Below are 111716 nucleotides of genomic sequence, written 5' to 3' on the forward strand. Positions count from 1 at the left end.
TTAGAAAAAAAATTGATGAATTAGACTTAAATTTTTATATTGAGTTTATTGTCAATTCATTATTTGAAGCAAATAAATATTTTAATGACCAAGAACCATGGAAAAAAAAGAGTGATATTAAAAGATTGAATACGATAGTTTTTACAACATTAGAAATTGTTAGAAAAATAAGTTTTATGTTATATCCAATAATCCCTCAGTCATCATTAAATGCTCTAAAAATTTTTTCAATAAATGAAAATCAAATTGATTTTTCAACAATTGATAATCATAATTATTTAACTAAATTAGATGCAATTAATAAAATAGATATTTTGTTTAAAAAAATTGAGAAACAAAATGATTGATTCACATTGTCATTTAGATCATTCACCACTTTTTGATGATATAGTTAATGTCATTAAAAGATCTAAAGAAGTAGGGATAGAAAAATTGCTTACAATTTGCACAACCATAAAAAGTTTTGAAAAAATAAAACTTTTAGTAAAGCAAGACGATATAATTTTTGGGACATATGGAATCCATCCTCATGAAGCTAAAAATGATAAAGTAAATTCAGATATAATCATCAAAGAAGTTAAAAATAATAATAAAATAATTGGTATTGGTGAGACTGGGTTAGATTTTTATTATAATCATAGTGATAAAGATGATCAGATAACTAGTTTTGAAGAGCATATTAAAGCCTCACTTGAACTAAACATTCCCTTAATTGTTCACTCAAGAAATGCAGAAAAAGACACACTAGAAGTTTTTAGCAAATACAAAAATAAGAATTTAAAAATTTTAATGCATTGCTTCACTGGTTCAAAAGAATTTGCAGAAAATTTGCTATCTTTTGGGGCTTATTTTTCTGCTAGTGGAATTATAACTTTTAAGAATTCTTTAGAATTGCAAAATACATTTAAACATATTCCATTAGATAGAATACTTATTGAAACTGATAGTCCATATTTAGCACCAGTCCCAAATAGAGGTAAACAAAATGAGCCATCTTATGTAAAATATACAGCTCAAAAACTTGCTGATATCAAAAATATTTCAAATTTAGATTTAATAAAAAATACCACATCAAACTTTAATAATCTTTTTAATTAATGAAGTTTACTATTTTAGGGTGTGGAAGTTCAATGGGTGTACCAAGATCTGATGGATATTTTGGTAATTGTGATCCAAAAAACAAAAAAAATTACAGGACAAGATGTTCTGCTTTAATACAAACTAAATCTGAAAATGTTTTAATTGATACCTCTCCAGATTTAAGACAACAATTGATTTACAACAAAGTTAAAAAAATAGATAAAGTTCTATATTCTCATATGCATGCTGATCAAACACATGGCATTAATGATTTGAGAGTTTTTTACATCCAAAACAAAAAAACTATTCCTGTATATGCAGATAATCCAACTAAAAAATATTTATTCAACACCTTTAAATATTGCTTCATTAATAATAGCAAAGAATATCCAGCCACTCTTAAATTAAACTCTTTAAATGATAATTTGTCTATTTCTGATGGTAAAAAGAAACTAAAAGTTAAGGGTGTTAATGTTAAACATGGTAAAGTGAACAGTGTTTGCTACATAATTGATAAAAAAATTGCATATATCAGTGATATTAGTGATATTTCTGAAAAGAATTATAAATTTTTTAGAAATTTAAAATATTTAATAATTGATTGTTTATGGTTGAGATATCATCCATCCCACTTAAATCTAGAAAGTTCCTTAAAATATATAGATAAATTCAAACCGAAAAAGGCAATTTTAACAAATCTACATTCAGATTTAGATTATAATTTTTTAAAAAGAACTTTACCTAAAAATGTTATGCCTGCTTATGATGGATTAACAATAACTTTATAGTATTTCTTCTATCTTATTTATTAACTTTTTTGACATTGGTTTTGTGAAGGATGAGTAAGTATCTTCAATTTTTCCATTTTTATTTATCAATATTTTATGAAAGTTCCATTTTGGGACAGCAGAATTTCCATAATTTTCTTTTGCCCATAAATAAATAGGATGTGCATTTTCTCCCTTAACATCAATTTTTGCAGTCATTGGAAACGTTATATTAAAATTCGTTTCACAAAAATCTTTTATTTCATTGTTGCTACCTGGTTCTTGACCACCAAACTGATTTGAGGGTACACCCAAGACTACTAATCCTTTCTCACTATACTTATCGTATAGTTCCTGAAGTTCAGAATATTGTTTTGTGAAACCACAGTTGCTTGCAACATTTACAAGTAAAATTGTTTTATCTTTTAAATTTTCTAGAGGAAAAGTTTTCTCATTTATATCTTTAATTTCAAAATCGAAAAATAGTTTGTCATATTTCGCATTCACTGTGCTAAAAAATGAAATCATAAAAATTATAGTATAAATTAATCCTTTAAATTGGTTCATTTATTTTTAGAAGAAATTAACAATATGAAGTAACCAAAAACTGTAGAGAGTAAGGATCCTGTCAAAACACCAATTTTAACTCCATCAATATATTGGGTATTTTCAACAAAAGCTAAATTTCCAACAAATAAACTCATTGTAAAACCAATTCCAGTTAAAATTGAAACACCATATACACTTAACCAATTAGAATTATTTGGCATATCAGCAAATTTAAATTTCACTGAAACATAAGAGAATAATAATACACCAATTTGTTTTCCAAAGAAAAGACCCATTAAAATTCCAAGTGGGACAGGGTTTAATAAGCTTGATAAAGATAATCCTTCGAGATTTACGCCAGCATTAGCAAAAGCAAATATTGGCATAATAATAAATGCTACATAAGGAGAAATAGCGTGTTCAAGTTTTACTAATAATGAAAAATCATGTTCTTTAAGTCTGTGAGGTATTGTTGATGCCAATAAAACACCAGCAATAGTTGCGTGTATTCCAGATTTATAAGTAAAAAACCACATACACAATCCTATTAATAAATATGGTGTAAAGATCTTAACTGAAAATTTATTAAGGACTAATAATAAAATATAACTTATCAATATTAAACTCAAATAAGGTATGCTTAAATCGCCTGAATAAAAGAACGCTATAATTAAAATTGCACCTAAATCATCTATTATTGCAAGTGCTGTTAAAAATACCTTTAACGAAATCGGAACTCTTGAACCAAGTAAAGATAATATTCCTAAAGAAAAAGCAATATCAGTTGCGGAAGGTATCGCCCATCCATTAATTGTTTCTGTATTTCCAAAATTAATAACTACGTAAAATAGAGCTGGTACAACCATTCCACCAACCGCAGCAATAATAGGAAGTAAAGCTTGTTTGATATTTGATAATTCGCCTTGAAGAAATTCTCTTTTAATTTCAAGTGTTACAAAGAAGAAAAAAATTGCCATCAAAGCATCGTTTATCCAATGATGGACTGATAATTTTAATCCTAAGTCATTTATTCCTATAAAAAGATATTTTTCCAACGTTTCAAAATAAATATTACTAAATGCACTATTACTTATGACTAAAGCAAAAATGGCAGCTATTAAAAGAACTAATCCACTTGCAGCTTCAAGTTTAAAAAACCATTTAAAGGGTTTTGAAATATATTGAATCATTTTTAAATAAATAAATTTTTAATAAATAAATATAAATCTTTTAATGTTTCAAAAAAATTATACAAGAATATTTCAAGGCCTGGAATAGTGTTACTAAGGGGTGATTTAAAAGTATCTAAAACTATTATTAATGCAATAAATGAAATTATAGATACCAATAAATAAGATAAGAACTTGCTAATTCCTGATGATTTTATAGTTGTATTTTTATCTTTAAGTTTATCTGAAATTAATTTTTCATTAGTATCAATTTTTCCTTTTTCTGTTTGATTTTTATAAGATTCATCTAATTCTTTATTTTTTAAAGAAATTTCAATTTCACTCTTATTTTGATTTTCACTTTCATCAGAAATAGTTTCATCATTTTGAGTATCAATTTGTGGTTTATAAAACCATACATGATTACAAGAGCCACACTGTATGGTTCTTCCATTTTCTGGAATTAAAGAGGAGTTTACCTCAAATTTTTTTGAACAACTGATACAATCTATAATCATTAATTTTTATAACATATTATCAAAATAATTCTTTTATTTACTAATCTTTATACTTTGCAATATTTAATAAGTACTGTATTAGTACAATTTCCGGAGTGTAGCGCAGCCTGGTAGCGCATCTGGTTTGGGACCAGAGGGTCGCAGGTTCGAATCCTGCCACTCCGACCATTTATGAGAAAAGCAAAAATTTATATTCCAAATAAAAACCCTATGCAATCTGGTACGGGAAAAACTGATAAATGGATTTTAGAATATGAAACTAAAGATCCTTCAAACAATCCTTTAATGGGATGGGAAAGTTCATCTGATACATACACGGAGATAAAATTAGAATTTTCATCAAAAGAATTAGCAATTAATTATGCAAAAAAGAAAAAAATAGATTTTGAGATAATAGAACCAAGAAAAAGAAAAGTAGTTAAGAAATCTTACGCAGATAATTTTTTAAGATAATTAATGTTTAAATTTTTTACTCAAAAAAAATGGTTTTTATGGAGTATTTTTGGTTCATTATTTATTTTGGTCTCAACATGGTATCAAGTTCAACTTGATGTAAAAATAAATGAATGGTTTGGGCAGTTTTACGATACTCTTCAAAAAGCTTTAACTACACCAAACTCTGTTACCGAAACAGAATTTATTGGATATCTTTTTTCATTTGCTAAAATTGCTGCACTTTGGATAATAATTGCAGTTTTCACAGGTTTTTTTACTAGTCATTGGGTTTTTAGATGGAGAACATCAATGGCAGATTATTATCATGAGCAATGGCTAAAGGCACGCCTAACAGAAGGTGCTTCCCAAAGAGTTCAAGAAGATACTTTAAAATTTGCAAGAATAATGGAAGGCCTTGGTACAGGTTTGCTTGATAGCATTATGACTTTAATAGCTTTTACGCCTATACTTTGGGCATTATCAAAACAAATAAATGTATTACCATGGATAGGTGAGGTAGATCATGCTTTAGTTTGGGTTGCAATTATTTCTGCATTAGGTGGAACATTACTTCTTGCTGCTGTTGGTATTAAATTACCTGGTATTGAATATGATATTCAAAAGGAAGAAGCTGGTTATAGAAAAGAATTAGTTCTTGGTGAAGATGATCCTATAAGAGCTGCTCCTCCAACCATTGGACAATTATATGATAGAGTTAGAGGTATTCACTTCAAATCCTATTTTCATTATTTATATTTCAATACTGTTAAGTGGAGTTATTTTCAAGGTATGGTAATTGTCCCATATTTAGCACTTGCACCGACTATTGTCACTGGTGCTATTACACTTGGATTTGTTCAGCAAATTACAAGAGCATTCGGTAGGGTCGAGGGTTCTTTACAATATCTGGTAAAAAGCTGGTCAACCATAGTTGAGTTGATTTCTGTTTGGAAAAGATTAAGAGAATTTGAGGAAAAATTAAATCTAAAAATTGAAACTGAATTTGCAAGATAATGGCTATTGATAAAAAATATTTAGATTTTTTTCATAAAGTTGCAGTGAAGGCAGCTTATGCATCTTATCATCTAGTTGGAAAAAAAGATAAAATTGCAGCTGACAAAGCTGCAGTAGATGCAATGAGAAATGAATTAAATAAGATTGATATGAATGGCCAAATTGTTATTGGAGAAGGTGAACTTGATGAAGCGCCAATGCTTTATATTGGTGAAAAACTTGGTAATGGGAATGGTCCAAAATTAGATATCGCCGTTGACCCTTTGGAAGGAACAAATTTTGCAGCGAATAATTTGCCTGGTGCATTATCAGTTATAGCGGTGGCTGAAAAATCAAAATTATTTAACGCACCTGAAACATATATGGATAAAATAGCTATCTCTGAAAATAAGAAAGGTATTGTAGATTTAGATAATTCCGTAAAAAAAAATATAATGAATCTTGCTGATTATAAAAATACTACACCTGAAAATCTAACAGCATGTATCTTGGATAGACCGAGACATAAAAAACATATTGATGAATTGAAAGCTTTAAATGTAAAATTGAAGTTAATTACAGATGGCGATGTTTCTGGTGCTCTTTTAGTAACTAATGATAATCATAATGTTGATATTTTTTTAGGTATAGGTGGCGGTCCAGAAGGTGTATTAGCTGCATCTGCTCTCGATGCATTTGGGTGTTTTTTTCAAGGTAAATTTATATTCGAGACAGATAATGATAAAATTCGTGCAAAAAAAATGGGAATTGAGGATTTTGATAGAAAATATGAATTAAATGAAATTGTTTCAGGTGACTCAATTTTTTGTGCTACAGGAATAACTTCTGGTGATTTGGTTCAAGGTATAAAGATTGATAAAAACTGTTTTACATCAGAAACTTTAATTACTCATAAGTCATTTGGTATAAAGAAGATATATCGATCTACAAATACAATTTAATGAAATCAGTTTCCGGTAAACACTGGGAAGAATTATCAATTAATAAAAGGATTATTGAAAAAATAAAAATAGATCATGATTTAAATGATATTCAAGCTAAATTAGTTTTATCTAGAAATTATACTAAAGAAGAGATTTTTTTAATCAAAAATAAAATTCCTTTACATAATCCTTTTTTAAAAACTAAAGATTTTTTATCTGGTATAAAAATATTGAATAATACAATAATCAATGAAGGTAAAATACTTATAATTGGAGATTATGACGTGGATGGTTGTGTATCAACTAGTCTAATGGTAAATTTTTTAAGAAAAAATAATGTTCACCCAGATTATTACATACCAAATAGATTTGAAGATGGTTATGGAGCTAGTGAGAAATTAATAAAAAAATTATTAAAAAAATATAAGCCAGAATTAATTATTTTTTTAGATTGTGGATCGAGTTCATATGAAGCTTTAAAATATCTAAACTCAAAGTCCATTAAATCGATCATCATAGATCATCACAATGCACAAAAACCATATCCGCCTTGTAATGTTTTAATCAATCCTAAAAAAGATGTAGATTATAAAGAATTTGATTATTTTTGTACTGCATTTTTAACTTATTGGTTTATCGATCTTTTAATCAAATTTTATAAATTTGATAAATCATCGAAAGATTATAAGATTTTTGTATTATTAGCTACTGTAGCTGATGTGATGCCAATAAGAGGCTTAAATAAAATTTTTGCAAAAAACACAATAGAAAGTTTTGACATTAATAAAAATTTTATAATCAAATATATATTTAAGCTTCTAAAAATTAAAAAAAAATTAGAAATAGATGATCTTGGGTATAGAATTGCTCCTATTTTAAATTCAGCTGGTAGACTTGAGGATGCAAATCAAATTATAGAATTATTAACAACAAACTCTGATAAACTTAAAGTAAAAATCATTGATAGTATAAATAAGCTTAATGAAAAAAGAAAAATTTTAGAAAAAAACATATTAAATAATTTAGACATAAAGAAAATAGAAAAACAAAATAGTGTAATTTTTATTTACAATACTTTTTTACATGAAGGAATTATTGGCATAATAGCATCAAGGATAAAAGACTATTTTAATAAACCATGTATTGTATTAACAAAATCAAGAGGAATTGTTAAGGGGTCAGCAAGATCAACCAATGATTTTAATCTTGGAAATTACATTAATAAAGCTGTACAAAAAAAAATATTACTTAATGGTGGTGGTCACAACCTTGCTGCTGGACTTAGTTTGAAAGAAAAAAATATTAATAATTTTAAAAACTTTATTAATAGTTTCTTTTCTGAAAATATAAATTCTTCTAAATTAAGTTATGATTCTAAAATTTCTTTTAATGGGATAAATAAAGATTTCATTAAATCTATTAATTTACTTGGTCCAATTGGTAATAATAATCCAAATCCGTTATTCTTATTACAAGATGTTAAATTTGTTAAATCAAAAAATTTAAAGAATAATTTTCTTACATGTTTTGTTGTGAAAAATAAAAAAATGATAAAAGCATCATCTTTTCATAATATAAATTCTTCTATTTCATATGAATTACAAAACTCTGATAATACTTTTGATTTAGTGGCTAGAATTAAACTGAACAAATGGAACAATAAAAATACTATAGAATTAGAAATTATTGATTTAATTAAAGTTATATAAAACTTGATTATTTGATTTTTTTCCAATAAATACATGCCTTCTGGTCCCTTCGTCTATCGGTTAGGACACGTGGTTTTCATCCTCGAAAGAGGGGTTCGATTCCCCTAGGGACCGCCAAATTATGTTTTATGTTTACTTAATTGTAACAAAAAGTAAAAATAAGCTTATCTCATATGTTGGCTATACCAGTGATATTACGAAGAGAATTAGACTACATAACACCTCGAAAGGAGCTAAATTTACTAGAGGCAGGTACTGGAAATTAATTTATTATAAAAAATTTAATTCAAAGATTTTAGCTTTAAAAGAAGAATACAAACTAAAAAAAAACTATAAACTAAGATTAAAGATTAAAAAAGATTATATAGCCAATGAAAATATCAATTTTACTTCCATATAAAGAAAATTTTTCAGAAAATTACGCAGGAGCAGTTTCTATATTTGTCAGAGATATAACTAAAAATAGTGTTTATTCTAAAACAACAAAAGTTTATGGAAATACTTCATTTAAAAGAACTTTCTTAAAAAAATGCTATGTAAACATTCCTCTAAAAAAAAGTTTATTAAAAAGTACAAGTAAAATTTTCGTAGAAGAATTTTTAAAACAAGAGAAAAATTTCAACTCTGATATAATTGAGATTCATAATAGACCTAATTATTTAAGATATCTAAAAGGTATTAATAAAAGAAAAATTTTATATTTTCATAATGATCCTTTATCAATGACAGGGTCAAAAAAAATATCAGATAGAATTTTTTTATTAAACCATATTGATAAAATACTATTTAATAGTAAATGGTCACAAGAACGTTTTTTTATTGGTTTAGAAAATGAAATTTTATTAAAACATAAAACAGCTGTTTGTTATCAATCAACTTCATCCACAAATATAGATTTTAATAAAAAACAAAAAATTATTTCGTTTATTGGAAAATTGAATTCTGCAAAAGGATATGATTTGTTTGGAAAAAGTGTTTTAAAAATTTTAGATGAGTTCCCAGATTGGAAAGCATTAGTAGTTGGTGACGAACCAAGAGAAAAAATTAATTTTCAACATAAACGATTATATGTTTCTGGTTACACCAAACATGAAAAAATATTGGAATTATTAAAAAAAGTTAGTATTTCAGTCGTTTGCTCAAGATGGGATGAGCCATTTGGCAGAACTAGTCTTGAGGCATCTAGCAGAGGCTGTGCGGTAATTATTAGTAATAAAGGGGGATTACCTGAAACTTCAAGAAATTCAATAATTCTAAAAGATTTAAGTGTTGAAGAAATTTACAATGAAATAAAGAAATTAATATTAAATCCAAAACTACTTAGAAGGTTACAAAAAAAAAATTTTAAAAGTTTTGTATTTGATCACAAATTTATCTCTAATTTGATTGATATAAATAGAAAAGATCTTTTTTTAGAAAATAATCTTTTTGTTAAAAGAAACAAATCTCTAAAAATAATGCATATAACCAATTTAAATGAAAGGTTTAATGGAAGATTACATTACAATACTGGTAGAAGGTTAAATAATGGGTTCTTAAGGAATGACCATAATGTTTTAAGTATTAGTGATAGAGATATTCTTCATAACAACAAAAAAATTAATGATTTAGATGGTTCAAATTTACTTCAAAAAAAAATTTTAGAAACATATGAAAATTTTAAACCTGAGTTGATTGTTTTAGGACATGCAGATAAAGTCTCCAATCAAACGCTAGAAATAATTAAACAAAAAAATAGGTCTATTAAAATTGCTCAATGGTTTCTTGATCCTTTATCTAAAAATGGGCCAGATTTTAGGAATAATAAGAAAAGAATCTTAGATAAGATCAATTTTATTGATAAAACTTTTTTAACTACTGATCCAAAATCCTTAAGTTTTAATATTAGTCGTTCAAGTTTTATGCCAAATCCCTGTGATAAATCCTTTGAAATTCTTTCAAATTATCAAAGAAATTGTAATTACGACGTTTTTTTTGCAATGAGTCATGGTGTGCATCGAGGCTTGCTGAAAAAAGGTAAGCACGATGATAGAGAAAAATTCATAAACAAGCTTATAAAAATTAATAATGAAGTTTCATTTGATATATATGGCATGAATAATATTCAACCCATCTGGGGCGATAAGTTTATCTCAAAAATTTCAAATTGTTATATGGGTATCAATTTAAGTAGAGGCGCTCCAATAAGATACTATAGTAGTGATAGAATTGCGCAGCTAATTGGAAATGGACTTTTGACTTTTATTCATGAAAAAACCTATTTAAATGATTTTTTTTCAAATAAGGAAATAGTATTTTATAAAGACATTTATGATTTAAGTGAAAAATTATCAAAATTTAAAAAAGACAAAAAATTTGGTAGAAAAATAGCTAAGAATGGTAAACAAAAATATTTTAAGTATTTTAATTCAAATATAGTTTCAGATTATATAATCTCAAAAACTTTCGAAAGAAAAAGTAAATATCATTTTATTTGGTAGAATGTTCTCCATTATTATTCCAACATATAACAATTATAATTATTTAAAACTTTGTGTTAAAAGTATAAAAAAAAATTCATTATATGATCATGAGTTAATCTTTCATATTAATGATGGATCTGATGGTAGTTTAGCTTTTATTAAAAATGAAGGTTATAAATTTACTCATTCAGAAAATAATATTGGATTATGCTCTTCAATAAACAAGGCTGCAAAATTATCTAATAATAAATATATTTTATATAGTCATGATGATATGTATTTTTGTCCTGATTGGGATAAAGTTTTATCAAATGAGGTTAAAAGTTTAAATCATGAAAATTTTTATTTGTCAGGTACAATGATAGAGCCTTACTCTGGTCATATTGTTTGTAATTTTGGGACTAATTTCAGTAATTTTAAAGAGGATGAACTATTAATTAGATATAAGGATATAAATTTTTACGATCATCAAGGCACTCACTTTGCTCCACATTTAGTTTCAAAAAAAATGTGGAATAAGGTAGGTGGCTTTAGTGAAGAATTTAATCCTGGTATAGCATCTGATCCTGACTTTAATATGAAATTATGGAAAGAAGGTGTGAGAATATTCAAAGGACTAAATGATTTTAAAGTCTACCATTTTGGCTCATTAACTACTAGAAAGAAAAAAAATTTTATTCAGAATAGAGGTGATAAAACTTTTTTAAAAAAATGGGGTATTACAACTAAATTTTTTAAAAAATATTATTTAAAATCAAAGACAAAATATAAAGGGCCACTAACTAAGCCTAAATTATCTTTGAATTATATTTTTGGCCTTATGACTTGTAAAATAAAATTTTTTTTTACAATTTAATTTTATTAAGAGCATTATTTTTAAATAGATTTGCTTCTTTAATATATCTTCTAACCATTTCTGTTGATTTATGACCAGTCATTGCCATTATACTTCTTTCTTCTGCTCCGGCTTCTGCTGCAGAAGTTGCAAAACCTGACCTCAAACTGTGTCCTGAATAATTAGTGTTTTCAATTCCTGCTAATTTCAAATATTCTTTTATAAGTAAAGCGACTGTTTGATCTGTTAATCTTTTTTCTGATAATTTTGATCCTTTATTAAATCTTCTAAATAATGCTCCAGAATTAATTTTTGAAATTTTAATCCATTCAGTGATTGAAACAACTGGACAATATTTAGAATTTTCAAAGTAGGGTAGTCCCTTTGCTGATCCTTCTCCAAATTGATCGGTTTTTGATCTTCTAAGGTTGATTTTTAATCCTTCTTGGACGAAATCTAGGTCTTCATAATCTAGCGAAACTATTTCATTTCTTCTAAATCCACCTGAAAAGCCTATTAGAATTATTGATCTATCTCTTAGTTTTTTTATTTCCTCAATTTTTTGATCATCTATTACATTAATTATGTTTTTTAAATTATTGATTAATATAGGTTTTTTACCTCTTTGTATGCTTCCTTTTCTTCTTTTAATTCCCATTATATTCTCAATAATTGAAGGATGTTTTGTATCTAAATAATGGCCTTTAAGCTTATGTACGATGCCAATGGAAACAAGTCTGCGTTTTAAAGTACTCATTTTTAGATCGTTTTTTGACAAATTTGTTAAATATAATGAGACTATTTGAGGATTTGTTGGAAAAGAATTGAAACCATTCTTGTTACAAAACAAACTGAAATCATTAAAATCTGACTTATATGCTCTTATCGTATTTTTTGCTTTAGAATTTTGCAGATTTAATAGTGTTTCTTCCTGAAGTTTTTTTATATTTATATTTAATTCTGATTTAGCTTTAGGCTTAATTTGGAACATTGAATAAGGTTTTTTTAGTGTCATAATATTATATTACTATTGATAACCATTAATTATCGTTAGTAATATATTAGTAGATTTTTAATGTCAATACAAATAATCAATCAATTAATGATTAAAAAATCTAAAGATCATCTAAGTTCGGTAAATGAAAATTATTTTGAACATATGTTAGTTGCTTTAAAAGTTAGTTTTAAAATGTTCTATGGAAGTTTATTGGCACTAATCCATGGTCTAATTCCAGGTGTATTTCAAACTAGTGCAAGTAACAAAATTAAGGAACTTTATGAATTTATTAATAAACCAAGATAATATAATAATAACAATAATTTATTTATATATATTAAAGTAAATGATTAGAAATATAGAGAGAAAAGATAAAGAAAATTGGATAAAATTGTATTGTGGATACGCAAAATTTTACAAAGTCCCAATGAATCAATCCATTTTAGATACTTTATGGGATTGGATACATGATAAAAACCATGTTATTAAGGGTATTTGCTATGAATTAGAAGGTAAAATAGTAGGAATAGCTCATTTTAGAACAATGCCAAGACCAATTAAAGGTGAATATATTGGGTTTTTAGATGATTTATTTGTAGAACCTGATTTTAGAGGCCAAAAAATAGCTCAAAAGCTAATTAATTATTTAAGATCCCTATCTAAAGATAATAATTGGGAAGGAATTCGCTGGATCACCCACTCTTCTAATGAAAATGCAAAAAAATTATACGATAAAATAGCTAACAATACAGGATTTGAACTTTATGAACTTAAAAGGAACTAAATTTCAGCTAAAAGTCTGGAATTATTTAATGAAAATCCCTAAAGGTAAGGTTAAAACATACCTAGAAGTTGCTAAAGCTATAGGAAAACCCAAAGCCTTTAGAGCAGTTGCTAATGCTGTTGGCAAAAACCCCTTTCCTCCAAAAATACCCTGTCATAGAGTAATCAGATCTGATGGTAGTCTCGGTGGATATTCTGGAAAAGGTGGGATTCAGCAAAAAAGACGTTTATTAAGATCAGAAAAAGTCTTCATTAAATAAAATTTTTAAAGCACTCAATGCTTAAATTAACAGCTAAAATAAACACTTTTAAGCGATTTTAGTCATTTTTAGTATAAATAGTATTATACACCCTTTAGTTGTACTAAATATATAGAATTGCTTAAAATTAGGTACTCTACGGCCGTTTAAACTGCATATTCTAATACTGCATTGCTCTAGTTTTTAACAATAACAACACTTTTAGAAGATCATTAAAATTGCGTTAATTATGATATTTTAAGTTATAATTTGCACTCTAAAATCCTACTTTTAAAACAAAATAGTATATAAAGCGTTAAAAAGTATTGATTTTAAATGATTTTTAAAAATATCTTTTTATTTATGGATACCAACTCTCAAATTTTTCTTTTTCTATTATAATTTTTACTCATTTTAAGACTATTTCTTTATAATTTTTTTTGAATATTAAAATATATATATTATTAAATTATTAAATAATAACAATTATTTATATATATAATCTAAAGTAATACTTTAATATATAGTAAATTAATAATTACTAATATTTAATCTTATTTAGATAATATTCTCTCTTTGCAATATATAAACCGCTTAAAACTATAATAAAAAGACCTAAATAAGTCCAATTATCAGGAAGCTCATTAAAATAATAATAGCTAATAAGGATATTAGTTATAATTTCGGTATAACCTAAAGGAGCTAATTTAGAGGCATCTGCATATTTAAGTGAAATGATCAGAAAAAGATGAGCTATAGAGGCTATAAGGCCTATTAAAGCCATAATAATCCATTCATTTAATGAAGGTTTGACCCATACAGAGGGTAAAAATAATGAAATTATCAAAAGCCCTACTACACTGGTAAATAATAGAGTTAATAAAGGATTATCTGAAGTGCTAAGTTTTCTAGTTATTATAAAATAAAAGCCATAACAAATACCACAACATACTGCAGCTAATGTTGCTAGATTAACTTCAATAAATCCTGGTCTAATTACAATTAAAGCACCTAAAAAACCCACTAATACAGCTGACCACCTTCTAATTCCAACTTTTTCATTCAAAAATATTGGGGAAAATGCTGTGCAAGTAATAGGAGCTACAAATGCTAAAGTTAAAGCTTTTGGAAGAGAGATAACTGAAATTGCATAAAAAAAACATAAAGTTGAAAAAGCTAAAACAAAACCTCTAATTATTTGTAATCTAGGGTTTTTACTCCACACAAGAGTTTTTTTATAAAAAAAAAGCATGAGACTTAATGTAAAAAGTGCAGAAAAAAAATATCTCGCCCAGGCTATTTGAAACACATTCATTGAGTTACTTAAAAATTTAGCTAAAGCATCCATTACTGGTACAATCATCCAAGCAGATGCATTCAGAATTATAGCCTTCATCAAATTAAGATATAGATTAATTAAAATACTTTAAAGCAAAGAATACAACTATAGGAATAGTGAAGAAAGACATTATAGTTGATACCACGATCATACTAGCAATACTATCAACAACTTTTTTCTTAGAATACATAGAACCAACAAGATAAGTTAAAACAGCACTAGGCATTGCGCACTGTATTAATAATGAACCAGCTGCATAACCATTTAAATTAAAAAATTTTATTATAAAAAATCCAATAATTGGCCCTAAAATTACTCTAGAGAAAGAAGAAATAATTGCATTTTTAAAATCAAAAATTTTTAATCTGGTAAGAGCTATACCCAAGGACATTAAAACTAAAAAAATTGTGGCATAAGACAAAAGCATAGTGAGATTAATAAGAAAAATAGGCGGATTTATTTCAAAAAATAAGAAAGAAATTGAAAAGAGTATTGCATAAAATGCAGGTGTTTTAAAAATTAGATTAATATCAAATTTTTTTTTGGCCAGAAAAATACCTACTGTAAAATGTAATAACATAATGATTGCTGCAATAGCAGAAGCAACACCAAAACCTTTTGTTCCGTATGCAAATAAACATATTGGAAGACCCATATTTCCGGTATTTGGAAGTATAAATGGAGGTAACTCCTCAATGACATCTTTTTTTAAAAAAAAAAGAAATAACAAGCCCACTATTGAAAATGCTAATACAGCTATAAAAAAATAACCAAAATAAAGTGAAAATATTTTAAATGTTACACCAGTAGATGTAATTGAAAAAAAAATTAGACCAGGAGATCCTATATTTGCAGAAAAATTTGTAATAAAATCAGTATCTATTTTTGGATTTTTTTTTCCTAAATAATAACCAATACCAACCACAAAAAAAACTGGAAATACAGCTTCAAACAATCTTAATAAAAGATCCATCAATTAAAAATTCTTATTAATGTAGGAAATTGTAAAACAGCCTTATCTTTATTAATAATTTTCAAACATTGTTGGATATTTTTTTCTGTTGTTTTGTGAGTAGTCATAACAATTGTTGCTTTATTAAATTTATGGTTGGGTGTTTGAATAAGTCTTTTAATAGATATCTTATATGCTGCTAATTTGTCAGCAATTTTAGACATTACACCAGGTACATCTTTAACCTCAAATCTTAAATATAAAGAATTCGTATAATTTGCTAAATTAAAGTGTTTAAATTTTTTTTGTGTGAAAGAAGAAATACCAAAAGGGTTTTTAATATTACCTCTTAGGATTGACAATAAATCAGATAATAAAGAAGAAGAAGTTGGGCCAGGCCCTGCCCCTTCACCTTGTAAAATAGTCTCACCTACTGGTAAACTATTTAAAATAACTGCATTCATTACACCATTAACATTCCCGATATAAGATTTACCATCAACCAAAGCAGGATGAACTCGCTCGAACAACTCGCCTTTTATAATTTCAGTGATACCAAGAAGTTTTATTTTCATGCCTAACTGATTTGAAATTTGAATATCTTTCAAATCAATATTTTCAATTCCTTCCATTAAGCATTTGTTATTTGCAATTTTAGAATTAAAACCAAGAGATGATAAAATTCTAACTTTGGCAAAAGCATCGTAACCGTTTAAATCTAATTTAGGGTTTCCTGGCTCTGCATAGCCTAATTGTTGAGCTTTCTTTAAAACTTCAGAGAAACTTTTGTTAGAAGTTTCCATTTCAGATAGAATATAGTTAGTTGTTCCATTTAAAATTCCATAAATTTTTGAAATTTTATTTGTGGCTAAGCCCTCTTTTATTGTTCTTAAAATTGGTATTCCACCTGCAACTGAAGCTTCAAATTCAAGATTAACTTTATTTTTTTCTGCCAACCTTGCTAGATTATTTCCATATTTTGCAATTAAAGCTTTGTTGGGAGTTATTACATGAATCTTATTTTTTAAGGCTAATTCAACTATACGCTTAGAAATTCCATCAGACTGACCAACAACTTCAAATAATATATCTGGTTTTAGTTCTTTAATGATTTTAATTGGATTAGAATAAAAAATTTTTTTATCAATTTTAAATTTTCTTTTTTTATTTTTTGATTTTGCAGATATTCCAACTATCTTAATCTTTTTACCTGTTTTTAATTCAATATCTTTTTGTTTAGTCTTTATTTCATTATATAAATAATTTCCAACTTGACCTAATCCAACTATTGCAATTTTAATCTGATTATTCATTAATTATCTATATTAGGATAAGGACTATTTTCTGCGTATTCCTTAAGTTTATTTTGAAATTCCTCAAAACTCATATCATCGGTAAATTTAATATCTGAAAAATTATTTTCTAATTTGTCAGTGTTCATTGAACAACCAGCAAATAAAATAAATATTATAAACAATCTTTTCATGTCAATGCCTCATTCTCTTTAAATCCTTTTAATATATTCATATTTTGAACAGCTTGGCCAGCACCACCTTTGATTAAATTGTCTATTGTAGAGAGTATTATTGCTTTATTCTTATTCTTAGATTTACAAATAGATATTTCACATTTATTAGAATTGATAACATTATTAGTACTTAGCATAGAGTTTAGTTTAGCAATCTTAATAAAAGTAGATTTCTTATAAAAATTAACAAGTTCTTTATGTAATTTATTGATTGTTATACCTTGTTTTAAGTCAATATAGATTGTGCTTAAAATACCTCTAAACATTGGAGTCAAATGAGGAGTAAAAGTAAATTCTACTTTTGTTTTGTTCAATTTATTTAGAAATTGTTGAATTTCTGAATTATGGCGATGAATACTAACACCATACGCGCTAAAAGATTCATATAAATTCTTATTCTTATACTTCTTATGGACCCCTCTGCCGGCACCAGAATATCCAGATTTTGAATCTATAATAATATTATTTTGTTTAATTAATCTTTTTCTTATTAGAGGTGTCAATGCAAGTAAGATCGATGTTGGATAACATCCAGGGCAACCTATTATTTGAAAATTTTTGATTTTATTACCTGTTAGTTCAGGCAATGAATAAAATGATCTTTTTATTAAATTTGGAGCTTGATGTTTTTGTTTGTACCATTTTAAATATTCTGAGGCTTTTTCTAATCTAAAATCAGCAGCTAAATCAATTAAAGTATTTTTTTTTAATAGCTTTTTTGAAATTTTTTGAGCTTCACCATTTGGCAATGCAGTAAATATTATATCAATATCATTTAAAAATTTATAATTAAATTTTACAATTTTTGGTAATTTTTTATTTTTCAATCTTGAATCATAACTAGAAATATTTTTTCCTATTGAGGTATTTCCACAAAGATATTTAATCTTAACATATCTATGTTTTAAAAGTATATTTACTAATTGAATACCTATATAGCCTGTTGATCCAGCAACTAATACATTAAGCTTACGCATTTTATATTATAACAGTTTAGATTTAAAAAAAAATTATCTTTTAGAAAATTGAAAGCTTCTTCTAGCTTTTCTTCTACCAGGTTTTTTTCTTTCAACTGCCCTAGGATCTCTGGTAGTTAAATTTTCTGTTTTTAAAGTAGTTTTAAGATTTGCATCAAACATTACTAATGCTTTAGAAATACCGTGAACCATTGCACCGGCTTGACCAGTATGACCTCCACCTGTAACACTGCATCTTACATCGTAATCTGTAGCTTGGTTAATAATTTCAAATGGTCTAGTTATTTGCATTTTGTGGTTTTCACTTACAAAATATTGATCAAATAATTTCCCATTAACGTAAATTTTACCAGTTCCTTTTTTTAACCAAACTTTTGCAATTGAGGTTTTTCTTCTTCCAGTAGCATATTTACTATCTTTGAAATCTAAATTTAATTTAGTTTTTTTTGAAGTTGTTTCAGTCGTTTCCATTTTAATTTCTAACTAAGTTTTTACTATTAAGTTTTGCAATATCAATTATTTTTGGATTTTGAGCAGAGTGTGGATGTTCATTACCTGAATATATTTTCAATTTTGTTAATTGTTTTTTTCCAAGTACTCCACCTGGCAACATTCTCTTAACTGCCAATTTTAGGGCTTCACCTGGTTTTTTATCTGCTAATTTTTCAGGAGTAGTTTCTTTTATCCCACCAGGATGTCCTGTATGTCTATAATACTTTTTATTTTGAAATTTTTTTCCAGTAAACTTTATCTGCTCAATATTTTTTACTACTACGAAATCACCATCATCCATATGTGGTGTAAAGGTAGTTTTATTTTTCCCTCTTATAATTTTAGATACTACTGTCGCTAATCTCCCAACTACAGCATTTTTAGCATCAATTTCATACCAGTTAGAGGTTAACTGATCTTTTTTTAAGAATTTCGTCATTGTGCCAGGATTAATACTATTATTAAATTCAAAGTCAATTTGATAATTCTATTGCAATTAATGACTTTTATGATAAATATCTCTTTGCCGATTTGATCCTATTGCGGGCTTTAAACTGCTAAAATGGAATTTTCATAACATAATCGGTAGGTATTTGAACTGTATTGTGCACCTAACACAATGTTGAAGCACTAAAAAAGGAGAAAAAAATGAGTACTAAAAGAAATAACCCTGAAACCATAGCAATTCATGGCGGTGATTACAAAAGTGATCCAGCAACTAATGCAGTAGCTGTTCCAATTTATAGAACAACTTCATATCAGTTTAAAAATACTGAACATGCAGCAAATCTATTCGCACTTAAAGAATTTGGAAATATTTATACAAGAATTATGAACCCTACTAATGATGTTCTCGAAAAAAGAGTTGCGTCTTTAGAGGGTGGCTTGGCTTGTCTAACCGTTTCATCAGGACAAACTGCATCAACATTTGCTATCTTAAACGTAGCTCAGGCTGGTGACAATATTGTAAGTTCTACTGATCTATATGGAGGAACTGTTTCATTGTTTACACATACACTTAGTAAACTAGGTATAGAAGTAAGATACGCAGATCCTTCAGATCCAAAAAATTTTGAAAAAGTAATTGATGATAAAACTAGAGCTTTCTATGGTGAAACACTTCCTAATCCCTATTTAAGAGTGTTTCCAATTAAAGAGGTTTCTGATATCGGAAGAAAATATAATATTCCACTAATAATGGATAACACGGCAGCACCCGTTATATGTAGACCAATCGATCATGGTGCAGCAGTAGTAATTCATTCACTTACTAAATATATTGGTGGTCATGGTACTGCAATAGCTGGGAGTATAGTTGACTCTGGAAATTTTGATTGGACTGCAGACCCAAAAAGACAACCATTGTTCAATGAACCTGACGCAAGTTATGGTGGTGTTGTTTGGGGCAAAGCTGTTCCTGAATTAACAGGAGCAAATGTGCCATTTGCTGTAAGAGCAAGAGTTTGTTTGCTTAGAGACCTTGGCTCTGCGTGTTCTCCGGATAATGCATTCGCAATCATACAAGGCTTAGAAACTGTTACATTAAGAATGAAACAACATTGTGAAAATGCTCAAAAAGTTGTTGATTTTCTAAAAAATCATAATGAAGTTGCTAGAGTGATTTACTCTACTGAACATAACAAGCCAATTGCAGATAGAGCTAAACAATACTTAAAAGGTGGAAATGGACCTATGGTTGGTATTGAGCTAAAAGGTGGAATGGAAGCTGGAAAAAATTTCATAGAAGCGTTAAAAATGTTTTATCATGTTGCAAATATTGGCGATGTGAGAAGTTTAGCAATACATCCAGCAAGCACAACACACAGTCAACTTAATGAAAAAGAGTTAGCAGCAACAGGTGTTACTCAAGGTTACGTAAGACTTTGTATTGGTATAGAACATATTGATGATATTATTGAAGATTTAGATCAAGCTTTAAATAAATCATCCAAAAACAAATTAAAGGCTGTTAGCTAATTATTTTTATAAATTAGCGTTACAACACTTATTAAAACTAATATTGAACCTAGCTGGTGTAAAGATGCATACGAAATTTTTACACCAGATAGTAAAGTTATAATCCCTAAAGCTATCTGAAATAGAATTGCTAAGTTTAAAATAATAAAAATTTTATAATCCATTCCTTTTTTTAAAAACAAATAATTAAGATAAATCAAAAATAAGAAAATTACATAAGCAATTTTTCGATGATAAAATTGTATTACAGATGGATTATTTGTTGAGTCTAGTTCAAATAAATCTTTTAAAATAATATCGCTAGGCATTACAAAACCATTCATGTCTGGCCATGTATTGTATAAAAGACCTCCATCTAGGCCTGCAAGAAATGCTCCAAAGATAATTTGAATTACTATTAGAATTAAAAATATATTAAGAATTCTATTAGGTATTTTAACTAAAAATTTTTTAATATTAAGATTACTAATTAAAAACCAATAAACTAAAGAAATTATCAATAAGGCTACTGACAAATGTAATGCTAGCCGATAATGACTAACATCAGTATTGTTAACAAGTCCACTTTTAACCATAAACCATCCTAAAAAACCTTGAAAACAAATTAAAATGAAAATTAAAAAATATTTATAAATATTTTTTCTCTCATTCTTATATTTAAGAAATAAGTAAATAAGTGGTACAATTGAAAAAAGTCCAATTAGTCTAGCTAAAATTCTATGTCCATATTCCCAGTAATAAATTACTTTAAATTCAGATAAAGTCATATTGTAATTAATTTCTGTATATTCGGGTATTTTTTTATATTCGTCGAAATAGAATATCCATTTTTCATCAGATAAAGGAGGCAAGATACCTTTAAATAACTCCCACTCTGTTATTGATAAACCTGAATCAGTTAATCGAGTAAGTCCACCAACAGCTACAATTAAGAAAATTAAAATAAACATGGTATATAGCCAAATTTCTATAAATCTTTTAAATGGATCCGTGTTTACAATCATAATTAATACATATAATAATAATTTTCATAACCAATTGATTAAATGTCGCCAAAAAACAAAAAAAAATTAGATATAATTAGAAAGAAGTTAGATCAAATAGATAATCAACTACTTGCAATTATAAAAAAAAGAACTTCACTTGTTAATGAGGTTGTTAAACTTAAAGAAAATAAGAGTGAGATCGTTGATCAAAAAAGAATTTCCTCAATACTTAAAAATATAAAAATTAAGTCAATAAAGAAAAATATAGATCCAAAAATCACCAATAGAATATGGAAAAATATGATTTGGTCTTATATTAATTATGAGCGAAGAAACTTTAAAAAAAAGTAATTACTTACTGTGAGGTGGAAGTTTTTTTTCGACAAAAACTTCATGTTTTCTAGTTACCGGATTATACTTTTTTGCCTTTAATTTAACTTTAGCTTTTTCACCACCAGCTGGTTTTTTTACATAATAAAAAAATGCACTATCAGGTTTTTCTTCAGGGACCAGTCTTACTTTAACGTGGGTTTTTTTAGCCATATTATTTTAAACTCTTAAGTTGTTTTATTATGTTCGATATTTTGTTAATTTTGTTCTTTAAATTATCTGCTCTTATAGTTTTATTTGAAATTTCGTCAAGATCCTTTGAATTACTTGAATTAAGTAGTTTTTTAACACCATTAATGGTCATACCTTGATCCTTCAGAAGGAATTTTATCTTTTTGAGTAAATCAATACTGGATTGATCATAATACCTTCTATTATTGTTTAAAATTTTAGGTTTAATTTGTTTAAATTCTTTTTCCCAAAATCTGATTGTATAAGTGGGAGTTTTTTGCCCTGTTCTACTCTTTAAATCTAATATCTTAACGACTTCACCAATAGTTTTATAGGCATTAGAAGATTTTTCAGTCATTTTTAAGATTAACAAAATCTTTAAATTCTTTTGATGGTTTAAATAAAACAACATTTCTCTCTGAAATCATAGCTTCTTTTTTTGTTTTTGGGTTACGACCTATTCTTGATTTTTTCTGTCTTATGGAAAATGTGCCAAATTTACTGAGTTTTAATGACTTCTCTTTAGATAAATTTTGAATAATTGTTTGAAAAAAATCGTCTATTAAATTTTCAGAAATTTGTTTTGAAAAACCAATTTGCATATAAATTAAATTAACTAAATCTTTTTTAGTTAAATTAATTCTCATATTTTAAATATTACTTTTAATTTTATTGATTAAGTTCCCACTAACAATTCTACAACAAACATCAAGGGAATTTGCAAAACCTATATAGTCAGTTCCACCATGACTTTTAACTACTGGTGAGTCTAAACCAATAAATATTGCACCATTATATAATCTTGGATCCAATCTTTTTTTAAATTTCTTTAAGTTTGAGATATTCAATAAAGATGAAATTTTACCAATTAAAGAGCCACCCAATGCTTTTTTAAGTTCATCGGAAATAAAATTTGCTGTTCCCTCTGCTGTTTTAAGTGCAACATTACCGGTAAATCCATCAGAAACAATAACATTAACTTCTCCATTCATTAATTCATTACCCTCAATATAACCACAAAATTTATAATCATTAGATTTTTTTTCATTCATTAATTGATAAGTTTCTTTAATTGTTTCATTACCTTTTAGTTCTTCAGAGCCTATATTTAACAAAGCTACATTTGGAGTTTCTTGTGGGTAAAGAGATTTGTATAAAGAGGCACCCATTACAGAAAAATCAAACAAATTTTTTGAACTACATTCAATATTAGCACCCAAATCTAAAACAACACTCATGCCTGTTTTATTTGGCCATAATGCTGATAAAGCAGGCTTATCAATATTATCAATCATTTTTAAATTTAGTTTAGAAATGACTAATAATGCACCTGTATTACCTGCTGATATTACTATATCACAATCTTTTTTCTTAACGCTTTCAATTGACAGCCACATACTTGTGTTCTTACCTCGTTTTGCTGCTTCTAAGGGGCTATCTTCACTTGAAACTTTGTTTAACGTATTAACAATTTCATAATTATTTTTGCTAATTCTATTTTTTAATAATTTTAAAATTTTATCTTCATCACCAAATATTTTATAGAATGTTGAATGATTAGATTTATGATGATGTACAATACCATCAACAATTTTATTTGGTGAATTGTCACCTCCCATTGCATCTACTGCAATTTTAATTATTGATGACATTTTACTTTAATAAATTTAATCTTTGGGGTCTAAAACTTGTCTTCCTTTATACATACCAGTTTTAAGGTCTAAATGGTGAGACAATCTATATTCACCAGATTTCTTGTCTTCTACAATATTTTTTGATGAGAACTTCATATTTTGAGCTCTTCTCATTCCTGTTCTAGAAGGTGTTTGTTTGCGTTTTGGAACTGCCATAATTATGGATTATTTACACTTTTTAAATATGAATTCAAATCATATTTTTTTAATTTTAAACTAAAATCCTCAAAATAAGTTACTAAATTATCAATATTCTTAAAATTTGGTAAAAATTTGGATAAACATTCTTTTTTCTCAACAAAACTTATTTTTTCCCAAAAATGAATTTCTGAAATTAAACTATGAAATACATTAATATAATCTTTCATCTTTTTATTAATTGATTGGTCACCATAACCTATCTCTCTGATGCTTAATTCTAACTGCCGAAAGTTAAAATCGTATAATTCTTGTAGTAACATTTCATTTTTAACATTTTTATATTGTTTAAGAATGAAAGCAAAATGAAAAAGAAATAAAGACAATCTATCGCTAAATGTGTCTTTCTCATTAATTAAATCTTTGTAAAGAGATTTATTAGTAGTTAATTTTATTAAATTATTATAAAAATTTACGTAATTTTTTTTCATGAAAAAAATATTATTACTATCTTTGATTTTATTAGCAAGTTGTACATTGAATAAAGTTGTTCAACATCATGGTGTTCATAATCTTGAAAAAAAACAAGCTAAATTAAAAGTGAATTATACAAATAGAAATCAAATAGAAAAATTAATTGGTCCACCCTCAACTAAAAGTGTATTTGATAATGATGTTTATATTTATATCGAGCGAAAGACTAGTAATTCAAAATTATTAAAACTTGGAAAAAAAACACTTTTAAAAAATGATGTTTTGATTCTTGAAATAGACAACAAAGGAATATTGGTAAGTAAAAATCTATTTAACATCGAAGATATGAATAACATAAAATTTGAAGGTAAAGAAACTGAAATTAATTATTCTAAAAAATCATTTATTTATAATTTTTTAAGTTCTATGAGAAAAAAAGTTGATGATCCTCTTGGTAAAAAGAGGATCAAAAACTAAAATATATTTTTAACCTGCTATTACAGCTAACAACAACAAGGCTACAATATTGGTTATCTTAATCATTGGGTTTACAGCTGGACCTGCAGTATCTTTATATGGATCTCCAACAGTATCACCTGTTACAGCAGCCTTATGAGCTTCTGAACCTTTACCGCCATGGTTGCCATCTTCTATATATTTTTTGGCATTATCCCAAGCACCACCACCAGCAGTCATTGATACAGCCACGAATAGACCTGTAATGATTACACCTAATAACATTGCACCAACTGCCGCTAAAGCTGCAACTTGTCCACCAATTGATAGAATTATAAAGTACAAAACCACTGGAGATAAAACTGGTAATAAAGATGGTATAATCATTTCTTTAATTGCTGCAATAGTCAACAAGTCAACAAGTTTTGCATAATCGGGCTTTTGTTTTCTTTTCATTATGCCTGGATATTTTTTAAATTGTCTTCTAACTTCAACAACCACTGCACCACCTGCTCTTCCAACTGCTTGCATTCCCATTGACCCAAACAAATATGGAAGCATTCCACCAATAAGCAGACCTACAACAACATAGGGGTTTGATAAATCAAAAGTAACAACTATACCTTCTAAAGCCGAACCTGCCTCTTTTGAAAAATGTTTAATATCCTCTGTATATGCAGCAAATAAAACTAATGCTCCTAAACCAGCAGAACCTATAGCATAACCTTTGGTCACAGCCTTAGTAGTATTTCCAACAGCATCTAGTGCATCAGTAGTTTTTCTTACTTTTTTATCTAAATTTGACATTTCTGCTATTCCACCTGCATTATCAGTAACAGGTCCATAAGCATCTAAAGCCACAACCATTCCTGCTAGTGCAAGCATTGTAGTTACTGCAATCGCAATTCCGTATAAACCAGCTACAGAATTAGTTAGTAAAATTCCACCAACAATAATTAATGCTGGAATTGCAGTTGCCTCCATAGAAATAGCTAAACCTTGAATAACATTTGTTCCATGACCTGTTGTAGAAGATGATGCTACAGATCTCACTGGACGATAATTAGTTCCAGTATAGTATTCTGTAATCCAAATTAATAATCCAGTTATTACTAAACCAACAACACCACAATAGTATAAATCCATACCATTAAAAGTTTTATTATTTACAGTATACTCATTGCTAAAACCAATTACATAATCTGTTACTGGATAAAGGATAGCAAGTGAAGCAATAGCTGAAACCACAAAACCTTTATATAAAGCATTCATCACATTATTTGTACTACCAAGTCGAACAAAAAATGTTCCAACGATTGAAGTTAGTATACAAGCACCACCAATTGTTAATGGATAGACCATCATATTAATATCACCAATAAAGAAGATTGAAGATAAAACCATAGTAGCAACAATAGTTACTGCATAAGTTTCAAACAAGTCAGCAGCCATACCTGCACAATCACCAACATTATCTCCAACATTATCAGCAATTACAGCAGGGTTTCTTGGGTCATCTTCTGGAATGCCTGCCTCGACTTTTCCAACTAAGTCAGCACCAACATCAGCACCTTTAGTAAAAATACCACCACCTAATCTTGCAAAAATAGAAATTAGAGAAGCACCAAATCCCAATGCAACAAGAGCATTAACAATTTCTCTCTCATCAACATTAAATTTTAATAATATATAATAATAAACTGCAATAGCCAATAAAGCCAAGCCAGCAACCAACATACCAGTTACAGCACCTGATTTAAAAGCTACTGATAAGCCCTGAGCAAGACCTTTTCTAGAAGCTTCTGTGGTTCTAACGTTAGCTTGAACTGAAACCAACATACCAACATAACCTGCAATACCTGATAAAGTTGCACCTATTAAGTAACCTAAACCAACTAAAGGACTAAATGCAAAACTGACAATTACCAAAACAACTACACCAACAATTGCAATAGTTTTGTATTGTCTAGCTAAATAAGCTTTGGCACCGATTTGAATTGCAGAAGCAATTTCTTGCATCTTGGCATTTCCAGCGCTCGAATTTAAAATATTTTTTCCAGTCAAAAATCCATAAACAATGGATAAAAAACCAGCTCCTATTGTATATAAAAGTATAGTTTCTACAGATGTGCTCATAATTACCTTAAGTTTGTTGGTTATTAAATTTTAAGCCCGGACAATACAAAAAAAGCTCAAAAAGACAATAATAAGTTTTAAAAATGATGAAGATAGCCTTTATTATTAACCTTTAAAATCTTACCTTTTTCGTCAATAATTGATGATTTATTTGAGGGTGATAAGATTTCACCAATTTTTGTTATCTTTATTTTAAGTTTCTTGGAGATTGCTTTAATGATTCTTGATTTATTTTTACTTGCCGTAAACAAAATTTGATAATCATCTCCATTAGAAATTGTTTTAATTTTTTTGAGTTTACGATCAAGTAACAATTTTCTCGTTGGCTTTGAAATTGGAACATCATTTAAATTTACTTTATAGCTAACTTTTTGATTATTGATCAATTTCTCTAGATCAGCAAACAAACCATCTGAAATATCAATTGAGGTATTAGAAAATTTTAATAATTCTTCAGCTAATTTTATTTGAACGTCAGGTTTAAAGTATTTATCTAAAAAATAGTTATTTTGATTCTTTTTCAAATTAATTCTTTTTTTAATAATATCTAGACCAATATAACTATCTCCAATGTTTCCGGTTACATAGACATCATCATTTATTTTGGCTTTATTTCTAAAAATTATTTTTTTGGAAAAACCAATTACAGTAAATGAAAAAGTAAGTTTGTTTGAAAAAGTTGTGTCACCACCACAAAGTTGGATACCATATTTTTTTTGTTCCTCTGATAAAGATTTGGTAATTTCTCTTAATTTTTTTTTGGAAAAACTTCTTTTATTACCAGACCCAGATATAAAGTAATATTTTGGTTTTACTCCTTTACAAATAAGATCAGAAATTGATGCTCTTAAAATCTTTTTAATTACTAATGAAGCGTTTTCAAAATTAGGAAAATGAATACCTTCATTATAGGTATCTACAGAAATAACTAACTCTTTTGATTTGTCAAAAAAGACATCATCGTTAAGATTTAAAGCAGATTTATTATTTTTTGTTAATTTTGAAAAATAATCTTTAATTAAATCAAATTCATGCATTCTTAGATCTTAATTTTTTACCAATATTATCTAGTAAAGCGTTTAAATATTTTGTTTGAGAGTCTTCTAAAAAAAAATTTGATGAGTTTAAATATTCTTTAATAATTATATTTATTGAAATATTTGGTTTATATAAAAATTCATAGGTGGCTGCAGTTAAAATAATCTGAAAAACTTTATCTAAATTTTTAAATGAAAATTCCTCACCAAGTTTGGTATCTAGTTCTTCTTTAATCAGTTCATTTCTTTCTAATGACCCCAAAACTATATCTTTAATAAATTTTTTAAAACGGTGTTTAGGAAAGGTAATATCTTCCTCTTCATTAAAAATTTTACCATATAATTTTTGAATAATTATAACTCTTGGATTATTTTTAGGACTATAATGAGTTTTCATCTTATTAATGGCTCAAAACAGAAATAACGGCATCAGCGGCTTCAGCTCCTTTTCTTTTTCTAGCTTTAGCTTGTTTCATATTCAAACAAGTAATTACGCCATTACCAATTGGTTTTTTTGAGTTAACTGACAAATCCATTATTGCATTTGTGGTAGCTAGAGAAATAAAATCAAAATGTGGTGTTTGCCCTTTAATTACACATCCTAAAGCTAAAAATCCATCATATCTTTTTATATTCTTAGATATTACAACTGGTATTTCAAAAACACCGGGTACTTCTTTAAAATCAAGAATATAATTTTTTGAAAATTTCTTTTTTGCAGATTGAATGAGTCCTTTAGAAATATCTTGATAGTAATTTGCTACAACTAATAATATTTTTTTCATTAAATAATTTCTTGATTTAATATTTTAATACCAAATCCATCTAAACCAACAACATTTTTTGGTGTTTTAGTTAATAATGTCATTTTCTTAACTTTTAACTCTTTCAATATCTGAGCTCCTATTCCGTAATTTTTAATTAAATATTCTTTTTTACTTTCTTTAATTTTTGAATAAGTTTTTTTTGATTTAAAAGAAACATTATTTAAAGATAAATTATTTTCATTAATAAAGACTAGGATACAGTTTTTAAATTTTTTGAAATACTTCATTGTTCGATTGAAAGTATCAGGTAGTTTTCCTCCTGTAAGAATATTTTCAAGCAATAAATTTGATGAAATAACCCTAACCTTTGGAATGATTTTAGATCCAAGTTTACCTTTGGTAAAAGCTAGATGTTCAGATCCATTGATTTTATTTTCAAAGATTTTAAGCTTAAAATTTTGCTCTTGAATTTTAATATCTAAATTTTTTTTAAGTTTAATTAATTTTTCTTTTTTTAGTCTATAAGAAATTAAATCTTCAATCTTAGCTATTCTAAGATTATGTTTTTTAGCGAAAACAAAAAGATCTTTACCTCTTGCCATAGATCCATCATCTTTCATTATTTCACAAATTACCGCAGAATTATTTTTTTTTGCAAGTTTTGAGATATCAACGGATGCTTCAGTGTGTCCAGCTCTTACCAATACACCACCATCTTTAGCTATTATAGGAAATATGTGACCTGGTGAGACTATTTCTTTTTTCGTTACATTTTTTTTTGAAGCAACTTTTATTGTTCTAGCTCTATCTCTTGCAGATATACCGGTTGTAATACCTTTTTTAGCTTCTATTGAGATAGCAAAAGCAGTTTTATTTCGTGATTGGTTTACTGGGGACATTAAACTCAAATTCAACTTTCTTGCTTGTGAACTTTCCATCGCAAGACAAATTAATCCCCTTCCATATTTAGCCATGAAATTAATATTTTTTGTGTTTGCAAATGATGATGATATTACGAGGTCACCCTCATTTTCTCTCTTTTCATCGTCTACAAGAATAAACATTTTTCCCTGTTTGGCAGTTTTGATTATTGCTTCTATTGGAGAAAAATTATTTTTTTGCATTAAAATAGTTCTTAACGTATTTTGAAAGAATATCGATCTCAATATTAACCAAACTATTTTTTTTTAATTTTGATAAATTAGTTAATTTATATGTATGGGGAATTACCCAAATTTCAAAACCGGATGAAACAACTTTTGATATAGTTAAAGAAATTCCGTTAATACTTATTGAAGCTTTTTCTATTAAATCCTGCTTAAAAATTGAAGGTATTGAAAATCTAAATTTATAGGATTTATCAATATTTTTGATTGAAATGACTCTTCCAACACAATCTACATGACCTTGACAAATATGACCTGAGATTTGTTGTTTGTATCTTAATGGAAGCTCTAAATTTAAAATCTTTCCAACAGTAATATTCTTAAAGTTTGACCTCACAATAGTTTCATTTGATAAATAAAATTCTAACAGTTTATTTTTGACTGATATCAATGTCAGACAAACTCCATCACAAGCAACTGATACTCCTAGATCTTTAGGAGTTAACTTTAAATTTGATTTTAAAAAAATATTTATTCCCTTTGGTCTTTTTAAAATTTTCTTTACTTCACCTGAGTTAAAAATTATTCCATTAAACATTTAATTATATAATGTTATCTTATCTTTATTTAATTTATTTAATATTTTTTTTTTATGTTTAAAAATTTTTTCCAATAAATCAGCATTATTAAATTTTTTAAAATTATTTTCCAAAGAATCTTTTTTATTGCTTCTAAATAAGTAAAATTCATTAAAAATTTTTTGTTTTAAACAGCTTTCAGTCAATTTTTGCCCTCCCTCAACTAAAAGATTTCGTATTTTCAGATTGTAGAGTTTTTTTAAAATCAATTTTAAATCAAAATGTAAATTTCTATTTAGTTTTAATCTTATTAGTAATGCGCCTTTTTTTTTAAGCATATTAATTTTTTTTTTTAAACCTGAATTATAAAAGATTATGGTATTTTGTTTATTGATAGATTTAAAAATATAGGAACTTTCATTTAATTCTAAATCTTTATCAAGAATTATTCTTTTTGGAGAAAATCTATTTAAACCAGTTAAGCGACAATCTAATCTTGGATTATCTATATTAATTGTTTTTGAACTGATCAATATAGAGTCATTTTTGTATCTTAAGTAATGAGTTAATTTATCTGATTCAATAGATGTAATTTTCTTAGTTTGATCACTGTGAATAACATTATTTTGAGTGATCGCTATTTTTCCTATAACGTATGGAATATTGAGCTTTCTATTAACTATATATGAATTGTAAAAAAGTTTTGCTTTATCTTTAAGTATGTTTTTTTTAACTATAATACCATTTTTAGATAAAATTTTTTTTGCACGATTTTTAACTCTAGGATCGATGTCGTTTAAAGAAAAGATTACTTTTTTAATTCCTGATTTAATTATTAAATTTGTACAAGGTGGGGTTTTACCAAAATGCACACAAGGCTCTAAAGTTGAATAAAGTGTTGAGCCATTTAATTTCTCTATAGCTGAATTAATTGCACTTTTTTCTGCATGAGGTGTTCCACCAATTCCTGTTGAACCTACAGATAAAATCTCATCGTTTTCTCCAACAATGACACATCCAACAGCGGGATTAACACCTGTTAAGCCAATTTTGGATTTAGCCAAATCAAAGGCTAAAGACATAAAAAAATTATCTTTGTTAATAGATTTACTTATTTTTGTAGACATCTAATCTGTCAACAAATTGAACAAAATCTTTTTCTTCTTTAAAATTTCGATAAACTGAGGCAAATCTTACATAAGCAACAGGATCTAATTCTTTTAAACCGTCCATCACCATTGTACCTATTGTGTTCGTTGAAATTTCACTTTGCCCAAGCTCTTCTAGTGATCTTGAAATTTTACTAATAAATTTTTCAGTTGTTTCAGTGTCTATTGGTCTTTTTTTAAGTGCTATAAAGATTGATTTGGCTAGTTTATCTCGATCAAATGATGATTTTCTACCATTCTTTTTTACAACCATTAACTCTCTGTATTGAACACGTTCAAAAGTTGTAAATCTAGCTCCACAAACACAAAGTCTTCTTCTTCTAATTGCAGTGCCATCTTCTGTTGGTCTGGAGTCCACAACAGAGGTCTCACCTTTTTTACAGATTGAACAAATCATCTGTTAAGATTTTTATAAATTGGAAAAGAAGAACATAACTCAACTACTTCTTTTTGAACTTCTAATTCAATTTTACTATTGTCATTAGGATTTTCTGATAAACCTTTAATAACTCTAGTTATAAGTTCACCTACTTTTTCAAACTCTTTTAATCCAAAGCCACGTGTTGTTGCAGCTTGAGAACCCAGTCTTATACCAGATGTAACCATTGGACTTTCTGTATCAAATGGTATTCCGTTTTTATTGCACGTAATGTTTGCTCTACATAAACTTTCAGCTGCTAGATTTCCTTTTACGTTAAATGGTCGTAAATCAACAAGCATCAAATGTGTGTCTGTTCCACCAGAATAAATTTTAAATCCTTTATTTTTTAACGTTTCAGCTAAAATTTTAGCATTAGCTAAAACTGATTTTATATAACTTTCAAATTCTGGTTTTAGAGCCTCTAAAAAACCTGCAGCTTTACCAGCTATAACATGCATCAAAGGTCCACCTTGATAGCCCGGGAATACAGCAGAGTTAAATTTTTTAGATAAATCCTCATGGTTGGTTAAAATTATTCCACCTCTAGCACTTCTAAAAACTTTATGAGTTGTTGAAGTGACAACATGAGCATAATCACAAGGATTTGGATAACCTTTACCTGCAACTAGTCCAGATATATGCGCCATATCTACCATCAAATATGCTCCAACTTTATCTGCAATTTCTCTAAATCTTTTAAAATCAATTACTCGTGAATAAGCACTTCCTCCTGCAATGATCAGTTTAGGTTTATGTTCAAGAGCTAATTTTTCAACATTATCATAATCAATTAACTCTGATTCTTTATCAACATCATAACCAATCGCATTAAACCATTTCCCAGACATTGAGATCTTCAATCCATGTGTGATATGACCCCCAGAATTTAAACTCATTCCTAAAAAAGTATCTCCAGGATTTAATAAAGCTAAAAAAACTGCACCATTTGCTTGAGCGCCAGAATGAGGTTGGGCATTTGCAAATTTACAATTAAAAATTTTTTTAAGTCTATCTATCGCTAGTTGTTCAGCCACATCAACATGTTCACATCCATTGTAGTATCTTTTTCCAGGATATCCTTCAGCATACTTATTTGTTAAAACCGATCCTTGTGCCTCCAACACTGCTTTTGAAACAATATTTTCTGATGCTATTAACTCTATATGGTTTTGTTGTCTTATTAATTCATCATTAACTGCTTTAAATAACTCTGGATCAGTCTCAGATAAACTTTTTTCGAAAAAATCTTTGTATTGAGTATTTAGATAATTTGTTTCTTTTGACATAATTTTAACTATATTTTTTTAACTCTCTTTAAATGCCTACCATTTTCAAAAGGTGTACTTAAAAAAGTATTTATACACTTAAATGCTAATTCTTTTTTAATCAACCTTGAACCTAATGTAATGACATTTGAATTGTTATGCAATCTTGATAATTTTGTATTTTTTATTGAATAACAAAGTGCAGCTCTAATTTTTTTATGTCTATTTGCAGCCATAGACATTCCCATTCCTGATCCACAAACTAAAATACCAATATTTTTATTATTTAAACTAACTTTTTTACACAATTGGTGAGCAAAATTTGGATAATTTACAGACGTTGTAGAGTTGCTTGTGCCTAGATCAATGATGTTGATTTTATTTGAAAATTTTTTTTTTATTTGCTCTTTTAGTTTGAAACCAGCGTGATCAGAAGCAATGAAAACTTTTTTCAATTTAATTAAATTTATGATTTAGAACGCAAGCAACTAAATGAATTCTATTTTCTTCACCACCATTAAAAAAATTATGGTATTTTGTATTATTGGTTATCCAACAAGAACCATCAGCAGGCATATGTTTTGCAACATTGTCAATTACCATAATACATCCAGGGTTGGTTATAATTGGAATATGTAATCTTGGTTCAGGATCTCTATGCCAACTTAAAGTTGATCGAGGTTGTTTAAGCAAAATTCTTACTCTTCCTAGTTTATATTTTTTTGTCAGAGAATCAAAAACTTCCTTAAAATATGTATTTTTAAAATCTTCTATAAATTCTGAATATTTATCTTCTTCAATAGAAACATCTCTGGAAACTTCTTTTCCACTTGCATCTGGTTTTGTCCAAAAAACACCTCTGGCTTTATGACCTTTAATAGACTCAGGATCTCCTGGGATTTGTGTTAAAGAAATTGCACCAAAATTAGTCACTTCCTCAGGACTTTCAAAATTTTTAATCTTTATTACTTCTTTGTAAGCTTCTTGCAATTTATTGATATCAAACTTTAAATCTAGTTGCTGAAAATCGTCAAAATTTAAATTCATGATTTTTAATTACTCTTTTAAAATAAGATTTATATAATACATTTGTCGCATTTTATAAATTAATATTATGATCACAGGTAAATATCCATCTCTTAGACTAAGAAGAAATCGAAAATATGACTGGACAAGAAGACTTGTTCAAGAAAACACCTTAAGTTCAAATGATTTTATTTTGCCAATTTTCTTGATTGATGGAAAAAATAAAAAAGAAGCAATACCATCAATGCCTGATGTTTACAGATATTCAATAGATAGAATTTCTCAAATAATAGATAAAGCGATAAAAAATAAAGTTCCAATGGTGGCTCTGTTCCCAAAAACAAAAAAAATCAAAAAAAATGAACTTGGAACTGAGGCTCTTAATGAGAATAATTTAGTTTGTAGAGCTATTTTACAAATTAAGAAAAAATACAAAAATGAAATTGGCATCATGTGTGATGTTGCACTTGATCCTTATACATCACATGGACATGACGGTTTAATAAAATCAAATGAGATAATTAATGATGAAACTATTGAAGTTTTAATTAATCAATCTTTGCTACAAGCAAAGATGGGTTGCGATGTACTTGCACCATCAGACATGATGGATGGAAGAATTAAAAGAATTCGTTCTGCTCTAGATAAAGAAGGATTGAAAAATATTAATATTTTATCCTATGCAGCAAAATATGCTTCGAGTTATTATGGTCCTTTCCGAGATGCAGTGGGTTCTAAAGGTTCACTAAAGGGAGATAAAAAAACTTATCAAATGGATTTTAGAAATACTGATGAAGCTTTAAGAGAAATCTCTCTAGATATAAAAGAAGGTGCCGATATGGTAATGGTTAAACCTGGTATGCCCTATCTAGATATTATAAAATCTATTAAAGACAAATTTAAAATACCAGTATTTGCCTATCAAGTCTCAGGTGAATATAGTTTACTGTCTAATGCTATAAACAAAAACATTATTGATAAGAATGCTATTTATGAGAGCCTTATTGCATTTAAAAGAGCTGGTGCCAATGCGATAGTAACTTATTTCGCAGATAGATTAGACAAAATTTTAATTTAATTATTTTAAAGAATTTATAAACTGTTCTCTAGTCAAAGGGTGATTAATATTATTTGGTTTAAGAATTGTTTTATCCAAAAAATCTCCAACTAATTTAAGTCCATTTAAAAGATCATTTATATTTTCTTGGTTTTCATCTTTGTCTATCAAAAAATTTGGAACTAATTTTCTTTCAGTTGATGATTTAGCAAAATACACCGTTTTATTATCTAAAATTTCTTTATTAACCATTTGTTTAAGATCTAAATTGAAACCAAGAATACTTAAAAGTTTAAGCTCCCAAAAAATATATCTTTTTAACCAATCTGGCTCTTCTAAAATTTTATATAAATCATTTATTGATTTATATATGTCCTCATTTCTTTGAGAGTCTGCTGTTAAGATTTTTATCAAATTCATAGATGATGAAATGCAATTTAATTTTTTTGGATCATCAAAATAAATAGGAGTAAAGGCTTTAGAAATTTCAATTTTAAAATAACCAATTCTATTGACTGATTTAGAGTTATAATTTGTATAAAGTAAATTTCCAACTTGGAGATAATTCTTTATTTTTTTTGATGTTCCACCAAAAATTATACCAGAAACTTTCCCTCGTTCTTTTGTAAATATTTCTGTTATTATGGAATTTTCATTATACCTGTTTTTTGACAACAAAAATCCAGTATCATCCCAGTTCATAAATTACTGATTATTTTCCAAACAAATAATTGCTGCATTTTGCTCAGCATCTTTTTTTGATGTACCTTGACCAATATAGAATTTTGTATTTGGAAGTTTAACTGCTACTTTAAAAATTGGTTTGTGTCTTGGTCCAGTATTAGAAATTATCTTATATGTAGGTAGTTTTTTAAATTTCTTAAGAGAATATTCTTGTAATTTAGTTTTTGCATCTATCTGCGTAATAACGCTCTCTTTAATGTTTTTACTCCAAAAAGTTAAGATAAAATTTTCTACAGCCGTAAAGCCTTTATCTAAATATATAGCACCAATTAATGCTTCACAACAATCAGCAATAACTTTATCTTCAACTTTAATTTTTTTATTTTTAGGATTAAATGTTAGAATATATTTTTCTAAAGAAATATTATTAGCTATTTGAAGACATGTTTTTTTGTTAACCAAAGATGCAAATTTCTTATCTAAAATACCTTCCTTTTCATCAGGATAAATTTCTAAAAGTTTTTTTGCTATTATAAGTCCTAAAACTCTATCACCTAAAAATTCAATTTTTTCGTTATTATTGATTTTATCATAACTTTTGTGTGTTAATGATTTTACTAGAAGTTTTTTATCTTTAAATTTGTAGTTAATTTTTTTTTCTAAATTGAAATAATCTATTTTCATTAAATAATTTTCTTAAAAAATCTATTAAATCTAATAGATTTATGCCACTTCCAAAATGCAAAAAAACTACCGATTGATTTGTCAGAAGAAAAAAAAATAAATTGAGCTTTGCCAACAAGATTATCTTTATGAACATATCCGACACTTGATAAAAATCTACTATCTTTAGAACAATCTCTATTGTCTCCTAGGAAAAAATAATGATCTTTAGGAACAATAAATGGATCAGAATTATTGAATGGAAAATTTTTTAGATATACAGTTTTATGTGTCTTATTATTTGGTAATTTTTCCTCAAAAGTAAAAACATCTATTGTTCTATTGCCACAAAAAATTTTATCAGAAATTGATGTACGAGATTTTAATATTTCACTATTATTAATATAAAGATTTGTATCTATGAATTGAATTGTATCACCAGGCAAACCAATTAATCTTTTTATGTAATCAGTTCTGTTATCAGCTGGAGTTTTAAATACAACGACGTCCCCTCTTTTAGGTTCAGAAAACATTATTCTTTTATTTAGAATTGGGGGACTGAAAGGAAATGAATGCTTGCTATATCCATATGAGTATTTTGTAACAAAAAGTCTATCACCAACTAATAGCGTAGGCTCCATCGAGGATGACGGAATATAAAAGGGTTGTAATAATAAAGATCTTATAATTACCGCAATAATTAACGCATAAAAAAGAGTTTTTAAATTATCTATTATTACAGCTTTAGAAATCATTAAACTTTTTGAATAATTGTAAAAGCAACTGAGTAATCTTTTTCATCAGAAATTGAAAGAAACAATTCAAAATTATCAATTTTTTTTACCTTTTTAATAAATCTCTTAATTTTAATATTTTCTAAATAATATGGTTTCCCAAGATCATTATTAAGTACTTCCACATCTTTAAAATTTAAGCCATTTCTGAAGCCAGTTCCTAAAGCTTTTGCAAAAGATTCTTTTGCGGCAAATCTCTTTGAATAAAAATTTATTTTATTAGAAATATTTTTTGAATTTGAAATTTCCTTTTTACTAAATGTTCGATTAATGAATTTCTTATCTTTTACTAAATTTGCAAACCTCTTGTTATCGACTATATCAACACCAATACCAATTGTTTTCATTATTTAATAATTTTTTTGAATTTTTTTATGACATTTTTAATCCCATAAAAAATTGATTCACCAATAATAAAATGACCTATGTTGAATTCTTTTATTTCATTAATTTTTGATAAAATTTCTGTAGATTTATAATCCAGACCATGACCAGCATGTACTTCAAGTCCTATATTATCTGCTAATTTACAAGAAGATTTTATACGTGATAATTCATTTTTAAATTTTTTTTTTGATTTTACCAAGTTAGCAAATCGACCTGTATGAATTTCTATACACTCAGCTCCTAATTCTTTGGATAGAAGTATATCTTTTGAAGTTGGATTAATAAAAAGACTGGTTCTGATATTATTTTTTTTAAATAAATCTATAATTTTTTTAATCTTATATTTATTTTTTGATATGTTTAAACCACCTTCAGTAGTTATTTCCTTTCTGTTTTCCGGAACAATACAAATATAATTAGGTTTAATTCTTAAAGCATTATTAACTATTTCATCTTTTATAGAAATTTCTAAATTCACTAATAAATTTTTTATAGAACAGATTTTTTTTGCATCTAAATCTCTAATATGACGACGATCTTCTCTCAAATGAATTGTGATAGAGTCTGCTCCTTGTTTATTTACATATTTAGCAGCAAAAAATGGATCTGGATGAAATTCACCTCTCGCATTTCTTAGTGTTGCAATATGATCAATATTAACTCCCAACCTTTTCACTTTATAAATCTACTTCCTGGTTTTGTAATTGGAATTGAAGCTAATTCTTTTGGTAATTGATTTGATTTATATGTAGGAACATCAATTTTTAAATGTGAAATGATTTTTTGTTTTATTTTTAAAGTTTTTTTTGTTGATCTATCTATTATGGATGCAAATCCAACTAATTTTGCTTTTGATTTATTTATTAACTTTACACATTCTAAACTTGATTTACCTGTTGTAATTACATCTTCAATTATTAGAACTTTTGAATTTTTTTTAATAGCAAAACCTCTTCTAAGTTTAAATTTACCATTAACCCGTTCACAGAATATTGTTTCTTTTTTTAATAGTTTGCCAATTTCATATCCAATAACTACACCTCCCATTGCTGGTGCTAAGATTAAATCAATTTTTTTGAAATTTTTTTTAATTTTATTTGCAAGAGATTTACAAATCAAACTAGCTTTATTTGGAAAACTTAATAATTTTGCACATTGGATGTATTTTGGCGAATGAAGACCAGAAGATAAAACAAAATGACCCTCTAAAAGAGCATCAGTCTTTTTTAAAATACTTAAGGATTTTTTGAGTGAAAGCATTTCTTTTATCTTCGTGTCTAATTATCTTAAATTTTATACCTTTTTGCTTTAACTCCGCAATAAAATTAGTGAAATTTTTTAAATCTCTAATGATTAACTGGAATTTAAAATTTATATAATTTGGATTTTTACCAGCCATAACTAAATTTGAAATATTCAATTTGTGGTCACCTATCAATGAACTTATACTTCCCAATTGTCCTGGTTTGTCAGGTAATGATATCCATAATGTGGTATTGTATTTTTTAAGCTTTTCTTCTTTCTCTTCTCCTTTATCATGCCAATATCTTCTTATTGCAGCTCTTGCCTTACCTGTTTTAGTAACAGGTATCCAGTGAAGTGAGGGAGATTGATTTTTTGAGGTGATTATATTTACTGTATCTCCATTTCTAAGAATACTTTGCATTTCACTTTTATTACCATTTATCTCACAGCCAATAGCAGTATTTCCAATTTTAGTATGAACTGCATAAGCAAAATCAATTGGAGTAGCGTTTTTAGGTAATTTTATCACTGAGCCTTTAGGTGTAAAACAAAATACGTTTTCCTGAAACATTTGTAATTTTGTATATTCATAAGAGTGCTCAGGATTTTCATTTCTTTCAATAATCTCAACTAAGTCTTTTAACCAATCATATTCTTTCCATTGAAGAGAATTAAATTTCTCAGAAGATTTATAGTTCCAATGTGATGCTATTCCTCTTTCAGCAAAGTCATGCATATCATTTGTTCGAATTTGAATTTCAATTGGTTTTTTAAATGACCCAATTACAGATGTGTGAAGTGATTTGTATCCATTAATTTTTGGTGAAGAGATGTAATCTTTAAATTTTCCTGGTATGCAATTCCATTTTTTATGCAAAACTCCTAAACAATGATAACACTCGTCTATATTTTCTAAAATTATTCTGAATCCAATAATGTCAGTAATTTGTTCAAGTGAAACTCTTTTTTTTTGAACTTTTCTCCAAATTGAAAATGGTGTTTTTTGTCTACCATAAATTAAGGATTTAATATTATTTTCTGATAATAAATTTTGGATTTCTTTTGAAAGAGCCTCAAAAAGATCTTCTTTGTCTTGTTTAATTTCAGTTAATCTATTTTGAATAAGTTTTCTTGCATCATTATTTAATATTTCAAATGATAAATCTTCAAGTTCATCTCTTATTCTGTGCATTCCCATTCTATCAGCAAGGGGAGCATAAATTTCCATAGTTTCTTGTGCAATTCTCTTTCTTTTATCTTCTCGAGAAATTGATTTGATTGTCCTCATGTTGTGTAATCTATCTGCAAGCTTAACCAATAAAACCCTAATATCTTTTGATGTGGCTAAAATTAATTTTCTGAAATTTTCAGCTTTAGAATTAGCTGCAGCAGTATTTTCGAAAACTGAAATCTTTGTAACCCCCTCAACTAATTCAGCAACTTCCTCTCCAAATTCACCTTTGATTGTTTCGTAAGTTGCAAACGTATCCTCAATAGTGTCATGTAGTAAGCCTGTAGCAATAGTGGCTGAGTCTAATTTTAAGTCGGTGAGAATATTTGCTACCTCAATTGGATGCACAGAATAAGGATCGCCTGAAGCTCTTTTTTGATTACTATGAGCCTTTACCGCAAAATTATAAGCTTTATTTAAGCGTTCTAAATTAACAAACTTATTATAAATCTTAACTTTATTTATGAGGTCGTCAGAATTAAGCATATAATTTAATATAACATTAAATCACATTTGTTTAATAGTTGTAATATCTTTAATTGGTAAAGAAAAAATTAAATCTTTAACACTTTTTTTTGTTATTGGATGTATCCAATCTGGAGCTATTTCAAAAAGAGGTATTAATACAAAATTTCTTTTCGACATTCTTTTGTGAGGAATTATGATTTTATCTAAAAAAATTTTGTCTCTATAAGAAATTAGATCAATATCACAAGTACGGGGTGAATTCCTTGGACCTTTTTTTCGACCAAGTTTTTTTTCTATTAATTTGAAAATTTTGATTAATCTATCTGCAGAGAAATTTGTACTTGATTCAATTATTATATTTATGAATTTTGGATTAGAAGTATCCGGCCATGATAATGTCTCATAGTAACTTGATGATTTTAGAATATCAATACCATGAGATTTAAGTAGATATTTTGCATTTTCAATATTTTGAATTCTATTTCCTAAGTTAGAACCTAAGCCAATATATATCATTAACTTGATTTTCTTATGTATCTAGCTTTGTCACGATTCCAATCTCTATTCTTTTTAGCTGCTCTCTTATCGTATTGCTTTTTACCTTTGGCTACCGCGATTTCAATTTTTGCTTTTCCTTTTTTAAAATACATTTTAGTTGGAACAATTGTAAATCCATCTCTCTGCATTTTACCAATAAGTTTATTTATTTCTCTTTTATTGAGTAATAATTTTCTTTCATCCATTGGATTATGATTTGTCATACTTGCCTGTTTATATTGAGCAATATGAGAATTGATTAAAACAATCTCTCCATTTTTTTCAACAGCATAGGATTCAGCAATATTAACTTTACCTTCTCTTACTGATTTAATTTCTGAACCTTTTAAAACAATTCCTGCTTCTATAAGATCCTCAAAAAAATAATTAAAGCTTGCTTTTCTATTTAAACAAATAATCTTCAAACCAGGACTGGTTTTTTTTTTCATTAGACTAGTTTAGCTGTCTCTAGTGCTTTACTTACTATATTTTTTGTTTCGTCTGTCACTTTTACAAGTGGTAATCTAACAGCATCATCACACAAACCTAAAATTTTAGCTGCATATTTTACTGGACTTGGATTACTCTCAACAAACATAGAATAGTGCAATGGTTGTAAAACTTTATCTAAATTTTCAGCTTCCTTTTTTGATTGATCATCAGTCAGTAAAGATAAAGACTGAAAATCAGAACAAAGCTTAGGAGCTATATTGGCAGTTACACTAATTGCTCCAACCCCACCTCTTCGATTAAACTCTAAAGCATTATCATCATTTCCTGTTAATTGTATAAATTCATTTCCCATTGCTTTTAATTGTTGATCTACTCTATCTAGATCCCCTGTTGCATCTTTAACTCCAACAATGTTTTTTAATTCAAAAAGTCTAGCCATAGTTTCTACGGACATATCAATTACAGATCTTCCAGGTATATTGTAAATAATAATTGGCAATCCACATTTGTCATTAATGGCTTTATAATGTTGATACAGTCCTTCCTGAGTGGGTTTATTGTAATATGGGGTCACGATTAACGCTGCACTGGCACCTGCTTTTTCAGCATGAGATGTTAACGATATTGCTTCCTCAGTAGAATTTGAGCCTGTTCCAGCAATTACTGGTATTTTACCCTTACTTTCTTTTATACATAGATCAATAACTTGCTGATGCTCTTTATGACTAAGTGTTGGAGACTCACCTGTAGTGCCTGCTGGCACAAGTCCACTAGTCCCATTATTAAGATGAAAATGAATTAATTTGATATAACTATCAACATCAAGATTGTCGTCTTTAAATGGTGTTATTAACGCTACATTTGATCCTTTAAACATAAATACTTATAACATAAATTATTGATTCACATACTAAAGATTATGCCAAGAAAACTAACAACCATTCTTACAGCAGTTATATTTTTATTGATTACTAACAACTTTGCATTTTCTCAGAATAGTAAAATTATACCAATTAAGAAACCAATACTGACAGATGATGAAATTCAGAAAAAAATAATACTGAATATTTTAAAACCTCTTCCAAAACCAAATTTTAAAGAAAAACCTAAAGTTGTTGAAAAAATAACAAAAGATAAAAAATCTTTAAAACCAAAATATTTATTACCTAAAAAGAAACCATTAATAGCTGGTAAAAATACTAAACCTAGGATTGATAGGTCTAAATTTTATACTAAAAAGGATTTTTCATTTGCAAAAAAAGCGGTCGCAGAAATGAAAAAATCCAATTGGAGTAATGCATTAGGGGTAGCAAAAAAAGCTAAGGATAAATCAATATATAATTTTATTCAATGGAGACACCTTTTAACTAAAGGAAATAAAGCATCATTTTATGAATATCTAAATTTTATAAATTCAAACCCTGATTATCCAAGAATTGGTAGGATTAAATATTTAGCAGAACATAAGTTGTCTAATGAAAAAATTACACCAGGTAAAATTATAGATTGGTTTGGGGGTGAAGAGCCCTTAAGTGGTTATGGTAAAATGATCTTAGGTGAAAGCTATATTCTATCTGGCCAAGTAAACATTGGAAAAAAATTAATTAAAGATGGCTGGATAACTGCTGAATTAAGCAAAGCTGATTTGAGGTTTTTCAGAAAAAAATTTAAAAAATATCTTAATGCAGATGATTATATAAAAAGAGCAGATTATCTTGCTTGGGAAAATAAATACTGGGATTTAAAAAGAATATTGCGTTATTTACCTAAAGACTATGAACTTTTGTATAATGCCAGACAATTATTAATGAGTAAATCTTATGGTGTGGATCAAGCTATTAAAAATGTTCCTGTGCGATTTAAAAATGATGCAGGTTTAAATTTTGATCGTTTGAAATGGAGACGTAAAAGAGGTCGAGTAGATAGTTCAGCTGAAATATTATTAAAAGTTAAAAACACAAAAGATTATTTAGTGCGCCCTGAAAAATGGTGGAGAGAGAGAGAAATAATTTCAAGAGCATTAATTTATAAAAAGAAATATGAATTAGCCTATAAAATATCTAGCAACCACGCTTTAACCGAGGGGCCAGAATATGCTGCTGCAGAATGGATGAGTGGCTGGATTGCGTTAAGTTTTTTAGAGGACCCTTTATTATCTAAAGATCATTTTCAAAATTTTTATAATAATGTGAGCTATCCAATCAGCACATCAAGAGGTGCTTACTGGTTGGCACGATCTTATAAAGCACTTGGTGATAAAGAAAATTCAGATAAATGGTTTAACGAAGCATCTAAATATCTAACAACATACTATGGTCAACTTGCTTTTATGGAATTAAATCCTAATAAAACTTTTGAACTTCCAAAAGATATGGAAGTCGACAATAAATATAGAGAAAAATTTTACTCAAAGGAGTTGGTAAAAGTAGTTTATCTTTTAGATGAACTTAATGAAGATAAATACACAAAATTTATCCTAAGACATTTAGCAAACGAAAATATAGAAAATGGAAGTGAAGTTTTAGCGTCTGAACTTTCCACCAATATAGGAAGATTTGATTTTGCAATACAAATTGCAAAAATTGCTTCTTATGAAAGAAGATTTCATAATAAATATAACTATCCTATCATAAGTACACCAAAATTTATCAATGGAAGAAAAATTCCTGAAAGTGCATTTATATTATCAATTATTAGACAGGAAAGTGAATTTGATTTAAGTGCAAATAGTCATGCTGGAGCCAAAGGTTTAATGCAGTTAATGCCCTACACAGCAAAATTAGTTGCAAAACAAGCAAAGCTTCCTTATGTAAAATCCAGATTAACTACTGATCCTGAGTATAATATTAATTTAGGATCACATTACATCGCTGGTCTAATATTAAATTATGATGGTGCTTATCCGTTTGCAGTTGCAGCTTATAATGCTGGACCTAATAGAGTTAAGTATTGGAAAAAAATTAATAAAGATCCACAGAAAAAACAAATTGATTATGTTGATTGGATTGAATTAATTAAATTTAGAGAGACAAGAAATTACGTTCAAAGAGTATTAGAAAATTATAATGTCTATCGATATATTCTTGAGCAAAAACCAATTAAAATGATAGATTTTTTCAAGGACGATCCGTTATTCTAAAATGGCGGAAGAGGAGGGATTCGAACCCTCGGTACAAGTTTCCTCGCACGGTCATTTAGCAAACGACTGGTTTCAGCCTCTCACCCACTCTTCCTTATTTTGATACATTTGATTGTATTGAATATTGAATATTAATAAAGTAATTATTCAAAATTCTATGAAAAAAAAATATTCAATATTCTCTCTAATTAAAAATGCATTTTCTTATCATGAGAACTGGGAGAAAGCATGGAAAGATCCAACACCTAAAAAAGAATATGATGCTGTTATAGTTGGTGGTGGAGGTCATGGTTTAGCTACAGCTTATTACTTAGCTAAGAAACATGATATGAAAAATATTGCTGTAGTTGAAAAAGGTTGGATTGGTGGAGGAAATACTGGAAGGAACACCACTATTATTAGATCAAATTATTTATGGGATGCGAGTGCAGGCCTTTATGATCATGCGTTAAAAATTTGGGAAGGCTTATCTCAAGAGTTAAATTACAATGTAATGTTTAGTCAAAGAGGTGTAATGAATTTAGCTCACAATCTTCAAGATGTTAGAGATTTAAAAAGAAGAACACATGCAAATAGATTAAATGGTATTGATGCTGTGTATCTTTCAACCGAAGAGGTTAAAAAATTTTGTCCAATAATAAATACTTCACCAGATATACGATACCCTGTTTTAGGTGGAACATTACAAAGAAGAGCTGGTACAGCGAGACATGATGCTGTTGCCTGGGGTTATGCTAGAGGCGCAGATGAAATGGGTGTCGATATAATCCAAAATTGTGAAGTTAAAGGAATTAAAAGAAATGGTGATGCAGTTGAAGGATTGGAAACTACAAAAGGATTTATAAAAACAAAAAAGATTGGTGTTGTAGCAGCTGGACACTCAAGTGTGATTGCAAATATGGCTGGTATTAAACTTCCGTTAGAAAGTAAACCACTACAAGCTCTTGTATCAGAACCTGTAAAACCTATTATTAATACAGTAGTTATGTCTAATGCGGTGCATGCTTATGTAAGTCAATCAGATAAAGGTGAATTAGTAATTGGAGCTGGAACAGATGATTATGTTTCATATTCACAAAAAGGCAGCCATGATATTGTTGAAGGGACGTTAAATGCAATATTAGAACTTTATCCAATTTTTAGTAGGATGAGAATGTTAAGACAATGGGGTGGTATCGTTGATATCTGTCCTGATGCAAGTCCAATCATAAGTAAAACGATGATTAAAGGTTTGTATTTCAATTGTGGTTGGGGAACAGGAGGATTTAAAGCGACCCCTGGATCTGGAGATTTATTTGCATACACTATTGCAAATGATGAGCCTCACAAACTAAATGCTGCTTTTAATTTAAATAGATTTGTAAGTGGTGACCTTGTGGATGAGCATGGTGCTGCAGCTGTAGCTCACTAAATGTTTGTAATTAACTGTCCCTATTGCGGTGAAAGAGAGCAAAGTGAATTCAAAGCTGGTGGTGAAGCACATATAGAAAGACCCAAACAACCTACCGAACTTAGTGACGATGAATGGGCTGAATATCTTTTTATGAGAAAAAACATAAAAGGAGTTCAATACGAAAGATGGAACCATGCTCATGGTTGTAGAAAGTGGTTTAACATGGTTCGTGATACATCTAACGATGAAATAAAAGCAGTTTATAAAATGGGTGAAAAACCTCCTTCAGTTTAATATGTCAAAAAATCTAAGAATAAAAACTAGTAGATTTATTGATCAAACGTCTCGTATCTCATTTAAATTTAATAATAAAACTTATTATGGTTTCAAAGGAGATACTCTAGCCTCCGCATTATTAGCCAACAATGTCCATCTAGTTGGAAGAAGTTTCAAATACCATAGACCGAGAGGAATAATGACCGCTGGTTCAGAGGAGCCAAATGCAATTGTTCAAATTAATGATGGTACAGCATTAACTGAACCAAATGTGAGAGCTACAGAGGTTGAGATATATGAAGGTTTAGAAGCTTCAAGTCAAAATTGTTGGCCAAGTGTAAATTTTGATATTGGAGGAATTAATAATTTATTATCGCCTCTGTTACCTGCTGGATTTTACTACAAAACGTTCATGTGGCCAGCTAGCTTCTGGGAAAAATACGAATATTTCATAAGAAAATCTGCTGGACTAGGGAAGTCCCCTACTCAGCCTGATCCAGATATTTATGAACATCAATATGTTCATTGCGATGTGCTTGTAATTGGATCTGGAATTTCAGGTATCATGGCAGCAAAAACGGCTGCTAAAAATGGATTGAAAACTTTATTGATTGAAGAAAAACCGATTTTAGGTGGATCTACTATTTACAAAGAGGATAATGAGGTCTTTTTAGACAATGAAACACCGTCAAAATGGTTATCAAACCAAATAAATGATTTAGAAAAATTAGAAAACCTAGAAATTAAAACAAGAACAAGTGTTGCTGCCTATCATGGATATAATTATTTATTGGCGAGAGAAAATCTTACAGATCATCTGCCAATTCATGAGAGAAAAGATAAAATAAGACAAAAGTTATTAAAAATAAGAGCAAAAAAAGTTGTTACATCAACTGGAGCTCTCGAAAGACCATTGATCTTTAACAATAATGATAGACCAGGAATTTTATTAGCTTCAGCTTTAAAAAGATATGCAGATTTATTTGGTGTTGCATGTGGTGAAAAAAATATTCTATTTACTAATAATGATAGCGCTTATGAAACGGCTCTCTCCTTTATTGATAAAGGTATCAAATTAGAAGCTATTATAGACATTAGAGAAAATCCAAATTCTGAACTTGTTAAAAAAGTCGAGGAAAATCAAATTAAAATATTCAAAGGTTATACTTTAGTCGATACATCCGGATATAGAAGAATTAATAAAATCTCAATAATGCAACTTTCAAAAGATGGACAAAATGTTGTGGGAAATAAAATTGAAATCTCTTGTGATTGCTTAGGAATGTCTGGTGGATGGACACCAGCTGTACATTTATTTACCCAATCTGGTGGAAAACTTTCTTTTAGAGAAGAAGATCAAGTTTTTATTCCAAAAACTTATCCATCAAAACAAATCAGTATAGGCTCGTGCAATGGTGATTTTAGTTTGAACTCAATCATTAAAAATATACCTAATCAACTAAAAGAGTTTTTTGCAATCAGTTCAACAGAATTTGATAACTTAAAAATTAAAAGTAATGAAGATTTAACAAAAAGAAATATTTGGTTACTACCATCTGACAAAGTTATTGGAAAAACTAAACCTTTTGTTGACTATCAAAATGATGCAACAGCTAAAGATATAAAATTAGCTCTTAGAGAAGGATTTAGATCAATAGAACATGTAAAGAGATATACAACAACTGGAATGGGAACAGACCAAGGAAAACTTGGTAACATGCATGCTCTCGGAATCATTGCAGACACTGCTGGGGTCAAAATGGGAGAGCTTGGAACAACAACTTTTAGGCCACCATATACCCCTCTTACTTTTGGTACAATTGTTGGAAGAAATGTGGGTGAATTTTTTGATATTTTTAGGAAAACCCCTATGCATGATTGGCATGTACAAAATAATGCAGCATTTGAAAATGTTGGTCAGTGGAAAAGAGCTTGGTATTATCCAAAAGATAATGAAAACATGCATCAAGCAGTTCAAAGAGAAAGTAAGGCTGCAAGAGAAAGTGCAGGAATTTTAGATGCATCGACTTTAGGAAAAATTGATATTCAAGGAACAGATGCCTCAGAGTTTTTAAATCGTGTTTATACTAACGCATGGTCTAAACTTGCGATAGGAAAATGCAGATATGGTTTAATGTTGAATGAAGATGGAATGGTTTATGATGATGGAGTTACGACTAGACTAGATGAAAATCATTATATTATGACTACAACAACTGGGGGCGCAGCAAATGTTCTTGGAAAATTGGAAGACTACTTACAAACTGAATGGCCAGAACTAGATGTTCATTTAACTTCGGTTACTGACCATTATGCAACAGCAAGTATATGTGGTCCTAATAGTAAAAAAATACTGCAAAAAATAATTCCAAATATGGACTTATCTGATGAAAACTTTCCGCATATGTCTTTTAAAAATGCTGAAATTGATAATGTGAAATGTCGAATTATGAGAATAAGTTTTACCGGTGAGCATAGCTATGAAATTAACATTCCAGCAAGGTATGGAAAATCTCTGTGGGAAAAATGTATGGAGGCAGGTAAGGAATTTAATATTACACCATATGGAACTGAAACTATGCACCTACTTAGAGCTGAAAAGGGATTTATAATTGTTGGTCAAGATACGGATGCAACACTTACACCTATAGACCTTCAAATGGATTGGATTGTTAGCAAGAAAAAATATGACTTTATTGGTAAAAGATCATTATATAGATCTGACACTATAAGAGAAGATAGAAAACAATTAGTTGGACTACTGACTGATGATCCAAATGAAGTACTTGAAGAAGGTGCACAAATTGTTGCTGATACAAACAAAAAACCTATAGAAATGTTAGGCCATGTTACTTCAAGTTATTTCAGTCCAAACCTAAATAAATCAATTGCACTTGGAGTGGTTAGAGGTGGAAAAAAAATGTTGGGTCAAAAACTAATTATACCGATGGAAAACAAAAACATTAATGTGACAGTGTCAGATCCAGTTTTTTTAGATAAGGAGAATAAAAGATTAAATGCTTAATTTACAACCTGCAATAAACGATCAAAAAAAATTTTCAAATATTGAATTAAAAGAAATTTCTCCGATCAGAAAATTAATATTAAGAGGTAAGAGTAGAGAATTTATATCTGCAGTTGGAAAAGTAATTAATATATTGCTTCCAACAGAAGCTAATACCTCTTCATCTAATGGTGAAATAACTGTTGTTTGGCTTAGCCCAGATGAATGGTTAATTTTTTCTAATACCATTGATGACAAAGATTTTAATCAGATAGAGGAAAAATTAATTCAAAATATCAGTAAAACAAAATTAGGAGCTGTCATTGATGTCACTGACCAATTTGTAATGATAAGTTTATCTGGAAATAAGATATTTGATCTCTTTCAAACAGGATCTCCATTTAACTTTAATGAATTTAGAAATAAAAAAGGTGCAGCAACACAAACATTATTAGCTAAAATAGATGTAATTATTCAAAATAAAGATCAAAACGATGCAAATCTTTTTGTCAGAAGATCTTTTTCTAGACATTTATTTTCATGGATGAGCGATAGTGCGTCAAGATTATAGGTAATAATACAAATTCAAATAAGTTAGGGATAATATATGAAAAAACTATTATATGTTGTGCTTTTAGCACTTTTACCCTTTTCTCTAAACGCAGAATCGAATTTAGATAAAATTTTATCAACAGGTGTCTTAAAAGTTGGGACAACAGGAGACTGGGATCCTATGACAGTAAAAGATCCAGCAACAAATAAATATAAAGGTTTTGATATTGATGTAATGAATGAACTAGCCAATGACATGGGTGTAAAAGTAGAATTTGTTCCTGCAGAATGGAAAACTATTGTCTCCGGTATTACATCAGAAAGATATGATATTTCTACAAGTGTAACCAAAACCCCAAAAAGAGCTGAAGTAGCAGGATTTACTGACACCTATTATAAGTACGGTACTGTGCCATTGGTTCTTAAAAAGAATTTAAAAAAATTTTCAACATGGGATTCACTTAATAATTCTAATGTAACAATTGCAACTACATTGGGGACTTCACAAGAAGAAAAAGCTAAAGAGTTTTTTCCTAAATCAAAATTAAATTCTGTTGAAGCACCAGCGAGAGATTTTCAAGAGGTTTTGGCTGGTAGAGCAGATGGTAATATTACAAGTTCTACTGAGGCAAACAAATTAGTAATCAAATATCCACAGCTAGCTATAGTTCCTGATGGAGAAAAAAATCCTGCTTTTTTAGCGATGATGGTTCCTAAAGGTGATGAAAAATGGAATAATTATGTTAATCAATGGATAAAAAAGAAAAAATCATCAGGTTTTTTCACTAAGTTATTAGCTAAATACAATTTGAAAAGCTTATAATTAATTAACAATTAATTTTAATCATTTATAGATTAGTAAGTGAAAAAAATACTTTTTTTACTTCTATTATTTCCATTAACATCATGTGGTAAAAATGAACTTAATTGGTTAATTTTATCTCCAAATAATGTTGAGGGTTTAACTAATCTTAAATTTCTATTAAGTGGATTGACAACAACAATTTTCATTTCTGTTGTCTCAATAATAATTTCAATGATTTTAGGATTTATTGTTGCTGTACCATCTTTAGCAAAGAACAAGTATTTAACTTACATTAATGTTGGTTATGTGGAAATTGTTAGAGCAATACCATTGTTAGTCTTGATCCTGTGGATTTATTATGGATTACCTATTATGACAGGTATTAGCTTCAGTCCATTTGTATCTGGTATTATAGCTCTATCTATTAGCGAAAGTGCTTTTCAAGCAGAAATATTTAGAGCAGGAATAAATTCTATTAAAAAGGCTCAATGGGAAGCTGGTAGCTCTTTAGGTTTAGGTTTTTTAAGAAAATTAAGATTAGTTATTTTACCTCAGGCAATTAAAAACATCTTACCAGCAATTGGAAATCAATTTGTATATGTATTAAAAATGTCCTCGCTTGTGTCAATAATTGGTATAGGTGATTTAACAAGAAAAGCTAATGAGTTAGTCGTTACTACATATAGACCATTAGAAATATATACATTTTTGATTTTAGAATATTTAGTTTTAATTTTGATAGTTTCTTATTTTGTAAGAAAATTAGAAAAAAAATTGAAAAACGACTAATTTTTTTTTCTATATTCCCAAGGATATTCAAATGACATTGACCACATACCTTTATTATTATTTTTTGCAAATTCTTCATCTTTAACAAATTTATTTGAATATTTTCTGTAAGCAAAAGCATAGCCTTCTCTAACTAAATATCTTGATAAACTTAAATCACCCACAAAACATTCCGCTAATGTTCTTTTGTATCGATCTTTTCCTTCAGAAATGCAATTGACATCACGGTTATCAATAATTTTAACTAATAGATTTTTAGCTTCTAATCCACAAAAGAATATTTCTTTATTAGAAAGACAAGTTTGTTTTAATTCAGGCGTATCTATGCCGCTAAATCTAATTTTTTCACCATTAATATGGATTGTGTCACCATCTACTATCTTAATATCAGAGGATTTAGCATTACTAATTTCTAATAAAAATAAAAAGATTAAAGCTAGGCTAGAAACTAAAAAGAGGTTTTTTCTGATTAAATACATTATTTAAGAAATAACCAATAAATAGCAAAACAGCAATTCCCATTATCCAATTTGTAACCATAATTGTGTAAAATATATCTTCATAGTCTCCACCTCTGATATTAATTACATACCATAAACATAAAAAAGGAAATGCGGTTAATCTCAAGATGCTTATATAAAGACTATATAAAGGTTTTTTAACTGCTTGAAAAACTGCCGTTGTAATAAAAAAAGCTGGATAAATTGGTCCTATTAATGCAGCAACTTTTAGATAAATAATTCCATGTTTTATTGCTTCAGAATTGTCGGTAAACAAAGATACAAAAAATTCAGCACCAAAGAAAATAATCACACCTGCTAAAGCCATAAATGAAGATCCAAAAATTAATGCTTTAAAATAAAGTTCTCTAATTCTATTAAAAGCTTTTGCTCCAAAATTTTGACCACCGATAGATAAAACTGCTGTATTTAATCCAATAACGGGTAATAGAAAAACTTGTTCAATTCTTAATGCAGCGCCATAACCCGCAGTAGCTAAATCACCAAATTGACCAATAAAATATAAGATATTAAATATTCCAACTCCAATAAATAACATACTGAACATTATAGGGACTGATTGTTTAATTAATGAGATCAAATAGCTGTATTTAGGAATAAAGCATTGAATTTTTAAATATTTTTTTATTCTACAATTATTAACTTTATAAGCTAAATAAATTGTTCCAATTAATTGTGAAATAACAGTTGCAATAGCAAGCCCAGCAATTCCAAATGCTGGTATTATTCCATATCCCCAAATAAAAAGTGGATTTAAAAATATATTTAGAAAAAAACTAAAAATTAAAACATTTCTATAACTTTTTGTATCGCCCTGAGCATTCAAAGTTCCATTAAGTGAAATTTGTATAAGCACAATAAATGTTCCATAAAAAATTATGTCTAGATACTCTCTAGTTAAAAAAATCCCAGCCTCATCAGATCCCATTACTCCTAATAAAAAGTTAGACGCATTCAAACCGAATAGTGTTACCAAAATAGATATAAATAAAGCAAAAATTAATGATTGTGCAATATACATAGAAGCAACTTTATTTTTCTTTTCACCTAAAGAATTTCCAATTAAAGCATTTGTTCCAGCACCTACACCAACACCAACAGCAATAATTGTAAAATATATCGGAAATGATTTAGCTATAGCACCTATTGCTTCTGCTGAAATTTTACCAGCAAACCAAGTATCAACTAGATTGTAAAAAGTTTGAAATAGTGATCCAACACTTGCTGGAATAGTTACTTTTCTTAACAAGGACCAAATTGGATCTTTAGTTAGATTAATTGATTTAGACAAAATTACCTTTTATTTATATTCTTTTTGAAAAATGTGTTTTTGGCCAGATTTTTTAGCTTTATATATCTGACTTTGTCTCATTCTAAAACGAGATTTTTGTTCAGTTGTTAAATTATCATAACAACTTGGACATGAAACACCTTCTTCATATTTTTTAGATTTTCTATCTTTTGGAGAGATTGGCTTTCTGCATCCACTACACATTTTAAAAGTTCCACTTTTTAAACCATGTTTAAGACTTATTCGATTATCAAAAACAAAACACTCACCTTTCCATAAACTTTCTTCTTTTTTAATTTTTTGTAGATAATTTAAAATACCCCCATTTAATTGATATATGTTCTTAAAACCTTTCTTTTTTAAAAATACTGATGTTTTTTCGCATCTAATCCCACCTGTACAAAACATTGCAATAGGTTTATTTTTTTTTAATTTTTTTAGATATTTTGGAAAATCTCTGAAGTTATTAATATTTGGATTAATTGATTTTTTAAAAGTACCAACTTCGTATTCAAAAGGTTTTCTTGTATCGATTATATGTGTGTCTTTTTTTTTAATCAATTTATTCCATTCTCTTGGATCAAGATGAGTATTTAAATTTCTTTCTTTAGGATTTAAAGTTAAATTCATTGGAACTATCTCTTTTTTGATTTTAACTTTTGGCTTATGAAAGGGTTGAAATGAAGACTTTGATTTATTGTTATTATCAAATTTTTTAAATGAAAATAAGGATTGTAGTTTGTTAATTAAGATTAATATATTTTTTGATTTTCCAGATATTGTTCCGTTTAATCCTTCCTTTGCAATAATAATGGTTCCTCTTAAATTATTTTGGATCAATAATTTTTGTAAGATGTCCTTATTCTTTTTTAAAGAATTAATTTCTATGAATTTATAAAAGCCAAATACTTCAAACATTATAAAACTCTACAAACTGTCATTCCATCACCTAAAGGAAATATAAGTTGTTCTACTCTTTTGTCTTCAAGTATAAATTTGTTAAATTCTCTAATATTTATTGTAAATTTGTCATTATTTTTTTCATCTACTACTTCTCCGTGCCATAAAACATTATCAATAATAATCAAACCACCTTTTTTGATTAATTCTAAAGATTTTTCATAATAATTTTTGTAATTCATTTTATCAGCATCAATAAAAATCATATCAAACTTTTGATCTTTAAATTCACTTAAACTTTGAAGTGCAGGCTTAATAATTGTTTTTATTTTGTGATCTTGTTTGGCTTTTTTAAAAAAATCTAAAGCAACTTTATTAGTTTCTTGATTTTTATCCAAAGCGATAAGTTTTCCATCGTTGGGAAGTGCAAGAGAAATTGAGAGTGCACTTAGGCCTGTGAAAGTGCCAATTTCAAGTACATCTTTAATACCAGAAATTTTTATAATTAAATGTAAAAAGTGACATTGTGATATTGCAACTTGCATTCTCTTAATATCACCAAGTTTATTGTTATAATCTAATATTTCTTGCTGTATTGGATTTAACTTTAAACTAAAGTCATTTATGTACTTTTGAAGTTTTTCGCTAATTTCTAGGTTTGTACCCATGGCTTTTTAAGTCCTTTGTGTCTACCAATTTCACCACGAGGGTATTAGAGATTTGCTTTGCTTCTTGCATCTTTTTATGTAACGACAAGCCCAATCTGTTTGCAAGTTTTTCTTTTTTTTAGCTGATATTTCTCTCAAGATGAAAAAAATACTGTAATTTTCTAACTTATTAATATCTTTGATCATTTATCTTAATAATTTAGTTTTATTAATTTCAAAATGAGAATTAATAATTTTACTGAAATAGTAAGTGATATATAAAAGGATAAAACATTTAATTGAATGAATAATAAATGCCTTGCTTGCATATAATAATGTATATCTATTTCCTCCCTCAAAATATATGCTGTTCATACAAATTAATATTAATACAATAATTGTATGTTTGTATTTTTTTGCTTCATTTAATAAGTATGGAATTGTGAAGATTAAAAAAACTAATCCATAATCCCAATTTGAAAAAAATAGCATACGACCAATATAAATACCACCACCACATAAAAATAATCTTTCTTCAAAAGTAAGATCGGAATGTATTTTTTTTTTTCCAAATTTAAAATTATAAATAAAAATTGAAACTAATAGTAAAATAGCCAAGAAAATAGACAAATACTTAAAGTATTCATAATTATTCTCTGTAATTATGAATTTAAACTTTATTGCATAATAAGATAAACCTTTAATAATTGATGGTACTCCATGTACTATTAACAAAGCATATTCAATAGAATTTTTCATAATTAAATAAATTTGATCTTTAATCATAATTAAACAAAGTATTGATGTAATAATAATTTTATAAAAGAGTTTTTTATTTTTTAAAAAAACAAAAACTGTAAAGATTGGATATAATTTTAGAAATATTGAAAGAAAAAATAATGATAATTTGAGATATAAATTTTTTGAGATTGAAAGAAAAAAAACTAAAATAAAAATTGTTATGTCTATATTCAGTCTTTCTAATAAAAGTAAACTAGAGGTTGAAAAAAAACTCAAAAATAAAAAAATTGAATATATTTTTGAGTTAATAGTTTGGTTTAATTTAAAATAAATAAACACATATAAATAGATAAGTATAAAATTAAATAATTTAAAATTAAATTTATTATCAAGTTCAAATATTTCAAAAATATCTAACCACAACCAAGTATAAACATAAAGTACCTGTTTTGTATCATAAGGATTATTAAAATATGGATCTAAACCTTCATTTTTACTTCTAAGAGATCTAACAATAGCGTCTAAGTCAGAAAAAGGTGGCAACTGAGAAGGTATTTTGAAAAAGCCCCAAAAATTTCTCCACAAATCATCGTAAAGAGAATAATAAATTAATAATAATGAAAAAACTGAAGGTATTAAAATAAATAATATAAAATTTTTATATTTCATTTTTTTATTAAATATTTTTTTTTAATTAAAAAAAGTTTAAACAATCCATATAAAGAATTTAATATTAACTTAATATTTACATTACTCTGTCCTCTTAATCTATTAACAAATTTTGAATGAATTTCTCCAATCTTAAGTTTATTTATATGTATTGCTAAAAGAATTTCAGAAAGAATTATAAAACCATCACCTATATTTCCACATTTTTTTAAGATAACTTTAATTGACTTATTGGAGTATATTCTAAATCCATTAGTATAATCACTTATATTAATTCTTAAAATTAAATTTGCTAAAATATTAGATAATTTTGAAAAAACTCTTCTTGATAAAGGCCAATTTATAATTCTGCTTTCTTTTAAATATCTGCTTGAAATTAGTAAATCTAAATTATTTTTTGTAAAATATTTTAAATTTCTAATTAGTTCTTTAGGTGAATGAGAGAAATCTGCATCCATTTCTAAAAATATTTGACTTTTATTATTTCTAAATCTTTTTTTTAAACCATATAAAACAGCTGAACCTCTACCTTTTGAATTTTTTCGATGAAAATATTGAACTTTAGTAATTTTATTTTTATTAATTAAAATACCAATATCATTCTTTGGAGTATCATCTACGATAATAATCATAGCTTTAGGAATAAATTTTTTGATACTTTTTATTAAACTTAAAATATTTTCTTTTTCGTTATAAGTTGGAATTATAATATTAATTTCTTTCATTAATAAAAATATTTAAAATCATTATTAAATCTTTTCGGTTTCCAATTTAAATTTTTGATCTTGTTATTATTTGAAACTAAATAAGTAGTTTTAGAATAATCCTTAAATATAACAATTTTTTTTTTTGTATTAAATATTTTTACAATATTTTTTAGATAAAATTTTTTACCACTACCTATGTTGTAAATTCCTTCTTTACTTTTAATTCTTAATTTGTTTATCGCTGAAACAATGTCACTTGTATTCAGGAAATCTCTGTAATGGTTCATATTTTCAAAAATTATTTTTTTCTCAGGACTTTTAAGTTTTTCTTTAATACTAGGTATTACATAAGGAATTTTTTGATTTTTATCTGTAAAACTAAAGATTCTCCCTATACATACTTTAATCGAATATTTCCTCAACTTATTAATAATAAGATTTTCTGCTAATAATTTTGTTTTTCCATATTTGCTAATTGGTTTTAGTTTTGATTTTTCATCAATCTTTTTAAGTTTGTGTAATGGCTTATAAACATGTGAAGTAGAAGAAAAAAAAAACCATTTGGGTTTTTCTTTTTTTTTAATTAAAGATCTAATTATATTATAAGTTCCATTAACATTCACATTGTAAGCCTTTTTATAATTTTGATTTACTAAATTTGTAGGAACTAATGCAGCTAAATGTATAAAAATATCAAAATTTTTCTTCTGGATCCATTTATCAACTTGATTTTTGTTTCTGATATCTCCTCTAAATTCATAAAACTTTATAGGTATTTTTTTTTTTAATTTTAAACCAAGTACTCCATTAGATCCTGTTATCGCGCAAGTTATCATTTTAGATATGAGAAATTCTTAATAATAATTCAGTTAAAATTTTAATTTTTTTATTTGATAACTTAATTGTTGGTAAACCTATGAAAAAACCTCTTTTATCAATTTGATTTGCGTTAATAAGTTTTTTTTTATTAAAGTTTATATTATAAAGTTTGATAGCTGGCTGATTAACAAAATTTCCACTTATAATTGGTCTTGTTTCTACATTATTTTTATTCAAAAAACTCATGAACTTTTCTTTTTTTTTTATAAGTTTTGGATTTAATAAAATTGGAAATCCAAACCAACTTGGCTTTACGTTTTTAAAAGGGTAAAAAAAATTGAATTGATTATTCCAATTTACAGATTTTTTAATAGAGTTTATCAACATATCTCTATTAAAAGCTCTAACTGCCATCATTTTTTTTAATCTTTTAAATTGACTTAAGCCAATAGCTGCTGAGATTTCTAAAGGTCGTAAATTGAAACCTGAATTTATAAAATTAAAATTTTTAGTTTGTTTATGCTTTGATATATCTCTATCCCATCCATGAGCTCTTAAGGTTTTAAGCAATAAATAATCAGATTTATTTTTACAAGCAACCATACCACCTTCACCTGACGTAATTTGGTGTGAGTAATAAAATGAAAAAGAACTAAAGTCACCAAAAGAACCTAAGTATTTATTTCTATATTTTGATCCTAAGGACTCACAGTTATCCTCAATTAAATAAACTTTTTTTTTTGTCGCAAACCTTCTAATTTCATCAATATCTGATGTATTTCCTAAAACATTAATCAGAATTATTGCTTTAGTTTTTTTTGTAAAATTTTTTTTAATTATTTCTAAACTTAGTGAAAAAGAATTTAAATCTACATCGATAAGTTTAGGTTTTAATCCTGCTTGAATGACTGGCCATAATGATGTAGACCAACACACAGAAGGCACTAAACATTCATCTCCAATTTTTAATCTATTTTTTTTCTTTGGATTAGTTAGTGCAAATAATGACAAAAGATTGGCCGAGGATCCTGAATTTACCATTAAACAATATTTAAGCTTGAGTTTTTTTCTAAAATAATCTTCAAACTCTTTTGTTTTTTTCGACATAGTGAGTTGTCTACTCACTAAAACTTTAAATCCTTCTGCTAAATCCTCTTTACTTAAAGCATCATCATGTAAAGGATAATTAAATATTTTATTTTCAATATTTTTTTTTTCTAAAAGCTTTAAAATTTTGTTTTTCACAATGTATTTCTAAAAGATTATGTGTAACATATTAACAATTTAATTCTACTTTATGCTAAAAAACTAAATATCTGAATTAGCTTTTAAGTCCTTTGTGTCTGACTATAATATCAATATTAAAGTTTTTTCTTTAATATTTCATTTATTAACTGAGGATTAGCTTTACCACCAGATGCTTTCATGGCTTGCCCCACAAAGAAACCAAATAATTTTTCTTTACCTTGTTTGTACTCAATAGCTTTTTCTCTATTTTCATTAATAATTTTATCTATTAAAGTCTCTAAAGCCTTAGGATCACTTTGTTGTTTTAATCCTTTTTCCTCAACAATTTTTTGAGGATCTTTATCTCCATCAATCATTAATTCAAAAACAGTTTTTGCTATTTTTCCTGAAATAGTTCCATTTTTTATTAAATTTATTAATATCGCTAAATTTTTAGCACTTATAGGACTTTGAGAAATTTCAATATTTTTACTATTCAATAAAGCAAACAATTCACCTGTAATCCAATTAACCGCTAATTTAATATCTTTATTTTTACCCATCTTAGCCACTACTTCTTCAAAATATTTTGCAATTTCTATGTCTGAAACTAAAATTGTAGCTTCATAGGGAGATAATTTAAATTCATCAATAAATCTCTTTTTTTTATCATCTGGAAGTTCAGGAATATTGGATTTGATATTGTCTATAAATTCATCTGAAACTTCTAAAGGCAATAAATCTGGATCAGGAAAATATCTATAATCATGAGCATCTTCTTTTGATCTCATAGATCTAGTTTCATTTTTTTTAGTATCAAACAATCTTGTTTCTTGATCAATTGATTTACCTTCTTCAATTAAATCAACTTGTCTATTAGCTTCATACTCTATAGCCATCTGCATAAATTTAATTGAATTTACATTTTTTATCTCACATCTTATTCCATAATCTTTAGATTTTATCGGTCTAACAGATACATTAACATCTGCTCTTAGAGATCCTTCTTGCATATTTCCATCACAAGTTCCTAAATATCTCATAATTGATCTTAATTTTTTAATATATGCACTTACTTCATCTGGTGATCTTAAATCTGGTTTGCTGACAATTTCCATTAAGGCAACACCAGATCTGTTAAGATCTACAAATGTATTTTGTGGATCTAAATCATGAATACTTTTTCCAGCATCTTGCTCTAAATGAAGTCTCTCTATACCTACTTCTTTTTGACCATCGGGCATATCTAGAATCACTTTACCCTCACCTACTATTGGATCTTTAAATTGAGAAATTTGATACCCCTGAGGTAAATCAGCATAAAAATAATTTTTTCTATCAAAAACAGATCTTTTATTTATTTTTGCATTAAGACCTATGCCTGTTTTAATTGCCTGTTCAACACAAAATTTATTAATAACTGGTAACATACCTGGAAAGGCAGCATCAACTAAACTTACTTGTGTATTTGGCTCAGAGCCAAATTTGGTAGGTGATGATGAAAATAGTTTGGAGTTTGAGGTTACTTGTGCATGAACTTCTAATCCAATTACCACTTCGTATTGGTTATCACCTCTATCAATTAAATATTGAGAATTAGTATTACTCATTTCATCCACCAATCAGAAATCTTATTCTCAAAACCTATTTTTTCTTCCATTGCATATGCAATGTTTAATAAATTTTGTTCATCAAAAGCTTTACCAATTAATTGTAAACCCAGAGGATATCCTTTTTTATCATGACCTGCCGGAATAGATATCCCAGGTAAACCTGCTAAATTAACTGGTACTGTAAATATATCATTCAGATACATAGAAATTGGATCGTTTGTTTTTTCACCAATTTTAAAAGCTGAACTTGGTGTTGATGGTGTTAAAATTGCATCAACTTTTTTATATGCTTCATCAAAATCAGATTTTATTAAATTTCTAACTTTTTGAGCCTTTAGGTAATAAGCATCATAATAACCTGATGAAAGAACATAAGTTCCAATCATTATTCTACGCTGAACTTCTGAACCAAAACCTTCAGATCTAGTCTTTTCATACATATCTATAAGATTTTTACCTTCGGCTCTAAAACCATATTTTACTCCATCATATCTAGCTAGATTTGAAGATGCCTCTGCTGGAGCTACAATATAATATGTCGGTAAAGCATAATTAGTATGTGGAAGAGAAATATCAATTATTTCAGCACCACAATCTTTAATATATTCAACTCCTTTTTTCCATAAATCTTCAATTTCATCTGGCATACCATCAACTCTATATTCTTTAGGAATACCAATTTTTTTTCCTTTGATATCTTTGTTTAATTCTTTGCTATATTCATTTCTTTTAAAATCAACAGATGTTGAGTCTTTGGAATCATAGGAGCTTATAATTTCATGAAGCAATGCACAGTCTTCAACATTTTGTGACATTGGTCCTGCTTGATCAAGTGAAGATGCAAAAGCTACTATGCCATAACGAGAACAACTTCCATAAGTAGGTTTTAATCCAACGGTGCCAGTAAATGATGCTGGTTGTCTAATTGAGCCACCAGTATCAGTTCCAATTGTAATAGGCGTTAAACGAGCAGCTAAAGCTGATGCTGAACCTCCAGATGATCCACCAGGAACTAAATTTTCATCAATTGGATTTTGGACATTTCCAAAGTAACTAGTTTCATTAGAAGACCCCATTGCAAATTCATCACAATTCAATTTTCCTAAAAGAATAGCACCTTCATTCCACATATTTTGAGTAACAGTTGACTCATAAGGTGGAATAAAATTATTCAACATTTTACTCCCAGCAGTGGTTTTTACATCTTTAGTACAGAACAAATCTTTAACCGCAATTGGAATACCTGGAAGTTTTAAATCTAAATTAGGATCTTCATCAAATTGTTTTGCTTTATTTAAAGCATTTTCGAAATTGTCAGTAATGTAAGCATTAAGTTTTTTTGATTTTTCTGACCTTTCAACAAATGATTTGGTTATCTCTACAGATGACAATTCTTTTTTCTTAACTTTGTTTACTAAATTCGAAAGTGATAAGGATGTAATTTCAGTCATTATTCTATCACCTTAGGAACCACAAAATAATCTTCATTACTATCAGGTGAATTTTTTATAATTTGATCTCTTATATTATCGCTTTCAATTTCATCTGACCTAAGTTTTAAAGTTGTTTCAGCAACAGAAGTTAATGGTTCAACATTATCAGTTTTTAATTCATTGAGTTTTTCAATAAATTCAAATATTGAACTTAAATCTTTTGCTAATTTATCAGCTCTTTCCTCATCTACAGAAATTCTTGATAATTTTGATATATGCTTAATTGTTTTAAGATCTATACTCATATGATAAATAATTTGTGGCAAACTATCACTTAAGTAAAAAATATACAATATGATCAAAATTGAAGATTTTAAAAAAATTAATTCTAAGAAAACTAGATTAATTGGTCTTGATCTTGGATCAAAAAGAATTGGTGTATCAATTTGTGATGAAAAACGATTAATAGCCACTCCCTTTAAAACAATTCACAAAACCACTGGCAAGAATTTAATTGAACAAATAAGAGAAATTATTGAAGAAAATGATATTGGAGGGATTATAGTTGGAAATCCTCTTAATATGGATGGAACACCGGGTAGATCCGCCCAATCTGTTAATGACGTTATTAGAAATATTAAAGATATTATTGATATTCCAATTATTCTTTGGGATGAAAGATTATCCACAGTTGGAGCATTCAATTTATCCAGTCAAATAGATGTTAGTGTTAGTAAAAGAGAGAAAAAAATTGATGAAAACGCAGCTGCTTTCATTTTACAAGGTGCAATTGATTATTTAAATAATTAACACTTGCTATAGTAAAGCATTATAGTTATAGAGTTGGTTTTAATGGCAATTAAAACCAATAAAGCTATTAAAATTTCTCAAAAACATCTCCTAGGAATACAAGATTTATCAATTAACGATGTAAATCTTATTTTAGACGAAGCAAAAGATTACATAAAACTTAATCAAAGCAATAATAAAAGAACAGATGTTCTTAAAGGTAAAACTCAAATAAATTTATTTTTTGAACCCTCAACAAGAACACAAAGCTCGTTTGAATTAGCAGGTAAAAGACTTGGCGCTGATGTTATGTCCATGAATATTAGTAATTCTGCAATTAAAAAAGGAGAAACCTTAATCGATACAGCAATGACTTTAAATGCAATGCATCCAGATATTATTGTTATTAGGCATCAAGACTCTGGCGCATGTAACCTTTTATCTCAAAAAGTTAATTGTGCTGTATTAAATGCAGGTGATGGTAGAAGAGAACATCCTACTCAAGCATTACTAGATGCACTAACTATAATTACTAGAAAAAAAAAAATAGAAGGTCTTAGAATTGCAATTTGTGGAGACATAGTACATTCAAGGGTAGCAAGATCAAATATTTATCTTCTTAATATGCTGGGTGCAGAAGTTAATATAATTGCTCCTACAAATTTAATGCCAAAAGAAATTGAAAGATTTGGAGTGAACACTTTTACTGATATGAAAAAAGGACTTAAAAATTGTGACATAGTTATGATGTTAAGACTTCAAAATGAAAGGATGACAAGCTCATACCTTGCCTCCAACAGAGAATATTATGAATATTATGGATTAACACCAGACAAGCTAGATCATGCAAAACCTGATGCACTGATAATGCATCCTGGACCTATGAATAGAGGTATAGAGATAGATACAATGTTAGCTGATGATATAAACAAAAGTGTAATTAAGGAACAAGTAGAATTAGGTGTAGCTGTAAGAATGGCCTGTTTAAAAATTTTTTGTAAGTAAATGAAAAGACAATACTTTATAAACGCCAATATAATCGACCCTCACAATTCAGTGAATGAAAATGGTGGGCTTATAGTTGGTGAAGATGGAAAAATCGAAGCAATTGGTAAAAAAGTTAACACAAATAACTTACCATCAAGAGAAAAGCCTATTGATTTAAATGGAAAATATATTTTTCCAGGTTTAGTGGATATGAGAGTTTTTGTTGGCGAACCTGGGTATGAATATAAAGAAAATTTTAGAACTTTAAGTAATGCGGCCCTAGCTGGTGGAGTAACATCAGTAGTTACTATGCCAAATACTGATCCAATAATTGATAATGTCTCGATAGTTGATTTTTTAAAAAGAAGAGGAAGAGATAAATCTAAAATTAATATTTTTCCATGTGCCTCACTTACAAAAGGAATTGAAGGCGTTACCATGACTGAATTTGGTTTATTACAAGAAAAAGGAATTGTAGCATTTACAGATGGAATCAAAACTATTCAAAACTCACGACTGATGTCTAGAATTATGAATTCTGCAAAAGACCTAGGAAGTTTAATTATGCAACATGCTGAAGATTATGAGCTTGCAAAAAATGGTATGATTAATTCTGGAATTATAGCAACAAAATTAGGTTTATCAGGTATTCCGGATATAGCTGAAAGGATTATAATAGAAAGGGATCTAACATTATTGGAAAAAACTAAATGCAGGTATCATATATCTCAATTATCATCTGAAAAATCAGTTTTAACCTTAGAAGAAAGAAAAGATAAAGTCCAATTTACTTCTGGAGTTTCAATAAATAATTTATCTCTAAATGAAAATGACATTGGTGACTTTAGAACTTTTTTAAAACTTTCACCTCCATTAAGAAAGGAAGAAGATAGATTAGCATTAGTGAAAGGTTTGAAAGATGGCTCAATAGATGTAATTGTGTCAGATCATAAACCTGAAGATGAAGAGTCTAAAAGATTAACCTTTGCGCAAGCTGCTACAGGTGCATCAGGAATTGAAACTTTACTGTCTTTAAGCCTTGAACTTTATCATAATGGTTCTCTAAAATTAGATACTATAATAAATGCTTTAACAAATAACCCTGCCAGAATTCTTAAAATTAACAAAGGAAATTTATCTATAGGAAATGATGCAGACTTTTGCATTGTAGATATAAGCAAACCTTGGATAGTAAAAAAAGATAAATTGATTTCAAAATCTAAAAATACATCAATAGAAGATAAAAAACTTCAAGGCAGGGTTTTAAATACTTTTGTAAAAGGTAAGGAATTATTCAAATTATAAATGGATTATATCTTAGTAATTTTGATTACATATCTTTTAGGATCAATACCTTTTGGTTTTCTATTAACAAAATTTTTTTTACAGAAAGATATTAGAAATATCGGCTCAGGAAATATAGGTGCAACAAATGCTCTTAGAACTGGCAATAAAATTATAGGATTTTCAACCTTAGTACTCGATGTGGGAAAAGCTGTATTGCCAATTATATTAATCAAATATTATTTCCCACAATATATTTATATTGGTGCTTTAAGTGTATTTTTAGGACATGTTTTTCCAGTGTGGCTAAAGTTTAAAGGTGGAAAAGGTGTTGCTGCATATCTTGGAATACTTTTTTCAATCAATGTTTTATTCGCAATAGTTTTTTCTGTAAGTTGGCTAATAGTTTACTTTATTTCAAAACTGTCTTCTTTATCATCTTTAATTGCAACTTTGAGTGTTCCTATTTTCATTTTTTTCTTTAACATTCAAAGTAATGTAATTTTCTTTCTAATAATGTTTGTTTTGATTTTTTATACACACAGAGAAAATATCAAAAGGCTAAAAAATAAAGAAGAAACAAAAACTAAAATTTATTAATTTGACTATCAATAAGTTTTCGTTAGTTTGTAAGCATGAATCTCGTAATTGTTGAAAGTCCAGCTAAAGCTAAAACAATAAATAAATATCTCGGTGATGATTATAAAGTTTTGGCTAGTTATGGTCATATTAGAGATTTACCTTCGAAAAATGGATCTGTAGACCCTGATCAAAATTTTAAAATGGAATGGGAAGTTGATAGTTTTTCAAAAAAATATTTAAAAGAAATAACAGATGCAGCTAAAGATTCTTCAAAAATTATTTTAGCAACAGACCCTGACAGAGAGGGTGAAGCAATAGCTTGGCATGTTAAAGAATATTTAGATCAAAAAAAACTCCTTAAAGATAAAGAAATAGAAAGAGTTGTATTTAATGAAATTACAAAAAAAGCAGTAGTTCATGGAATTGAAAATCCAAGACAAATTGAACCATATTTAGTAGACGCTTATATGGCTAGGCGTGCTTTAGATTATTTAGTTGGTTTTAATATATCCCCTATTCTTTGGACTAAATTACCAGGATCAAAATCTGCAGGAAGAGTGCAATCTGTTGCTCTTAAATTAATTACAGAAAGAGAACATGAAATTGAGTCATTTAATCCTGAAGAATTTTGGACTTTAAGCGTAAAATTTTCAGATACGAATAATAATTTTATAACTGCAAGTATTTATGAATTAAACTCAAATAAGATAGAAAAATTTACTTTCAAAAATAAAGTCGAAATTAATGAAGCTATTGAGGATATTAAAAAAATGCAATTTTCGATTACTGATATATCAAGTAAAACTGTTAGCAGAAAACCATCAGGACCATTTACAACCTCAACACTTCAACAAACAGCATCTAGTAGATTAGGGTTTGGAGCATCTAGAACGATGCAAATAGCACAAAGATTATACCAAGGTATTGAAATAGAAGGAGAAACTATAGGCCTTATTACTTATATGCGAACAGATGGAACAAATTTATCCGCTGATGCAATTAGTACCTTTAGAGATTATATCAAAGAGAATTGCGGTAAAGAATATTTACCAAGCCAACCTCTAAATTATTCTGGTAAAAAAGCTAAAAATGCTCAAGAAGCACATGAAGCAATTAGACCAACAGATATTAGTAGATCACCTGAAAATGTGAAAAAATATTTAAGTACAGATCAAAACAAACTATATGAATTGATTTGGTCTAGAGCTTTATCTTCACAAATGGAGTCTGCACAATTTGATAGAAGTACCATAACATTTACATCAAATGATAAAGGTACAATTTGTAAATCAAGTGGTTCTATTTTAAAATTTGATGGTTTTTTGAAAATTTACAAATCTCCTTCTAAGGAGGAAGATGAAGAAATACTGCCAGTAGTATCAAAAGGTCCAGTTAATATTGAAGCTTTAATGGACGAACAGCATTTCACACAACCTCCTCCAAGATACTCTGAAGCAAGTCTAGTTAAAAAATTAGAAGAATTAGGAATTGGTAGACCATCAACATATGCAAGTATTATTTCAACGATTGCAAATAGAGGTTATGCAGAAATCACTAATAAAAGATTTTTTCCAACCGATAGAGGTAAATTAATTTCTGCTTTTTTAGAAAAACTATTTTCAAGATATGTAGATTATAATTTTACAGCAGGCCTTGAGGATCAATTAGATGAAATTACCACAGGTAAGGAAAGCTGGATTAAAGTTTTAGAATTATTTTGGAAAGATTTTAATAACAATGTTTCTGAAGTTAAAGAAAAAAGAACAAGGGAAGTACTTGATCTATTAAATGATAGTTTAGGTGACTTGGTATTTGATAAAGATAAAGATGGAAATATAGATAGAAAATGTAAAATTTGCTCAGAAGGTGTCTTAAGTTTAAAGAATAGTTTTAGAGGAGGTGCTTTCATAGGCTGTTCAAATTATCCTGATTGTAAGTTCACAAGACCACTATCAAAAGCTAAGGCAGCTGCACAAGCTCAATTAGCAGAACCAAAATTTATAGGTAAGCATGATAATGGAAATGATATTTTTTTAAAAAATGGAAGATTTGGTCCTTATTTACAATATGAAATCATTCCTGAAGAAATAGAAAATGAAATAAAGGATGTTAAAAAGAAAAAAAAGAAAAAATTAAAAAAAGAAACAAATGATAACCTGAAGAATGTATCAATACCAAAAGGGATAGAACTTGAAACTGTAGATTTAGAAAAAGCTAAATTCTTATGCTCACTTCCAAAATCGCTAGGGGTAAATCCTGAAAATCAAAAAGATATAATGCTTAACACCGGGAGATTTGGACCTTACTTAAAGTGTGATAACAAATCTGCAAGAATTGAAAATGTTGATGAAATTTTTTCATTAGGGTTGAATAGAGCAATTACTTTAATTGCAGAAGCTAAACCTGGTCGAATGTCATCTTCAATAATTAAAGATTTAGGAGAGCATCCAGAAGATAAAAAACCAGTTAGAGTGATGAAAGGCCAATATGGACCTTATATTAAATATAAATCCTTAAACGCAACAATACCTGAAGAAAAGGATCCAACAGATCTTACAATGGAGGAAGCTTTAATTCTTATTGAGAAAAGAAAGGAATACGATAAAAATAAAAAATCAAAAAAAAGGAAATCTAAATGAGCTATGAAGATAATATTAAGAAATTAGGTTTAAAATTACCAGAAGCAAAAGCTCCAGCTGGAAATTATGTTGCTACTAAGATAGTTGGTAAATTACTTTATATATCAGGTCAGATATCTATTGATGAAAATGGTCAACTCCTCAAAGGTAAAGTTGGTTTGGATTTAAACTCAGATCAAGCATATAATGCAGCAAAACGTTGTGGGCTTAGTATTATCACGCAAGCAAAACATGCTTGTAACGGAGATCTTTCTAAAATTAAGAATTGTGTAAAATTGACAGGTTTTGTGAATTCTACTGAAGATTTTACTGAACAACCAAAAGTAATCAACGGTGCATCTGATTTAATAGCTGAAGTTTTTGGAGAAGCTGGCAAACATACGAGAGCTGCTGTAAGCACTAACAGCTTGCCACTTGGTGTAGCTGTTGAAGTTGATGCAATTTTTGAGTTAAATTAAGAACTAACCTCTCCCCACACTGTAGTATTTGACATTTTTATTAGTCATTTTACTTGGTATATATAAATTTCTCATATCGTAAATTTTAATTTTCTTATTCTTAATCAATTTTAAAAAATCTAGAGATTTAAAATCATTCCACTCAGTATGAATAATTACTAGATCAGTTTTTTCAAGACATCTTGAAATTGATCTAGCAAAACTTACATTTTTATATCCCTTAAATTCTTTTTTGTAACCGGTTGGATCAAAATATCTTATCAAAGCTCCTTTTTTAGATAGAGCTGGAATCATTATTAAACTTGATGAGTCTCTCATATCATCAGTATTAGCTTTAAATGTAACACCTAAAAAACTAATTTTTTTATTCTTAACTTTATTATTTAATATTTGATAAACTCTTTTTAACATCAACTGTGATCTATTTTCATTTGATTTGATAACAGATTTGATAACAGAAAGATTTGTGGAGAATTTATCAGCTGTTGAGGTTATTGCTTTTGTATCTTTTGGAAAACAAGATCCACCATATGCAGGACCTGCTCTTAAAAAACGACTTCCAATTCTTTGATCTAAACCCATCCCAATTGATATATCATCAACATTTATATTTGTTTTTTCACAAAGATTAGCTAATTCATTAATAAAGGTAATTTTAGTAGCTAAAAATGCATTTGAAGCATACTTAATTAATTCAGCTGCTCTTCTTGATGTATTGATATATTTTGCGCCTTTAGCAATTAATGGGGTATATAAATTTTTTAAAATCCTAGTCGATTTTTTATCATTAGAACCAACTACAACTCTGTCTGGATAAATAAAATCTCTAATTGCCTCACCTTCTCTTAAAAACTCAGGGTTAGACACAACAGAAAATTTAATTCGAGAATTTGATTTTATCAAAATTTTTTCAATTTCATCACCAGTTGTAACTGGAACTGTAGATTTTGTTATAATTATTTTATATTTATTAATGTTTTTGGACAATTCTTTAGCGACTCCAAATACTTGACTTAAATCAGCACTGCTTCCCCCTCTTTTAGTCGGTGTACCAACACAAATAAATATTATATCAGATTTTCTAACAGATTTATTTAAATCATTAGAAAAGCTTAATCTTTTATTCTTAATATTTTTTTTAACAAGCTCGTCTAAGCCAGGCTCGTAGATTGGAATTTTTCCATCTTTTAAGTTTTTGATTTTATTAATATCTTTATCAACACAAATAACGTCATTTCCTAAATCAGAAAAACATACACCACTTACTAATCCTACGTAACCAGTTCCTATCATACATAGTTTCATGATCTTGCAATTTCTAATGTAGAGTTAATATAACCATGCATTGTACCACAATCTAGATATTTTCCAGAAAAGTTGTGAGCAATAAATTTTTCTTTATCTTTAATTAATTTTTGTATCGCATCAGTTATATGAATTTCACCACCTTTTCCAGGTTTCTGGTTCAATAGTAAATTAAAAATTTTTTTTGGGAGTATATATCTTCCAATAACAGCTTTGTTTGAGGGTGCATTTTTAACTAAAGGCTTCTCAATTACATCTTCTATCAATGAGTTATGTTTATTTAGTTTTTTCTTAAACTTAAAAATTCCCCATCTTGAAACAGTTTTTCTTTCAACTCTCATACTAGCCATCACAGATGACTTATATTTTCGATGAATTTTAATCATAGATTTTGAACAGTTGTTCTTGATAATCAGATCGTCAGGTAAAAGCATTAAAAAATGATTATCTTTTATTAAATTTTTTGTTTTCAATACAGCATCTCCAGTTCCTAATGGCTTATTTTGATAAACAAACTTGATCATTTTTTTATATTTCAATATTTTTTGATATTCTTTTTTTACTCTTTGATCGTTCTTTTTTTTTATTATTTTTTTATAAAAAGAGTCATTATAAAAATATTTTTTAATAATTTCTTTTTTTTTTGAAATAATAAATATTATTTCTTTAATTCCAGCGTCAATACATTCATCTAAGATATACTCAATTCCAGGTTTACCATTTATTGGTAAAAGTTCTTTTGCAAAGACACTTGTTAAAGGCAACAATCTGGTACCTAGACCAGCCAGTGGAATAATTGCTTGTTTAATCATGCAAATGTTTTACTTATTAAACTAGCTAATACAAATGAAAATTATATTAAATAGCTTAATTCTTAAAAAAGAACTTAAGAAAATTAAAAATTTAGGTTTCATTCCCACAATGGGAAGCATTCATAAGGGTCATGAGTACTTAATTAAGAAATCTAAAAAAGAATGTAAAAATACTTTAGTAAGTATTTATGTTAACCCAACACAATTTAATAATTTAAATGATTATAAAAACTATCCAAACGACATTAAAAATGATTTAAGAATATTAAAAAAACTCAAAGTTGAACTGGTTTTTATTCCAAAAACTGAAGACATATATAAACAAAGAAGAACAAAAAAAATTACACTATTTCAAAAAGATAAAATTTTATGTGCAAAATATAGAAAAGGACATTTTGAGGGTGTTATTGATGTGATGGATAGACTTACTAAGCTAATTATGCCCAATAAGATATTCATGGGAGAAAAAGATTATCAACAATATTACTTATTAAAGAAATACATAGAAAAAAAATATCCGAGTAAAATAATTAATTGCAAAACAATTAGAGATAATAAATCAATTGCACTTTCTTCAAGAAATTTATTACTTAAACCTAAATCACTAGTTGTTGCAGCTAATGTTGTCAAAGATCTAAAAAAAATAAAAGAAAATATTAACACACAAAAAAATATTAAAATTTATTTAAAAAAAGAATCTAAAAACCTGATAAAGAAGAATAATATTAAAATTGAGTACTTAGAATTTAGAAATTTAAAAACATTAAAAACTTCAAATACTTTCAAAAATTCAAGATTATTTATTGCTTATTATTTACAGAATGTAAGATTAATAGACAATTTATAAAAAATAAGCTCCTACACCCAGAAAAGATACAAAACCTATTACATCTGTTATTGTTGTTACAAACACACTTGAAGCAATAGCTGGATCAATTTTCATTTTTTTCAAGGTTACTGGTACTACAATACCAAACAAACCAGCAACAATCATTGTGATAATCATTGAAATAGAGATAATTAAAGATAATTGAATATCTTTAAACCAAAGCTGTACTATTAAAGAACTGATAATTGCAAAAATAATTCCATTTAATACTCCTATATTAAATTCTTTTAATATGTTTTGATTAAAATTATTTTTTGTTAAATCATTAGTTGCTAAAGTTCGAACTGTTACTGCTAGAGTTTGCATGCCAGCATTACCTCCCATAGAAGCAACAATCGGCATCAAAAAAGCCAAAACAACCATTTGTTCTATAGTTGCGCCGAATAAACTTATACACCACGTTGCCAAAAAAGCGGTGAAAAGATTCAACAGTAACCAATTAAAGCGTCTTTTGGTTTTTACAAAAACTCCATCTGTGATTTCTTCATCTCCAACACCAGCCAGTCTTAAAGCATCTTCTTCAGCCTCTTCTTTTAAGACTGTTAATACATCATCATAAGTAATCATCCCGACTAATTTATTATTTTTATCAACTACACATGCTGAATTTAAACTGTAATTTTCAAATAAATTACCTACTTCTTCCCTATCCATATCTACTGGTACTAAAAAAGGAGACTCAGTCATTATTGCAATCATTTTTGTATCACGCGGTGTTCTTAAAACTTTAGATGATGGTACAGTTCCTATGGGTTTAAAATTTTCATCAACAATGAAAATTTCCAAAAACTCCTCTGGTAATTCTTTGTTTTCTCTTAAATAATCAATTGTTTGACCTACACTCCAATTACTCGGTATTGCAGTAAATTCTCTCTGCATGATTCTGGCAGCGCTATCTTCTGGATAACTCAGACCCTCAAGTAAAGCAAAACGATCTTTTGGAGGTAATTCACTTAATATTGAATTTTTGTCACTCTCATTAACATTTTCTAAAATTTTAATTGCATCGTCTGACTCAAGATTTTTTAAAATTCTTATAATTGATGCTGAAGATAAGTATTTAATGATTTCTGATTGAACCGACTCATTAAGTTCAATAAATACTTCAGGATCAATTTTAAACTCATTAAGTTTAATTAAACTCTCCCTATCATTTTGATTTAAATGCTCAATTATGTCAGCAGCATCAGCTGGATGCATTTCTTTAAATGAATTAGTTATGAAAACTGCATCATTATCTGAAATTTTATCAGTTAGGACTTTTATATATTCTTTGTTAAACTCAAAGTTAACTTTTTTATCTTTTATTTTTTTTGTTAAAGTCATAAGTTTACCAGTAATATTTTTTGCAACTTTTAATACAATATAAGAAGAATACAATTTTTTAATGAATATTGAGATCAAAAAGACTGAAAAACCAGTAAAATATCAAAATGCAATAAGTTTACTAGAAAATAGATTAAATTTAGTTAGTGCAAATAAAGAAAAAGAATTAATTTGGATTCTGGAGCATGAAGCTATTTTTACAGCAGGCACAAGTTATTCAAAAAAAGAAATTTTAGATAATTCAATTCAGATTTATGAAACCAATAGAGGAGGAAAAATTACTCATCATGGTCCAGGTCAGTTAATTTTTTATTTTGTAATTGATTTAAGAAAACGTAAAAAAGATATTAGAAAATTTATTAATATTATTGAAACAAGTATTATTGAAACATTAAAATATTATAACATTCAAAGTTTTTCTGACAGAGAGAATGTAGGAATTTGGTTTAATAATAATAATAAAATTCAAAAAATTGCGGCAATTGGTGTGCGTGTTAGTAAATGGATTGCTTATCATGGTTTCTCTTTAAATATTAACAATTCTTTAAAACCTTTTGAAAGTATAGTTCCTTGTGGAATTTCAGACAAAGGAGTTACGAATTTAAAAAAAATTTCTGACCAAAATTATGAAAAAATTAAAGATATTTTGATAGAAAAATTTCTTACTAATTTGAAAACTTTAAACGCTTAGTTTTTATTAATTTTTTAAAATAATCAGGTAATAAAGCAGTATAAGTATATTTTTTTTCATTTATCATAAATTTAATTTGATAAGAATGTAGCATCAATTCCTTATTTATTCCTTTAGCAAACTCAGTATTTCTGTACTTAGTGTCACCAAATATTGAATTTCCAATTTCATAAAGTTGTTTTCTTAATTGATGCTTTCTTCCAGTAATAGGTTTCATCTCTACCAAAGAACATAATGAATTTTTATCTAATACTTTATATAAAGTTCTTGCCTTCTCTATAATTTTTTTTCCATTTTCATATCTGATCAAATCACTTATCCATTCACCTTTGTCAGATTCAATTTCACCATGACAAACCGCTAAATAAGTTTTATGTACCTTTCTCAAACGAAATAGTGATGTTAACAACTGAGCTGTTTCTCTGTTTTTAGCAATAATAAAAACACCTGATGTATCTTTATCTAATCTATGAACTGAGTATGGTTTAGAATTTTTAAAAACCTCACTTTTTGCAAAAATATCAACTAAATTTTTTTTAGATTTAGTTCCACCCTGAACAGAAATACCTGATTTTTTATTTAGAACTATAAAATTTTCATTATCATCGATTATTAGATTTTCATTTTCTTTAATAACTTGATCTGTAGGTTGATACTTAATTTTTTTTTGTAAAATATTTTCTTTAAAATTAATATTAAATGTTTGGATTTCAAATCCAGTTTTTATCTTAAAAGAACTTTTAACTTTCTTTTTATTAACTTTAATTTTTCCTGACCTTAGACTTTTTTCTACAAGACTCTGTGGGATGCTACCAAGTTTGTTTCTTATCCATCTGTCTAAACGCATATCATTACATGTTTCATCAACAATGTATGATTTTATCATTTACGGATTATTTTTTTAATTTAACTATGCTGTAGCAGTAGTTTTTTCTTCAGCCTTTTTATTTTCTGTAGCAGCTTTATCTTTTTTTGGTTTATCTATTCTTTTAGCCTCAACATCTCTATCTACGAATTCAATGATTGCCATAGGTGCATTGTCACCATATCTAAAACCTGCTTTAATTATTCTTGTATAACCACCATTTCTTTTTTCATATCTTTTAGAAAGAGTTTTCTTCACCTTGTTAGCAGATTTCACGTCTTGTAACTTCGAAACAAGCATTTTAGTTGTTTGTAAAGTTTCTTTCTTACCAAGAGTAATTATCTTATCAGCTTGTGGCTTTAAAAACTTTGCCTTTGTTAATGTTGTTTTAATTTGCTCATACTTAATTAATGAATTAAGCATATTTTTTAGTAGAGCTTTTCGGTGTTCAGAAGTTCTATTCAACTTCTTATTAGCCATTCCGTGTCTCATTAGATAGCTTCCTCAAGTTTTTTCGACATTTCAGCAATGTTATCTGGTGGCCAGTTTGGTATTTCCATACCAAGATATAAAGACATACCAGTTAAAACCTCTTTTATTTCATTTAAAGATTTTCTACCAAAATTTGGTGTTCTTAACATTTCACCTTCTGATTTTTGAACAAGATCACCAATATAAATTATATTATCATTTTTAAGACAATTCATTGATCTTACAGAAAGTTCTAATTCATCAACTTTTCTTAATAAATTTTTATTGAATTCTGGTTCAGTAGATACCTCTTTAACTGGAGCTTCAACAGGCTCATCAAAATTAATGAACATTTTAAGCTGATCTTGAAAAATTCTTGCTGAATATGCAACTGCATCTTCAGCAGAAATTGAACCATTTGTTTCTACTTCCATTGTTAATTTATCGTAATCAAGAGCTTTTCCTTCTCTAGCTGTGCTTACAGAATAAGAAACTTTTTTTACAGGACTATATAAAGAGTCAATTGCAATTAATCCTAAAGGTGGTTCTTCTGGCTTATTTAATTCAGCTGGAACATAACCTTTTCCAGTATTAACATTCATTTCCATATGAAAATTAGTATTTTCATCTAAATTACAAATTACTAAATCTGGATTTAAAATCTCAACATCAGCAACTGGTGTTATATCAGAAGCTTTAATTTCTCCTGGTCCTTTTGCATCTAAAATTAATTTTTTAGTTCCCTCAGATGAGCATTTTAAAGCTAAAGATTTAACATTTAAAACGATGTCAGTTACATCTTCTCTTACACCTTTAATTGAAGTAAACTCATGTAGAACACCATCGATTTGAATTGATGTTACTGCTGCTCCTCTAATTGAAGATAAAAGAATTCTTCTTAAAGAATTTCCTAACGTTAGCCCATAGCCTTTTTCTAATGGTTCAGCAATTATTTTTGCATGTGTTAAGTCATCACTAATCTTTACATCTAGTTTACTAGGTTTAATTAATGACTTCCAATTTTTAACATTAACATTTTCGGTTTCCATTAAACTCTCCTTTTTTTTGGTGGACGTGTACCATTATGTGGCATTGGTGTTGTATCTTTAATAGATAAAATTTTAAAACCTCTTGCTTGTAAAGCTCTTAATGCAGTTTCTCTACCAGATCCTGGACCTTTCACTTCAACTGATAGAGTTTTCATTCCATACTCTAATGCTTTAGAAGCTGCTGCATCAGCAGCAATTTGCGCAGCATAAGGAGTAGATTTTCTTGATCCTTTAAAACCTTTTTGTCCAGCTGATGCCCATGAAACAACATTTCCATTAGTATCAGCAATTGATATTATAGTATTGTTAAATGTTGATTGAACATATGCAATACCATTTAAAATATTTTTTTTAATTTTCTTCTTTTTTGAATAAGAACTTTTATTAGATTTTTTTGAAGATTTTTCTACTTTTTGATCTTTACTTTCAACTTTTTCAGTTTTTGCCATTATTATTATTTCTTAGTTGGTGTTAATTTTTTTCCTGCAATCGCAATAGCCTTTCCTTTTCTGGTTCTGGCATTGCATCTAGTTCTTTGACCTCGTACAGGTAATTTTTTTCTATGTCTTGTACCTCTATAACACGCTAAATCGATAAGTCTCTTTATGCTTAACGAATAATCTCTTCTTAAATCACCTTCAACTTTAAAATTTTGATCAATATATTCTCTAATTTTTAAAATCTCATCATCAGTTAATTCATTTACTCTTTTTTGTTTCGGAATTTCTAATGAAGAACAAATTTGTTGAGAAAATTTATCACCAATTCCATAAATATAAGTTAAACCTATGTGAACAAGTTTATTTTGTGGAATATTTATACCTGCGATACGAGCCATAAGATTTGTGATAAATTGTGCCTTTTATATAATAAGTTCTTTCAATGTCAACGGGTTAAACATTAAGAAAAGTGTTAATTTTATTGGTTATTTCACTTATTTTAAGTGTTCCATCAATTTCATGAAAAAAACTTTTTTGCGATAGAAAATCAATCACTGGTTTTGTTGTTTGTGTATATATATCGTATCTATTCATTAAAGTTTCTGAGTTATCATCTTTTCTTTTAATAAATCGATCTGCACCACATGGATGCATTTTAATTTCTTCCTCATTAAAGAACTTATTTAAAGTAGTGTTACATTTTTCACATGTAAGTCTGCCCTCTATTCTTTTCTCGATAACCTCTCTTGGAACATGAAGTGATATTATTAAATCTATTTTTTCATCAAATTCTTTTAAAATTATATCTAAATTTTTAGACTGTTCGATTGTTCTTGGATATCCATCAAAAATAATTCTATCTCTAAATTTTAAATCTTTAATAGTTTTTTTTAATAACTCATTTACAATTTCATCTGAAACAAAATTACCTTTGGAGATTTTTTCTTCAATTTGTTTTCCTAAATCAGTATTTCTTTTGACTTCATCTCTTAATAAATCACCAGTGGATAATTGAAAATAATTATACTTATCAACAATTTGTTGAGCTTGAGTGCCTTTACCAGCACCCGGTGGTCCAAATAGAATTATATTCACTTATAATTATCTTCCAAATTTTGTTTTTTTAATCAATTGCTCGTATTGAGCACTCATTAATCTAGTTTGGATTTGTGTAACTGTATCTATAGCTACCACAACAACAATTAATATTGATGCACCACCTAAATAAAATGGTATTGGATAATTTGCAATTAAAAACTCTGGCATTAAACAGACTAAGGTTAAATACAAAGCTCCTATTGTTGTAAGTTTTGTTGATATATTTTGAATATAAATTGCTGTACTTTCACCTGGTCTTATTCCTGGTACAAAGCCACCGTATTTTCTTAAATTATCTGCAGTCTCAGTTGGATTAAAAGTTATCGAAACATAGAAAAAAGTAAAAAAGATTATACCTGATGCATACAACAGCATGTAAAGTGGTTGACCTTGGGTAAAATAAGAACTCAAATTTAAAAATGTTTCATTATCTGAAAAATTAAAATTAGAAAAAGTTACTGGTAATAATAGAAGGGCTGAGGCAAAAATTGCAGGAATTACACCTGCTTGATTTATTTTTAATGGTAGATGCGATGACTCTCCGCCATACATTTTATTCCCCATTTGTCTTTTGGGATAATTAATTAAAATTTTTCTTAAAGCTCTTTCCATAAACACAACAAACAAAATAGTTGCAATTAACAATATAAATATTGCTAAAATCATTAATGTTGAAACAGCACCAGTTCTTCCTAGTTCAAAAGTTGCAACCAAAGCTCTTGGAATTTCTGCCACAATACCTGCGAAAATTATTAATGAAATTCCATTACCAATACCCCTTTGAGTAATTTGCTCCCCTAGCCACATTAAAAAAATTGTTCCTGCAACAATGGTTGTAACAGTTGAAATCTTGAAAAATAAACCTGGATTTATTACTAAATTTGCAGAAGATTCTAATCCTACAGCTAAACCATAACCTTGGACAGTAGCAAGGAGCACTGTTCCATACCTGGTTATTTGTGTTATCTTTGCTCTTCCAGTTTCACCTTGAGCTTTCAAATTTTTAAAGTAATCAGATACTCCAGTTAAAAGCTGTACAATGATAGCAGAAGAAATGTAAGGCATAATTCCTAAAGCAAATATTGCCATTCTACTTACTGCTCCACCAGCAAAAACATTAAACATACCAAGTAATCCTTTTTGATTACTATCCATCAATATTTTAAGTTGCTCCGGATCTATACCTGGTAGTGGAACAAATGTTCCAAATCTATAAACAGCTAAAATACCAATAGTAAAAAGAATTCTATTTCTTAAATCAATTGAGGAAGATGATGAACTCATATTTTCAATGATTTATTTTTTTAGTTGAATTGATCCACCAATTTTCTCTAACTTTTCAATAGCAGATTTCGATGCAAGATTAGCCTCTATATTAACTTTATCTTTTATTTCACCAGAACCTAAAATTTTTAATTTTGTTGAGTTTTTGTTTATTATTTTAAGTTTTTTTAAAGATTCAGTATTTATCAGTTCTGATCCATTAAGAGTTTTACTATCAATGTATGATTGAATTTTTTCCAGATTCAAAATTGCAACTTTTTCAGTAGATATTGAATTAAATCCTCTTTTAGGTAGACGTCTGTATAAAGGCATCTGGCCACCTTCAAAACTTTTTATAGCAACACCTGACCTAGACTTTTGTCCTTTAACACCTCTGCCGCAGGTTTTTCCTTTACCTGATCCAATTCCTCTACCTACTCTGATCTTAGGTTTATTGATTTTTTCTCTATTATTTAATTGTGTAGTCATTAGCCTCTTTTTTCAATTATTTCTGATATTTTTTTATTTCTAATAGCTGAAATTTGTTTTGGTGAATTTTGTTTCATTAGTGCTTTAATAGTTGCTCTTATTACATTATGAGCATTAGAAGTTCCCATTGATTTAGCAACAATATCTCTTACACCTAAAACTTCACAAACAGCACGAACTGGACCACCTGCGATTATACCTGTTCCTTTTGATGCAGCTCTCAATACAATTCTACCAGATCCATCCTTGGCTTTTACATCATGATGAATTGTTCTTCCTTCTCTTAGTGGAATATGAATTAATTTTCTTCTTGCCATTTCATTTGCTTTCTTGATGGCATCCGGTACCTGCTTAGCTTTGGCATGAGCAATTCCAATTCTACCAGCTTGGTTTCCAACAACCACTAATGCAGAAAATCCAAATCTTCTTCCGCCTTTTACAACTTTTGTAATTCTGTTGATATGGACTAATTTTTCTAAAATATCGTCAGTTTTTTTATCTTTATTGTTTTCCATAATTAAAATTCCATTCCATTTTTACGCAAAGTTTCTGCAAATGCTTTTACACGACCATGATATTTGTAAACACCTCTATCAAAAAAAATCTTTGTTATTTTTTTTTCTTGAGCTTTTTTGGCAAGTTTTTCAGCTACAATTTTTGAAAGTTCAGTTTTATTAACCTTAGAACCAGATTTAATATCTTTTTCAACTGATGAGGCAGATAATAAAGTTGCATTTTTGGTATCATCAATAATTTGAGCAGAAATATTTTTCGCAGACCTTGATATGCATAATCTAAATCTGTCTTTAGGTGCAACCTTTTTAACTTTATTACTTACTCTAAAACGTTTTCTAATTGATGTGGTTAACTTCATTATTTTTTCTTTCCTTCTTTTTTAAGAACATATTGTCCTTTTTCTCTAATTCCTTTACCTTTATAAGGTTCAATTTTTCTAAAAGTTTTAATTTTGGAAGCAACAACACCAACTAGCTGTTTATCTGATCCAGTTATTTTAAGAGTGGTTTGTTTTTCAACAGCTATTTTAATTCCTTCTGGAATATCAAAATCTATGTCGTGGCTATAACCTAATTGCAAATTAAGCTGATTACCTTTTAAAGCTGCTCTATATCCAACACCAACTAATTCTAGAGTTTTTTCATAACCTGTACTTGAACCTATAACAGCGTTATTAATTAGACTTCTGTTCATTCCCCAAAGTCTTTTGGTATTTTGATCTATTTTTTTTGGCTTAATTGAGATTTCTTTCCCCTCTTTAATATCTAGATTAAATATATCTAAATCTATATCCAAAGATTTTTTTCCTAATGGTCCTTCTATATTTAAAATATTACCAGCTAAAGCAACTTTAACTTTTTCAGGGATTGTAATATTTATTTTACCAATTTTAGACATAATTAAAATACCTTACAGATTATTTCTCCACCAACTTTTTGTTTTCTTGCATCCATATCAGTCATAACTCCTTTTGGAGTCGATACAATGGCTATTCCTAATCCGTTATTGATTTTTGGCAAACTGTCAGCACTTGAAAATATTCTTCTTCCAGGTTTAGACACTCTTTCAAAATTACTAATCACCGGATTTCCAGAATGATATTTAAGCTCTAATGATAAAACTGGTTTTTTCTCTTCTTCTACAATTTTAAAATCTTTGATAAAACCCTCATTTTTTAAAATATCAGCAATTTTAGATTTAAAATTTGAAGATGGTAATTCTACTTTCTTGTGATTTCTTGCTTGAGCGTTTTTAACTCTTGCTATCATATCTCCAATTGGGTCACTTAAACTCATATAATCCTTTCTACCAACTTGATTTAACTAAACCAGGTATCTTTCCTTGCAATCCAAGTTGTCTTAATGCAATTCTTGATATCTTTAATTTTCTATAAACACCGTGAGGTCTTCCTGTGATTTGACATCTATTCATAACTCTATTTTTCGCAGAATTTCTTGGTAACTTTGAAAGTTTTTGCTGTGCTTTAAATCTTTCTTCTAATGGAAGTTTTTTATCCATAACTATTTTCTTTAATTTTTCTCTCTTTTTATAAAATCTATCTGATAATTTTATTCTTTTATTATTTTTGTTTATTGAACTCAATTTAGCCATTCTTAATTTTCTCCTTTTTTAATAAATGGGAAATTCATTTTTTCTAGTAATGCAAAACTATGATCTTTATTTTGAGATGATATAACAATTACAATATCCAAGCCTCTTACTTTGTCAGCTCTATCAAAACTAACTTCTGGAAAAATAATGTGTTCTTTAATTCCAAAAGTATAATTACCAAACTTATCAAAACCATTAGCAGAAAGCCCTCTAAAATCTTTTATTCTTGGTAAAGCGATATTCACTAATCTGTCTAGAAACTCATACATTTTATTCTTTCTTAAGGTAACTTTTAAACCTGCATTAGATCCTTTTCTGGTTTTAAAATTTGCTACAGATTTTTTAAACTTTGTAATAACAGGTTTTTGACCAGTAATCTTTGCAAGATCTTCCTCACAAGATTTTAATATTTTAGCGTCATTGCCATCTAATCCTAAGCCCATATTTAAAACAATTTTTTCAATTTTAGGACCCATATAAACATTTTTAAATCCAAATTGACTTTTTAAAGCAGGTTGAATTTCCTTAAAATACAATTCTTTCAATCTTGGTGTCATTATTTTTTAGCCTCAGTTTTTTTACTAGTACTTTTTTCTTCAACCAATTTTAAATTTGAGATGTGAATAAAATTTTCCTTAGAAACTATTCCACCTTTTTTTTCCTTAGTTGTTTTTACATGTTTTTTAACCATGTTAATTTCTTTAACTTTTGCTCTATTGTTAGGTCTATCTATTTCAATTACTTCGCCCTCTTTTTTTTTATCCTTACCAGTTAAAACTATTACTTTAAGACCTTTTTTAATCATTATAATACCTCTGGAGCTAAAGAAATTATCTTCATTTGCCCTCTGTTTCTTAATTCTCTTGTTACAGGTCCAAAAATTCTTGTACCCACAGGCTCTCCTTTGTCATCAACTAATACAGCCGCATTGTTATCAAATCTAACTTTAGAACCATCATCTCTATGTATTCCTTTTTTTACTCGGACCACTACAGCTTTATGCACTGTTCCTTTTTTAACCTTTCCTTTAGGAATAGCTTCTTTAACAGCAATGACAATAGTATCACCAATACTAGCATATCGTCTTTTAGATCCACCAAGAACTTTAATACACTCTATTTTTTTTGCCCCAGTGTTATCAGCAACTTGTAATTCTGTTTGAACTTGAATCATTATTTTGTGTTCTCCATTACTTGAAATTTCTTATTCTTTGAAAATGGCTTACTTTCAATTATAGAAACCTTATCGCCATTTTTAAATTTGTTATTTTCATCATGTGCATTATATTTTTTTCTAACTTTTATTACTTTTTTAAGAACAGGGTGAGAAAATTTTCTTTCAACCATAACTGTTACGGTTTTATTTGGTTTATCACTTACAACTATTCCTGTTAAAATTTTCTTAGGCATTTAATTTTTCCTTTAAAGTTGTTTTTAATCTAGCGATAGTTTTCTTAGTTTCGCCTATCTTAGCTGGATTTGTTATCTGCGAGTTTATTTTTTGAAATCTAAAATTAAATAAGTCTTTCTTTAACTTATCAATATTTTTCAAGATTTCATCTTTTGATAATTTTTTAATTTCTTGTTTCTTCATTATGCAAATCTTTTAATAGTTTTTGTTTTTATTGGTAATTTAGCTGATGCTTTATATAAAGCTTCTTTTGCAATTTGCTCTGATACACCATCAACTTCAAATAAAATTCTGCCTGGCTTTACTCTGCATGCATAATATTCAGGAGAGCCCTTACCTTTACCCATTCTTACCTCAATAGGTTTTTTTGAAACTGGAATATTTGGAAAAACCCTTGTCCATACTCTACCTTGTCTTTTCATGTGTCTTGTTAAGGCTACCCTCGCAGCTTCGATTTGTTTACCAGTAACTCTCTCTGGTGACATAGCTTTTAAAGCAAATGCGCCATAATTAATAAAGTTAGCTCTTGAAGCATTACCATGAATTCTTCCTTTATGAGCTTTTCTCCACTTAGTTCTTACTGGTTGTAACATTTTATTCTTTACCTTCTTTTGGTGTAACTTTGTTAGTTTCTTGACTGAATTCTTTGGCAAACACTTCGCCTTTATAAATCCAAACTTTTATCCCTATAATTCCGTAAGTTGTTAGAGCTTCTGCTTCTGCATAATCGATATCTGCTCTTAGAGTATGTGATGGAATACTTCCATCTCTTAACCATTCTGTTCTTGCAATTTCATTTCCACCCAATCTACCACTACATGAAACTTTTATTCCTTTTGCTCCAAGCCTTATGCAAGATTGCATTGCTCTTTTCATTGCTCTTCTGTAAGAAATTCTTTTTACAAGCTGTTGTGCAATATTTTCAGCAACTAAATACGCATTAGTTTCTGGTTTTTTCACTTCTTTTATATTTAGTGTAACTTCATTTTTTGTGAATTTTGATAAATTATTTTTTATTTTATCAATATCACTTCCTTTTTTTCCAATCACGAAACCAGGTCTAGATGTATATATAGTCACATAACACTTGTTTGAGGTTCTTTCTATCATCACCTTAGAAACACCAGAATTAATCACATTTTTTTTGATATATTCTCTTATCTTAAAATCTTCGATTAAAAAATTACCAAAATCTTTTTTCTTAGCATACCAAACAGAGTCCCAGCCTCTGTTAACACCTAATCTAAAACCAACTGGATTAACCTTTTGTCCCATGACTCTCCATTTTTTTTGCTTCTGATAAAATAATTGTTACACTTGAATAAGGTTTTAGAATTGGAGCCGCTCTTCCTTTTGCTCTTGGTCTAAATCTCTTCATAGTTATTTTTTTTCCACAGTATGCTTCTTTAACTACTAAATTATCAATATCGTATTGAAAATTATTCTCTGCATTTGCAACTGCTGAACTAATTGTCTTTCTTATATCTTTTGTAATTCTTTTTTCAGAAAATTGTAAATCTCTAATCGCTACATCAACCTTTTTTCCAACGATCCCTTTTAGAATTGGATTTAGCTTTCTTACACTAGATCTAATATTATTATTTATAGACCTAACAGTTTTGTCTTTATTCTTATCAATCTTTTTTTTCTTACTCATATTCTATTTTTTTGCCTCAGCAGGTTTAGCTTTTTTATCAGCTGGTGTATGACCAAAGAATGTTCTTGTTGGTGCAAATTCACCTAATTTATGACCAACCATATCTTCAGATACTGTTATCGGTATAAATTTTTTACCATTATAAATCAAAAAACTAACTCCAACAAAATCTGGAATTATAGTTGATTTTCTAGACCAAGTTTTAATTGGAATTTTTTTTGGGTCCGTCTTATATTTATCAACTTTTTTCATCAAGCTCTCTTCAACAAACGGTCCTTTCCAAACTGCTCTAGCCATTAATTAGTCCTTTCTCTTCTTTCTTCTTCTGACAATAAATTTATCTGTTCTCTTATTATCTCTTGTTTTTAAACCTTTAGCAGATTGACCAGTTGGTGAAACCGGATGACGTCCACCTGCGGTCTTACCTTCACCACCTCCATGAGGGTGATCAACTGGGTTTTTAACAACTCCTCTAGTATGTGGTCGTCTACCTAACCATCTTGATCTTCCTGCTTTACCTATTTTAATATTTTTTTGATCTGGATTACTCAAAACCCCTATCGTAGCTAGTGACCTTGAATCAATTTTTCTAACTTCACCAGATGCAAGTTTGATCAAACTATAATTACCGTCTAATCCACTAATAGTTACTGAAGTCCCTGCTGATCTTGCAATCTTACCTCCACCACCTGGCTGAATTTCAACATTGTGAATATTTATTCCTACTGGAATATCTTGTAATGGCATACAATTTCCAACTTTAATTTCTTTTTTATTTCCATTCTCGATTACATCTCCCACTTTAATTTTTTGAGGAGCTAAATAATATGCATGTGTGTTATCTTCAAATTTTACTAACATTATGTAACAAGATCTGTTTGGGTCATACTCAATTCTCTCAACCGTTGCAGGCAAATCAAATTTTTTTCTGTAGAAATCGACATGTCTGTACATTTTTTTATGACCACCGGCTCTATTAATTGAAGTAATATGACCATTATTATTTCTACCTTTCATTGCATTTTTAGGAGAAACTAAAGTTTTAAAAGGTTTTCCCTTCCATAATCCAGTTCTATCAACAAGAATTGTTCCTCGTGTAGATTTTGTATATGGTTTAAAAGTTTTTAATGCCATTTAATTAAACTCCAGTTGTAAGATCAATACTTTGACCTTTCTTTAAAGTGATTATTGCTTTTTTAAACCCAGCAACTTTAACCTTCTTACCTCTAGTTAATTTAGTTCTGTTTTGTTTATTTATAATATTTATTTTAGTCACGTTAACTTTAAAAATTTTTTCAATATTTGTTTTTAGATTTTTCTTGTTTGCTGTAGCAGGAACTTTAAATACAATTTTATTTTGCTCAGACAAATTTGTTGTTTTCTCAGTTACTAATGGAGACAGAATTTTATCGTATAAATGTAGTTTATCCATTACGAGTATCTCTTTTCTAATTCTTTTATTGAACTTTCTGTGAAAACAACTTTTTTAAATTTAACTATATCAAAAGTGCTAAAATGATTTACATCAGTTACTTTAACATTTGGAATGTTTCTTACTGATTTTTCTATTTTATCTTTTGAATTTTTATCAAGAATAATTAGCGAATTTGTAATTTCAAATTTTTTTATTATTGAATGCATTTCTTTAGTCTTTTTAATTTCACTATTAAAGTCACTAAAAATTAATAAATCTTTATTTTTATTTTTCTCAGTAATCAATGAAGCTACACTTAGTTTTTTTTCACTTTTATTTAATTTTCTTTTTTTATAGGCTAATTCACCTTTTGGCCCATGAGCTATACCACCACCAACAAAGATTGGAGCTTTTCTACTAGCATGTCTTGCTCCACCAGTTCCTTTCTGAGCATAAATTTTTGAGGTTGGTCCTGATACCTCATTTTGTTGTTTGGTTTTAGCATGTCTTCCTTTGTAATTAGCATTTGTCTTATACAAAACACTATTTACTAATTTTTTATTAATTTTAGCTGAAAAAATTTTATCTAAAACTTCTATCGAGTCTTTTTTTCCATCTAAATTTAGTTTATCTAATTTCATTATTTTTTCTTTTTATCTGGTGTTTTTTTAGCTTCTTCAGCTGCTTTAATTTTTTCATCAATAGTTAATTTGTTAATATTTTTTATTGAACTTTTAACAAGTATTTCTGAATTTTTTGCTCCAGGGATTGATCCTTTTAAATATAATAATTCATTCTCTAAATCAGTTTTTATTATTTCAATATTCTGCATAGTTCTGAGTTTATCACCCATATGACCAGCCATTTTTTTTCCTTTAAAAACTTTTCCTGGATCTTGTCTTTGACCAGTTGATCCATGTGATCTATGTGAAACAGAAACACCATGGGTTGCTCTTAATCCACCAAAATTATGTCTTTTCATTGCTCCAGCAAAACCTTTTCCAATTGTTTTTGATCTAGTGTCGACAAATTTTGTATCTTTAAAGATCTCTAAACCAAATTCATTTCCCTCTTTAAAATTTTCAGTGTTTTCTACTCTGAACTCCTTCAGTAATTTTTTTGCTTCTGTGTTCTTTTTTGCAAAATAACCTTTCATAGCTTTTGTCAATTTAGAACTTTTTATCTTTCCATAACCCAATTGAACTGCCTTATAACCTCTTTTTTCTTGTTCAATTACTTGGATTACTCTTGCTTTTTCCATTTTTAAAACGGTAACTGGCACAAGTTGACCAGTTTTGTAAAATTCTCTTGTCATTCCAATTTTTTTCCCAATTAAAGCAATTTCATTCATAACTAAATTTTTATCTCCACATCCACGCCTGAAGCTAAATCTAGTTTCATTAACGCTTCGACTGTTTGAGGTGTTGGCTCAACTATATCGATTAGTCTCTTATGAGTTCTAGACTCAAATTGTTCTCTACTCTTCTTATCAATGTGCGGTGAACGTAGTACTGTATATCTTTCAATTTTAGTTGGTAACGGAATTGGTCCTTTAATTGTAGCGCCTGTTCTCTTTACAGTATTTACAATTTCTTCTGTTGAAGCATCTAAAATTTTGTTATCGTAAGCTCTCAGTTTTATTCTAATATTTTGTTTTTCCATAAATTTATCCAGCTACCTTCTTAGTTACCTCATCTTGAACATTTTGAGGGACTTTGGAATAATGATCAAAAAACATTGAGTACTGTGCTCTGCCTTGCGACATTGATCTTAAATTATTAATATAACCAAACATATTAGCTAAGGGAACCATCGCAGTAATTACTGTTGCATTACCACGTTGTTCTTGGGTACTTATTTGACCTCTTCTGCTATTTAAATCACCTATAACATCGCCCATGTAATCTTCAGGTGTTACAACTTCAACTCTCATTATCGGCTCTAAAAGTTTTAGACCACCTTGTGTGCATGCTTCTTTAAAACAAGATCTACTTGCTAGTTCAAAAGCTAAAACACTTGAGTCAACATCGTGATGCAAACCATCGACTATTGTTACTTTATAATCAATAAGCGGGAACCCTGCTAAAATTCCACTATCAGAAACTGTTTCAATTCCTTTTTCAACACCTGGTATAAATTCTTTTGGAATTGCACCACCTTTAATAGCACTTTCAACAGCTCGTCCTTTTCCAGGCTCTTGAGGTTCAACTAATAATTTTACCTTAGCAAATTGACCGGCACCTCCACTTTGTTTTTTGTGTATATATTCAAATTCAGCTGTTTTTTCGATTGTCTCTCTATAAGCAACTTGTGGGGCTCCAACATTTGCTTCAACCTTGAATTCTCTTTTCATTCTATCAACAATGATATCTAGGTGTAATTCACCCATACCTTTAATAATTGTTTGTCCAGACTCTTCATCAGAAGAAACCCTAAAAGATGGATCTTCTTTAGCTAATCTTGCCAATGCTTCACCCATTTTTTCTTGATCACCTTTTGTTTTAGGTTCAACAGCAATTTCAATCACTGGTTCTGGGAACTCCATAGGTTCAAGTAAAACTTGATTTTCTTTGTCACATAGTGTGTGACCTGTCATGGTATTTTTTAATCCAGCTAAAGATACTATGTCTCCAGCATTAGCTTCTTTTATATCCTCTCTCGAATTAGCATGCATTAACAGCATTCTACCAACTCTTTCCTCTTTTTCAGTTGAAGAGTTATAAACAGCAGTTCCAGATTTAATAGTTCCTGAATAAATTCTTACAAACGTAAGTGATCCAACAAAAGGGTCATTTGCTACTTTAAAAGCTAAAGCAGAAAAAGGTTCTTTATCATCAAACTTCATTTCTACTTCATCATCTGTTCCAACCTTAGTTCCTTTAATAGAACCAATATCAAGAGGGCTTGGCAGATAATTTATGACAGCGTCTAATAATGGCTGAACACCTTTGTTTTTAAAAGCTGAACCTGTCAAAACAGGTACAAAACTAAAGTTTAAAGTACCTTTCCTAATACATTTTACTAAATCTTCTTCTTTAATTTCTTCACCATTTAAATAGCTTTCCATTAAATTCTCATCTTGCTCAACAGCCATTTCAACAAGTTCTGTTCTGTATTTTTGAGAAATTTCTTTTAAATCATCAGGTATTTCTTTGTATTCCCACTCTGCTCCAAGAGCCTCATTTTTCCAAACTTGAGCTTTCATTTTAACTAAATCAACAACACCAGTTAAAGACGCCTCAATTCCAATTGGTACTTGTAAAACAAGAGGCTTAGCTCCTAATCTATCTTTAATCATATCAACGCATCTAAAGAAATCAGCTCCAGTTCTATCTAACTTATTTACAAAACAAATTCTTGGAACTTTATATTTATCAGCTTGTCTCCAAACAGTTTCTGATTGAGGTTCAACACCTGCAACACCATCAAAAACTGCTACAGCTCCATCTAAAACTTTTAATGATCTCTCAACTTCAATAGTAAAATCTACGTGACCTGGAGTATCAATAATATTAATTCTATGATCTTGCCAAAAACAAGTCGTAGCTGCAGAAGTAATTGTTATACCTCTCTCTTGCTCTTGTTCCATCCAGTCCATTGTTGCAGCTCCATCGTGAACTTCACCAATTTTATGACTTTTACCAGTGTAATATAAAATTCTTTCAGTAGTAGTTGTTTTGCCAGCATCTATGTGAGCCATGATACCAATGTTTCTATATTTATCTAATGTATGTGTTCTTGCCATATTAAATTACCATCTAAAGTGAGCAAACGCTTTGTTTGACTCAGCCATTTTATGGACATCCTCTCTTTTTTTAACTGCTGCACCTTTTTTTTCATAGGCATCATAAAGTTCATTAAAAATTTTATCTGACATATGTTTGTCTTTTCTTTTTCTAGCAGAGTCTACAAGCCATCTAATCGCTAATGCTTGGGCTCTTTTACTTTTTACTTCTACAGGCACTTGATAAGTTGCTCCACCAACTCTTCTAGATCTTACCTCAACAGTTGGTTTAATATTATTTATTGCTTCATTGAATATATTTATTGGCTCATCTTTAGTTTTGGTCTTTATCTTATCGATAGCTTCATAAACAATTTTTGCAGCAACACCTCTTTTGCCATCATACATAATATTATTAATTAATTTTGGGATTATGGTAGATTTAAATTTTGGATCAGGAGTAACGTTTTTTTTTGGCTGAGTTTTTTTTCTAGACATAACTTACTTACCTTTTTTAGTTCCGTACAAAGATCTTCTTTTTTTTCTATTGGCTACACCTTGAGTATCTAAATTTCCTCTAAGTATATGATATCGAACTCCAGGTAAATCCTTAACACGTCCACCTCTTATTAAAACAACTGAGTGTTCTTGCAGGTTATGACCTTCACCAGGTATATAAGCTGTAACCTCAAAACCATTTGACAATCTTACTCTAGCAACTTTTCTTAATGCTGAGTTAGGTTTCTTCGGAGTGGTAGTATAAACCTTAACACATACACCTCTTTTAAGAGGTTGTTTTTGAAGAGCTGGAACTTTATTTCTTTTACTTTGTTTAACTCTTTTATTTTTTAATAATTGGTTAATAGTCGGCATATAATTTTTAAAATATTAATAATTGTTTTTGAGAGAAATAACTGACAGGTTATTTATGGCAGCGTTTAGTGTCTAAAGCTAACACTACATTCCAACCAAAAACATCGCCAAAATACTTATTAATTTGACTTTGTCAAATTAAAACTAAAAATTAATTGATCTATTTTTATTGATTAACAGGGGTTTCTGCAGCTTCAATCTTATCTTGTTCTGATAAAAATTTATTATCATCTTCAAGAGCTTTTTTGTTCCATTTATTCTTTATATTACCTGTACCAGCTGGAACTAATCTACCTACAATCACATTTTCTTTTAAACCATTTAAAGGATCAACTTTTCCTTTGATAGCGGCATCTGTCAATACCCTAGTAGTTTCTTGGAAAGAAGCCGCTGATATAAATGACTCTGTTTGAAGTGATGCTTTTGTTATTCCCATTAAAACTCTTTCACCAACTGCTGGTGTTTTGCCTTCAGCTTTAAGTCTTTCGTTATTTGTATCAAATTTTATTCTGTCAACGATTTCACCTGGTAAGTAAGTTGAATCTCCTGAATGCTTAACTTCAATTTTCTTTAACATTTGTCTTAATATAGTTTCAATATGTTTATCATTGATGATAACACCTTGTAACCTATATACTTCTTGAACTTGATTAACAAAATACTCAGTTAAATCTTTAATTCCCATAATTCTTAAAATATCATGTGGTAGAGGTTGACCATCAAGAAGATACTCACCTTTTTTAATTCTTTCACCTTGGTTGAAATTAATATGTTTTCCTTTAGGTATTAAATAATTAGATGCTTCAGCTCCATCCTCTGGAACAATTGAAACTCTTTGTTTTCCTCTTACCTCTTTACCAAATACAACTTGTCCATCATTTTCAGCAATTATTGCGCTATCTTTTGCTTTTCTTGCTTCAAATAATTCAGCTACTCGAGGTAAACCTCCAGTAATATCTTTTGTTTTCGTAGTTTCTTTTGGAAGTCTAGCAATTACATCACCAGCTGAAACTTTTTGACCATCTTTAACTGATAAAATTGAGTCTGGTACTAAATAATATCTTGCTTCATTGTCATCAGCTTTTTTAATTACATTACCTTTTTCATCTCTTAAAGTAATTCTAGGTTTTAAGTCTGTACTTTTTGATTGAGATCTCCAGTCAATAACTGATTTAGATGAAATTCCTGTGGCATCATCAGTAGTTTCTTGAATTGAAACACCATCAATTAAATCAACATAACTTGCAACACCACTTTTTTCTGCAATAACTGGTGTTGTGTACGGATCCCATTCACAAATTTTTGTATTTGCTTTTACTTTATCACCATTTTTGAAAAATAATTTTGATCCATATGCAACTTTATAAATTGCAACTTGTAAGCCATTATTATCTTCAATTGATAATTGAGTATTTCTACCCATAACTATTAGGTTTTTCTTAGAGTCTTCTAATATATTAGAGTTAATAATTTTTAATGTTCCTTCATTTTTAGTAACAATTTGAGATTCTTGTTTTACAGATGCAGTTCCACCAACGTGGAAAGTTCTCATCGTTAATTGTGTTCCAGGTTCACCAATTGATTGAGCTGAAATCATTCCAATCGCTTCTCCGACATGAACCATCTTTCCTCTTGATAAATCTCTACCATAACAAGTAGCGCAAACACCTTCTTTTGAACTACATGTCATCACTGAGAATACTTTTAATGCTTTAATACCTGCGGCATCAATTTGATCACATCCAGCTTCATCAATCATTACAGATTTTTTGATGATAACTTCGCCAGTTATTGGATGCTTCACATCTGCAGCAGTTACTCTACCTAATGCTCTTTCAGATAAACTAACAACTACATTACCACCCTCTAATATTTCAGAAAGTTCAATAAATCCAGGCTTGTCGCATTTTACTTTTGTAATTGTTAAATCTTGCGCAACATCACAAAGCCTTCTAGTTAGATACCCAGAACTTGCAGTTTTTAATGCAGTATCAGCTAAACCTTTTCTGGCACCGTGAGTAGAATTAAAATATTCGAGAGCAGTTAATCCCTCTTTAAAGTTAGAGACAATTGGACTTTCAATAATTTCTCCAGATGGTTTTGCAATTAGTCCTCTCATTCCAGCTAACTGTTTCATCTGGGCAGCTGAACCTCTTGCACCACTATCAGCCATCATAAATACAGAATTAATTTTTAACCCTTCAGGAGTTTTTTCTGTAGCAGAAATACCTTTCATCATTTCTCCTGCAACTCTGTCAGTACATTTAGACCAAGCATCAACAACTTTATTGTACTTTTCACCTCTAGTAATTAGACCTTCTGCATACTGAGTCTCATAATCTGCAATTAATTTCTTAGTATCTTCAATTAGTTGAGTTTTGCTCTCTGGTATTACTAAATCGTCTTTACCAAATGAAATTCCAGCTTTAAATGCGTGTTTAAAACCTAAGTCTTTTAATTTGTCACAAAAGATGACGGTAGTTTTTTGACCACAAAATCTAAATACAATATCTATAATTTCAGAAACTGTTTTCTTAGGAAGTAATCTATCAACTAAAGAAAATTTGATATCTTTGTTTTTTGGTAATAAGTTTGCTAGTAAAAATCTTCCAGCTGTTGACGTATATTTTTCAAATTTTTTATTTCCATTTTCATCAACAGTTTCAAATCTTGAAATTATAGTACTGTGAACTTTTATTTGTCCTGAAGACAAAGCAAATTCAATTTGATCAGCATCTACAAAGTAACCAGCTGGTTTGTCAGTTAAAGGCTCTTGAGATAAATAGTAAATACCTAAAATCATATCTTGACTTGGTACAATGATAGGTTTTCCATTTGATGGAGAGAGAATATTATTCGTTGAAAGCATCAAAATTCTAGCCTCTAATTGAGCTTCTAAACTTAGTGGTACATGTACTGCCATTTGGTCGCCATCAAAGTCAGCGTTAAATGCAGCGCAAGTTAAAGGATGTAATTCTATAGCATCTCCTTCAATTAATTTTGGTTCAAATGCTTGAACACCAAGTCTGTGTAAAGTTGGAGCTCTATTTAATAATACAGGGTGCTCTCTAACTATTAATTCTAATGCATCCCAAACAGCATTAGTTTCTTTCTCTACCAATTTCTTAGCTTGTTTTATCGTAGATGCTAAGCCTAGTTTATTTAATCTTGCATAAAGAAATGGTTTGAATAACTCCAAAGCCATTTTCTTAGGAAGACCACACTCATGTAATTTTAGGTCTGGACCAACTACAATTACTGATCTACCAGAGTAATCAACTCGTTTTCCAAGTAAATTTTGTCTAAATCTACCTTGTTTACCTTTTAACATTTCTGCTAAAGATTTTAATGGTCGTTTTCCTGTTCCTGTAATAACTCTTCCACGTCTTCCATTATCAAATAGTGCATCAACAGATTCTTGAAGCATTCTTTTTTCATTTCTAACGATTATATCAGGAGCCTTAAGGTCCATTAATCTTTTCAAACGGTTATTTCTATTTATTACTCTTCTATATAGATCGTTCAAATCTGATGTAGCAAATCTACCACCATCTAAAGGTACTAATGGTCTTAATTCTGGTGGAATAACAGGGACAACTGTCATGATCATCCATTCCGGTTTCTGACCTGTTTCGATGAACGACTCAATTAATTTTAGTCTTTTTATTGCTCTTTCTTCGTTAACTTTAGATTTGGTCTCTTTAATATAGCTAACTAAATTTTTTCTCTCTAGTTCGAGGTCTAGATTTTTTAACATTTCAAGAACAGCTTCCGCACCAATTCCAGCAGTAAATGCTTCTTCACCAAACTCATCTTGATATTTAGCTAATTCTTCTTCATTTAAAAGTTGGTTTTTTTGTAAGCCTGTTAAGCCTGGCTCAATAACAATAAAATTTTCAAAATATAAAACTCTTTCAATTTCTTTTAATTTCATATCAACAGCGAGAGCTATTCTGCTTGGAAGAGATTTTAAAAACCAAATATGTGCAACGGGCGTAGCAAGATTAATGTGACCCATTCTTTCTCTTCTCACATTAGATTTTGTTACTTCAACACCACATTTTTCACATATAATTCCTCTAAATTTCATTCGTTTGTATTTTCCACACAAACATTCATAGTCTTTTATAGGGCCAAAAATTCTAGCACAAAATAAACCATCTTTTTCAGGTCTAAATGTTCTATAATTTATTGTCTCGGGTTTTTTAATTTCACCATAAGTCCATGATTTTATTTTCTCAGGACTAGCTAAAGAAATCTTTATACTATTAAAGTTTTGAGCCTCTGAAATTTCGGTATTTTTAAAAAGATCTGTTAATTCTTTTTTCATAATTAATTAAGCTCCACGTTTAATGCTAATGATTTAATTTCTTTTACTAGAACGTTGAATGATTCTGGTATTCCAGATTCAAAGTTTTCTTCTCCTTTAACAATTGTTTCATAAACTTTAACACGTCCAGCAACGTCATCTGATTTGACAGTTAAAATTTCTTGCAAAGTATAAGAGGCTCCATAAGCTTCTAAAGCCCAGACTTCCATCTCACCAAATCTTTGTCCACCTAATTGAGCTTTTCCACCAAGTGGCTGTTGTGTAACCAAACTATAAGGTCCAGTTGATCTAGCGTGAATCTTGTCCTCTACAAGGTGATGAAGTTTAAGCATATAAATTATACCTACAGTCACAGGTCTATCAAATTGCTCACCTGTTCTGCCATCCCATAAATAAGTTTGACCTGAGCCTGGCAACTTAGCTAACTCAAGCATTTCGGTAACATCTTTTTCTTTAGCTCCATCAAAAACTGGAGTTGAAATAGCAATACCATTTTGAAGATTTTCACATAAATCTCTAAATTCTGTTTTGTTTAATTTATCAACTTTTTCATTAAAAATTTCTTCTCCATAAACAGATTTAAGAAATTTTGATATTTTTTCAGTTTTTTCAATTCTTTTATTATTTTCATTAACTAATTTCTTAACTTCTTCACCAAATTCTTTACATGCCCAACCTAGATGAGTTTCAAGAATCTGACCAACATTCATACGGCTTGGAACACCAAGTGGATTAAGAACAATATCAACTGGTCTTCCATCTTCTCTGTATGGCATATCTTCAACTGGAACAATTTTACTGACTACCCCTTTATTACCATGTCTTCCAGACATCTTATCACCAGGTCTTAGTCTTCTTTTAATTGCAACAAAAACTTTAACCATTTTCATTACACTTGGTAATAAATCATCACCACTTCTAATTTTTAAAACTTTATCTTCAAATCTTTCAGTAATATCCTGTTTTGCTTTATTATACTGATCTTTTAATTGAGCTAGTGTAGCTTCATCATTCACATTACCAACTGTAATTTTAAATACATCATTAATGCTTAGTTTATCAATATTTTCAAAATCAAGTTTTGTACCTGTTTCTAGATCTTTAATTTTTTTAGTTAATGATGCGCCTGAAAAAATTTGTGCTGCTCTTTGCTTTATACTTCTCTCTAATATTTCTTCTTCTACGATTTTATCTTGTTGAACTTGATCAATTTCAGCTCTTTCAATAGTAATTGATCTTTCATCTTTTTCAATTCCATGTCTATTGAAAACTTTAACATCAACAACTGTACCACTACTACCTCTAGACATTCTCAAAGATGTATCTGTCACATCAATAGCTTTTTCACCAAAAATTGATCTTAATAGTTTTTCTTCAGGTCCAGATGCAGAGTCACCTTTTGGTGTAACTTTTCCGACTAGTATATCTCCAGCATTAACCTCAGCACCAATATAAACAATTCCTGACTCATCTAAATTTTTTAAAGCTTCTTCATTAACATTTGGAATATCTCTTGTTATTTCTTCTTCGCCTAATTTTGTATCTCTTGCCATTATTTCGTATTCAACAATATGAACTGAAGTAAAGACATCGTCGGTTACACATCTTTCAGATATCAAAATTGAGTCCTCAAAATTGTATCCTTGCCATGGCATGAATGCTACAGTTACATTTTTACCTAAGGCTAATTCACCTAATCTAGTAGATGGTCCATCAGCAATTATATCACCTGATTTAACTTTATCGCCTACTCTAACTAGTGGTCTTTGGTTTATGCATGTATTTTGATTTGATCTTTTAAATTTTTGGAGATTGTAAATATCTACACTTGATTTTGTAAAATCAGTTTCTTCAGTAACTTTTACTACAATCCTCTTACCATCAATTTTATCAACTACACCATCTCTTTTAGCAACAATTGTTACACCAGAGTCTAAGGCTACATCGCTTTCAATTCCTGTGCCTACCAATGGGGACTCAGGTTTTAATAATGGCACTGCTTGTCTCATCATATTAGAGCCCATCAGAGCTCTGTTAGCATCATCATTTTCTAAAAATGGAATTAATGAAGCAGCAACAGAAACAAGCTGCTTAGGTGATACATCAATATAGTCAATTGTTTCTGGTTTAGATAACAAGAAGTTTAAATTTTGCCTACATGACACAAGTTCTTCTATAATTTTACCGTTTTTATCTATTTTTGTATTAGCTTGAGCAATGGTATATTTAGTTTCTTCCATTGCAGATAAATATTCAACTTTATCTTGTACAACTCCATCCTTAACTCTCTTGTATGGACTTTCTATAAACCCATATTTATTTATTTTTGCATAAGTTGATAAACTATTAATCAATCCAATATTTGGTCCCTCAGGAGTTTCAATTGGGCAAATTCTTCCATAATGTGTTGGATGCACGTCTCGAACTTCAAAGCCTGCTCTTTCTCTTGTAAGACCACCTGGACCTAAAGCAGATACTCTTCTTTTGTGTGTTATTTCTGATAATGGATTTGTTTGATCCATGAATTGTGATAATTGAGAACTAGCAAAAAAATCTTTCAAAGAAACTGTTAAAGGTTTAGCGTTAATCAAATCTTGGGGCATAGCTGACTCAACGTCAAGAGTAGTCATTTTTTCTTTAATGGCTCTTTCCATTCTGTAAACACCTATTCTTGCTTGATTTTCAACCAATTCTCCTACAGATCTAACTCTTCTGTTACCTAAGTGATCAATGTCATCAACATCATCTTTGCCATCTCTTAGATCTAGCATTTTATGAACTATTGCAATTATGTCATCATTTCTTAAAATTGTTATCTTGTCTGAACATTCTTGATTTAACCTAGAGTTCATTTTAACCCTACCCACATCTGAAAGATCGTATCTATCAGAGCTGAAAAATAAATTATTAAATATCTGTGTAGCAATTTCTATTGTAGGTGGTTCACCAGGTCTTAACATCTTATAAATTTCGGTAATTGCTTCATCTTTTGTATTATTTTTATCATTTAAAAGAGTTGTTAATAGGTAAGGGCCTTTATTAATTGAGTTGGTTACAGAAATATCCAGAGAATGGATATTTGCGTCTAATATCTGTTGAATAATAGTATCGTTTAACTCTGTACCAATTTTAAATGTTCCCTCTTCTTCATCACTTACTTTAATATCTTTGTGTAAAAATTTTCCATATAAAGACTCTCTCGAAACTAAAATATCTTTAAGACCGTCATTAGCTAATTTTTTTGCATTTAGATAATTAATTTTTTCACCTAACTTGATTACCACATTACCTGTTTTTGCATCAACAACTTCCTCAGAGAAATTTTTTGCTTTGTAATTTTCAGGATTAAATTTTGTTTTCCATTTTTGAGTTTTTGAATCAAAAGTAAATTGCTCTTTATCATAAAATTCATTTGCTATCTCTGATTTGGAAAAACCTAGAGCCATCAATAATGTTGAGGCTAATATTTTTTTCTTTCTATCAATTTTAAAATATAAAAAATCTTTAACATCATATTCAAAATCCAACCAAGAACCTCTATTTGGAATTACTCTACAATTAAATAAAAGTTTACCACTTGCATGAGTTTTGCCTTTGTCGTGATCAAAAAACACACCTGGACTTCTATGCATTTGGTTTACTACAACTCTTTGAACACCGTTTGTTATGAATGTACCACTATTAGTCATCATAGGTACTTCACCCATGTAAACTTCTTGTTCTTTTGCTGATAAAATATCTTTAGTATTATTTTCTTGATCTATTTCGTAAACAACTAATCTTAAAGTACACTTTAAAGCAGAAGAATAAGTTAGACCTCTAGCAATGCATTCCTCAACATCAAATTTTGGTTTCTCAAGTCTATAAGATACGTATTCTAATGTTGCTTTGTCATTTAAATCTTCGATTGGAAAGATACTTTTAAAAACTCTATCAAAACCTTTTGTGATTTCTGCATCTGCAATAAAATCCGTTAATTCATCATAAGAATTTTTTTGTACTTCAATTAGATTTGGGATAGATAAACTTTCTTTAAGTTTACCAAAATTTTTTCGAATATTCTTTTTTTCAGTAAAAGATATTTGCATTTATATTTTTAAACTGATTAAAAAATTTAATCAGTTTGTGAATTCTTTCTAATTGTTTATTTTAATTCTACTTTTGCGCCAGCAGCTTCTAATTTAGCTTTGATTTCTTCTGCTTCTTTTTTTGGAACACCTGATTTAACTTCTTTAGGTGCACCTTCAACTAAATCTTTAGCTTCTTTTAGACCAAGAGAAGTTGCTGCTCTTACTTCTTTAATAACATTAATTTTTTTATCACCTGCTGAAACAAGCATAATTGTAAAGTCATCTTTATCAGCTGCTGCCTCACCACCAGCTGCTGCTGCTGGAGCTGCTGCTGCCATTGGAGTTACACCCCATTTTTCTTCTAACTGCTTTGAAAGTTCTGCAGCTTCAGCTACAGTCAAACTTGAAAGGTCTTCAATAATTTTATTTAGGTCTGGCATAGTATCTACTCTTTAGGTTGTGTTTCTGAATTTTCTGGGGACAAACTACTCATTTTTTCTGAACGTGCAAGCAAAATACTCACTAATTTTGAGGCTGGGGCGTTTAAAATACCAACAATATTTGCTCTAGCTTCATCCAAAGTAGGTAAATTTGCTACATTTTGAACTCCAGCCTGATCTAAAACTTCATCGTCCATAATTCCACCAATAAGTTTTAGATTTTCATTTTCTTTAGCAAATTTAGCTAAAATCCTTGCTGACATTATAGCGTCCTCACCAAATGCTACAGCTGTTGGACCAGTAAAAAGATCAGATAGATCTTTACACTTTGTCTTCTCTAATGCGAGTTTGGTAATTCTATTTTTTGTGATTTTAAAAATAATTCCATGCTCTCTCATCTTAGATCTTAGTTCATCTAATTGAGGCATAGTTAAACCTTGATAATGAGTAACCATTACAGCTTTACTGTTCTCAAACTGATTAGTCATATCAGCAATGTAAGCTTTTTTTTGTTCTTTATTCATCATGAGTTTAAATCGCTTTTCCTAGTTTTAATTTATAAGAAACACCCATTGTTGAAGTAATAAAAGTGTTTTTAATTAAATCACCTTTTAAAGTATTATTAGATTTTTCTTTATCTAATGCATCGAGAACAGCATTATAATTTTTAATTAATTGTTCATCACTAAAAGATTTCTTACCAATACTTACTCCAATATTGCCATCTTTATCATTTCTAATTTCTGCTTGCCCAGATTTTGCATCACTTATTGCAGTTTTTAAATCCTCAGTCACAGAACCAAGTTTTGGATTTGGCATTAATCCTTTTGGACCAAGTACTTTTCCAAGTTTAGATAATTTTATCATCATAGCTGGAGTACAAATTAGTTTTTCAAAGTTCATTTCACCAGATTTAATCTTTTCAATAAACTCATCACCTCCAACAATATCAGCTCCTGCATCTTTTGCTTCAGAAGCTTTTGGATCTTCACAAACAACTGCAACTTTAACTTTTTTTCCAGTTCCACCTGGTAAATTAACTACTGTTCTTATATTAACTTCACTCTTTTTTTGTTTGTTATTAATTTGAAAACTCAAATCAATTGATTCATCAAATTTAGTTGTGCAATTTTTTTTAACTTCTGGAATTAATTTTTCAATTACTTCAGATGGTAAATCTGATGTTTTTTCTGGAAGTTTTTTAAATCTTTTTGATGGCATTACTCTTTAACCTCTATTCCCATTGATCTTGCAGAACCAGAAATAATTTTTACAGCTTGATCTAAATCAAGTGCATTTAAATCTTTCATTTTTTGATTTGCAATTTCTTCTACTTGTTTTCTTGTTATTGAAGCAACGATACTTCTACCAGGTTCTTTTGATCCACCTTTTAATTTTGCAGCCTCTTTAATAAAAAAAGATGCAGGAGGTGATTTAATTTTAAAATCAAATTTCTTATCTTTGTAAACTGTAATTTCAACTGGAACAGGTTTACCAGCCATTGATTTGGTTTTATCATTAAATGCTTTACAAAATTCCATGATGTTAACACCACGTTGACCTAAAGCAGGACCAACAGGTGGCGCTGGATTAGCTTGACCACCATTAATCTGTAATTTTATAAATCCACTAATTTCTTTTTTTGCAGCCATTAACTTGTTTTCTCCACTTGATTATATTCTAATTCAACTGGTGTTGGACGTCCAAATATAGAAACTGAAACCTTAAGTCTAGACTTTTCTTCATCTATTTCTTCAACTAAACCGCTGAAAGATGCAAAAGGCCCGTCAACTACCTGAACTTTTTCACCAACGCTGTACTCTATACCAGATTTTGGCTGAGCCACACCATCTTTTATTTGACCTAAAATCTTCTCAATTTCTTTATCGGATACTGGTACAGGTATGCCTTTAGTCCCTAAAAATCCACTCACTCTCTTTATATTCTTAATCATGTGGTAAATGCTGTTGTCCATCTCACTTTTAATTAAAACATAACCAGGAAAATACTTTTTTTTTCTTTGTGTTCTTTTTCCACGTTTCACCTCAGTTACATCATGCGTCGGAACAACTATTTCCTCAAATTTGTCTGAGATTTTTGCTTTTTCTGCCTCTTCTCTTATTAATCCAGCCACTTTATTCTCAAAACTTGAGTGTGATTGAACAATGTACCAATTTTTCATTAAATACTTACCTTCAGTAATAATTCTAAGAAAAATTTTAAAACTTGATCAAGAAGTAAGAAAAATAAAGACATTACAACAGCCATGGCAAATACCATTAATGCACCTTGCAATGTTTCCTTTCCAGTTGGCCAAGAGACTTTAAAAGCCTCTTGTTTAACTTCTTGAATAAATTTAATAGGGTTTTTCATATTTAATCAACTCTTTTGGCAGGAGCGGAGGGACTCGAACCCTCAGCCTCCGGTTTTGGAGACCGGCGCTCTACCAATTGAGCTACACTCCTATATAGAGCTTACTCTATAATTTTAGTTACTACTCCAGCTCCTACAGTTCTTCCGCCTTCTCTAATTGCAAAGTTTAATTTTTCTGCCATCGCAATTGGAGTGATAAGTTTAACTGTAAATTTAGCGTCATCACCAGGCATAACCATTTCAGTTCCAGCTGGTAACTCTACTTCACCTGTTACGTCAGTTGTTCTGAAATAAAATTGAGGTCTATACTTAGTAAAGAAAGGAGTGTGTCTTCCACCCTCTTCTTTCTTAAGCACATACGCTTGAGCTTCAAATTTAGTGTGTGGTGTTATTGAGCCAGGCTTACAAAGAACTTGTCCTCTTTCAATATCAGTTCTCTCAATACCTCTAAGTAAAACACCTACGTTATCGCCAGCTTCACCTGAGTCTAATAGTTTTCTAAACATTTCAACTCCAGTACAAACTGATTTTTTTGTCTCTTTAATACCAACGATTTCAATTTCATCACCAGTTTTAAGAACACCAGATTCTACTCTTCCTGTTGCAACAGTTCCTCTACCTGAGATAGAGAACACGTCCTCAACTGGCATCAAGAAATCTTTATCTTTTGGTCTGTCTGGTTGTGGAATATGTTCATCAACATTTTTCATTAATTCCAAGATTGAATTTTTTCCAATCTCATCATCTCTTCCCTCTACTGCAGCAAGAGCTGAGCCTTTTGCAATTGGAGTTTTGTCTCCTGGGAATTTGTATGAAGTTAATAATTCTTTAATTTCTTCCTCAACAAGTTCAATCATTTCTTTATCATCAACTTGATCTACTTTATTTAAGTAAACAACAATTGCTGGAACACCAACTTGTCTTGCTAAAAGAATGTGTTCTCTAGTTTGAGGCATAGGACCGTCTGCAGCGTTAACAACAAGAATTGCACCATCCATTTGAGCTGCACCTGTGATCATATTTTTAACGTAGTCAGCGTGACCTGGACAATCTACGTGAGCGTAATGTCTTTTTTCTGTTTCATACTCAACGTGAGCAGTTGAAATTGTAATTCCTCTTTCTTTTTCCTCTGGAGCTTTATCAATTTCATCGTAAGCAACTGATTTTCCACCACTTGCTTCTGCTAAAACTTTAGTGATCGCTGCTGTTAGAGTTGTTTTACCATGGTCGACATGACCAATTGTACCAATGTTACAATGCGGTTTATTTCTTACAAATTTTTCTTTTGACATTACTTTATTACCTCAGTTTTATTTTTTATTTATAATTTTTTCTTGGAGCGGGTAAAGGGAATCGAACCCTTACATCCAGCTTGGAAGGCTAGCGTTCTACCATTGAACTACACCCGCACAACCCCAAGAGTAACACTCCAGTATTACCTGAAGATTTATTGAATGGTGGAGGGGGAAAGATTCGAACTTTCGAAGACCGAAGTCAACGGGTTTACAGCCCGCCCCATTTGACCGCTCTGGAACCCCTCCTCATTTGGGGAAGTGTCCCCTTGTTCAATAAAGCTTCAAACAACACGCGTTTTATATATTTTATTTGTGCAAATGCAATACGAGAATTATTAAGAAAATATAGTAAAAAACGTATAAAACTTATCAAAATTTATGAATAAATCGTCATTTTTTATTGTAGGCCAACATGCAGTTATTGAGGCTCTTAAAAACCCAAAAAGAAAAGTTTTAAGAGTATTTTTAACGGAGGAAAGTAAAAAAAATATTCATAGAAAAAGTCCAAAAAAAAATCTTTTAGATGATGTAAAAGTTTATTTTAAAACAAAAAAAGAATTAGACAAATATTCAACAAAAGAAAATTTACTTCATCAAGGATACGTTGCTGAGATAGAGCATCTAGAAAAACTAATCTTGAAAGACTTTATCAAAGAGCAAAAGAATATTACTTTTGTTTGTTTAGATGGAGTAACAGATCCTAGAAATATTGGTTCATTAATTCGAAGTGCTGCTTCGTTTGATATTGATGGAATAATTATTAAAGAGAGACATTTTCCCCATGAAAGCAAACTAATGTACAAAGCTGCAAGTGGCGCTATGGAATATGTTAATATATTTGAAGTATCCAATATCAATTCTACTTTAAAAAATTTAAAAAATAAAAATTTTTGGGTTTATGGTTTTGATGGAAAAGGAGATAAAGTTTTCACTGATATTGAATGGAAAGGTAATAATATTCTATTATTTGGTTCAGAAGGATCAGGAATGCATGAGCACACATCTAAATATGCAGATTTCTTAGTAAAGATTGATATTAATAAAAAAATTGAAAGCTTAAATATATCAAATAGTGCTGCCATTGTTTTTCATCATTTGAGTTATTTAAAAAAATAGTTGATTAAATTCAAAATAGTTAATAATTATCACTTAAGCCCTTGTAGCTCAGCTGGTAGAGCAATTGATTTGTAATCAATAGGTCCGCGGTTCGAATCCGTGCGGGGGCACCATCACTCAATATAATCAACTTTATCTAAAATATTCATACATCTATTCATTTATTATTTTTTATGTGTTAAAATTACTTATTTAAATCAATGATTTTAAAAAAAATTTCTAAAAAAATTTTTCACAATATTTTTTATTTAATATATGGAAAAGTAAAAGTTAACGAGAAAAAAAATAAAGAATATTTTGAAAAAAAAAGAGTAATTATATCAAGTAACAAAAAAAAATTTACTTATAATATTTTTAAATGTAAAAACTCTCGTTTATATACAGATAGAATTCAAGATACAGCGATCATATATAAAAATACTATTTTGAATGAGCCGTCTTTTCAATTAAGAAAAAATGACCTTGATAGAAATATTAAGAAAAATATTGTTCTAGACATAGGAACACCGAGAATTCAAAAAAAATTAAATGGCAACGTGATGAGTTTATTAACTGGAGGAGGTGGTAATAATAATTATTTTCATTGGTTGTTTGATGTATTACCTAGAATAGCTTTAATGAAAAAATTTTACAAATTGCAAAATATAAACTTTTTCTTATGTCCTGATGTTAATAAGTGGCAGCTAAGAACATTGGAGCTACTAGGTATAAAAACTCATAAATGTATATCTAGTATTAATTACAGACATATAAAAGCTAAAAATATAATATCAACAACACACCCATGGATTATTAACAATGTACATAAAGATATAGAAAATTTACCAAGGTGGATAAGCATGTGGTTAAAAAGTAATTTTTTAAAACACAAATCAAAAAAGAATTTTCCTAAAAAAGTTTATATTGATAGATCAGATTCTGAATCTAACTTGAATAAATATAGAGGAATAAAGAATGAGAAAGAATTAATACATTTTTTAAAAAAAAAAAAATTTTTTTCAGTTAAACTATCAGAATTATCCATAGAAGAACAAATTAAACTTTTTAATGATGCTCAAATAGTGATAGGTCTTCATGGTGCAGGGTTAGCTAATTTAATTTGGTGTAATAAATATACTAAAATTATTGAATTAAAGAGCAAAAATACAAATAGAATTTATGAAAATTTAGCTAGAGTGAATGGAATAAAATATATTAGTTTATCAAGCAAACCCGTAGATGATCCAATCTATAAGCATTATGGAATAATTAATGTAAACATTAAAAAATTAAGTACGTACTTGTAAAATATTTGAGTTTTTTTTTCTTAAATCAAAAAAAATATGTGGCTGACAGGTAAAGTTACAATATTTACTTATCCAATATGAATAATATCTTTCTGCTAAAAAGTCAAAAATACGAGTTTCACCATAACCTTTAAGTTTTTTTATATCAAATATTTCATTACATTTTTCAATCCATTCAAAAGTTGAAACACATAATTTAACAAAATATTTTTTTTTTATAATAAATATATTGTTAGGATAAATTTCAGTTTTAGTTGTAATATAATTGTAAAAATCAGATTGTTCTTTAGTTTCAAGTAATGAAATCGATTTATCTAAACCATTATTTATATGAAATAAATCAAAATGAAATTTTACAGTTCTCTTTTTTTTAAAAAATATTGGTGATGGGTTTTTATAAAGAAATTTATAGCCTTTTTTAATTATTTTGCTCAACTTAATATTTTCAAAAGTTTGTGGGTAATTTAAAATTGCTTCAAGATTAGGATTAAAAACGTCCCTTAACAAATTTTGTTTTAAATTATCCTCATTGATATATTGCTCGTGATTTGACTTTAGCCAAAATCTTCGATAGTGACAAAGACCTATCCAGTCATCATCATTTAAATGATTAATTTTATTTTTCCATATCCAGTAAAAAACAGTTAAAGCCGCATAATTAGTGTTTTTATTAGAAATATTTTCACCAGTTGAGTCATTTTGCCAGTGATCTGGATAATTAATATCTTTACCACCGGCTCCTACTATCTCTAATTCTAAACTATCAAGAAAATTTACATAATCATTGTAAAATTTATTATCTTTTTTTTTGTCAAGGTAAGTTATGCAAAACATATTTATTTTATTCATTATAATATATATAAAAATTTATTTAGGGTTTGATAATTAACCTACAAGTATAATCTACTCTATGCATCCAAATATTAGTTTGATTTTTAAAATAATCATCTACTGCAAGTTTTGCACCTTTAAAATGACCGTAATCATCAATTATTATTACACCACCACTTTCAACTTTGGGATATAAAATTTCCAAACTTATTTTTATAGACTCATAAAAGTCTGTATCTAATCTCAATAAGGAAATTTTTTTTGGAATATTTAAATCATCCATTAAAGTATCTTCTACTTTACCTTTTATAAATTTAATTTTATCAAAATTAAATTTACTAAATTTTTTTAAATTATTTTTTACTTTGTCTAATGAAGAGAATACAGGAATCTCATTTTGTTTTTTATATTCTTCATATTTTTTCAACATACTCTTGCCTGATAAATCAAAATCAAATTTTGTAGGTTCGGGCTGACCTTCATATGTATCATAAGCATATACTTGTTTGTTTATATTTAATTCATTAATAAAATCGTTTATTATAACTAAGTTGGCTCCTTTAAAAACACCTGTTTCAACTATATCTCCCTCAATATTATTATTATTAATATGCTTAAGTCCTTGGGTAAGACACCATTTATTTGGAATTGAAGTTAAAGATATTTCATCTAATTTATTATATAAATTTATTTCTTCAGCAGAAGCTTCCACTATTAAATTTTCAACTTTCTGACTCCAGCTATCTTTTTTGATGATTTTATAATCAAAAAAGTTTAAAAAATTTTTAATTATCTTTTTTATCATTTATCTTATTTTTGTTTCTTTTCTAATTTGTTCAATTTTAATTTTTTTTTGTAAACTTCTGTTTTTATCATAAAGAAGATTAAACTTAATTTTACCATTAGTTTCAACAGTGATTGATTTTGCATTTCTTACTTCTAAATTATCTGCCACTGCACTTATTGGTCTTTTTATTGGATTTAAATTTTTTATAACAATTTTAGTTTTATCGTTAACAATTTTACCCTTCCATCTTCTAGGTCTAAAAGCACTTATTGGAGATATTGATAATTTTTTTGAGTGAAGACTAAGTATAGGTCCATTAACTGACAAATTATAAGCTGTACTTCCAGCAGGTGTTGATACCAATACACCATCAGAAATTAATTTTTTTATTATTTGTCTTGAACCTTGTTTGATTGATAATGAGGCGGTCTGTCTACTTTGTCTAAGCACAGAAACTTCATTTATTGCGATGGATCTTTTAATATAATTATTTTTATTTTTAACAATCATTTCTAATGGTGAAATTGAAACTAGATTTGCTTTGGATAAATTTTTAATAATATCCTTTGATGAGTACTTATTCATTAGAAAACCATAGCTTCCGGAATTAATTCCATAAAACTGCTTATTTGAATTTTTATGCTTTTTAAGTGTTTGAAGCATAAAACCATCTCCACCAATAACAATTATAAGGTTTTCTTTTTTGAAATGATTAGTTTTAAATTTTTTTAATAATATATTTTTAATCTTTATAGATTTTTTGTTTTTATCAGAAATTATTTGAATTTTATTCATTTAGTGGTGCCCTCGGCCAGACTCGAACTGGCACTCCGCAAGCGGCAAGGATTTTAAGTCCTTTGTGTCTACCAATTTCACCACGAGGGCATTAAAGCTTTTTTTAGATATTTTTCCTCTAGATTGCAATCCTTATATCCTCTTTTGACTACATTTAAATATCTTTCAGTTGGATACATGAAAGAAGTTTTTTTAACCATAGTATAAGTCATGATTAGTTTTTTGTGATAAGTAAAATAATATTTTTTATATAAGATTGGATAATCCTCATAGACATCAAGTTTTTTTTCATCACTCTTTGAAATTTCAAACATACCACCTGGTACTAATGAACCTTTTTTATATTCAATATCAGCAGCTCTATATTTACTTCTAAATGTTAATTTAAAGTTCTTTAAATTTATCTTCTTTAAAAATATACTATCTTTGCATCTTCTTTTCATTTGAAAATGATTAAGGTTGCTCCCATATGCAAAATAAAGCATTTATCTTTCAACAATTTCTATTTTTTTTTCTTTAACAAATTTTAAAATTTGCAAATTACATTGATCAATTTTAGATTGATCTTCAGATCTTAATACAATTGAAACTCCTAATTTACCTGCTTGAAAAAAAGGATAGCTGCCAATCTCCACTTCATTATTATTATCTTGAACTTTTGTTAACGACTCCGCTATTTCACTTTCAACTGTTCTTAAACTTATTGTAAGACTTTTTATTGGTTCCCCACCAACAATTTTATTTTTTAATCCTCCCAACATAGATTTTAAAATTGATGGAACTCCTGGTAAGCAAAAAACATTTTCAACATTAAAACCTGGGGCGCCACTTGTAGGATTTAAAATTAAATTAGCATTCATTGGCATCCAGGTCATTTTTTGTCTACCTTCATTAAATTCACCTGACTTGTAATATGCTTCTAAAATTTTGAACGCCTCTTTATGAATTTCATATTTTAGATCAAATGCTTTGGAAATAGATTGTGCGGTTATATCATCGTGTGTGGGTCCTATTCCACCTGTTGTAAAAACATAATCATAATTTTTTCTTAAAAAGTTTATTGTATCTATAATTGTTTTTTCAATATCAGGTATCACTCTTACTTCACCAACTTTTACACCAATAGAGTTTAGCCATATAGCTATTGTCGAAGTGTTGGTATCTTGAGTTCTGCCCGAAAGAATTTCATTGCCAATAATTAAAATTGCGGCATTAACTTTTATGTTTTTATTCACATAAAATGTATAATCTATGGATGAAATTTTCCAAGCCTCTAATAAAAGGAAAACTAATCAAACGATATAAACGTTTTTTTGCAGACATAAAAATAAATAAGGAAATTGTTACTGCACATTGTCCAAATACTGGTTCAATGCAAGGCTTATTAGATGAAGGTAATGAAGTTTACTTGCTTCCCAACAATGATCCAAAAAGAAAACTAAAATATGGATTAGAAATTATAAAAACAAGAAAAAACCTTGTTGGTGTTAATACTCATAATGCAAATAAAATAGCTCACCATGCTTTAAAAAAAAACCTTATAGAAGAAATTAAAGATAGTAACTTAATTAAGCCAGAAGTTTTTTTTAATAAAGAAACTAGATTTGATTTTCTTATAGAAAAAAATAAACAAAAAAGTTTTCTAGAGGTTAAAAATGTTACTCTTTTTAGAGATAAAAAAACTGCTGAATTTCCTGATGCTGTAACTGAACGTGGTTCAAAACATTTATTAACACTAATAGATGCTATAAAAAAAGGATTTAAGGCTTATTTGTTATTTTTAGTTCAAATTCAAAACATGAAAGAGTTTAAAATAGCTAAAGACATTGATATCAATTATCATAATAATTATTTGCTAGCTAAAAAAGCTGGTGTTAATTTCCTTGCTTATGGATGTAGCATAAATGCAAAAAAAATTTATATAGATAAAAAACTAAAAATTATTGATGACTGATTATATAGAAAAATTTGAAAAAATGAGAGTTGCTGGAAAGTTAGCAGCACAAACTTTGGATATGCTTACCACTCATATTAAGGAAGGTATCTCAACTGATTATATTGATAAACTTGGGTATGAATTTATAAGAGACCATGGTGGATATTCTGCTCCACTTTATTATAGAGGGTTTACAAAATCTTTATGCACATCTTTAAATCATGTTGTTTGTCATGGAATTCCTTCTGATAGAATTTTAAGAGATGGTGATGCAATTAATGTAGATGTAACAGCCATTGTGGATGAACATTATGGAGATACAAGTAGAATGTTTTCTATAGGTAATACTTCTGTGAAATTGAATAATCTAATTGATGTAACATATGAATCCATGATGAATGCAATAAAGATTTTAAAACCTGGAATAAGACTTGGAGATATTGGTTATGAAATACAATCATTTGTTGAAGAAAAAGGTTTTTCAGTTGTTAGAGATTTTTGTGGTCATGGTATAAGCACAACATTTCACGAGCCACCAAATATACTTCACTATGGTAATAAAAATAATGGAATGGAATTGAGACCAGGCATGACTTTTACAATCGAGCCAATGATTAATGCAGGAAAATTTCCAATAAAAATGTTAAATGATGGATGGACAGCAGTTACAAAGGATAAATCTTTATCAGCACAATTTGAGCATACACTGGGAATTACTGAAAATGGTTATGAAATATTCACAGAATCTGCTAAAGGTTTTTTAAAGCCTCCATATTTATAATTAATGATAAAAAGATATTCTCGAAAAGAACTCACTGACATTTGGTCAGAAGAAAATAAATATCAAATTTGGTTAGATGTTGAAGTTGCTGCGGCTGAAGCAATGGAGAAACTAAATCAAATTCCTAAAGGTGTAGCCTCAATAGTAAGAAAAAAAACTCGAATAAATGTAAAAAGAATTCATCAAATTGAAGCCAAGGTAAAACACGACGTTATAGCTTTTCTAACTTCTGTAACAGAAAAAGCTGGTATTAAAGCAAGATATTTACATCAAGGAATGACCTCTTCAGATGTTCTAGATACAAGTTTTAATATTCAAATGGTCCAATCTGGTATGATAATTCTTAAAGATATAGATCAAATCTTAAAAGTTTTAAAAAGGCAGGCTAAAAAATACAAACTAACTCCTTGTATGGGAAGAAGTCACGGTA

Annotated in this window: 134 protein-coding genes, 8 tRNA genes and 1 riboswitch (2 of these 143 only partly in view); of the genes, 40 read left to right on the forward strand and 102 right to left on the reverse strand. The window is 28.6% G+C overall.

The window, feature by feature from the left end:
- The 3 genes in view from metG to ACTTAU_RS05120 are tightly spaced (each overlapping or abutting the next) and all read left to right on the forward strand, a layout consistent with a single transcriptional unit that may run on beyond the window.
- A protein-coding gene (gene metG / locus ACTTAU_RS05110; protein WP_438304972.1) for a methionine--tRNA ligase crosses the window boundary here: on the forward strand, nt 1–347 show its 3' end. Its footprint begins 1195 nt before the window's first position; 347 of the gene's 1542 nt are visible here — the last part of the coding sequence; the start codon falls outside the window, past its left edge; it ends in the stop codon at nt 345–347.
- Entirely contained in the window at nt 340–1098 is a 759-nt protein-coding gene (locus ACTTAU_RS05115) for a TatD family hydrolase (protein ID WP_438304970.1), read from the forward strand. Before metG ends, ACTTAU_RS05115 begins: the two co-directional genes overlap by 8 nt.
- Nucleotides 1098–1868 (forward strand): MBL fold metallo-hydrolase, encoded by a 771-nt coding sequence (locus tag ACTTAU_RS05120; RefSeq protein ID WP_438304968.1) that lies wholly within the window; start codon nt 1098–1100, stop codon nt 1866–1868. Before ACTTAU_RS05115 ends, ACTTAU_RS05120 begins: the two co-directional genes overlap by 1 nt.
- Here ACTTAU_RS05120 and ACTTAU_RS05125 read toward each other — a convergent pair.
- The 3 genes from ACTTAU_RS05125 to ACTTAU_RS05135 are packed head-to-tail and all read right to left on the reverse strand — an operon-like array spanning nt 1863 to nt 4083.
- Nucleotides 1863–2414, reverse strand: a complete 552-nt coding sequence (locus tag ACTTAU_RS05125) for a glutathione peroxidase (RefSeq protein ID WP_438304966.1) — start codon at nt 2412–2414, stop codon at nt 1863–1865. The two genes, ACTTAU_RS05120 and ACTTAU_RS05125, sit on opposite strands and share 6 nt — an antisense overlap.
- A complete protein-coding gene (gene nhaA, locus ACTTAU_RS05130) occupies nt 2411–3586 on the reverse strand; it encodes a Na+/H+ antiporter NhaA (protein ID WP_438304963.1) in 1176 nt (391 codons plus the stop codon). Before nhaA ends, ACTTAU_RS05125 begins: the two co-directional genes overlap by 4 nt.
- A gap of 2 nt (nt 3587–3588) precedes the next feature.
- The gene (locus ACTTAU_RS05135) at nt 3589–4083 is read right to left on the reverse strand and encodes a zinc-ribbon domain-containing protein (protein ID WP_438304960.1); all 495 of its coding nucleotides are present in this window, start codon (nt 4081–4083) and stop codon (nt 3589–3591) included.
- 91 nt (nt 4084–4174) lie between these two features.
- Between ACTTAU_RS05135 and ACTTAU_RS05140 the strand changes: the two genes are divergently transcribed.
- From ACTTAU_RS05140 to ACTTAU_RS05180, 9 genes are all read left to right on the forward strand, one after another.
- A tRNA-Pro gene (locus tag ACTTAU_RS05140) sits at nt 4175–4251 on the forward strand.
- Between the two features lie 3 nt (nt 4252–4254).
- The gene (locus ACTTAU_RS05145; RefSeq protein ID WP_438304958.1) at nt 4255–4536 is read left to right on the forward strand and encodes an ETC complex I subunit; all 282 of its coding nucleotides are present in this window, start codon (nt 4255–4257) and stop codon (nt 4534–4536) included.
- Between the two features lie 3 nt (nt 4537–4539).
- Nucleotides 4540–5532, forward strand: coding sequence for a putative transporter (locus tag ACTTAU_RS05150; protein WP_438304956.1), 993 nt, complete (start codon nt 4540–4542; stop codon nt 5530–5532).
- Nucleotides 5532–6473 carry a class II fructose-bisphosphatase gene (gene glpX, locus ACTTAU_RS05155; protein ID WP_438304954.1) on the forward strand — a complete coding sequence of 314 codons (942 nt, stop codon included), beginning with the start codon at nt 5532–5534 and terminating at the stop codon, nt 6471–6473. The genes ACTTAU_RS05150 and glpX overlap by 1 nt, the downstream gene beginning before the upstream one ends.
- Nucleotides 6473–8164: a single-stranded-DNA-specific exonuclease RecJ gene (gene recJ, locus ACTTAU_RS05160; protein WP_438304952.1), complete on the forward strand. Its 1692-nt coding sequence runs from the start codon at nt 6473–6475 to the stop codon at nt 8162–8164. Before glpX ends, recJ begins: the two co-directional genes overlap by 1 nt.
- Nucleotides 8165–8206: 42 nt before the next feature.
- A tRNA-Glu gene (locus ACTTAU_RS05165) sits at nt 8207–8281 on the forward strand.
- 4 nt (nt 8282–8285) lie between these two features.
- The gene (locus ACTTAU_RS05170) at nt 8286–8564 is read left to right on the forward strand and encodes a GIY-YIG nuclease family protein (protein WP_438304951.1); all 279 of its coding nucleotides are present in this window, start codon (nt 8286–8288) and stop codon (nt 8562–8564) included.
- The gene (locus tag ACTTAU_RS05175) at nt 8536–10644 is read left to right on the forward strand and encodes a glycosyltransferase (RefSeq protein ID WP_438304950.1); all 2109 of its coding nucleotides are present in this window, start codon (nt 8536–8538) and stop codon (nt 10642–10644) included. The genes ACTTAU_RS05170 and ACTTAU_RS05175 overlap by 29 nt, the downstream gene beginning before the upstream one ends.
- Before the next feature lies 1 nt (nt 10645).
- Nucleotides 10646–11482 (forward strand): glycosyltransferase family 2 protein, encoded by an 837-nt coding sequence (locus ACTTAU_RS05180; RefSeq protein WP_438304949.1) that lies wholly within the window; start codon nt 10646–10648, stop codon nt 11480–11482.
- On the opposite strand, the gene ACTTAU_RS05185 is transcribed toward ACTTAU_RS05180, so the two are convergent.
- Nucleotides 11472–12452: a site-specific integrase gene (locus ACTTAU_RS05185; protein WP_438306248.1), complete on the reverse strand. Its 981-nt coding sequence runs from the start codon at nt 12450–12452 to the stop codon at nt 11472–11474. The genes ACTTAU_RS05180 and ACTTAU_RS05185 overlap by 11 nt on opposite strands.
- An 84-nt stretch (nt 12453–12536) precedes the next feature.
- On the opposite strand from ACTTAU_RS05185, the gene ACTTAU_RS05190 reads away from it, so the two are divergent.
- The 3 genes from ACTTAU_RS05190 to ACTTAU_RS05200 are packed head-to-tail and all read left to right on the forward strand — an operon-like array spanning nt 12537 to nt 13501.
- Complete coding sequence (locus tag ACTTAU_RS05190; protein ID WP_438304948.1) at nt 12537–12764, forward strand: DUF6356 family protein; 228 nt, start codon at nt 12537–12539, stop codon at nt 12762–12764.
- A 40-nt stretch (nt 12765–12804) separates the two neighbouring features.
- Entirely contained in the window at nt 12805–13242 is a 438-nt protein-coding gene (locus ACTTAU_RS05195) for an N-acetyltransferase family protein (protein WP_438304946.1), read from the forward strand.
- Nucleotides 13223–13501 (forward strand): methylated-DNA--[protein]-cysteine S-methyltransferase, encoded by a 279-nt coding sequence (locus ACTTAU_RS05200; RefSeq protein ID WP_438304944.1) that lies wholly within the window; start codon nt 13223–13225, stop codon nt 13499–13501. The genes ACTTAU_RS05195 and ACTTAU_RS05200 overlap by 20 nt, the downstream gene beginning before the upstream one ends.
- Before the next feature lie 520 nt (nt 13502–14021).
- On the opposite strand, the gene ACTTAU_RS05205 is transcribed toward ACTTAU_RS05200, so the two are convergent.
- Genes ACTTAU_RS05205 through rplM form a run of 7 tightly spaced genes read right to left on the reverse strand, consistent with a single transcriptional unit; the run spans nt 14022 to nt 19207 of the window.
- Nucleotides 14022–14876 carry a DMT family transporter gene (locus ACTTAU_RS05205; protein WP_438304943.1) on the reverse strand — a complete coding sequence of 285 codons (855 nt, stop codon included), beginning with the start codon at nt 14874–14876 and terminating at the stop codon, nt 14022–14024.
- Between the two features lie 16 nt (nt 14877–14892).
- Nucleotides 14893–15792, reverse strand: a complete 900-nt coding sequence (locus tag ACTTAU_RS05210) for an AEC family transporter (protein ID WP_438304942.1) — start codon at nt 15790–15792, stop codon at nt 14893–14895.
- Nucleotides 15792–17084, reverse strand: coding sequence for a homoserine dehydrogenase (locus ACTTAU_RS05215; protein WP_438304941.1), 1293 nt, complete (start codon nt 17082–17084; stop codon nt 15792–15794). The genes ACTTAU_RS05210 and ACTTAU_RS05215 overlap by 1 nt, the downstream gene beginning before the upstream one ends.
- Nucleotides 17084–17257 carry a hypothetical protein gene (locus ACTTAU_RS05220; protein WP_438304939.1) on the reverse strand — a complete coding sequence of 58 codons (174 nt, stop codon included), beginning with the start codon at nt 17255–17257 and terminating at the stop codon, nt 17084–17086. The genes ACTTAU_RS05215 and ACTTAU_RS05220 overlap by 1 nt, the downstream gene beginning before the upstream one ends.
- Entirely contained in the window at nt 17254–18276 is a 1023-nt protein-coding gene (gene argC / locus ACTTAU_RS05225) for an N-acetyl-gamma-glutamyl-phosphate reductase (RefSeq protein WP_438304936.1), read from the reverse strand. Before argC ends, ACTTAU_RS05220 begins: the two co-directional genes overlap by 4 nt.
- A 33-nt stretch (nt 18277–18309) precedes the next feature.
- Entirely contained in the window at nt 18310–18747 is a 438-nt protein-coding gene (rpsI, locus tag ACTTAU_RS05230; RefSeq protein ID WP_438304934.1) for a 30S ribosomal protein S9, read from the reverse strand.
- Nucleotide 18748: 1 nt separating this feature from the next.
- The gene (gene rplM / locus ACTTAU_RS05235) at nt 18749–19207 is read right to left on the reverse strand and encodes a 50S ribosomal protein L13 (protein ID WP_438304932.1); all 459 of its coding nucleotides are present in this window, start codon (nt 19205–19207) and stop codon (nt 18749–18751) included.
- Between the two features lie 139 nt (nt 19208–19346).
- Nucleotides 19347–19413, forward strand: a riboswitch (SAM riboswitch).
- Nucleotides 19414–19416: 3 nt separating this feature from the next.
- Between rplM and ACTTAU_RS05240 the strand changes: the two genes are divergently transcribed.
- The gene (locus ACTTAU_RS05240; protein WP_438304931.1) at nt 19417–20745 is read left to right on the forward strand and encodes an O-acetylhomoserine aminocarboxypropyltransferase/cysteine synthase family protein; all 1329 of its coding nucleotides are present in this window, start codon (nt 19417–19419) and stop codon (nt 20743–20745) included.
- Here ACTTAU_RS05240 and ACTTAU_RS05245 read toward each other — a convergent pair.
- A complete protein-coding gene (locus ACTTAU_RS05245) occupies nt 20742–21749 on the reverse strand; it encodes a COX15/CtaA family protein (protein ID WP_438304929.1) in 1008 nt (335 codons plus the stop codon). The genes ACTTAU_RS05240 and ACTTAU_RS05245 overlap by 4 nt on opposite strands.
- Nucleotides 21750–21791: 42 nt before the next feature.
- Here ACTTAU_RS05245 and ACTTAU_RS05250 point away from each other — a divergent pair, with 42 nt between their 5' ends.
- Nucleotides 21792–22082 (forward strand): chorismate mutase, encoded by a 291-nt coding sequence (locus tag ACTTAU_RS05250; RefSeq protein WP_438304927.1) that lies wholly within the window; start codon nt 21792–21794, stop codon nt 22080–22082.
- Here ACTTAU_RS05250 and ACTTAU_RS05255 read toward each other — a convergent pair whose 3' ends face one another.
- From ACTTAU_RS05255 to ACTTAU_RS05280, 6 genes are read right to left on the reverse strand one after another with little or no spacing between them, the layout of a single operon-like run.
- Nucleotides 22083–22274: a 50S ribosomal protein L33 gene (locus tag ACTTAU_RS05255; RefSeq protein ID WP_085114303.1), complete on the reverse strand. Its 192-nt coding sequence runs from the start codon at nt 22272–22274 to the stop codon at nt 22083–22085. It lies immediately after the preceding gene.
- Between the two features lies 1 nt (nt 22275).
- On the reverse strand, nt 22276–22650 hold the full coding sequence (locus tag ACTTAU_RS05260; RefSeq protein WP_438304925.1) for a MerR family transcriptional regulator: 375 nt from the start codon (nt 22648–22650) through the stop codon (nt 22276–22278).
- Nucleotides 22643–22939 (reverse strand): integration host factor subunit alpha, encoded by a 297-nt coding sequence (locus ACTTAU_RS05265; RefSeq protein ID WP_085114305.1) that lies wholly within the window; start codon nt 22937–22939, stop codon nt 22643–22645. Before ACTTAU_RS05265 ends, ACTTAU_RS05260 begins: the two co-directional genes overlap by 8 nt.
- Nucleotides 22940–22942: 3 nt before the next feature.
- Entirely contained in the window at nt 22943–23944 is a 1002-nt protein-coding gene (gene plsX / locus ACTTAU_RS05270; RefSeq protein ID WP_438304922.1) for a phosphate acyltransferase PlsX, read from the reverse strand.
- Nucleotides 23945–23959: 15 nt separating this feature from the next.
- Nucleotides 23960–24142, reverse strand: a complete 183-nt coding sequence (gene rpmF, locus ACTTAU_RS05275; RefSeq protein WP_085114307.1) for a 50S ribosomal protein L32 — start codon at nt 24140–24142, stop codon at nt 23960–23962.
- Between the two features lie 2 nt (nt 24143–24144).
- Entirely contained in the window at nt 24145–24615 is a 471-nt protein-coding gene (locus ACTTAU_RS05280) for a ubiquinol-cytochrome C chaperone family protein (RefSeq protein ID WP_438304921.1), read from the reverse strand.
- Between ACTTAU_RS05280 and bamE the strand changes: the two genes are divergently transcribed.
- The gene (gene bamE, locus ACTTAU_RS05285) at nt 24614–25075 is read left to right on the forward strand and encodes an outer membrane protein assembly factor BamE domain-containing protein (RefSeq protein WP_438304919.1); all 462 of its coding nucleotides are present in this window, start codon (nt 24614–24616) and stop codon (nt 25073–25075) included. The two genes, ACTTAU_RS05280 and bamE, sit on opposite strands and share 2 nt — an antisense overlap.
- 9 nt (nt 25076–25084) lie before the next feature.
- Here bamE and ACTTAU_RS05290 read toward each other — a convergent pair whose 3' ends face one another.
- The 11 genes from ACTTAU_RS05290 to ACTTAU_RS05340 form a co-directional block, all read right to left on the reverse strand.
- Nucleotides 25085–27190 carry a sodium-translocating pyrophosphatase gene (locus tag ACTTAU_RS05290; RefSeq protein WP_438304916.1) on the reverse strand — a complete coding sequence of 702 codons (2106 nt, stop codon included), beginning with the start codon at nt 27188–27190 and terminating at the stop codon, nt 25085–25087.
- 77 nt (nt 27191–27267) lie between these two features.
- Complete coding sequence (gene thiL, locus ACTTAU_RS05295) at nt 27268–28227, reverse strand: thiamine-phosphate kinase (protein WP_438304914.1); 960 nt, start codon at nt 28225–28227, stop codon at nt 27268–27270.
- Nucleotides 28220–28624 carry a transcription antitermination factor NusB gene (locus ACTTAU_RS05300; RefSeq protein ID WP_438304912.1) on the reverse strand — a complete coding sequence of 135 codons (405 nt, stop codon included), beginning with the start codon at nt 28622–28624 and terminating at the stop codon, nt 28220–28222. The genes thiL and ACTTAU_RS05300 overlap by 8 nt, the downstream gene beginning before the upstream one ends.
- A gap of 4 nt (nt 28625–28628) precedes the next feature.
- Nucleotides 28629–29012 (reverse strand): 6,7-dimethyl-8-ribityllumazine synthase, encoded by a 384-nt coding sequence (gene ribH / locus ACTTAU_RS05305; RefSeq protein WP_438304911.1) that lies wholly within the window; start codon nt 29010–29012, stop codon nt 28629–28631.
- The gene (gene ribB, locus ACTTAU_RS05310) at nt 29012–30118 is read right to left on the reverse strand and encodes a 3,4-dihydroxy-2-butanone-4-phosphate synthase (RefSeq protein WP_438304910.1); all 1107 of its coding nucleotides are present in this window, start codon (nt 30116–30118) and stop codon (nt 29012–29014) included. Before ribB ends, ribH begins: the two co-directional genes overlap by 1 nt.
- Entirely contained in the window at nt 30105–30698 is a 594-nt protein-coding gene (locus tag ACTTAU_RS05315; RefSeq protein ID WP_438304909.1) for a riboflavin synthase, read from the reverse strand. Before ACTTAU_RS05315 ends, ribB begins: the two co-directional genes overlap by 14 nt.
- Nucleotides 30699–31805, reverse strand: a complete 1107-nt coding sequence (gene ribD / locus ACTTAU_RS05320) for a bifunctional diaminohydroxyphosphoribosylaminopyrimidine deaminase/5-amino-6-(5-phosphoribosylamino)uracil reductase RibD (protein ID WP_438304908.1) — start codon at nt 31803–31805, stop codon at nt 30699–30701.
- Nucleotides 31786–32244, reverse strand: coding sequence for a transcriptional regulator NrdR (gene nrdR, locus ACTTAU_RS05325; RefSeq protein WP_085114317.1), 459 nt, complete (start codon nt 32242–32244; stop codon nt 31786–31788). The genes ribD and nrdR overlap by 20 nt, the downstream gene beginning before the upstream one ends.
- A complete protein-coding gene (gene glyA / locus ACTTAU_RS05330) occupies nt 32241–33554 on the reverse strand; it encodes a serine hydroxymethyltransferase (protein WP_438304907.1) in 1314 nt (437 codons plus the stop codon). Before glyA ends, nrdR begins: the two co-directional genes overlap by 4 nt.
- An 8-nt stretch (nt 33555–33562) precedes the next feature.
- Nucleotides 33563–33994 (reverse strand): ribose 5-phosphate isomerase B, encoded by a 432-nt coding sequence (rpiB, locus tag ACTTAU_RS05335; protein ID WP_438306246.1) that lies wholly within the window; start codon nt 33992–33994, stop codon nt 33563–33565.
- Nucleotides 33990–34580, reverse strand: a complete 591-nt coding sequence (locus ACTTAU_RS05340) for an aspartyl/asparaginyl beta-hydroxylase domain-containing protein (RefSeq protein ID WP_438304906.1) — start codon at nt 34578–34580, stop codon at nt 33990–33992. Before ACTTAU_RS05340 ends, rpiB begins: the two co-directional genes overlap by 5 nt.
- 67 nt (nt 34581–34647) lie before the next feature.
- Here ACTTAU_RS05340 and hemB point away from each other — a divergent pair, with 67 nt between their 5' ends.
- Nucleotides 34648–35637: a porphobilinogen synthase gene (gene hemB / locus ACTTAU_RS05345; RefSeq protein ID WP_438304904.1), complete on the forward strand. Its 990-nt coding sequence runs from the start codon at nt 34648–34650 to the stop codon at nt 35635–35637.
- On the opposite strand, the gene recO is transcribed toward hemB, so the two are convergent.
- The 10 genes from recO to dapA are packed head-to-tail and all read right to left on the reverse strand — an operon-like array spanning nt 35638 to nt 42955.
- A complete protein-coding gene (recO, locus tag ACTTAU_RS05350) occupies nt 35638–36318 on the reverse strand; it encodes a DNA repair protein RecO (protein ID WP_438304902.1) in 681 nt (226 codons plus the stop codon). It abuts the gene before it with no gap.
- Between the two features lie 3 nt (nt 36319–36321).
- Nucleotides 36322–36984 carry a ribonuclease III gene (gene rnc / locus ACTTAU_RS05355; RefSeq protein WP_438304901.1) on the reverse strand — a complete coding sequence of 221 codons (663 nt, stop codon included), beginning with the start codon at nt 36982–36984 and terminating at the stop codon, nt 36322–36324.
- Nucleotides 36984–37718, reverse strand: a complete 735-nt coding sequence (gene lepB / locus ACTTAU_RS05360) for a signal peptidase I (protein ID WP_438304900.1) — start codon at nt 37716–37718, stop codon at nt 36984–36986. The genes rnc and lepB overlap by 1 nt, the downstream gene beginning before the upstream one ends.
- Complete coding sequence (gene acpS, locus ACTTAU_RS05365; RefSeq protein ID WP_438304898.1) at nt 37718–38104, reverse strand: holo-ACP synthase; 387 nt, start codon at nt 38102–38104, stop codon at nt 37718–37720. The genes lepB and acpS overlap by 1 nt, the downstream gene beginning before the upstream one ends.
- Nucleotides 38104–38820 carry a pyridoxine 5'-phosphate synthase gene (locus ACTTAU_RS05370; protein WP_438304897.1) on the reverse strand — a complete coding sequence of 239 codons (717 nt, stop codon included), beginning with the start codon at nt 38818–38820 and terminating at the stop codon, nt 38104–38106. Before ACTTAU_RS05370 ends, acpS begins: the two co-directional genes overlap by 1 nt.
- A complete protein-coding gene (pyrE, locus tag ACTTAU_RS05375; RefSeq protein ID WP_438304895.1) occupies nt 38817–39404 on the reverse strand; it encodes an orotate phosphoribosyltransferase in 588 nt (195 codons plus the stop codon). The genes ACTTAU_RS05370 and pyrE overlap by 4 nt, the downstream gene beginning before the upstream one ends.
- On the reverse strand, nt 39361–41106 hold the full coding sequence (locus ACTTAU_RS05380) for a bifunctional (p)ppGpp synthetase/guanosine-3',5'-bis(diphosphate) 3'-pyrophosphohydrolase (RefSeq protein ID WP_438304894.1): 1746 nt from the start codon (nt 41104–41106) through the stop codon (nt 39361–39363). The genes pyrE and ACTTAU_RS05380 overlap by 44 nt, the downstream gene beginning before the upstream one ends.
- A gap of 21 nt (nt 41107–41127) precedes the next feature.
- Nucleotides 41128–41604, reverse strand: coding sequence for a 2-amino-4-hydroxy-6-hydroxymethyldihydropteridine diphosphokinase (gene folK, locus ACTTAU_RS05385; RefSeq protein WP_438304892.1), 477 nt, complete (start codon nt 41602–41604; stop codon nt 41128–41130).
- Nucleotides 41604–42074 carry an SsrA-binding protein SmpB gene (gene smpB / locus ACTTAU_RS05390; protein ID WP_085114330.1) on the reverse strand — a complete coding sequence of 157 codons (471 nt, stop codon included), beginning with the start codon at nt 42072–42074 and terminating at the stop codon, nt 41604–41606. The genes folK and smpB overlap by 1 nt, the downstream gene beginning before the upstream one ends.
- The gene (dapA, locus tag ACTTAU_RS05395) at nt 42074–42955 is read right to left on the reverse strand and encodes a 4-hydroxy-tetrahydrodipicolinate synthase (protein WP_438304890.1); all 882 of its coding nucleotides are present in this window, start codon (nt 42953–42955) and stop codon (nt 42074–42076) included. The genes smpB and dapA overlap by 1 nt, the downstream gene beginning before the upstream one ends.
- A 42-nt stretch (nt 42956–42997) precedes the next feature.
- Here dapA and ACTTAU_RS05400 point away from each other — a divergent pair, with 42 nt between their 5' ends.
- Nucleotides 42998–45217: a lytic transglycosylase domain-containing protein gene (locus ACTTAU_RS05400; RefSeq protein WP_438304888.1), complete on the forward strand. Its 2220-nt coding sequence runs from the start codon at nt 42998–43000 to the stop codon at nt 45215–45217.
- Nucleotides 45218–45219: 2 nt separating this feature from the next.
- Here ACTTAU_RS05400 and ACTTAU_RS05405 read toward each other — a convergent pair.
- A tRNA-Ser gene (locus ACTTAU_RS05405) sits at nt 45220–45311 on the reverse strand.
- A 63-nt stretch (nt 45312–45374) separates the two neighbouring features.
- Between ACTTAU_RS05405 and ACTTAU_RS05410 the strand changes: the two genes are divergently transcribed.
- The 6 genes from ACTTAU_RS05410 to ACTTAU_RS05435 are packed head-to-tail and all read left to right on the forward strand — an operon-like array spanning nt 45375 to nt 52036.
- Nucleotides 45375–46628 carry a sarcosine oxidase subunit beta family protein gene (locus tag ACTTAU_RS05410; protein WP_438304887.1) on the forward strand — a complete coding sequence of 418 codons (1254 nt, stop codon included), beginning with the start codon at nt 45375–45377 and terminating at the stop codon, nt 46626–46628.
- On the forward strand, nt 46629–46904 hold the full coding sequence (locus ACTTAU_RS05415) for a sarcosine oxidase subunit delta (RefSeq protein WP_438304886.1): 276 nt from the start codon (nt 46629–46631) through the stop codon (nt 46902–46904).
- Nucleotide 46905: 1 nt separating this feature from the next.
- Entirely contained in the window at nt 46906–49911 is a 3006-nt protein-coding gene (locus ACTTAU_RS05420) for a sarcosine oxidase subunit alpha family protein (protein WP_438304885.1), read from the forward strand.
- On the forward strand, nt 49904–50461 hold the full coding sequence (locus tag ACTTAU_RS05425; protein WP_438304883.1) for a sarcosine oxidase subunit gamma: 558 nt from the start codon (nt 49904–49906) through the stop codon (nt 50459–50461). The genes ACTTAU_RS05420 and ACTTAU_RS05425 overlap by 8 nt, the downstream gene beginning before the upstream one ends.
- A gap of 36 nt (nt 50462–50497) precedes the next feature.
- The gene (locus tag ACTTAU_RS05430) at nt 50498–51265 is read left to right on the forward strand and encodes a transporter substrate-binding domain-containing protein (RefSeq protein ID WP_438304880.1); all 768 of its coding nucleotides are present in this window, start codon (nt 50498–50500) and stop codon (nt 51263–51265) included.
- Between the two features lie 39 nt (nt 51266–51304).
- Nucleotides 51305–52036, forward strand: coding sequence for an amino acid ABC transporter permease (locus tag ACTTAU_RS05435; protein ID WP_085114338.1), 732 nt, complete (start codon nt 51305–51307; stop codon nt 52034–52036).
- Here the strand turns inward: ACTTAU_RS05435 and ACTTAU_RS05440 are convergent.
- The 11 genes from ACTTAU_RS05440 to gatC form a co-directional block, all read right to left on the reverse strand.
- Nucleotides 52033–52515 carry a thermonuclease family protein gene (locus ACTTAU_RS05440; RefSeq protein WP_438304878.1) on the reverse strand — a complete coding sequence of 161 codons (483 nt, stop codon included), beginning with the start codon at nt 52513–52515 and terminating at the stop codon, nt 52033–52035. The genes ACTTAU_RS05435 and ACTTAU_RS05440 overlap by 4 nt on opposite strands.
- A complete protein-coding gene (locus ACTTAU_RS05445; RefSeq protein ID WP_438304876.1) occupies nt 52478–53848 on the reverse strand; it encodes an MATE family efflux transporter in 1371 nt (456 codons plus the stop codon). Before ACTTAU_RS05445 ends, ACTTAU_RS05440 begins: the two co-directional genes overlap by 38 nt.
- Before the next feature lie 9 nt (nt 53849–53857).
- Nucleotides 53858–54766 (reverse strand): oxygen-dependent tRNA uridine(34) hydroxylase TrhO, encoded by a 909-nt coding sequence (gene trhO / locus ACTTAU_RS05450; RefSeq protein WP_438304875.1) that lies wholly within the window; start codon nt 54764–54766, stop codon nt 53858–53860.
- On the reverse strand, nt 54766–55416 hold the full coding sequence (locus ACTTAU_RS05455; RefSeq protein ID WP_438304873.1) for an O-methyltransferase: 651 nt from the start codon (nt 55414–55416) through the stop codon (nt 54766–54768). The genes trhO and ACTTAU_RS05455 overlap by 1 nt, the downstream gene beginning before the upstream one ends.
- A gap of 186 nt (nt 55417–55602) precedes the next feature.
- Nucleotides 55603–56805 (reverse strand): hypothetical protein, encoded by a 1203-nt coding sequence (locus tag ACTTAU_RS05460; protein ID WP_438304872.1) that lies wholly within the window; start codon nt 56803–56805, stop codon nt 55603–55605.
- Nucleotides 56802–57530 (reverse strand): glycosyltransferase, encoded by a 729-nt coding sequence (locus ACTTAU_RS05465; protein WP_438304870.1) that lies wholly within the window; start codon nt 57528–57530, stop codon nt 56802–56804. The genes ACTTAU_RS05460 and ACTTAU_RS05465 overlap by 4 nt, the downstream gene beginning before the upstream one ends.
- The gene (locus ACTTAU_RS05470) at nt 57530–58348 is read right to left on the reverse strand and encodes an NAD-dependent epimerase/dehydratase family protein (protein ID WP_438304869.1); all 819 of its coding nucleotides are present in this window, start codon (nt 58346–58348) and stop codon (nt 57530–57532) included. Before ACTTAU_RS05470 ends, ACTTAU_RS05465 begins: the two co-directional genes overlap by 1 nt.
- Before the next feature lies 1 nt (nt 58349).
- Complete coding sequence (locus ACTTAU_RS05475) at nt 58350–59576, reverse strand: DegT/DnrJ/EryC1/StrS family aminotransferase (RefSeq protein WP_438304867.1); 1227 nt, start codon at nt 59574–59576, stop codon at nt 58350–58352.
- Between the two features lie 116 nt (nt 59577–59692).
- Nucleotides 59693–61168 carry an Asp-tRNA(Asn)/Glu-tRNA(Gln) amidotransferase subunit GatB gene (gene gatB, locus ACTTAU_RS05480; protein ID WP_438304865.1) on the reverse strand — a complete coding sequence of 492 codons (1476 nt, stop codon included), beginning with the start codon at nt 61166–61168 and terminating at the stop codon, nt 59693–59695.
- Nucleotides 61165–62622: an Asp-tRNA(Asn)/Glu-tRNA(Gln) amidotransferase subunit GatA gene (gene gatA, locus ACTTAU_RS05485; RefSeq protein WP_438304864.1), complete on the reverse strand. Its 1458-nt coding sequence runs from the start codon at nt 62620–62622 to the stop codon at nt 61165–61167. Before gatA ends, gatB begins: the two co-directional genes overlap by 4 nt.
- Nucleotides 62622–62909, reverse strand: a complete 288-nt coding sequence (gatC, locus tag ACTTAU_RS05490; protein ID WP_438304863.1) for an Asp-tRNA(Asn)/Glu-tRNA(Gln) amidotransferase subunit GatC — start codon at nt 62907–62909, stop codon at nt 62622–62624. The genes gatA and gatC overlap by 1 nt, the downstream gene beginning before the upstream one ends.
- 49 nt (nt 62910–62958) lie before the next feature.
- Here gatC and ruvX point away from each other — a divergent pair, with 49 nt between their 5' ends.
- From ruvX to ACTTAU_RS05520, 6 genes are read left to right on the forward strand one after another with little or no spacing between them, the layout of a single operon-like run.
- A complete protein-coding gene (gene ruvX / locus ACTTAU_RS05495) occupies nt 62959–63414 on the forward strand; it encodes a Holliday junction resolvase RuvX (RefSeq protein WP_085114345.1) in 456 nt (151 codons plus the stop codon).
- Between the two features lie 42 nt (nt 63415–63456).
- Entirely contained in the window at nt 63457–64398 is a 942-nt protein-coding gene (locus ACTTAU_RS05500; RefSeq protein ID WP_085114346.1) for an aspartate carbamoyltransferase catalytic subunit, read from the forward strand.
- Nucleotides 64399–65685, forward strand: a complete 1287-nt coding sequence (gene pyrC / locus ACTTAU_RS05505) for a dihydroorotase (RefSeq protein WP_438304860.1) — start codon at nt 64399–64401, stop codon at nt 65683–65685.
- Entirely contained in the window at nt 65686–66264 is a 579-nt protein-coding gene (gene plsY, locus ACTTAU_RS05510; RefSeq protein WP_438304858.1) for a glycerol-3-phosphate 1-O-acyltransferase PlsY, read from the forward strand. It begins immediately after the preceding gene.
- Nucleotides 66265–66299: 35 nt separating this feature from the next.
- Complete coding sequence (gene topA / locus ACTTAU_RS05515) at nt 66300–68885, forward strand: type I DNA topoisomerase (protein ID WP_438304857.1); 2586 nt, start codon at nt 66300–66302, stop codon at nt 68883–68885.
- Nucleotides 68882–69343 (forward strand): RidA family protein, encoded by a 462-nt coding sequence (locus ACTTAU_RS05520; RefSeq protein ID WP_438304855.1) that lies wholly within the window; start codon nt 68882–68884, stop codon nt 69341–69343. The genes topA and ACTTAU_RS05520 overlap by 4 nt, the downstream gene beginning before the upstream one ends.
- A 3-nt stretch (nt 69344–69346) precedes the next feature.
- Here ACTTAU_RS05520 and ACTTAU_RS05525 read toward each other — a convergent pair whose 3' ends face one another.
- Together ACTTAU_RS05525 and ACTTAU_RS05530 are read right to left on the reverse strand one after the other, a co-directional pair.
- Nucleotides 69347–70648, reverse strand: coding sequence for a UDP-glucose dehydrogenase family protein (locus tag ACTTAU_RS05525; RefSeq protein WP_438304854.1), 1302 nt, complete (start codon nt 70646–70648; stop codon nt 69347–69349).
- Nucleotides 70645–71460 carry a sugar phosphate nucleotidyltransferase gene (locus ACTTAU_RS05530; RefSeq protein WP_438304853.1) on the reverse strand — a complete coding sequence of 272 codons (816 nt, stop codon included), beginning with the start codon at nt 71458–71460 and terminating at the stop codon, nt 70645–70647. The genes ACTTAU_RS05525 and ACTTAU_RS05530 overlap by 4 nt, the downstream gene beginning before the upstream one ends.
- Before the next feature lie 34 nt (nt 71461–71494).
- Here ACTTAU_RS05530 and panC point away from each other — a divergent pair, with 34 nt between their 5' ends.
- Nucleotides 71495–72307 (forward strand): pantoate--beta-alanine ligase, encoded by an 813-nt coding sequence (gene panC / locus ACTTAU_RS05535; protein WP_438304851.1) that lies wholly within the window; start codon nt 71495–71497, stop codon nt 72305–72307.
- Here panC and mgtE read toward each other — a convergent pair.
- Entirely contained in the window at nt 72302–73675 is a 1374-nt protein-coding gene (gene mgtE, locus ACTTAU_RS05540; RefSeq protein WP_438306244.1) for a magnesium transporter, read from the reverse strand. The genes panC and mgtE overlap by 6 nt on opposite strands.
- Nucleotides 73676–73736: 61 nt before the next feature.
- Here mgtE and lipB point away from each other — a divergent pair, with 61 nt between their 5' ends.
- Nucleotides 73737–74366 carry a lipoyl(octanoyl) transferase LipB gene (gene lipB / locus ACTTAU_RS05545; RefSeq protein WP_438304849.1) on the forward strand — a complete coding sequence of 210 codons (630 nt, stop codon included), beginning with the start codon at nt 73737–73739 and terminating at the stop codon, nt 74364–74366.
- Here lipB and ACTTAU_RS05550 read toward each other — a convergent pair.
- The 42 genes from ACTTAU_RS05550 to ACTTAU_RS05755 all read right to left on the reverse strand — a co-directional run bounded on the left by ACTTAU_RS05550 (nt 74341) and on the right by ACTTAU_RS05755 (nt 104000).
- Nucleotides 74341–75252, reverse strand: a complete 912-nt coding sequence (locus tag ACTTAU_RS05550) for an RluA family pseudouridine synthase (RefSeq protein WP_438304848.1) — start codon at nt 75250–75252, stop codon at nt 74341–74343. The two genes, lipB and ACTTAU_RS05550, sit on opposite strands and share 26 nt — an antisense overlap.
- Nucleotides 75253–75276: 24 nt before the next feature.
- Nucleotides 75277–75723: a 50S ribosomal protein L17 gene (gene rplQ, locus ACTTAU_RS05555; protein WP_440632921.1), complete on the reverse strand. Its 447-nt coding sequence runs from the start codon at nt 75721–75723 to the stop codon at nt 75277–75279.
- Nucleotides 75723–76751, reverse strand: coding sequence for a DNA-directed RNA polymerase subunit alpha (locus ACTTAU_RS05560; RefSeq protein ID WP_438304845.1), 1029 nt, complete (start codon nt 76749–76751; stop codon nt 75723–75725). The genes rplQ and ACTTAU_RS05560 overlap by 1 nt, the downstream gene beginning before the upstream one ends.
- Nucleotides 76751–77200 carry a 30S ribosomal protein S11 gene (gene rpsK, locus ACTTAU_RS05565; protein ID WP_438304844.1) on the reverse strand — a complete coding sequence of 150 codons (450 nt, stop codon included), beginning with the start codon at nt 77198–77200 and terminating at the stop codon, nt 76751–76753. Before rpsK ends, ACTTAU_RS05560 begins: the two co-directional genes overlap by 1 nt.
- A 5-nt stretch (nt 77201–77205) precedes the next feature.
- Nucleotides 77206–77589 carry a 30S ribosomal protein S13 gene (gene rpsM, locus ACTTAU_RS05570; protein WP_085114359.1) on the reverse strand — a complete coding sequence of 128 codons (384 nt, stop codon included), beginning with the start codon at nt 77587–77589 and terminating at the stop codon, nt 77206–77208.
- Between the two features lie 55 nt (nt 77590–77644).
- Entirely contained in the window at nt 77645–78286 is a 642-nt protein-coding gene (locus ACTTAU_RS05575) for an adenylate kinase (protein ID WP_438304842.1), read from the reverse strand.
- 6 nt (nt 78287–78292) lie between these two features.
- Nucleotides 78293–79573: a preprotein translocase subunit SecY gene (gene secY, locus ACTTAU_RS05580; RefSeq protein WP_438304840.1), complete on the reverse strand. Its 1281-nt coding sequence runs from the start codon at nt 79571–79573 to the stop codon at nt 78293–78295.
- Between the two features lie 12 nt (nt 79574–79585).
- A complete protein-coding gene (gene rplO, locus ACTTAU_RS05585; RefSeq protein ID WP_438304838.1) occupies nt 79586–80041 on the reverse strand; it encodes a 50S ribosomal protein L15 in 456 nt (151 codons plus the stop codon).
- Complete coding sequence (gene rpsE / locus ACTTAU_RS05590; RefSeq protein WP_085114363.1) at nt 80041–80556, reverse strand: 30S ribosomal protein S5; 516 nt, start codon at nt 80554–80556, stop codon at nt 80041–80043. The genes rplO and rpsE overlap by 1 nt, the downstream gene beginning before the upstream one ends.
- A 2-nt stretch (nt 80557–80558) precedes the next feature.
- Entirely contained in the window at nt 80559–80915 is a 357-nt protein-coding gene (gene rplR, locus ACTTAU_RS05595) for a 50S ribosomal protein L18 (RefSeq protein WP_438304835.1), read from the reverse strand.
- Nucleotides 80915–81454 carry a 50S ribosomal protein L6 gene (rplF, locus tag ACTTAU_RS05600; protein WP_085114365.1) on the reverse strand — a complete coding sequence of 180 codons (540 nt, stop codon included), beginning with the start codon at nt 81452–81454 and terminating at the stop codon, nt 80915–80917. Before rplF ends, rplR begins: the two co-directional genes overlap by 1 nt.
- Nucleotides 81455–81456: 2 nt before the next feature.
- Nucleotides 81457–81852, reverse strand: a complete 396-nt coding sequence (gene rpsH, locus ACTTAU_RS05605) for a 30S ribosomal protein S8 (RefSeq protein ID WP_085114366.1) — start codon at nt 81850–81852, stop codon at nt 81457–81459.
- A gap of 10 nt (nt 81853–81862) precedes the next feature.
- Entirely contained in the window at nt 81863–82168 is a 306-nt protein-coding gene (gene rpsN, locus ACTTAU_RS05610; RefSeq protein WP_085114367.1) for a 30S ribosomal protein S14, read from the reverse strand.
- Between the two features lie 2 nt (nt 82169–82170).
- Complete coding sequence (gene rplE, locus ACTTAU_RS05615; protein ID WP_438304831.1) at nt 82171–82725, reverse strand: 50S ribosomal protein L5; 555 nt, start codon at nt 82723–82725, stop codon at nt 82171–82173.
- Nucleotides 82725–82973 carry a 50S ribosomal protein L24 gene (rplX, locus tag ACTTAU_RS05620; RefSeq protein WP_438304829.1) on the reverse strand — a complete coding sequence of 83 codons (249 nt, stop codon included), beginning with the start codon at nt 82971–82973 and terminating at the stop codon, nt 82725–82727. The genes rplE and rplX overlap by 1 nt, the downstream gene beginning before the upstream one ends.
- Entirely contained in the window at nt 82973–83341 is a 369-nt protein-coding gene (gene rplN, locus ACTTAU_RS05625) for a 50S ribosomal protein L14 (RefSeq protein ID WP_085114370.1), read from the reverse strand. Before rplN ends, rplX begins: the two co-directional genes overlap by 1 nt.
- Nucleotides 83341–83577 carry a 30S ribosomal protein S17 gene (gene rpsQ / locus ACTTAU_RS05630; protein WP_438304828.1) on the reverse strand — a complete coding sequence of 79 codons (237 nt, stop codon included), beginning with the start codon at nt 83575–83577 and terminating at the stop codon, nt 83341–83343. The genes rplN and rpsQ overlap by 1 nt, the downstream gene beginning before the upstream one ends.
- Nucleotides 83570–83761 (reverse strand): 50S ribosomal protein L29, encoded by a 192-nt coding sequence (gene rpmC, locus ACTTAU_RS05635; protein WP_085114372.1) that lies wholly within the window; start codon nt 83759–83761, stop codon nt 83570–83572. The genes rpsQ and rpmC overlap by 8 nt, the downstream gene beginning before the upstream one ends.
- Complete coding sequence (gene rplP, locus ACTTAU_RS05640; RefSeq protein WP_438304826.1) at nt 83761–84171, reverse strand: 50S ribosomal protein L16; 411 nt, start codon at nt 84169–84171, stop codon at nt 83761–83763. Before rplP ends, rpmC begins: the two co-directional genes overlap by 1 nt.
- A 1-nt stretch (nt 84172) precedes the next feature.
- Nucleotides 84173–84853, reverse strand: a complete 681-nt coding sequence (gene rpsC, locus ACTTAU_RS05645; protein WP_438304825.1) for a 30S ribosomal protein S3 — start codon at nt 84851–84853, stop codon at nt 84173–84175.
- On the reverse strand, nt 84837–85235 hold the full coding sequence (rplV, locus tag ACTTAU_RS05650) for a 50S ribosomal protein L22 (protein WP_438304824.1): 399 nt from the start codon (nt 85233–85235) through the stop codon (nt 84837–84839). Before rplV ends, rpsC begins: the two co-directional genes overlap by 17 nt.
- Before the next feature lie 3 nt (nt 85236–85238).
- Entirely contained in the window at nt 85239–85532 is a 294-nt protein-coding gene (gene rpsS / locus ACTTAU_RS05655) for a 30S ribosomal protein S19 (protein ID WP_085114376.1), read from the reverse strand.
- A gap of 3 nt (nt 85533–85535) precedes the next feature.
- Nucleotides 85536–86369: a 50S ribosomal protein L2 gene (gene rplB / locus ACTTAU_RS05660; protein ID WP_438304822.1), complete on the reverse strand. Its 834-nt coding sequence runs from the start codon at nt 86367–86369 to the stop codon at nt 85536–85538.
- Between the two features lie 4 nt (nt 86370–86373).
- The gene (rplW, locus tag ACTTAU_RS05665) at nt 86374–86667 is read right to left on the reverse strand and encodes a 50S ribosomal protein L23 (protein ID WP_438304821.1); all 294 of its coding nucleotides are present in this window, start codon (nt 86665–86667) and stop codon (nt 86374–86376) included.
- Nucleotides 86667–87290, reverse strand: coding sequence for a 50S ribosomal protein L4 (gene rplD / locus ACTTAU_RS05670; protein WP_085114379.1), 624 nt, complete (start codon nt 87288–87290; stop codon nt 86667–86669). Before rplD ends, rplW begins: the two co-directional genes overlap by 1 nt.
- Nucleotides 87290–88000 carry a 50S ribosomal protein L3 gene (gene rplC / locus ACTTAU_RS05675; protein WP_438304819.1) on the reverse strand — a complete coding sequence of 237 codons (711 nt, stop codon included), beginning with the start codon at nt 87998–88000 and terminating at the stop codon, nt 87290–87292. The genes rplD and rplC overlap by 1 nt, the downstream gene beginning before the upstream one ends.
- A 2-nt stretch (nt 88001–88002) precedes the next feature.
- Entirely contained in the window at nt 88003–88311 is a 309-nt protein-coding gene (gene rpsJ / locus ACTTAU_RS05680; RefSeq protein ID WP_075501282.1) for a 30S ribosomal protein S10, read from the reverse strand.
- 4 nt (nt 88312–88315) lie between these two features.
- On the reverse strand, nt 88316–90394 hold the full coding sequence (fusA, locus tag ACTTAU_RS05685; RefSeq protein WP_438304817.1) for an elongation factor G: 2079 nt from the start codon (nt 90392–90394) through the stop codon (nt 88316–88318).
- 6 nt (nt 90395–90400) lie between these two features.
- Nucleotides 90401–90871, reverse strand: a complete 471-nt coding sequence (gene rpsG / locus ACTTAU_RS05690) for a 30S ribosomal protein S7 (RefSeq protein WP_438304816.1) — start codon at nt 90869–90871, stop codon at nt 90401–90403.
- A gap of 3 nt (nt 90872–90874) precedes the next feature.
- Nucleotides 90875–91246, reverse strand: coding sequence for a 30S ribosomal protein S12 (gene rpsL / locus ACTTAU_RS05695; protein WP_085114383.1), 372 nt, complete (start codon nt 91244–91246; stop codon nt 90875–90877).
- A 166-nt stretch (nt 91247–91412) separates the two neighbouring features.
- A complete protein-coding gene (rpoC, locus tag ACTTAU_RS05700; RefSeq protein WP_438304814.1) occupies nt 91413–95576 on the reverse strand; it encodes a DNA-directed RNA polymerase subunit beta' in 4164 nt (1387 codons plus the stop codon).
- Between the two features lie 2 nt (nt 95577–95578).
- A complete protein-coding gene (gene rpoB / locus ACTTAU_RS05705) occupies nt 95579–99664 on the reverse strand; it encodes a DNA-directed RNA polymerase subunit beta (RefSeq protein ID WP_438304813.1) in 4086 nt (1361 codons plus the stop codon).
- Between the two features lie 56 nt (nt 99665–99720).
- Entirely contained in the window at nt 99721–100086 is a 366-nt protein-coding gene (gene rplL / locus ACTTAU_RS05710) for a 50S ribosomal protein L7/L12 (protein WP_438304811.1), read from the reverse strand.
- 5 nt (nt 100087–100091) lie between these two features.
- The gene (rplJ, locus tag ACTTAU_RS05715; RefSeq protein WP_438304809.1) at nt 100092–100610 is read right to left on the reverse strand and encodes a 50S ribosomal protein L10; all 519 of its coding nucleotides are present in this window, start codon (nt 100608–100610) and stop codon (nt 100092–100094) included.
- A gap of 7 nt (nt 100611–100617) precedes the next feature.
- Nucleotides 100618–101307 (reverse strand): 50S ribosomal protein L1, encoded by a 690-nt coding sequence (gene rplA, locus ACTTAU_RS05720; RefSeq protein WP_438304808.1) that lies wholly within the window; start codon nt 101305–101307, stop codon nt 100618–100620.
- Nucleotides 101307–101738 carry a 50S ribosomal protein L11 gene (gene rplK, locus ACTTAU_RS05725; RefSeq protein ID WP_085114389.1) on the reverse strand — a complete coding sequence of 144 codons (432 nt, stop codon included), beginning with the start codon at nt 101736–101738 and terminating at the stop codon, nt 101307–101309. Before rplK ends, rplA begins: the two co-directional genes overlap by 1 nt.
- Nucleotides 101738–102268 carry a transcription termination/antitermination protein NusG gene (nusG, locus tag ACTTAU_RS05730; protein ID WP_085114390.1) on the reverse strand — a complete coding sequence of 177 codons (531 nt, stop codon included), beginning with the start codon at nt 102266–102268 and terminating at the stop codon, nt 101738–101740. The genes rplK and nusG overlap by 1 nt, the downstream gene beginning before the upstream one ends.
- Nucleotides 102268–102459, reverse strand: a complete 192-nt coding sequence (gene secE, locus ACTTAU_RS05735; protein ID WP_075501425.1) for a preprotein translocase subunit SecE — start codon at nt 102457–102459, stop codon at nt 102268–102270. The genes nusG and secE overlap by 1 nt, the downstream gene beginning before the upstream one ends.
- Nucleotides 102460–102475: 16 nt before the next feature.
- Nucleotides 102476–102551 (reverse strand) — tRNA-Trp (locus ACTTAU_RS05740).
- A 9-nt stretch (nt 102552–102560) separates the two neighbouring features.
- Nucleotides 102561–103751 carry an elongation factor Tu gene (gene tuf / locus ACTTAU_RS05745; RefSeq protein ID WP_085114392.1) on the reverse strand — a complete coding sequence of 397 codons (1191 nt, stop codon included), beginning with the start codon at nt 103749–103751 and terminating at the stop codon, nt 102561–102563.
- A 43-nt stretch (nt 103752–103794) separates the two neighbouring features.
- A tRNA-Gly gene (locus ACTTAU_RS05750) sits at nt 103795–103868 on the reverse strand.
- A 46-nt stretch (nt 103869–103914) separates the two neighbouring features.
- Nucleotides 103915–104000: transfer RNA gene (locus ACTTAU_RS05755), tRNA-Tyr, on the reverse strand.
- 132 nt (nt 104001–104132) lie between these two features.
- Here ACTTAU_RS05755 and rlmB point away from each other — a divergent pair.
- The 3 genes from rlmB to ACTTAU_RS05770 all read left to right on the forward strand — a co-directional run bounded on the left by rlmB (nt 104133) and on the right by ACTTAU_RS05770 (nt 106156).
- Nucleotides 104133–104870 carry a 23S rRNA (guanosine(2251)-2'-O)-methyltransferase RlmB gene (gene rlmB, locus ACTTAU_RS05760; RefSeq protein ID WP_438304805.1) on the forward strand — a complete coding sequence of 246 codons (738 nt, stop codon included), beginning with the start codon at nt 104133–104135 and terminating at the stop codon, nt 104868–104870.
- 37 nt (nt 104871–104907) lie between these two features.
- Nucleotides 104908–104983 (forward strand) — tRNA-Thr (locus ACTTAU_RS05765).
- An 87-nt stretch (nt 104984–105070) separates the two neighbouring features.
- Nucleotides 105071–106156, forward strand: coding sequence for a glycosyltransferase family 61 protein (locus ACTTAU_RS05770; RefSeq protein WP_438303888.1), 1086 nt, complete (start codon nt 105071–105073; stop codon nt 106154–106156).
- On the opposite strand, the gene ACTTAU_RS05775 is transcribed toward ACTTAU_RS05770, so the two are convergent.
- The 6 genes from ACTTAU_RS05775 to ACTTAU_RS05800 all read right to left on the reverse strand — a co-directional run bounded on the left by ACTTAU_RS05775 (nt 106139) and on the right by ACTTAU_RS05800 (nt 109804).
- Nucleotides 106139–107005, reverse strand: a complete 867-nt coding sequence (locus ACTTAU_RS05775) for a DUF4422 domain-containing protein (RefSeq protein ID WP_438303891.1) — start codon at nt 107003–107005, stop codon at nt 106139–106141. The genes ACTTAU_RS05770 and ACTTAU_RS05775 overlap by 18 nt on opposite strands.
- Before the next feature lie 22 nt (nt 107006–107027).
- Entirely contained in the window at nt 107028–107792 is a 765-nt protein-coding gene (locus ACTTAU_RS05780; RefSeq protein ID WP_438303892.1) for a TylF/MycF/NovP-related O-methyltransferase, read from the reverse strand.
- Nucleotides 107793–108569: an NAD kinase gene (locus tag ACTTAU_RS05785; protein WP_438303894.1), complete on the reverse strand. Its 777-nt coding sequence runs from the start codon at nt 108567–108569 to the stop codon at nt 107793–107795.
- 4 nt (nt 108570–108573) lie between these two features.
- Nucleotides 108574–108659 (reverse strand) — tRNA-Leu (locus ACTTAU_RS05790).
- On the reverse strand, nt 108647–109054 hold the full coding sequence (locus ACTTAU_RS05795) for a gamma-glutamylcyclotransferase family protein (RefSeq protein ID WP_438303896.1): 408 nt from the start codon (nt 109052–109054) through the stop codon (nt 108647–108649). Before ACTTAU_RS05795 ends, ACTTAU_RS05790 begins: the two co-directional genes overlap by 13 nt.
- The gene (locus ACTTAU_RS05800) at nt 109055–109804 is read right to left on the reverse strand and encodes a competence/damage-inducible protein A (RefSeq protein ID WP_438303899.1); all 750 of its coding nucleotides are present in this window, start codon (nt 109802–109804) and stop codon (nt 109055–109057) included.
- 20 nt (nt 109805–109824) lie between these two features.
- Here ACTTAU_RS05800 and sfsA point away from each other — a divergent pair, with 20 nt between their 5' ends.
- The 3 genes in view from sfsA to purB are tightly spaced (at most 3 nt apart) and all read left to right on the forward strand, a layout consistent with a single transcriptional unit that may run on beyond the window.
- The gene (gene sfsA / locus ACTTAU_RS05805) at nt 109825–110523 is read left to right on the forward strand and encodes a DNA/RNA nuclease SfsA (RefSeq protein ID WP_438303901.1); all 699 of its coding nucleotides are present in this window, start codon (nt 109825–109827) and stop codon (nt 110521–110523) included.
- Entirely contained in the window at nt 110516–111286 is a 771-nt protein-coding gene (map, locus tag ACTTAU_RS05810; RefSeq protein WP_438303903.1) for a type I methionyl aminopeptidase, read from the forward strand. The genes sfsA and map overlap by 8 nt, the downstream gene beginning before the upstream one ends.
- Before the next feature lie 3 nt (nt 111287–111289).
- Nucleotides 111290–111716, forward strand: the 5' portion of a protein-coding gene (gene purB / locus ACTTAU_RS05815; RefSeq protein WP_438303904.1) for an adenylosuccinate lyase. Its footprint extends 866 nt past the window's final position; the window shows 427 of its 1293 coding nt (coding positions 1–427); its start codon is at nt 111290–111292; its stop codon lies beyond the right edge, outside the window.

Origin of the sequence: Candidatus Pelagibacter sp. HIMB1505, assembly GCF_052047915.1 — a bacterium.
Classification (GTDB): domain Bacteria; phylum Pseudomonadota; class Alphaproteobacteria; order Pelagibacterales; family Pelagibacteraceae; genus Pelagibacter; species Pelagibacter communis_A.

What these genes read in the sequence shown, in the direction of transcription:
- ACTTAU_RS05780 (WP_438303892.1), bottom strand. Translation starts at nt 107,792, where the DNA reads ATGATAAAAAAGATAATTAAAAATTTTTTAAACTTTTTTGATTATAAA.
- smpB (WP_085114330.1), bottom strand. Translation starts at nt 42,074, where the DNA reads ATGAAAAAAAAAACCAGTCCTGGTTTGAAGATTATTTGTTTAAATAGA.
- ACTTAU_RS05795 (WP_438303896.1), bottom strand. Translation starts at nt 109,054, where the DNA reads ATGCTTTATTTTGCATATGGGAGCAACCTTAATCATTTTCAAATGAAA.
- ACTTAU_RS05260 (WP_438304925.1), bottom strand. Translation starts at nt 22,650, where the DNA reads ATGACTGAAAAATCTTCTAATGCCTATAAAACTATTGGTGAAGTCGTT.
- recO (WP_438304902.1), bottom strand. Translation starts at nt 36,318, where the DNA reads ATGAACTGGGATGATACTGGATTTTTGTTGTCAAAAAACAGGTATAAT.
- rplJ (WP_438304809.1), bottom strand. Translation starts at nt 100,610, where the DNA reads ATGAATAAAGAACAAAAAAAAGCTTACATTGCTGATATGACTAATCAG.
- ACTTAU_RS05185 (WP_438306248.1), bottom strand. Translation starts at nt 12,452, where the DNA reads ATGTTCCAAATTAAGCCTAAAGCTAAATCAGAATTAAATATAAATATA.
- ACTTAU_RS05200 (WP_438304944.1), top strand. Translation starts at nt 13,223, where the DNA reads ATGAACTTAAAAGGAACTAAATTTCAGCTAAAAGTCTGGAATTATTTA.
- mgtE (WP_438306244.1), bottom strand. Translation starts at nt 73,675, where the DNA reads ATGACTTTAACAAAAAAAATAAAAGATAAAAAAGTTAACTTTGAGTTT.
- map (WP_438303903.1), top strand. Translation starts at nt 110,516, where the DNA reads ATGACTGATTATATAGAAAAATTTGAAAAAATGAGAGTTGCTGGAAAG.
- rpsN (WP_085114367.1), bottom strand. Translation starts at nt 82,168, where the DNA reads ATGGCTAAATTGAGTTCAATAAACAAAAATAATAAAAGAATAAAATTA.
- bamE (WP_438304919.1), top strand. Translation starts at nt 24,614, where the DNA reads ATGAAAAAAATATTATTACTATCTTTGATTTTATTAGCAAGTTGTACA.
- ACTTAU_RS05520 (WP_438304855.1), top strand. Translation starts at nt 68,882, where the DNA reads ATGAGCTATGAAGATAATATTAAGAAATTAGGTTTAAAATTACCAGAA.
- ACTTAU_RS05190 (WP_438304948.1), top strand. Translation starts at nt 12,537, where the DNA reads ATGTCAATACAAATAATCAATCAATTAATGATTAAAAAATCTAAAGAT.
- secY (WP_438304840.1), bottom strand. Translation starts at nt 79,573, where the DNA reads ATGAGTTCATCATCTTCCTCAATTGATTTAAGAAATAGAATTCTTTTT.
- gatB (WP_438304865.1), bottom strand. Translation starts at nt 61,168, where the DNA reads ATGAGTAATACTAATTCTCAATATTTAATTGATAGAGGTGATAACCAA.
- secE (WP_075501425.1), bottom strand. Translation starts at nt 102,459, where the DNA reads ATGAAAAACCCTATTAAATTTATTCAAGAAGTTAAACAAGAGGCTTTT.
- ribB (WP_438304910.1), bottom strand. Translation starts at nt 30,118, where the DNA reads ATGCAAAAAAATAATTTTTCTCCAATAGAAGCAATAATCAAAACTGCC.
- nusG (WP_085114390.1), bottom strand. Translation starts at nt 102,268, where the DNA reads ATGAAAAATTGGTACATTGTTCAATCACACTCAAGTTTTGAGAATAAA.
- recJ (WP_438304952.1), top strand. Translation starts at nt 6,473, where the DNA reads ATGAAATCAGTTTCCGGTAAACACTGGGAAGAATTATCAATTAATAAA.
- glpX (WP_438304954.1), top strand. Translation starts at nt 5,532, where the DNA reads ATGGCTATTGATAAAAAATATTTAGATTTTTTTCATAAAGTTGCAGTG.
- ruvX (WP_085114345.1), top strand. Translation starts at nt 62,959, where the DNA reads ATGATCAAAATTGAAGATTTTAAAAAAATTAATTCTAAGAAAACTAGA.
- sfsA (WP_438303901.1), top strand. Translation starts at nt 109,825, where the DNA reads ATGAAATTTTCCAAGCCTCTAATAAAAGGAAAACTAATCAAACGATAT.
- ACTTAU_RS05290 (WP_438304916.1), bottom strand. Translation starts at nt 27,190, where the DNA reads ATGAGCACATCTGTAGAAACTATACTTTTATATACAATAGGAGCTGGT.
- ACTTAU_RS05175 (WP_438304950.1), top strand. Translation starts at nt 8,536, where the DNA reads ATGAAAATATCAATTTTACTTCCATATAAAGAAAATTTTTCAGAAAAT.
- ACTTAU_RS05425 (WP_438304883.1), top strand. Translation starts at nt 49,904, where the DNA reads ATGCTTAATTTACAACCTGCAATAAACGATCAAAAAAAATTTTCAAAT.
- rplQ (WP_440632921.1), bottom strand. Translation starts at nt 75,723, where the DNA reads ATGAGACACGGAATGGCTAATAAGAAGTTGAATAGAACTTCTGAACAC.
- ACTTAU_RS05220 (WP_438304939.1), bottom strand. Translation starts at nt 17,257, where the DNA reads ATGAAAAGATTGTTTATAATATTTATTTTATTTGCTGGTTGTTCAATG.
- rpsH (WP_085114366.1), bottom strand. Translation starts at nt 81,852, where the DNA reads ATGAGTTTAAGTGACCCAATTGGAGATATGATAGCAAGAGTTAAAAAC.
- panC (WP_438304851.1), top strand. Translation starts at nt 71,495, where the DNA reads ATGAAAATTATATTAAATAGCTTAATTCTTAAAAAAGAACTTAAGAAA.
- rplB (WP_438304822.1), bottom strand. Translation starts at nt 86,369, where the DNA reads ATGGCATTAAAAACTTTTAAACCATATACAAAATCTACACGAGGAACA.
- gatA (WP_438304864.1), bottom strand. Translation starts at nt 62,622, where the DNA reads ATGACTGAAATTACATCCTTATCACTTTCGAATTTAGTAAACAAAGTT.
- rplE (WP_438304831.1), bottom strand. Translation starts at nt 82,725, where the DNA reads ATGACACCAAGATTGAAAGAATTGTATTTTAAGGAAATTCAACCTGCT.
- ACTTAU_RS05455 (WP_438304873.1), bottom strand. Translation starts at nt 55,416, where the DNA reads ATGGGTACAAACCTAGAAATTAGCGAAAAACTTCAAAAGTACATAAAT.
- thiL (WP_438304914.1), bottom strand. Translation starts at nt 28,227, where the DNA reads ATGCATGAATTTGATTTAATTAAAGATTATTTTTCAAAATTAACAAAA.
- ACTTAU_RS05415 (WP_438304886.1), top strand. Translation starts at nt 46,629, where the DNA reads ATGTTTGTAATTAACTGTCCCTATTGCGGTGAAAGAGAGCAAAGTGAA.
- plsX (WP_438304922.1), bottom strand. Translation starts at nt 23,944, where the DNA reads ATGTCATCAATAATTAAAATTGCAGTAGATGCAATGGGAGGTGACAAT.
- ACTTAU_RS05460 (WP_438304872.1), bottom strand. Translation starts at nt 56,805, where the DNA reads ATGAAATATAAAAATTTTATATTATTTATTTTAATACCTTCAGTTTTT.
- ACTTAU_RS05205 (WP_438304943.1), bottom strand. Translation starts at nt 14,876, where the DNA reads ATGAAGGCTATAATTCTGAATGCATCTGCTTGGATGATTGTACCAGTA.
- topA (WP_438304857.1), top strand. Translation starts at nt 66,300, where the DNA reads ATGAATCTCGTAATTGTTGAAAGTCCAGCTAAAGCTAAAACAATAAAT.
- argC (WP_438304936.1), bottom strand. Translation starts at nt 18,276, where the DNA reads ATGCGTAAGCTTAATGTATTAGTTGCTGGATCAACAGGCTATATAGGT.
- ACTTAU_RS05500 (WP_085114346.1), top strand. Translation starts at nt 63,457, where the DNA reads ATGGCAATTAAAACCAATAAAGCTATTAAAATTTCTCAAAAACATCTC.
- rpsG (WP_438304816.1), bottom strand. Translation starts at nt 90,871, where the DNA reads ATGTCTAGAAAAAAAACTCAGCCAAAAAAAAACGTTACTCCTGATCCA.
- ACTTAU_RS05430 (WP_438304880.1), top strand. Translation starts at nt 50,498, where the DNA reads ATGAAAAAACTATTATATGTTGTGCTTTTAGCACTTTTACCCTTTTCT.
- gatC (WP_438304863.1), bottom strand. Translation starts at nt 62,909, where the DNA reads ATGAGTATAGATCTTAAAACAATTAAGCATATATCAAAATTATCAAGA.
- ACTTAU_RS05280 (WP_438304921.1), bottom strand. Translation starts at nt 24,615, where the DNA reads ATGAAAAAAAATTACGTAAATTTTTATAATAATTTAATAAAATTAACT.
- ACTTAU_RS05340 (WP_438304906.1), bottom strand. Translation starts at nt 34,580, where the DNA reads ATGAATTTAAATTTTGACGATTTTCAGCAACTAGATTTAAAGTTTGAT.
- ACTTAU_RS05440 (WP_438304878.1), bottom strand. Translation starts at nt 52,515, where the DNA reads ATGTATTTAATCAGAAAAAACCTCTTTTTAGTTTCTAGCCTAGCTTTA.
- ACTTAU_RS05465 (WP_438304870.1), bottom strand. Translation starts at nt 57,530, where the DNA reads ATGAAAGAAATTAATATTATAATTCCAACTTATAACGAAAAAGAAAAT.
- ACTTAU_RS05115 (WP_438304970.1), top strand. Translation starts at nt 340, where the DNA reads ATGATTGATTCACATTGTCATTTAGATCATTCACCACTTTTTGATGAT.
- ACTTAU_RS05210 (WP_438304942.1), bottom strand. Translation starts at nt 15,792, where the DNA reads ATGGATCTTTTATTAAGATTGTTTGAAGCTGTATTTCCAGTTTTTTTT.
- ACTTAU_RS05145 (WP_438304958.1), top strand. Translation starts at nt 4,255, where the DNA reads ATGAGAAAAGCAAAAATTTATATTCCAAATAAAAACCCTATGCAATCT.
- ACTTAU_RS05775 (WP_438303891.1), bottom strand. Translation starts at nt 107,005, where the DNA reads ATGAATAAAATAAATATGTTTTGCATAACTTACCTTGACAAAAAAAAA.
- rplR (WP_438304835.1), bottom strand. Translation starts at nt 80,915, where the DNA reads ATGAAGTTAACCACATCAATTAGAAAACGTTTTAGAGTAAGTAATAAA.
- dapA (WP_438304890.1), bottom strand. Translation starts at nt 42,955, where the DNA reads ATGTTTAAAGGATCAAATGTAGCGTTAATAACACCATTTAAAGACGAC.
- ribD (WP_438304908.1), bottom strand. Translation starts at nt 31,805, where the DNA reads ATGTCTACAAAAATAAGTAAATCTATTAACAAAGATAATTTTTTTATG.
- rpoC (WP_438304814.1), bottom strand. Translation starts at nt 95,576, where the DNA reads ATGAAAAAAGAATTAACAGATCTTTTTAAAAATACCGAAATTTCAGAG.
- nhaA (WP_438304963.1), bottom strand. Translation starts at nt 3,586, where the DNA reads ATGATTCAATATATTTCAAAACCCTTTAAATGGTTTTTTAAACTTGAA.
- ACTTAU_RS05315 (WP_438304909.1), bottom strand. Translation starts at nt 30,698, where the DNA reads ATGTTTAATGGAATAATTTTTAACTCAGGTGAAGTAAAGAAAATTTTA.
- rpoB (WP_438304813.1), bottom strand. Translation starts at nt 99,664, where the DNA reads ATGCAAATATCTTTTACTGAAAAAAAGAATATTCGAAAAAATTTTGGT.
- pyrC (WP_438304860.1), top strand. Translation starts at nt 64,399, where the DNA reads ATGAAAAGACAATACTTTATAAACGCCAATATAATCGACCCTCACAAT.
- glyA (WP_438304907.1), bottom strand. Translation starts at nt 33,554, where the DNA reads ATGTCAAAAGAAACAAATTATCTAAATACTCAATACAAAGATTTTTTC.
- rpsQ (WP_438304828.1), bottom strand. Translation starts at nt 83,577, where the DNA reads ATGCCTAAGAAAATTTTAACAGGAATAGTTGTAAGTGATAAACCAAAT.
- ACTTAU_RS05410 (WP_438304887.1), top strand. Translation starts at nt 45,375, where the DNA reads ATGAAAAAAAAATATTCAATATTCTCTCTAATTAAAAATGCATTTTCT.
- acpS (WP_438304898.1), bottom strand. Translation starts at nt 38,104, where the DNA reads ATGAAAACAATTGGTATTGGTGTTGATATAGTCGATAACAAGAGGTTT.
- rplL (WP_438304811.1), bottom strand. Translation starts at nt 100,086, where the DNA reads ATGCCAGACCTAAATAAAATTATTGAAGACCTTTCAAGTTTGACTGTA.
- ACTTAU_RS05525 (WP_438304854.1), bottom strand. Translation starts at nt 70,648, where the DNA reads ATGAAACTATGTATGATAGGAACTGGTTACGTAGGATTAGTAAGTGGT.
- ACTTAU_RS05265 (WP_085114305.1), bottom strand. Translation starts at nt 22,939, where the DNA reads ATGAGAATTAATTTAACTAAAAAAGATTTAGTTAATTTAATTTATATG.
- rplK (WP_085114389.1), bottom strand. Translation starts at nt 101,738, where the DNA reads ATGGCTGCAAAAAAAGAAATTAGTGGATTTATAAAATTACAGATTAAT.
- rplO (WP_438304838.1), bottom strand. Translation starts at nt 80,041, where the DNA reads ATGACTACACAATTAAATAATAGAGAAAAAATCAATAAACCTAAGATC.
- ACTTAU_RS05380 (WP_438304894.1), bottom strand. Translation starts at nt 41,106, where the DNA reads ATGCTTAATTCTGACGACCTCATAAATAAAGTTAAGATTTATAATAAG.
- rpsS (WP_085114376.1), bottom strand. Translation starts at nt 85,532, where the DNA reads ATGGCTAGAGCAGTTTGGAAAGGACCGTTTGTTGAAGAGAGCTTGATG.
- lipB (WP_438304849.1), top strand. Translation starts at nt 73,737, where the DNA reads ATGAATATTGAGATCAAAAAGACTGAAAAACCAGTAAAATATCAAAAT.
- ACTTAU_RS05245 (WP_438304929.1), bottom strand. Translation starts at nt 21,749, where the DNA reads ATGATTGTAAACACGGATCCATTTAAAAGATTTATAGAAATTTGGCTA.
- rplA (WP_438304808.1), bottom strand. Translation starts at nt 101,307, where the DNA reads ATGCCATCAAAAAGATTTAAAAAACTTCCAGAAAAAACATCAGATTTA.
- ACTTAU_RS05550 (WP_438304848.1), bottom strand. Translation starts at nt 75,252, where the DNA reads ATGATAAAATCATACATTGTTGATGAAACATGTAATGATATGCGTTTA.
- ACTTAU_RS05770 (WP_438303888.1), top strand. Translation starts at nt 105,071, where the DNA reads ATGATTTTAAAAAAAATTTCTAAAAAAATTTTTCACAATATTTTTTAT.
- rpmF (WP_085114307.1), bottom strand. Translation starts at nt 24,142, where the DNA reads ATGGCAGTTCCAAAACGCAAACAAACACCTTCTAGAACAGGAATGAGA.
- ACTTAU_RS05470 (WP_438304869.1), bottom strand. Translation starts at nt 58,348, where the DNA reads ATGATAACTTGCGCGATAACAGGATCTAATGGAGTACTTGGTTTAAAA.
- rplN (WP_085114370.1), bottom strand. Translation starts at nt 83,341, where the DNA reads ATGATTCAAGTTCAAACAGAATTACAAGTTGCTGATAACACTGGGGCA.
- ACTTAU_RS05560 (WP_438304845.1), bottom strand. Translation starts at nt 76,751, where the DNA reads ATGGAAACCGAAAATGTTAATGTTAAAAATTGGAAGTCATTAATTAAA.
- ACTTAU_RS05215 (WP_438304941.1), bottom strand. Translation starts at nt 17,084, where the DNA reads ATGAATAATCAGATTAAAATTGCAATAGTTGGATTAGGTCAAGTTGGA.
- ACTTAU_RS05120 (WP_438304968.1), top strand. Translation starts at nt 1,098, where the DNA reads ATGAAGTTTACTATTTTAGGGTGTGGAAGTTCAATGGGTGTACCAAGA.
- ACTTAU_RS05240 (WP_438304931.1), top strand. Translation starts at nt 19,417, where the DNA reads ATGAGTACTAAAAGAAATAACCCTGAAACCATAGCAATTCATGGCGGT.
- rpmC (WP_085114372.1), bottom strand. Translation starts at nt 83,761, where the DNA reads ATGAAGAAACAAGAAATTAAAAAATTATCAAAAGATGAAATCTTGAAA.
- rplV (WP_438304824.1), bottom strand. Translation starts at nt 85,235, where the DNA reads ATGAGTAAGAAAAAAAAGATTGATAAGAATAAAGACAAAACTGTTAGG.
- ACTTAU_RS05170 (WP_438304951.1), top strand. Translation starts at nt 8,286, where the DNA reads ATGTTTTATGTTTACTTAATTGTAACAAAAAGTAAAAATAAGCTTATC.
- rpsE (WP_085114363.1), bottom strand. Translation starts at nt 80,556, where the DNA reads ATGGAAAACAATAAAGATAAAAAAACTGACGATATTTTAGAAAAATTA.
- rnc (WP_438304901.1), bottom strand. Translation starts at nt 36,984, where the DNA reads ATGAAAATAGATTATTTCAATTTAGAAAAAAAAATTAACTACAAATTT.
- nrdR (WP_085114317.1), bottom strand. Translation starts at nt 32,244, where the DNA reads ATGATTTGTTCAATCTGTAAAAAAGGTGAGACCTCTGTTGTGGACTCC.
- ACTTAU_RS05180 (WP_438304949.1), top strand. Translation starts at nt 10,646, where the DNA reads ATGTTCTCCATTATTATTCCAACATATAACAATTATAATTATTTAAAA.
- rpsL (WP_085114383.1), bottom strand. Translation starts at nt 91,246, where the DNA reads ATGCCGACTATTAACCAATTATTAAAAAATAAAAGAGTTAAACAAAGT.
- hemB (WP_438304904.1), top strand. Translation starts at nt 34,648, where the DNA reads ATGATCACAGGTAAATATCCATCTCTTAGACTAAGAAGAAATCGAAAA.
- ACTTAU_RS05785 (WP_438303894.1), bottom strand. Translation starts at nt 108,569, where the DNA reads ATGAATAAAATTCAAATAATTTCTGATAAAAACAAAAAATCTATAAAG.
- ACTTAU_RS05530 (WP_438304853.1), bottom strand. Translation starts at nt 71,460, where the DNA reads ATGATTAAACAAGCAATTATTCCACTGGCTGGTCTAGGTACCAGATTG.
- rplM (WP_438304932.1), bottom strand. Translation starts at nt 19,207, where the DNA reads ATGACGAAATTCTTAAAAAAAGATCAGTTAACCTCTAACTGGTATGAA.
- tuf (WP_085114392.1), bottom strand. Translation starts at nt 103,751, where the DNA reads ATGTCAAAAGAAAAATTTGTAAGAAATAAACCGCATTGTAACATTGGT.
- ACTTAU_RS05255 (WP_085114303.1), bottom strand. Translation starts at nt 22,274, where the DNA reads ATGGCTAAAAAAACCCACGTTAAAGTAAGACTGGTCCCTGAAGAAAAA.
- pyrE (WP_438304895.1), bottom strand. Translation starts at nt 39,404, where the DNA reads ATGCTTTCACTCAAAAAATCCTTAAGTATTTTAAAAAAGACTGATGCT.
- rpsC (WP_438304825.1), bottom strand. Translation starts at nt 84,853, where the DNA reads ATGGGACAAAAGGTTAATCCAGTTGGTTTTAGATTAGGTGTTAACAGA.
- trhO (WP_438304875.1), bottom strand. Translation starts at nt 54,766, where the DNA reads ATGTTTGAAGTATTTGGCTTTTATAAATTCATAGAAATTAATTCTTTA.
- rpsI (WP_438304934.1), bottom strand. Translation starts at nt 18,747, where the DNA reads ATGGAAACGACTGAAACAACTTCAAAAAAAACTAAATTAAATTTAGAT.
- ACTTAU_RS05250 (WP_438304927.1), top strand. Translation starts at nt 21,792, where the DNA reads ATGTCGCCAAAAAACAAAAAAAAATTAGATATAATTAGAAAGAAGTTA.
- ACTTAU_RS05195 (WP_438304946.1), top strand. Translation starts at nt 12,805, where the DNA reads ATGATTAGAAATATAGAGAGAAAAGATAAAGAAAATTGGATAAAATTG.
- ACTTAU_RS05135 (WP_438304960.1), bottom strand. Translation starts at nt 4,083, where the DNA reads ATGATTATAGATTGTATCAGTTGTTCAAAAAAATTTGAGGTAAACTCC.
- ACTTAU_RS05400 (WP_438304888.1), top strand. Translation starts at nt 42,998, where the DNA reads ATGCCAAGAAAACTAACAACCATTCTTACAGCAGTTATATTTTTATTG.
- rplX (WP_438304829.1), bottom strand. Translation starts at nt 82,973, where the DNA reads ATGATTAAAAAAGGTCTTAAAGTAATAGTTTTAACTGGTAAGGATAAA.
- lepB (WP_438304900.1), bottom strand. Translation starts at nt 37,718, where the DNA reads ATGATTTCTAAAGCTGTAATAATAGATAATTTAAAAACTCTTTTTTAT.
- ribH (WP_438304911.1), bottom strand. Translation starts at nt 29,012, where the DNA reads ATGAAAAAAATATTATTAGTTGTAGCAAATTACTATCAAGATATTTCT.
- ACTTAU_RS05300 (WP_438304912.1), bottom strand. Translation starts at nt 28,624, where the DNA reads ATGAAAACTCATTATAGTCCTAAAAATAATCCAAGAGTTATAATTATT.
- rplW (WP_438304821.1), bottom strand. Translation starts at nt 86,667, where the DNA reads ATGGATAAACTACATTTATACGATAAAATTCTGTCTCCATTAGTAACT.
- rplC (WP_438304819.1), bottom strand. Translation starts at nt 88,000, where the DNA reads ATGAATGAAATTGCTTTAATTGGGAAAAAAATTGGAATGACAAGAGAA.
- folK (WP_438304892.1), bottom strand. Translation starts at nt 41,604, where the DNA reads ATGATATATATTGGCTTAGGTTCTAACTTAGGAAATAGAATTCAAAAT.
- ACTTAU_RS05150 (WP_438304956.1), top strand. Translation starts at nt 4,540, where the DNA reads ATGTTTAAATTTTTTACTCAAAAAAAATGGTTTTTATGGAGTATTTTT.
- rpsJ (WP_075501282.1), bottom strand. Translation starts at nt 88,311, where the DNA reads ATGGAAAAACAAAATATTAGAATAAAACTGAGAGCTTACGATAACAAA.
- rlmB (WP_438304805.1), top strand. Translation starts at nt 104,133, where the DNA reads ATGAATAAATCGTCATTTTTTATTGTAGGCCAACATGCAGTTATTGAG.
- rpsK (WP_438304844.1), bottom strand. Translation starts at nt 77,200, where the DNA reads ATGGCAAAAACTGAAAAAGTTGAAAGTAAAGATCAAAAAGTAGAAAAA.
- rplF (WP_085114365.1), bottom strand. Translation starts at nt 81,454, where the DNA reads ATGTCTAAAATTGGTAAAATAAATATTACAATCCCTGAAAAAGTTAAA.
- rplP (WP_438304826.1), bottom strand. Translation starts at nt 84,171, where the DNA reads ATGTTACAACCAGTAAGAACTAAGTGGAGAAAAGCTCATAAAGGAAGA.
- ACTTAU_RS05420 (WP_438304885.1), top strand. Translation starts at nt 46,906, where the DNA reads ATGTCAAAAAATCTAAGAATAAAAACTAGTAGATTTATTGATCAAACG.
- rplD (WP_085114379.1), bottom strand. Translation starts at nt 87,290, where the DNA reads ATGAAATTAGATAAACTAAATTTAGATGGAAAAAAAGACTCGATAGAA.
- fusA (WP_438304817.1), bottom strand. Translation starts at nt 90,394, where the DNA reads ATGGCAAGAACACATACATTAGATAAATATAGAAACATTGGTATCATG.
- ACTTAU_RS05125 (WP_438304966.1), bottom strand. Translation starts at nt 2,414, where the DNA reads ATGAACCAATTTAAAGGATTAATTTATACTATAATTTTTATGATTTCA.
- plsY (WP_438304858.1), top strand. Translation starts at nt 65,686, where the DNA reads ATGGATTATATCTTAGTAATTTTGATTACATATCTTTTAGGATCAATA.
- rpsM (WP_085114359.1), bottom strand. Translation starts at nt 77,589, where the DNA reads ATGGCTCGTATCGCAGGTATAAATATTCCACAAAATAAACTTGTTCAC.